This window comes from Chitinophaga sp. ARDCPP14 (assembly GCF_051362515.1).
Classification (GTDB): Bacteria; Bacteroidota; Bacteroidia; order Chitinophagales; family Chitinophagaceae; genus Chitinophaga.
In genome coordinates this window covers 632,754-748,096 of the sequence record NZ_JBKIXB010000003.1, presented here as the reverse complement: position 1 = coordinate 748,096, position 115,343 = coordinate 632,754, and the positions used below count along the sequence as shown (strand labels likewise).

The 115,343-nt window shown below is 49.1% G+C and carries 85 protein-coding genes and 1 tRNA gene (2 of these 86 cut by a window edge); 42 read left to right on the top strand and 44 right to left on the bottom strand.

Features of this window, described 5'->3' with window-relative positions; translation table 11 throughout:
• The 3 genes from ACLHR0_RS12155 to ACLHR0_RS12145 form a co-directional block, all read left to right on the top strand.
• Nucleotides 1-470 carry the 3' end of an MFS transporter gene (locus ACLHR0_RS12155; protein WP_436486859.1) on the top strand. 757 nt of this gene lie to the left of the window's left edge, so 470 of the gene's 1,227 nt are visible here — the last part of the coding sequence; the start codon falls outside the window, past its left edge; it ends in the stop codon at nt 468-470.
• Between the two features lie 6 nt (nt 471-476).
• On the top strand, nt 477-2,168 hold the full coding sequence (locus ACLHR0_RS12150) for a GH39 family glycosyl hydrolase (RefSeq protein WP_436486857.1): 1,692 nt from the start codon (nt 477-479) through the stop codon (nt 2,166-2,168).
• A gap of 256 nt (nt 2,169-2,424) precedes the next feature.
• On the top strand, nt 2,425-3,702 hold the full coding sequence (locus tag ACLHR0_RS12145; protein WP_436486855.1) for a TCR/Tet family MFS transporter: 1,278 nt from the start codon (nt 2,425-2,427) through the stop codon (nt 3,700-3,702).
• A 4-nt stretch (nt 3,703-3,706) separates the two neighbouring features.
• Here the strand turns inward: ACLHR0_RS12145 and ACLHR0_RS12140 are convergent, their stop codons facing one another.
• From ACLHR0_RS12140 to ACLHR0_RS12130, 3 genes are all read right to left on the bottom strand, one after another.
• Nucleotides 3,707-4,741 carry a hypothetical protein gene (locus ACLHR0_RS12140; RefSeq protein ID WP_436486853.1) on the bottom strand — a complete coding sequence of 345 codons (1,035 nt, stop codon included), beginning with the start codon at nt 4,739-4,741 and terminating at the stop codon, nt 3,707-3,709.
• 131 nt (nt 4,742-4,872) lie between these two features.
• Nucleotides 4,873-6,063: a formaldehyde dehydrogenase, glutathione-independent gene (gene fdhA / locus ACLHR0_RS12135; protein WP_429048746.1), complete on the bottom strand. Its 1,191-nt coding sequence runs from the start codon at nt 6,061-6,063 to the stop codon at nt 4,873-4,875.
• A gap of 18 nt (nt 6,064-6,081) precedes the next feature.
• Nucleotides 6,082-6,483 carry a GlcG/HbpS family heme-binding protein gene (locus ACLHR0_RS12130; protein ID WP_370910470.1) on the bottom strand — a complete coding sequence of 134 codons (402 nt, stop codon included), beginning with the start codon at nt 6,481-6,483 and terminating at the stop codon, nt 6,082-6,084.
• Between the two features lie 174 nt (nt 6,484-6,657).
• On the opposite strand from ACLHR0_RS12130, the gene ACLHR0_RS12125 reads away from it, so the two are divergent.
• Nucleotides 6,658-7,560: an AraC family transcriptional regulator gene (locus ACLHR0_RS12125; protein ID WP_429048744.1), complete on the top strand. Its 903-nt coding sequence runs from the start codon at nt 6,658-6,660 to the stop codon at nt 7,558-7,560.
• A 2-nt stretch (nt 7,561-7,562) separates the two neighbouring features.
• Here ACLHR0_RS12125 and ACLHR0_RS12120 read toward each other — a convergent pair whose 3' ends face one another.
• The gene (locus ACLHR0_RS12120; protein WP_436486851.1) at nt 7,563-8,702 is read right to left on the bottom strand and encodes a M23 family metallopeptidase; all 1,140 of its coding nucleotides are present in this window, start codon (nt 8,700-8,702) and stop codon (nt 7,563-7,565) included.
• A 180-nt stretch (nt 8,703-8,882) separates the two neighbouring features.
• Between ACLHR0_RS12120 and ACLHR0_RS12115 the strand changes: the two genes are divergently transcribed.
• Complete coding sequence (locus tag ACLHR0_RS12115) at nt 8,883-10,511, top strand: glycosyl hydrolase family 18 protein (RefSeq protein WP_436486849.1); 1,629 nt, start codon at nt 8,883-8,885, stop codon at nt 10,509-10,511.
• Between the two features lie 46 nt (nt 10,512-10,557).
• Nucleotides 10,558-11,436, top strand: coding sequence for a polysaccharide lyase (locus tag ACLHR0_RS12110; protein ID WP_436486847.1), 879 nt, complete (start codon nt 10,558-10,560; stop codon nt 11,434-11,436).
• Between the two features lie 87 nt (nt 11,437-11,523).
• On the opposite strand, the gene ACLHR0_RS12105 is transcribed toward ACLHR0_RS12110, so the two are convergent.
• Complete coding sequence (locus tag ACLHR0_RS12105) at nt 11,524-12,207, bottom strand: response regulator transcription factor (RefSeq protein ID WP_436486845.1); 684 nt, start codon at nt 12,205-12,207, stop codon at nt 11,524-11,526.
• 1 nt (nt 12,208) lies between these two features.
• Nucleotides 12,209-13,711 carry a sensor histidine kinase gene (locus ACLHR0_RS12100; RefSeq protein WP_436486843.1) on the bottom strand — a complete coding sequence of 501 codons (1,503 nt, stop codon included), beginning with the start codon at nt 13,709-13,711 and terminating at the stop codon, nt 12,209-12,211.
• Nucleotides 13,712-13,870: 159 nt separating this feature from the next.
• Here ACLHR0_RS12100 and ACLHR0_RS12095 point away from each other — a divergent pair, with 159 nt between their 5' ends.
• Nucleotides 13,871-14,686, top strand: coding sequence for a GLPGLI family protein (locus ACLHR0_RS12095; RefSeq protein ID WP_436486841.1), 816 nt, complete (start codon nt 13,871-13,873; stop codon nt 14,684-14,686).
• Between the two features lie 63 nt (nt 14,687-14,749).
• Here ACLHR0_RS12095 and ACLHR0_RS12090 read toward each other — a convergent pair whose 3' ends face one another.
• From ACLHR0_RS12090 to ACLHR0_RS12060, 7 genes are all read right to left on the bottom strand, one after another.
• A complete protein-coding gene (locus ACLHR0_RS12090; protein WP_436486839.1) occupies nt 14,750-17,566 on the bottom strand; it encodes an outer membrane beta-barrel protein in 2,817 nt (938 codons plus the stop codon).
• A gap of 141 nt (nt 17,567-17,707) precedes the next feature.
• Nucleotides 17,708-18,493: a hypothetical protein gene (locus ACLHR0_RS12085; RefSeq protein ID WP_436486837.1), complete on the bottom strand. Its 786-nt coding sequence runs from the start codon at nt 18,491-18,493 to the stop codon at nt 17,708-17,710.
• Between the two features lie 11 nt (nt 18,494-18,504).
• Nucleotides 18,505-21,861: a TonB-dependent receptor domain-containing protein gene (locus ACLHR0_RS12080; protein ID WP_436486835.1), complete on the bottom strand. Its 3,357-nt coding sequence runs from the start codon at nt 21,859-21,861 to the stop codon at nt 18,505-18,507.
• A gap of 100 nt (nt 21,862-21,961) precedes the next feature.
• The gene (locus ACLHR0_RS12075; protein ID WP_436486834.1) at nt 21,962-22,975 is read right to left on the bottom strand and encodes a FecR family protein; all 1,014 of its coding nucleotides are present in this window, start codon (nt 22,973-22,975) and stop codon (nt 21,962-21,964) included.
• Between the two features lie 61 nt (nt 22,976-23,036).
• Entirely contained in the window at nt 23,037-23,603 is a 567-nt protein-coding gene (locus tag ACLHR0_RS12070; RefSeq protein WP_436486832.1) for an RNA polymerase sigma-70 factor, read from the bottom strand.
• Nucleotides 23,604-23,655: 52 nt separating this feature from the next.
• Nucleotides 23,656-23,859, bottom strand: coding sequence for a helix-turn-helix transcriptional regulator (locus ACLHR0_RS12065; RefSeq protein WP_436486831.1), 204 nt, complete (start codon nt 23,857-23,859; stop codon nt 23,656-23,658).
• A gap of 6 nt (nt 23,860-23,865) precedes the next feature.
• On the bottom strand, nt 23,866-24,219 hold the full coding sequence (locus ACLHR0_RS12060) for a hypothetical protein (RefSeq protein WP_436486829.1): 354 nt from the start codon (nt 24,217-24,219) through the stop codon (nt 23,866-23,868).
• Nucleotides 24,220-24,344: 125 nt separating this feature from the next.
• Between ACLHR0_RS12060 and ACLHR0_RS12055 the strand changes: the two genes are divergently transcribed.
• Entirely contained in the window at nt 24,345-25,895 is a 1,551-nt protein-coding gene (locus ACLHR0_RS12055) for an alpha/beta hydrolase-fold protein (RefSeq protein WP_436486827.1), read from the top strand.
• A gap of 3 nt (nt 25,896-25,898) precedes the next feature.
• Here the strand turns inward: ACLHR0_RS12055 and ACLHR0_RS12050 are convergent, their stop codons facing one another.
• Nucleotides 25,899-26,897, bottom strand: coding sequence for a lipid A-modifier LpxR family protein (locus ACLHR0_RS12050; RefSeq protein WP_436486825.1), 999 nt, complete (start codon nt 26,895-26,897; stop codon nt 25,899-25,901).
• Between the two features lie 85 nt (nt 26,898-26,982).
• Entirely contained in the window at nt 26,983-29,433 is a 2,451-nt protein-coding gene (locus ACLHR0_RS12045; protein ID WP_436486824.1) for an ABC transporter permease, read from the bottom strand.
• A 182-nt stretch (nt 29,434-29,615) separates the two neighbouring features.
• Between ACLHR0_RS12045 and ACLHR0_RS12040 the strand changes: the two genes are divergently transcribed.
• Complete coding sequence (locus ACLHR0_RS12040; RefSeq protein WP_436486822.1) at nt 29,616-31,169, top strand: MFS transporter; 1,554 nt, start codon at nt 29,616-29,618, stop codon at nt 31,167-31,169.
• A gap of 66 nt (nt 31,170-31,235) precedes the next feature.
• Nucleotides 31,236-31,637, top strand: coding sequence for a DoxX family protein (locus tag ACLHR0_RS12035; RefSeq protein WP_436486820.1), 402 nt, complete (start codon nt 31,236-31,238; stop codon nt 31,635-31,637).
• A gap of 2 nt (nt 31,638-31,639) precedes the next feature.
• On the opposite strand, the gene ACLHR0_RS12030 is transcribed toward ACLHR0_RS12035, so the two are convergent.
• On the bottom strand, nt 31,640-32,230 hold the full coding sequence (locus ACLHR0_RS12030; RefSeq protein WP_436486819.1) for a TetR/AcrR family transcriptional regulator: 591 nt from the start codon (nt 32,228-32,230) through the stop codon (nt 31,640-31,642).
• A 67-nt stretch (nt 32,231-32,297) separates the two neighbouring features.
• Here ACLHR0_RS12030 and ACLHR0_RS12025 point away from each other — a divergent pair, with 67 nt between their 5' ends.
• Together ACLHR0_RS12025 and ACLHR0_RS12020 are read left to right on the top strand one after the other, a co-directional pair.
• Nucleotides 32,298-33,095, top strand: coding sequence for an alpha/beta fold hydrolase (locus ACLHR0_RS12025; RefSeq protein WP_436486818.1), 798 nt, complete (start codon nt 32,298-32,300; stop codon nt 33,093-33,095).
• 169 nt (nt 33,096-33,264) lie between these two features.
• Nucleotides 33,265-34,083: an HAD-IIA family hydrolase gene (locus ACLHR0_RS12020; protein ID WP_436486816.1), complete on the top strand. Its 819-nt coding sequence runs from the start codon at nt 33,265-33,267 to the stop codon at nt 34,081-34,083.
• Nucleotides 34,084-34,120: 37 nt separating this feature from the next.
• Here the strand turns inward: ACLHR0_RS12020 and ACLHR0_RS12015 are convergent, their stop codons facing one another.
• The 8 genes from ACLHR0_RS12015 to ACLHR0_RS11980 all read right to left on the bottom strand — a co-directional run bounded on the left by ACLHR0_RS12015 (nt 34,121) and on the right by ACLHR0_RS11980 (nt 44,761).
• Nucleotides 34,121-34,918 carry a glycerophosphodiester phosphodiesterase family protein gene (locus ACLHR0_RS12015; protein ID WP_436486814.1) on the bottom strand — a complete coding sequence of 266 codons (798 nt, stop codon included), beginning with the start codon at nt 34,916-34,918 and terminating at the stop codon, nt 34,121-34,123.
• Nucleotides 34,918-36,270, bottom strand: a complete 1,353-nt coding sequence (locus tag ACLHR0_RS12010; protein ID WP_370910497.1) for a PhoPQ-activated pathogenicity-related family protein — start codon at nt 36,268-36,270, stop codon at nt 34,918-34,920. The genes ACLHR0_RS12015 and ACLHR0_RS12010 overlap by 1 nt, the downstream gene beginning before the upstream one ends.
• 44 nt (nt 36,271-36,314) lie before the next feature.
• Complete coding sequence (locus ACLHR0_RS12005; RefSeq protein WP_436486813.1) at nt 36,315-38,024, bottom strand: SusD/RagB family nutrient-binding outer membrane lipoprotein; 1,710 nt, start codon at nt 38,022-38,024, stop codon at nt 36,315-36,317.
• Nucleotides 38,025-38,045: 21 nt separating this feature from the next.
• The gene (locus ACLHR0_RS12000; RefSeq protein WP_436486812.1) at nt 38,046-41,495 is read right to left on the bottom strand and encodes a SusC/RagA family TonB-linked outer membrane protein; all 3,450 of its coding nucleotides are present in this window, start codon (nt 41,493-41,495) and stop codon (nt 38,046-38,048) included.
• Nucleotides 41,496-41,581: 86 nt separating this feature from the next.
• On the bottom strand, nt 41,582-42,592 hold the full coding sequence (locus ACLHR0_RS11995; protein ID WP_436486811.1) for a FecR family protein: 1,011 nt from the start codon (nt 42,590-42,592) through the stop codon (nt 41,582-41,584).
• 49 nt (nt 42,593-42,641) lie between these two features.
• Nucleotides 42,642-43,181 (bottom strand): sigma-70 family RNA polymerase sigma factor, encoded by a 540-nt coding sequence (locus tag ACLHR0_RS11990; RefSeq protein WP_429048701.1) that lies wholly within the window; start codon nt 43,179-43,181, stop codon nt 42,642-42,644.
• Between the two features lie 101 nt (nt 43,182-43,282).
• A complete protein-coding gene (locus ACLHR0_RS11985) occupies nt 43,283-43,795 on the bottom strand; it encodes a hypothetical protein (protein WP_370910503.1) in 513 nt (170 codons plus the stop codon).
• A gap of 108 nt (nt 43,796-43,903) precedes the next feature.
• The gene (locus ACLHR0_RS11980; protein ID WP_370910504.1) at nt 43,904-44,761 is read right to left on the bottom strand and encodes an AraC family transcriptional regulator; all 858 of its coding nucleotides are present in this window, start codon (nt 44,759-44,761) and stop codon (nt 43,904-43,906) included.
• 138 nt (nt 44,762-44,899) lie between these two features.
• Here ACLHR0_RS11980 and ACLHR0_RS11975 point away from each other — a divergent pair, with 138 nt between their 5' ends.
• The 10 genes from ACLHR0_RS11975 (at nt 44,900) to pafA (ending at nt 61,609) form a co-directional block, all read left to right on the top strand.
• The gene (locus ACLHR0_RS11975) at nt 44,900-46,429 is read left to right on the top strand and encodes a sodium:solute symporter (RefSeq protein WP_436486809.1); all 1,530 of its coding nucleotides are present in this window, start codon (nt 44,900-44,902) and stop codon (nt 46,427-46,429) included.
• A 19-nt stretch (nt 46,430-46,448) separates the two neighbouring features.
• The gene (locus tag ACLHR0_RS11970) at nt 46,449-47,393 is read left to right on the top strand and encodes a dihydrodipicolinate synthase family protein (RefSeq protein ID WP_429048695.1); all 945 of its coding nucleotides are present in this window, start codon (nt 46,449-46,451) and stop codon (nt 47,391-47,393) included.
• A gap of 87 nt (nt 47,394-47,480) precedes the next feature.
• The gene (locus tag ACLHR0_RS11965) at nt 47,481-48,095 is read left to right on the top strand and encodes an RNA polymerase sigma factor (protein ID WP_436486806.1); all 615 of its coding nucleotides are present in this window, start codon (nt 47,481-47,483) and stop codon (nt 48,093-48,095) included.
• A 257-nt stretch (nt 48,096-48,352) separates the two neighbouring features.
• Complete coding sequence (locus ACLHR0_RS11960; RefSeq protein WP_436486804.1) at nt 48,353-49,333, top strand: FecR family protein; 981 nt, start codon at nt 48,353-48,355, stop codon at nt 49,331-49,333.
• Nucleotides 49,334-49,353: 20 nt separating this feature from the next.
• On the top strand, nt 49,354-52,821 hold the full coding sequence (locus tag ACLHR0_RS11955; RefSeq protein WP_436486802.1) for a SusC/RagA family TonB-linked outer membrane protein: 3,468 nt from the start codon (nt 49,354-49,356) through the stop codon (nt 52,819-52,821).
• A gap of 12 nt (nt 52,822-52,833) precedes the next feature.
• Nucleotides 52,834-54,312: a SusD/RagB family nutrient-binding outer membrane lipoprotein gene (locus ACLHR0_RS11950; RefSeq protein WP_436486800.1), complete on the top strand. Its 1,479-nt coding sequence runs from the start codon at nt 52,834-52,836 to the stop codon at nt 54,310-54,312.
• A gap of 5 nt (nt 54,313-54,317) precedes the next feature.
• Nucleotides 54,318-55,538: a fibronectin type III domain-containing protein gene (locus ACLHR0_RS11945; protein ID WP_429048686.1), complete on the top strand. Its 1,221-nt coding sequence runs from the start codon at nt 54,318-54,320 to the stop codon at nt 55,536-55,538.
• Between the two features lie 44 nt (nt 55,539-55,582).
• Entirely contained in the window at nt 55,583-57,823 is a 2,241-nt protein-coding gene (locus tag ACLHR0_RS11940) for a hypothetical protein (RefSeq protein ID WP_436486799.1), read from the top strand.
• A 13-nt stretch (nt 57,824-57,836) separates the two neighbouring features.
• Nucleotides 57,837-59,978 (top strand): hypothetical protein, encoded by a 2,142-nt coding sequence (locus ACLHR0_RS11935; RefSeq protein ID WP_436486798.1) that lies wholly within the window; start codon nt 57,837-57,839, stop codon nt 59,976-59,978.
• Nucleotides 59,979-59,986: 8 nt separating this feature from the next.
• The gene (pafA, locus tag ACLHR0_RS11930) at nt 59,987-61,609 is read left to right on the top strand and encodes an alkaline phosphatase PafA (protein WP_436486796.1); all 1,623 of its coding nucleotides are present in this window, start codon (nt 59,987-59,989) and stop codon (nt 61,607-61,609) included.
• A gap of 187 nt (nt 61,610-61,796) precedes the next feature.
• On the opposite strand, the gene ACLHR0_RS11925 is transcribed toward pafA, so the two are convergent.
• The gene (locus ACLHR0_RS11925) at nt 61,797-62,096 is read right to left on the bottom strand and encodes a DUF1905 domain-containing protein (protein WP_429048680.1); all 300 of its coding nucleotides are present in this window, start codon (nt 62,094-62,096) and stop codon (nt 61,797-61,799) included.
• Nucleotides 62,097-62,241: 145 nt separating this feature from the next.
• Between ACLHR0_RS11925 and ACLHR0_RS11920 the strand changes: the two genes are divergently transcribed.
• Nucleotides 62,242-62,808 (top strand): hypothetical protein, encoded by a 567-nt coding sequence (locus ACLHR0_RS11920; RefSeq protein ID WP_436486794.1) that lies wholly within the window; start codon nt 62,242-62,244, stop codon nt 62,806-62,808.
• On the opposite strand, the gene ACLHR0_RS11915 is transcribed toward ACLHR0_RS11920, so the two are convergent.
• From ACLHR0_RS11915 to ACLHR0_RS11905, 3 genes are all read right to left on the bottom strand, one after another.
• Nucleotides 62,726-64,285: a serine hydrolase domain-containing protein gene (locus tag ACLHR0_RS11915; protein WP_436486792.1), complete on the bottom strand. Its 1,560-nt coding sequence runs from the start codon at nt 64,283-64,285 to the stop codon at nt 62,726-62,728. The genes ACLHR0_RS11920 and ACLHR0_RS11915 overlap by 83 nt on opposite strands.
• A gap of 65 nt (nt 64,286-64,350) precedes the next feature.
• Nucleotides 64,351-65,028, bottom strand: coding sequence for a hypothetical protein (locus tag ACLHR0_RS11910; RefSeq protein ID WP_436486790.1), 678 nt, complete (start codon nt 65,026-65,028; stop codon nt 64,351-64,353).
• Nucleotides 65,029-65,030: 2 nt separating this feature from the next.
• Entirely contained in the window at nt 65,031-66,491 is a 1,461-nt protein-coding gene (locus ACLHR0_RS11905) for a patatin-like phospholipase family protein (protein WP_436486788.1), read from the bottom strand.
• Between the two features lie 136 nt (nt 66,492-66,627).
• Between ACLHR0_RS11905 and ACLHR0_RS11900 the strand changes: the two genes are divergently transcribed.
• A complete protein-coding gene (locus ACLHR0_RS11900; RefSeq protein WP_436486786.1) occupies nt 66,628-67,650 on the top strand; it encodes a DUF3500 domain-containing protein in 1,023 nt (340 codons plus the stop codon).
• A 213-nt stretch (nt 67,651-67,863) separates the two neighbouring features.
• Here the strand turns inward: ACLHR0_RS11900 and ACLHR0_RS11895 are convergent, their stop codons facing one another.
• The 3 genes from ACLHR0_RS11895 to ACLHR0_RS11885 form a co-directional block, all read right to left on the bottom strand.
• Entirely contained in the window at nt 67,864-69,387 is a 1,524-nt protein-coding gene (locus ACLHR0_RS11895) for a sulfatase family protein (protein ID WP_436486784.1), read from the bottom strand.
• Nucleotides 69,388-69,486: 99 nt separating this feature from the next.
• Nucleotides 69,487-71,871, bottom strand: coding sequence for an ABC transporter permease (locus ACLHR0_RS11890; RefSeq protein ID WP_436486783.1), 2,385 nt, complete (start codon nt 71,869-71,871; stop codon nt 69,487-69,489).
• Between the two features lie 27 nt (nt 71,872-71,898).
• A complete protein-coding gene (locus tag ACLHR0_RS11885; RefSeq protein WP_436486781.1) occupies nt 71,899-72,459 on the bottom strand; it encodes an AAA family ATPase in 561 nt (186 codons plus the stop codon).
• 101 nt (nt 72,460-72,560) lie between these two features.
• Between ACLHR0_RS11885 and ACLHR0_RS11880 the strand changes: the two genes are divergently transcribed.
• Both ACLHR0_RS11880 and ACLHR0_RS11875 read left to right on the top strand, forming a co-directional pair.
• Complete coding sequence (locus tag ACLHR0_RS11880; RefSeq protein WP_429064145.1) at nt 72,561-73,886, top strand: sensor histidine kinase; 1,326 nt, start codon at nt 72,561-72,563, stop codon at nt 73,884-73,886.
• Between the two features lie 131 nt (nt 73,887-74,017).
• Nucleotides 74,018-75,154, top strand: a complete 1,137-nt coding sequence (locus ACLHR0_RS11875; protein WP_436486779.1) for an FG-GAP repeat domain-containing protein — start codon at nt 74,018-74,020, stop codon at nt 75,152-75,154.
• Nucleotides 75,155-75,217: 63 nt separating this feature from the next.
• On the opposite strand, the gene ACLHR0_RS11870 is transcribed toward ACLHR0_RS11875, so the two are convergent.
• The gene (locus ACLHR0_RS11870) at nt 75,218-75,442 is read right to left on the bottom strand and encodes a hypothetical protein (RefSeq protein WP_370910528.1); all 225 of its coding nucleotides are present in this window, start codon (nt 75,440-75,442) and stop codon (nt 75,218-75,220) included.
• Nucleotides 75,443-75,564: 122 nt separating this feature from the next.
• Between ACLHR0_RS11870 and ACLHR0_RS11865 the strand changes: the two genes are divergently transcribed.
• The 4 genes from ACLHR0_RS11865 to ACLHR0_RS11850 all read left to right on the top strand — a co-directional run bounded on the left by ACLHR0_RS11865 (nt 75,565) and on the right by ACLHR0_RS11850 (nt 79,948).
• Nucleotides 75,565-76,044, top strand: coding sequence for an inorganic diphosphatase (locus ACLHR0_RS11865; protein ID WP_370910529.1), 480 nt, complete (start codon nt 75,565-75,567; stop codon nt 76,042-76,044).
• On the top strand, nt 76,041-76,532 hold the full coding sequence (locus tag ACLHR0_RS11860; RefSeq protein WP_436486776.1) for a DUF421 domain-containing protein: 492 nt from the start codon (nt 76,041-76,043) through the stop codon (nt 76,530-76,532). Before ACLHR0_RS11865 ends, ACLHR0_RS11860 begins: the two co-directional genes overlap by 4 nt.
• Nucleotides 76,533-76,643: 111 nt before the next feature.
• Nucleotides 76,644-79,241 carry a PAS domain S-box protein gene (locus tag ACLHR0_RS11855; RefSeq protein ID WP_436486774.1) on the top strand — a complete coding sequence of 866 codons (2,598 nt, stop codon included), beginning with the start codon at nt 76,644-76,646 and terminating at the stop codon, nt 79,239-79,241.
• Nucleotides 79,242-79,432: 191 nt separating this feature from the next.
• Nucleotides 79,433-79,948, top strand: a complete 516-nt coding sequence (locus ACLHR0_RS11850; protein ID WP_370910532.1) for a hypothetical protein — start codon at nt 79,433-79,435, stop codon at nt 79,946-79,948.
• A gap of 6 nt (nt 79,949-79,954) precedes the next feature.
• Here ACLHR0_RS11850 and ACLHR0_RS11845 read toward each other — a convergent pair whose 3' ends face one another.
• The 3 genes from ACLHR0_RS11845 to bla form a co-directional block, all read right to left on the bottom strand.
• The gene (locus ACLHR0_RS11845) at nt 79,955-82,303 is read right to left on the bottom strand and encodes an ABC transporter permease (protein WP_436486771.1); all 2,349 of its coding nucleotides are present in this window, start codon (nt 82,301-82,303) and stop codon (nt 79,955-79,957) included.
• A gap of 121 nt (nt 82,304-82,424) precedes the next feature.
• Nucleotides 82,425-84,899, bottom strand: coding sequence for a YfhO family protein (locus tag ACLHR0_RS11840; RefSeq protein ID WP_436486769.1), 2,475 nt, complete (start codon nt 84,897-84,899; stop codon nt 82,425-82,427).
• Between the two features lie 93 nt (nt 84,900-84,992).
• The gene (gene bla / locus ACLHR0_RS11835; RefSeq protein WP_436486767.1) at nt 84,993-85,718 is read right to left on the bottom strand and encodes a BlaB/IND/MUS family subclass B1 metallo-beta-lactamase; all 726 of its coding nucleotides are present in this window, start codon (nt 85,716-85,718) and stop codon (nt 84,993-84,995) included.
• 123 nt (nt 85,719-85,841) lie between these two features.
• Between bla and ACLHR0_RS11830 the strand changes: the two genes are divergently transcribed.
• The 5 genes from ACLHR0_RS11830 to ACLHR0_RS11810 all read left to right on the top strand — a co-directional run bounded on the left by ACLHR0_RS11830 (nt 85,842) and on the right by ACLHR0_RS11810 (nt 91,651).
• Entirely contained in the window at nt 85,842-86,657 is an 816-nt protein-coding gene (locus ACLHR0_RS11830; RefSeq protein ID WP_436486765.1) for a serine O-acetyltransferase, read from the top strand.
• Nucleotides 86,658-86,750: 93 nt separating this feature from the next.
• The gene (locus ACLHR0_RS11825; protein WP_436486763.1) at nt 86,751-88,811 is read left to right on the top strand and encodes a TonB-dependent receptor; all 2,061 of its coding nucleotides are present in this window, start codon (nt 86,751-86,753) and stop codon (nt 88,809-88,811) included.
• A gap of 243 nt (nt 88,812-89,054) precedes the next feature.
• Nucleotides 89,055-89,849, top strand: a complete 795-nt coding sequence (locus ACLHR0_RS11820; RefSeq protein ID WP_429048647.1) for an MlaE family ABC transporter permease — start codon at nt 89,055-89,057, stop codon at nt 89,847-89,849.
• Nucleotides 89,850-89,851: 2 nt separating this feature from the next.
• The gene (locus ACLHR0_RS11815) at nt 89,852-90,625 is read left to right on the top strand and encodes an ABC transporter ATP-binding protein (RefSeq protein ID WP_429048646.1); all 774 of its coding nucleotides are present in this window, start codon (nt 89,852-89,854) and stop codon (nt 90,623-90,625) included.
• Nucleotides 90,626-90,628: 3 nt separating this feature from the next.
• Nucleotides 90,629-91,651, top strand: a complete 1,023-nt coding sequence (locus ACLHR0_RS11810) for an MlaD family protein (protein WP_429048644.1) — start codon at nt 90,629-90,631, stop codon at nt 91,649-91,651.
• 26 nt (nt 91,652-91,677) lie between these two features.
• Here ACLHR0_RS11810 and ACLHR0_RS11805 read toward each other — a convergent pair whose 3' ends face one another.
• The 9 genes from ACLHR0_RS11805 to ACLHR0_RS11765 form a co-directional block, all read right to left on the bottom strand.
• A complete protein-coding gene (locus ACLHR0_RS11805; protein WP_436486761.1) occupies nt 91,678-92,382 on the bottom strand; it encodes a 3-keto-disaccharide hydrolase in 705 nt (234 codons plus the stop codon).
• A gap of 319 nt (nt 92,383-92,701) precedes the next feature.
• Nucleotides 92,702-94,051, bottom strand: coding sequence for an alpha-L-fucosidase (locus ACLHR0_RS11800; protein ID WP_436486760.1), 1,350 nt, complete (start codon nt 94,049-94,051; stop codon nt 92,702-92,704).
• A gap of 10 nt (nt 94,052-94,061) precedes the next feature.
• Nucleotides 94,062-95,255, bottom strand: a complete 1,194-nt coding sequence (locus tag ACLHR0_RS11795; protein ID WP_436486758.1) for a DUF4998 domain-containing protein — start codon at nt 95,253-95,255, stop codon at nt 94,062-94,064.
• 25 nt (nt 95,256-95,280) lie between these two features.
• Entirely contained in the window at nt 95,281-96,441 is a 1,161-nt protein-coding gene (locus ACLHR0_RS11790; RefSeq protein ID WP_436486756.1) for a DUF5000 domain-containing lipoprotein, read from the bottom strand.
• 26 nt (nt 96,442-96,467) lie between these two features.
• Nucleotides 96,468-98,354 (bottom strand): RagB/SusD family nutrient uptake outer membrane protein, encoded by a 1,887-nt coding sequence (locus ACLHR0_RS11785; protein ID WP_436486754.1) that lies wholly within the window; start codon nt 98,352-98,354, stop codon nt 96,468-96,470.
• Between the two features lie 22 nt (nt 98,355-98,376).
• Nucleotides 98,377-101,766, bottom strand: a complete 3,390-nt coding sequence (locus ACLHR0_RS11780; RefSeq protein WP_436486752.1) for a TonB-dependent receptor — start codon at nt 101,764-101,766, stop codon at nt 98,377-98,379.
• 254 nt (nt 101,767-102,020) lie between these two features.
• Complete coding sequence (locus ACLHR0_RS11775) at nt 102,021-103,184, bottom strand: FecR family protein (RefSeq protein ID WP_436486750.1); 1,164 nt, start codon at nt 103,182-103,184, stop codon at nt 102,021-102,023.
• Nucleotides 103,185-103,251: 67 nt separating this feature from the next.
• A complete protein-coding gene (locus ACLHR0_RS11770) occupies nt 103,252-103,836 on the bottom strand; it encodes an RNA polymerase sigma factor (RefSeq protein ID WP_429048631.1) in 585 nt (194 codons plus the stop codon).
• A gap of 138 nt (nt 103,837-103,974) precedes the next feature.
• Entirely contained in the window at nt 103,975-105,567 is a 1,593-nt protein-coding gene (locus ACLHR0_RS11765; protein WP_436486749.1) for an arylsulfatase, read from the bottom strand.
• A 194-nt stretch (nt 105,568-105,761) separates the two neighbouring features.
• Here ACLHR0_RS11765 and ACLHR0_RS11760 point away from each other — a divergent pair, with 194 nt between their 5' ends.
• From ACLHR0_RS11760 to ACLHR0_RS11730, 7 genes are all read left to right on the top strand, one after another.
• Nucleotides 105,762-106,910, top strand: a complete 1,149-nt coding sequence (locus ACLHR0_RS11760; protein WP_370910550.1) for a putative sensor domain DACNV-containing protein — start codon at nt 105,762-105,764, stop codon at nt 106,908-106,910.
• Nucleotides 106,911-106,928: 18 nt separating this feature from the next.
• The gene (locus ACLHR0_RS11755; RefSeq protein WP_436486747.1) at nt 106,929-107,528 is read left to right on the top strand and encodes a pseudouridine synthase; all 600 of its coding nucleotides are present in this window, start codon (nt 106,929-106,931) and stop codon (nt 107,526-107,528) included.
• Nucleotides 107,529-107,638: 110 nt separating this feature from the next.
• Nucleotides 107,639-109,939, top strand: a complete 2,301-nt coding sequence (locus ACLHR0_RS11750; protein ID WP_436486745.1) for a family 20 glycosylhydrolase — start codon at nt 107,639-107,641, stop codon at nt 109,937-109,939.
• Nucleotides 109,940-110,035: 96 nt separating this feature from the next.
• Nucleotides 110,036-111,337, top strand: a complete 1,302-nt coding sequence (locus tag ACLHR0_RS11745) for a hypothetical protein (RefSeq protein WP_436486743.1) — start codon at nt 110,036-110,038, stop codon at nt 111,335-111,337.
• A 323-nt stretch (nt 111,338-111,660) separates the two neighbouring features.
• Complete coding sequence (locus ACLHR0_RS11740) at nt 111,661-114,129, top strand: glutaminase domain-containing protein (RefSeq protein ID WP_436486741.1); 2,469 nt, start codon at nt 111,661-111,663, stop codon at nt 114,127-114,129.
• Between the two features lie 139 nt (nt 114,130-114,268).
• Nucleotides 114,269-114,341: transfer RNA gene (locus ACLHR0_RS11735), tRNA-Lys, on the top strand.
• Nucleotides 114,342-114,788: 447 nt separating this feature from the next.
• Nucleotides 114,789-115,343, top strand: the 5' portion of a protein-coding gene (locus ACLHR0_RS11730; RefSeq protein ID WP_436486739.1) for a ParA family protein. It continues 474 nt past the right edge of the window; 555 of the gene's 1,029 nt are visible here — the first part of the coding sequence; the start codon lies at nt 114,789-114,791; its stop codon lies off the right edge, out of view.

Below are 115,343 nucleotides of genomic sequence, written 5' to 3'. Positions count from 1 at the left end.
CGTCTGTGATCACCGGTTATTGTTCGTTGTTACTGGGCATTGCCTGGATGTTGGGCGGCTTTTTGAGCAAAGGAATGATCCGCAAACCTTTTGTGAAGAAGATCAGCATCAACCTCGCACTGCAGCTGGTGATGGCTTTGCTGCTGCTGCTGTTGTTTTCGGTGTATGGCGGGTTATGGACGATACTGGTGTTTGCTTTCCTGGTGCATATCGGCTCCGGGTTTACCCACAATAATTACTTTACTTTTTGTTTGCAGATATTTCCCAGGAATGCGGGGATTGCCGGCGGGCTGACGGGCGGCTTATGCAATGTAATTGTTTCCATGCTGAGTTACGGGTTGATATATGTGTTGCCTGCGGAAGATGGGAAACACCTGTCTTTTAGCTATATCCTGCTGATTATGACGAGTGGGTTGGTGATGTACCGGGTGTTCCGGTTGTACCGTGATTTTTATATAACCAGAAAATAATTGACCATGCAGAAATACCTGTTACAATTTTTTACACTCCTGCTGCTCTTAACGGCATTGCCGGCGCATGCGCAACAAGACACGCTGTTGATAGGCGTAGATGCCCGGAAAAGCAAAGGGCCGCTGAAACCCATATGGGCCTGGTTTGGCTACGATGAGCCCAACTACACCTATATGAAAGATGGTAAGAAATTGCTGACGGAAATTGCTGCATTGAGTAAAGTGCCGGTATACGTACGGGTACATAGCCTGCTGGTAACCGGCGATGGCACGGCTGCGCTGAAATGGGGTTCCACCAATGCATACACCGAAGATGCCGCCGGGAATCCTGTGTACAGCTGGACGATCATCGACAAGATCTTTGATACTTTTATAGAACGGGGCATGAAGCCGATTGCGCAGATCGGGTTTATGCCGGAGGCGCTGTCGGTAAAGCCCTCGCCTTACCGCCATCACTGGCAGCCGGATAATAAGTATGGCGATATATTTACCGGCTGGGCGTATCCTCCGAAAGACTACCAGAAATTTGCGGCGCTGGTATATGAATGGGTAAAGCATTCTGTAGCGCGTTATGGAAAAGCGGAAGTGGAAAGCTGGTACTGGGAATTATGGAACGAGCCTAATATCGGCTATTGGAAAGGTACTACAGAAGAATACATCAAGCTGTATGATTACACTGCCGACGCCGTGAAACGCGCATTGCCCACTGCCAGGATCGGCGGCCCTGAAGTAACAGGCCCCAACTGGGATGTATCTGCCAAGTTTTTTAAAACCTTCCTGGATCATGTGGTGAGTGGTAAAAACTACGCCACCGGCAAAACCGGCGCGCCGCTGGATGTGATCACCTTTCACGCCAAAGGTGCGCCCAAAGTGGTGAACGGCGTGGTACAGATGAACATGGCCGCACAGCTGCGTGATATTGATAAAGGCTTTGAAATAGTAGCTTCCTATCCGTCACTGAAGAAGCTGCCCATCATTATCGGTGAATCAGATCCTGAAGGATGTGCCGCATGTTCAGAAGCATTTCATCCTGCCAATGCTTACCGTAACGGCACCATGTATTCGAGTTATACCGCCGCATCGTTTGCGCGGAAGTACGACCTGGCGGCTGCCCGTGGTGTAAACCTGGCAGGCGCAGTGACCTGGGCCTTTGAGTTTGAGGACCAGCCCTGGTTTGCGGGTTTCCGCGACCTGGCCACCAACGGGGTGGACAAACCCGTTTTAAATGTATTCCGGATGTTTGGCCTGATGCAGGGCAACAGGCTGGAGGTAAGTGGGTCCACGAACTATAACTACCAGCAGATCCTCGACAGCAGCGTGCGGGGAGCCAGGCGTGATATTAATGCATTAGCATCCGGTGATGAGCGCAGCGTGAGCGTAATGGTGTGGAACTATCATGACGACAACATTATTCCGGCACAATCATCTCCCGTAAAAATAAAAATAAAAGGACTGCCGGCTACCCGTGTATTACTGAAGCATTACCGGATTGATACTGCGCATAGCAACGCCTACGAAGCTTGGAAAAATATGGGATCACCTCAGCATCCTGATGCTTCGCAAATAGCGCAGCTGGAAAGTGCCGGGCAGTTACAGTTGCTGTCGTCGCCCGCATGGATGCAGCCGGAGAACGGTGAAATAGTGCTGCCAAATGATTTACCCGGACAAGGTGTATCGTTGCTCCAACTAACGTGGTAACATTTATATCTGTCGCAAACTGCCCTTTTATTGTCTTATTTTGCCCGCTCATTTGACAATGAAGTAAATATCTTTGTGCCCTGAGGTTTTCACCGGTAAAACCAGGCGTTTTACCGGTGGAACGATGATCCTGACCGGAAAGGTTTTCCATAAAAAAACAGTGCATCCTATATTTGAAACCGAATCAGGGATACCCGTTGTGAGAAGGAGAAAACATCCGCCAAAGATCTGAAAGATACTTTACAAAAACACCAATATGCACACATCCAGAAAGGCAGCTATCAGCTTTATTTTTGTTACACTATTAATTGACGTAATGGGGTGGGGATTGATTATTCCCGTGATGGCAGATCTCATTGCGCAGTTAAAACACATCCCCGTTAACGAAGCCAGTACTTATGGCGCGTTGCTGTTATCCGTTTTTGCGATCACGCAGTTTTTATTTTCCCCGGTGATCGGGAACCTGAGTGATAAATACGGCCGCCGGCCGGTATTATTACTTTCCCTGTTAGGTTTTGGGATCGATTATATTATCCTGGCATTGGCGCCTGCATATGGATGGTTATTTGCAGGACGCGTTATTGCAGGTATTACAGGCGCCAGCTTTACTACCGCTGCTGCTTACATTGCAGATGTAAGCACGGATGAAACTTCGAGGGCTAAAAACTTCGGGCTGATTGGTGCGGCTTTCGGACTGGGATTTGTGCTTGGTCCGGCGCTGGGCGCATTGCTGGCCAACTGGGGCATCCGTGCGCCTTTTTATGCCGCTGCTGTATTGTGTTTGGTTAACTGTATATGGGGATACTTTTTCCTGCCGGAATCTTTAAGTAAGGAAAACCGCCGGTCTTTTGAATGGAAAAGGGCTAATCCGTTCGGGTCGCTGAAATTTTTAACCAGGCATCCGGAAATCGGCGGACTGGCATTCGGCTTCTTTCTTATTTACCTGGGCGCCCAGGCAGTGCAGAGCAACTGGAATTTCTTTACCATTTATAATTTTAACTGGAGTGAGAAAATGGTGGGTATTTCCCTCGCAGTAGTGGGAGTATTGGTAGGAGCGGTACAGGGCGGATTAACCAGGGTGGTGAACCCAAAAATCGGTAATGAAAAAAGTATTTATCTCGGGCTGGCGCTTTATGCAGTGGGATTGGTATTGTTTGGCTTTGCCACACAGGGATGGATGATGTTTGTATTCCTGATCCCTTATTGTTTGGGTGGGATCTGCGGACCGTCGCTGCAGTCGGTGATATCGGGTCATGTGCCGGCTAACCAGCAGGGAGAACTGCAAGGAGCGCTTACCAGTTTGATGAGCCTTACCACTATCATTGGTCCGCTGATCATGAACAGCACCTTTGCTTATTTCACCTCCTCGAAAGCGCCGTTCCATTTGCCGGGCGTACATTTCCTGATCGGCGCTGTTTGTATATTAATCAGTATCGTTATTATCCATAAGGTGCTGAGCAGGGAAAAGAAAGAACATCCGGAGCTGCTGGACGTGATCAACAGCAAAGACCTGAGCAGCACACCGATGCACTAAGTCATTACATTTTCAGCCATTTCATCATATCTGCCGTCATTTCCTGCTTGTGGGAAATGACGGTGTCTTTTCCGTTAACCCGTTTCATTTCCTGGAAAGAGTGATCGGTGGGATACACCCGGAATGTAAGGTTCTTTTTGCCCAGCCGCAGGAACTCCAGCTTTACATATTCCAATCCGTAAATGGGCGAGCTGGCATCATTGGTACCTGCCGTCATAAAAATGGGAATGTTCAGTTTTGTGAGGTTGTCCATTGGAATGTCTGAACAGAAGCTGGCCCAGCGCTGATAGGAATGACCTTCCCATTCGCGTTGGGTATCATGAGGAGCGGCGTAAATGGCAGCGAATTGCGCAAACAGCGAATCCACCTGTTGCTGTGCTTCCTGTGGGGAAATGGCCCCCTGGGCGGCTTTCATGCGCACAGCGGTTATAAAATCATAGAACTGGTTAAGACCTGATCCGGCGATGCAGGCGCAATGCGTAATTTTTTTATTCGCCACCGACAGTCCCGGTACTACCTGTGCACCTTCGGAGTAGCCATAAGCTACCACTTTTGATTTATTCACGGGGAAGTGACTGTATACATAGTCGAGCACCCTGGAAGCCGCTGCTATGCGCCATTGAAAGCCGGCCCGCTGCCGGTATTCCGTTGAAGGGGGCAATAGTGCAACCGCATCTGCCACACTGGCGCTGTCCTTATCTATATTGATTGTATCACAGAAATTGATGCCGGGTTTGCTGATCATTACCACGTGAAATTTATCTGCCAGTTCCAGCAACCCTTGATCAAATGAATTAGCGACGAAGGAGCCTTTCCGGAGCTGCACGAATAACGCCATCGGGTACTGACCGGAGCCATCCAGCGCCAGTAAAACCGGTTTCTTTTTGCCAATATCTTTACTGCTCACATAAAAACGAATGGTTCCAAGGGAGTTATCGTGAATGGTGAAAGCCTGCAATCCATAATCGGCGGGTTGAGTAGGTTGGCTTTGCGATACAGCGCAATACATCAGCAGGAAAAACAAAAGGCGGAAACGCATACCGGGCTGGGTTTTGGTAAAGGAGATGAATATAAACAGGTTTCCGTGAATATACAAATCGTTGGCGGTTGGGAACTAAAACAACAATGGCCGCCATTACTGGCAGCCATTGTTGTTTTAGTTCCCGTTTATTATGCCCTTATCATGCCATGCGGATCAATCACAAATTTTTTCGCTGCGCCTTTATCAAAATCGTGGTAGCCTCTTACCGAGTCGTTAAGGGTGATCACTTCTACATTTACGGCATCGGCTATTTTTATTTTATCGTACAGGATGGCGTTCATCAGCTGACGGTGGTATTTCATGACGGGGCACTGACCGGTATGAATGGAGTGCGATTTTGCCCAGCCGAGGCCGATGCGGATGCTCAGGCTTCCTTTCTTGGCGGCCTCGTCTACCGCGCCGGGATCGCCGGTAACATACAGGCCAGGTATGCCCAGTTGCCCGCCTGCACGGGTAATTTCCATAATTGAATTCAGCACGGTGGCCGGTTGTTCCACGTTGCTGTTGTGCCCATGTCCCTTGGCTTCAAAGCCTACGCAGTCCACAGCTGAATCCACTTCCGGCGTGCCGGTGATGGCGGCAATCTGGTCGGCGAGGGAGGCCTCCTGTTTCAGGTCGATGGTTTCGCAGCCAAAGCTCCTGGCTTGTGCCAGCCGTTCATCGATCATATCTCCCACAATTACTACCGCCGCTCCAAGCAGGTGGCAGGAGGCGGCGCATGCCAGTCCTACGGGACCTGCACCAGCGATATAAACGATACTGCCTGGTCCTACGCCTGCGGTCACCGCGCCATGAAAACCAGTGGGGAAAATATCCGTGAGCAGCGTGAGGTCCCGGATCTTTTCCATGGCCTGGTCGCTGTCGGGGAATTTAAGCAGGTTAAAATCGGCGTACGGCACCATTACGTATTCTGCCTGTCCGCCTACCCAGCCGCCCATATCCACGTAGCCATAGGCTGCGCCGGGGCGGGCAGGATTTACATTCAGGCAGATGCCTGTTTGCCCTGCTTTGCAGTTGCGGCAACGTCCGCAGGCAATATTGAAAGGCACCGAAACGAGGTCGCCTACTTTGATAAATTCCACATCCCTGCCAGCTTCAATGACGAGGCCGGTAATTTCATGTCCCAGTACCAGTCCGGCAGGAGCGGTGGTACGTCCCCGCACCATGTGCTGATCGCTTCCGCAGATATTGGTGGACACAATTTTCAGGATCACCCCATGTTCACATTTACGGTCGCCCAAAGCCAGTTTGGGATAATCAATTTCCCTTACTTCCACCACACCGGGTTCTATATAAGCAACACCATGATTTTTACACATACCATATCTTTTTAGAAGTTATTTAATCGCATCTGCGCCTGCCTGCGCCACTATATGATCGTTTTCCACGGAGTCGCCGGATACGCCTACGGCGCCGATGATCTCATTTTTTTCATTGCGGATGACCACGCCGCCGGGGAAGGTGATGAGGCCACCATTGGAATGTTCAATATTATACAAGGAGCCGCCTGGTTGCGACAGCTTGCCGATTTCGCCGGTGGGCATATTGAAGTATCGTGCCGTGCGGGCTTTTTTCTGCGAAATATCTATAGACCCCAGCCAGGCGTCGTCCATGTGAACAAAGGCGATAAGGTTGGTACCTGCATCCACGACTGCAATGTTCATCAGTGTTTTAATTTCGGTGGCTTTGGCTTTAGCGGCAGCAATAACAGCTTCCGCCTGTTTTAACGTGATATTCATAACAGGATTTTAATGTGAAGGAATAACCAATATTAAGCATATTGGAGATGGGGGAATTGAACGATTATCCTGATTGATAGAACGATGCTATTTTTTTATTTCTTTGATGATCCAACGGGAATTTATCGATAAATTTATAAGGCGGAAAACCTGCGTTACGATAAAAATTCCACCATGAACCAGATATGCCATCTTTCTCCTATTAACCTGAGTGATGCCACTTCGCTGGATACGATGGTAGAGCACCGCCGGGTGTTTAACCTGCGGCACTGTGAGCTGAACATCTTTGAAACTTTTCACCGCTGCAGTAATGTGGCACTCTCTTATAACGGGCTGGTAGTATCCAGTATGATGCGGGGTAAAAAGATCATGTCGTTGTCCGGATCGGAAGAGTTCTTTTTTTTGCCGGGAGAAAGTGTGATCCTGCCGGAAGGCGTGTCTATGAAAGTAGATTTTCCGGAGGCGGATGAAAGGCATCCGGTGCAGTGCGCCACCCTGGCGCTCGACTGGGATATGGTGAATAAGAACCTGGCTTTTCTGAATGAGCAGTATCCCAATAAGGCGGCGCCGTTTGAATGGCAGCTGAATTTCAGCCGGTATCACTTTTTAAATAACAAAGAGCTGGCGGCCAGTATGAATAAACTGATCGGGATCAGCATGGAGAGTGATCCTGCAAAGGATGCACTGGCAGATCTCTCGCTGAAATTTTTATTACTGCGTATTATACAAACACAAAACCTGGTGGCCATTAATGATGCAGGAGTAGGTAATCACCGGTTTACACCGGTGTTGCAATATATCAGGGAGCATCTTACCCAAAAGATTACTATTGATGCGTTGGCAAAAGTATCCTGCATGAGCCGTTCCGTTTTTTTCCAGGCATTTAAAGAGCAATATGGTATTTCACCGCTGGAGTATATTTTGCAGGAGCGCATCCGGCGCGCAAAGCAGATCATGGCGGATCCTGCATTGAGTATCACGGATGTGTGTTACCAATCGGGGTTTAATAACCTGAATTACTTTATTAAATTGTTTAAACGGGCAGAGGGAATTACGCCCAGGGAATACCGTAAATAGTATCACGGAAATGTGATGACGCTATTGGAAACGGGCAGCTCACGGCGTACGGGTTGTGATTGCGGAATATACGGCGCGCTGCCAAATTTGTTGAAGTCGGGGATAGTACCCGTCAGCGTAAATTTTTCAAATACAAAGGGAAGTCCTTCTGCGCCCAGTGGCGCATCGGCGTTCGCCACATGCAGGTGAAGGTGCGGCCCGGTGGACTGACCTGTGAATCCCAGCCGGGCGATCACGTCTCCTTTCTTTACCCGCTGGCCTGCTTTTACCACGATACTTTCCGGCTGCAGGTGTTCATAAAACACGTAGGTATTTTCTGCTATTTTTAAAGAGATATAATTGCCCGTGGCCAGGTGGGCGGCATAATCCGGGTGATTAGATAATGCGGTGCTTTCCGGGAAATCGGTTCTGGTGGAACTAACCACGCCATCTGCCACTGCCAGTATGCCGGCGCCATAGCCGTACCAGTTGGTGATCCTGTCGTCATCGCCGCCGGCGAATTTACCGGTGCTGTCGAGCTTTACAAAGTCGACGGCAAATCTTCCGGGGATACGTGCTACCCCATCCTTTACAAATATTACGCGACGGTGCCCCTGTGCCCATACCGGGCTGTAAACGGCGGTCCACGGGCCTCCTTTCAGCGGGGCGCCCAATACAATTGCCGGACTGGTTACCAGTTGTATGGCCGCGCCCGTGATGGTATATTCCGTGGCCGTATCACGAAGGGTATTTTTGAAAGATACCTGGTGAATAATTTCAGCAGGGAATTGAGCGGCGGCAGCGGAATATTCCACAAACAGCACCGCCACATTACCGGGCGGTATGGTGGCGGTGGGGGATTTTTGTCCCGGTGCAGCCAGCCGTTGCAACAGGCTGGTGTCTTTTATCAGCGTCAAAGCAGTGGTATTCTTCGCATCCTGTGCTTCCACTTTTGTGAGCAGCAGGGGCCAGGGAGAGAAGTTGGTAAGATGAATTTCGTAGAAGAGTACAGGATGTCCGCCGGTTACTACCGGTTTGGGAACGTGGTGTACTTGTATTTCAAGCGCCGGAGGCAGGGCAGGGATGCGGTTGTCCTGTGCCTGGCAGAGGAAGGCGGGCAGGATGAACAGGGGAAGCAGCGCTTTCTTTATATGGCTTATCACGGGTATTATTTAGAATGAAAAGATAAGCAACTTCTTCTTCCGTTACTGATTACCCGCGAAATATAAAAAAATATCCCTGTGACGTAGTAATGCCGTAGTGCCGGATGATGGTTTTTTTATGCGAACCCCTACTTTTGAAAGGATTAATCCACATTTCTTTTCAACCAAAAAACTACCCGTATGAAACCATTTCTAAAGCTGTTAGCTATCCTCCTTGTTTGTGCGTTTAATACCATTGCTCAAACCCCTTTCCGCGTTATTGGATATATGCCTTCCTGGGCAGGTAATGTAAACCAGGTGCAGTATAGTAAGCTTACTCATATCAATTACGCATTCCTGTTGCCTACCAGTACCGGCGGTTTGCAGGCAATCGATAACCCCGCGAAGTTACAGAGCCTGGTGAGCACTGCGCATGCCAATAATGTAAAGGTGCTGATATCTGTGGGCGGCTGGAATGATGGGAACGACAGCGGCTTTGAATCGCTCGCCGCCAACAGTACCTACCGCAATAATTTCGTGACCAACATGATCAATTTCGTGAACCAGTATGGTCTTGATGGCGTGGATATCGACTGGGAGTATCCCGATGCCGGCGCATCGGCCAATAACTATATTACGCTGATGACGCAGCTCAGCACAGAGATGCATAACAGGGGTAAACTCCTTACCGGCGCTATTGTGGGTACCGGCGGGGCCAGTATCTTAAACAGCGCTTTTGCGTTGGTAGATTTTTATAACCTCATGGCTTACGACTACAATAACTTCGACCACTCTACTTACAGTTATGCTACCCAGTCGGTGAACTACTGGCGCGGCCGCGGACTCCCAGCTTCCAAAACCGTGCTTGGCGTGCCTTTTTACGGAAGGCCAACCTGGGAGTCGTACGCCCAGCTGGTGGCGCGTGGCGCCAATCCTTATGCCGATGTATTTGATAATGTTGGCTACAACGGCATTACTACCATCAAACAAAAAACGAACCTGGCTTTTGACCAGGGCAGCGGTGTGATGATCTGGGAGTTGTCGCAGGACGCCACAGGAGCCAATTCGTTGCTGTCGGCCATTCATGAGGTAGTACTTAGCCGTACCGGCAACCCGGGCGGCAATGCGCCTGTTGGGCAAACGATATGGCTGCGCGGCAACAACAACCTGTATGTGAGCGGCGAGAATGGCACCCAGGCAATGAACTGCAACCGTACCAGCGCACAGGGCTGGGAACAGTTTACCGTAGTGGATGCCGGCGGCGGCAAAATTGCTTTACGCAGCCAGGGCAAGTATGTATCATCCGAAAACGGCACGCAGGCCATTACGTGTAACCGTACCAGTATCCAGGACTGGGAAAAATTCACCTGGATCAATAACAGCAACGGCACCATTTCACTGTTGTGCAACAATGGCGGCTATATCTGCTCGGAAAATGGCACGCAGGCAATGAGCTCCTGGAGAACTACGGTTGGTACGTGGGAATCGTTCAATTATGGAGCGGTGAGCGGACTGGCAGCCATCAGCAGCACCACCGCTGCCGTTGCTGCCACGCATGGGGCCATCCCGGAAGAAGCTGCCGCTGCTGCTATCCATGTATATCCCAATCCCATCCGTTCGGGCAGTGCATTCACCGTTACCCTGCAACACTACAACCCAAAAGCGCCTGTAAAGGCTACCCTGATCAGCGCGGGCATGCAGCCCGTGGCAGTACAGCAACCCAATGCTAAGACCTTCAATGTAAATACCGGCGCCATCGCCGGCGGCACGTATATCCTGGAAGTGATGCACGACAATCAACGGCTCGTGAAGAAAATCATTATACAGTAAACCCTCCTGATGATAAACCTATTTTCTCACCCACAATTACACATTCATGAATTCCACTGTTTTCTCACGTAATGTTGCAGCAGCCGGACTGCTGTTATTCAGTGTCAGTTTTATTTCCTGTAAGAAGGAACTGGCGCAATCAAACCTGCCCCACAACACAACCCTGGCTGCCGCCGATGCTGCTATAGGAATTAACGCCATTAACAGCACCTGGTCTGTTAACTGGGATAATTACGCCAATGGCACTACCTACACATCTACCAATGCTGCCAGTGATTTTGGCAATGTAACCGGCTGGAACAACAACCGCGGCTACATTTCCAATGGCAACCTCCGCATCCAGCTGGATCCCAACGCACTCTCCGCAGCCGGCGGGGTAGTGGCCAACATCGATGTATCTGACGGCGCCGCTTATGAAATGGATTATGATATCCGTTTTCACAGCCAGTTCGACTGGAGCCGTGGCGGTAAAATAGGCTTCGGCTTTTCTATTGGTGATGGCAACACCGGCGGCGATCCCGCCTGGGATGGTAATGGCGGCACCCTCCGGCTCATGTGGTACCGTAACGACGCCAACAGGGTGTACTTCCAGCCCTACCTGTATTACAGGGACCAGCCGGGCCAGTACGGCGACGACTTCGGGCTCACTTACCCTGCCAGCGGCAGCATCCAGAAAGGCACTACTTATCACGTACACCTGTACATAAAAAGCAACACCGGCAGTAATACCGATGGTCACGTTCAGATCGTGATCAACGGCACCGTGCTGCTCGACCGGGATATCCGGTGGACCACCAACGACAGCAAACGGCTGATCAGGGGCGTAACTTTTCATACGTTCCGCGGTGGCAGCCAGTCTTACTGGGAATCATCTACCGTAGGTTATATTTACTATGATAACCTGAGCATTCATAAGATTAATTAATGAAGAAGCCCGCCGGTGCAATGCCTGCGGGCTTTTTTATGCGGATATTTTTAAAGAAGCACACGACGATCATCTGCAATAAAAAAATCAACCCAGCACAAACCGGTATCCTACACCTTTAATGGTGAGGATCTGCAGGTTGTCATCCTCTTTCAGGTGTACGCGCAGCCGGGTAATATATACATCCAGGTTGCGGCTGTTGAAAAAGGAATCATGTCCCCAGAGCAGGTCAAGGATATTTTTCCGGTCGATGATGCCGTCGCGGTTTTCGTATAGTAGTTTGAGTAGTTCGCTTTCCTTGTACGACAGCTTTTTTTCTTCTACGTCGTTGGCCAGTACCTGGCGGTTAGTATAAAACCGGAACTTGCCGATTTTGATGTGATTGGCAGCAGGAGCAGGTGTTTTATCTGATTTACGCAATACGTTTTCAATGCGTACAATCAGTTCTTCCATACTGAAAGGCTTGCGGATATAATCGTTGCCTCCCAGCGTAAATCCTTTTACGAGGTCGTTGGTTTGTGTTTTGGCGGTGAGGAACAGGATGGGTACTTCCTGGTTGATAGCGCGTATTTCGGCGGCAATTTCAAATCCGTCTTTATTGGGCAACATGATATCCAGCACGCATACAGCAGGGTTTACCTGTTTGAACAATTGCATTACATGGGCGCCATCGCTTTCCAGTATTACTTCGTATCCCCGTCGCTGTAAACTTTCTTTCACTATTTTGCCCAGCGACAGTTCATCTTCGATATATAAAATTTTAATACTCATTTCATCCTGTTTTAAGCTTTATCACCCGGCGGTTTTTGTCGTAATGAATGACCGGCGCTTCTGCGAAGGGAAGCTTGATGGAAAACGTACTGCCTTTATGCAGTTCACTTTCCACTTCAATAAAGCCCATGTGCGATTGTACAATGTGAGATACATAACTGAGGCCCAGTCCATATCCTTTTATATTATGCCGGTTGCCACTGGGTACGCGGAAAAATTTCTCAAAGATCTTGTTTTTATATTCACGCGCAATGCCTATACCGTTGTCGGTTACACGTAGTTCCAGGTATTGTTTGTGATCAATGATATGGATCAGGATATTAGGGTCCTGGCTACTGTACTTTAATGCATTATCCAGCAGGTTGTACAATACGCTGGTCATATGCAGTTTATCGGCCGTGATGGTAAAGTTATGACCTGTTCTTTTCAGCGTGGTAACTGCGCGTTGTTTTTCAAACTGCAGCTTCATGGAAATCATTACGCTCCGGGTGAGATCTGTAAGATCGAAGGGTTCTTTGTTCAAAGGAATTTCCCTGTTTTCAAACATCGAGAGTTTCAGCACTTTATCTACCAGCAGCGCCAGGCGGTTCATTTCATTGGCCGATATATCGAGGTATTCGAGTGTTGTTTGCAGATCTTCCAGTGCATCAAAATTTCTCAGCGCTTCAATGGCCACACTAACAGTGGCGATAGGCGTTTTCAGCTCATGCGTCATGTTGCTGATAAAATCATTTTTGAGTTGTGCCAGCCGTTGTTGTTGTTTCAGGTTGCGGTAAAGCAGCAGGAAAGAGAAGATGGTAACAGCCAGGAGAAAGAAGGATATCAGTATCGGTTGACTGATGCGTTTCAGCAGGTACCAGGTATTGTTTTCAAATAAAACCTGGTAGCTCATGGGTTTGGTAAAACCGATGGTCACCGTATTACCTTCCAGGTCATCCGGGAAGGTATTGAACATATGATTGGTAGTAGTATCTACGGGAATGGTATTAACAGTAAAGGAAACGTTAATCTTTTCCCGTTCCAGCGCCCGTTGGTACCGGTCCACCACTTCTTTTACGGTAATAGAATCCCTGAGGGAATCTACACCGGCCAGGAACTGGAATACCGTTGTAGCGGGAACTCCTTTGGTAACGCCGTATTGTACATTCACGGAATCATCTTCCGGCATCGATGCAGGATCTACCGCCACAAACATCGTCCGCTTTCTGATGGGCATGGCAGGAGCGCTCATGGTAGAATCTCTCATTCTTTCCTGCAACACATTGGTGACACCCGTCATACCCGCACGGTCATGTACCCGCAGGCTGATATTGGAATCCAGGTTGAGCTTTACGGCCTGCAGGCGAAAAATGGTTTCCCGGAAAAGAATATTGGTGCGGGCGGTAAACAATCTTTTTTCCTCCCGGTAGTTATTGCTCAGCCAGTATGCCTGGAAAGCGGTGATCAGCAGGATGGTCAGCGCAATCAGGGAAATGGTAGCCGGTATGGAAAGTTTATATCGCACTATGTTGATTGAATGGTAAGAAATAACAATACTACCGCAAATGTATCATTTCCTGCTTCCCAACGCGGAAACATTAACCTAAATTAACATTAAATCAAGTGATGTTAACCTCTGTTCCGGCGGGAAGGAAATAGCTTTATTTTCTTAAATGTATGTAACATGAAGAAGATAATTTTTACGTTAGCCATCAGTGGATGCCTGTTAACCGCCAGCGGCCAGCAACAGCAGGGGCGCGTGCTCTACGAGCGCACCGTACAGATGCAGATGCGGATGATGGGAATGGCTGCTGGTGCAGACGCAGGGCCGGAACCTGATAACATACTGCCGCATTCCAGGAAAGATAAGCTCGAAGTATTGTTTGGCAATGGGCAGTCGCTGCGCCGCGCCGTGGAGGAAGATGCTCCCGAAGAATTCGCCGGGGAAGGTGGTATGCATATCCGCATGATGGTGGCCGGCGACAACGACGTGACCTATACCAGTTTCTCCAACGACCGCGTAGTAGAACAACGTGAGTTTGCTGCAAAGAACTACCTTATTACGGACAGTATCCAACGGCTCAACTGGAAGATCACGGGCGAAACCCGTACTATACTTAATTATCCCTGCCAGCAGGCTGTAACGCAGCGTATCGGCAAGCGTTCCATGACCTCCATGGAAAACGGGCAGATGAAAACCAAAGAGGTGGCCGATACGGCCAATATCACCGCCTGGTTTACATTGGCTATCCCGGTGCCTGCCGGGCCGGACTTCCAGGGACAGCTTCCCGGGCTTATCCTGGCTGTTGACATCAACAACGGCGCTACCGTTTACCAGGCGCTGGAAGTATCGCCGCAGGCAGATCTTGCCGCCATCCGGGAGCCTTCCAAAGGGAAAAAGGTAACGGAAGAGGAGTTTAATAAAGCACGGGAGAAGCTGATGAACGAAATGCAGCGCAATGGCGGCGGCGCCACACGCAGTATCAGGATAGCACAGTAAATAACTGCCATAAGAAAGGGGCCGGATGATATCATCCGGCCCCTTTCTTATGCCCCTTACTTTTTAACGCCGGATCATCCTGATCCCCGGCGCTGCAGCATTGAAAATGCCATTCTTACTAAGACTGTAAGTGAAGCTCAACAGGAAAAAGCGTTGCAGGTTTTTCGTGCGGCTGTCTTCAATATAATTCTGGTTGGTGCTGCGGTTAATACCCACATTTTCATTCAGGATATCAAATACACTCAGCTTCAGCTCCCCGCGGTTAAAGCGAAGGAACTGGCGGCTGACAGACGCATTCCATAACGGCACCTTTGCATTAAATCCATCTGTGCGGCGGCTGTTAATAGTATAGTTAAAACTGGTACTCACGTAAAAATTTGCAGGCAGCTGCCAGTTTACTTCTCCGTCATATTGTTGCAGAAAATAGCCGGTGTTGAGGGCAGGCTGCAGGGAGTAAGCTGTTTTGTAGTAATTAATACCCCCGCCAAACGTGAGGTTCAGCTTATCCGAAGGGTTCAGGTCAAAACGTACAGAAGGCCCCAGCGTAACCGTACTGATACCGTTGGATACCTTGTTGATAAACTGTTTTGTTTTGCTGTAACCCACGTTGCTGCTGAAGTTAACCGTGCCTTTCAGGGCCCGCAGGGGCAGGCCCAGGTTGATGCTGCCGGTCATGTTGAAAACACCGTTTACATTCACTGGCCGGCTGTATTTAATACCAAGACTATCCACCACATCATCATTCACAATCTTGTTCTGCGTTTCCTGGATGTTGAAGAAAGCGAACAGGTTTTTATTTTTGAAGGGGTTTACCGAAATGAAGTTGAGCTGTACGGTGTGCGTTAACTCCGGCTTCAGATCGGGGTTGCCTTCGCGGATATTGAGGGGATCGCTGATGTCCGGCACCGGTTGCAGCTGCGACATATCGGGCTGGTTGGTAATGGCTGCGTAGTTGATGCTGAGGTTCCGGTAACGGGTAAAGTCGTATTGGAAACGCAGCGATGGTAACAGGTTATAAAACGTTTGGCGGATCACGGAGTCTTTGGTGCCGGCGATAATGGTGCCTTTCAGCGAAGCATACTGCCAGTTGAGGCCCGCAGCGAGACTGTATTTTTTTTGTTTTGTACGCAGACGGATACCTGCATTGGTATAGCTATAGGCATTTTCGAAGTTGTTTGTCAGCGCGGGATTTGGCTGGTCGAACTTCCCGTTATCGCCGTTGTAATCATAAGTGATTTTATCGGAAGTAGTTTTCGTATAGCTGTTGCCGATACTGAACTCCACCAGTGAGTGTTTGAATAACGGTTCCGTATATACGGCGCGGGCGTTATAGCTGTTCATATCTCCGGATATGGTATTGCGCTGGTGGATGGAATCGTAACCGGGCTGCGAGGCGGGGCGGTTATAAAAATGATTTACGGAAAGCAGGCTGCCGTTGCTTTCGCTGTTATTGGTACTGTTTTGCAGATTGAGTGAAAATGTGCGGCCTTTGCGCAGGAATTTTTTACGGAACAATACATCATTGCTGAAATTGGAGCCATGACCTGCGGAGTAGTTATTGCTGAAGCCTTCATTGGCCAGCTGCTGGTCTTCCGAAAGGGTTTCATATTTGCTGTAGCTTTTGCTGCGGTTTTCCTGGTAACCAAAAGACGATGATATTTTAACCGAGTGCAGGGAGTCGATCTGGATATCGGCGCCCAGGTCGAGGCGGTGGGTATTATTGATGTTGTTGCTGGCAGCGTGCTGGTTGTAGAAATAAGAGGAGTCCGGCAGGAAATACTGGCGTTGTATTTCGCTTTCCTGGTAAGGATTATAGCGGTTATAAAAGTAGCTGCTGGTAAATTCTGTTTTTTTTCCGATGATGTTATTATAATTGATCCCGCCGCCCCATACGGTTTTAATGCCGTTGCCGCTGCTGCCGCCCATGAATGCGGCGGCGGGGTCGTCGGCGCTCATGGTGAAACTGGCGTTGCCGCTGCCGCTTTGCCGCATGCGGTTCAGTTCTCCGCTGAAGCTCATCATATCCATAAAGGAGAAGCCTTCTGCATTGGTGTTGTTGGCCATGCCGATAACGGAAAGTTGTCGTGCTCCTTTAAAGGCGTTGAGGTTAAAGCGCCCTTCGTACCGGTCGCTGGTACCGGCACCGGCCATGGCTTTTCCAAACATGCCTTTCTTTTTATCCTGTTTGAGTTTCAGGTTAATGGTTTTTTCGCTGTTGCCATCATCAAAGCCGGTGAGTTGTGCCGCATCGCTGAGGCGGTCGTATACCTGTACTTTGTCGACTGCATCGGCAGGGAGATTTTTAGTTGCCATTTTGGGGTCTTTGCCAAAAAACTCTTTCCCGTCAACCATCACGCGGTTTACTTTCTGGCCCTGTGCTTTTACGGTGCCGTCTTTTGCCACCTCTACGCCCGGCAGTTTTTTCAGCAATTGTTCTACGCTGGAATTGGGCGGTGTTTTAAAAGAGCCCGCATTATACTGGATAGTGTCGCCTACGAGTGTTACCGGTGGCGCTTCTCCGGTTACGGCTACTTCATTGAGCTGGATACTGAGGTCGTGAAGCACAAGAGCAGGGAAGTTCATCACGGGCGTTGCGTTGCTGATCGTTACCATGCGCTGGAGAGAGTGGTATTTTACATGCGTGATGAGCAGCCGGTATTCGCCGGCGTGTATGCCGTTGATTTCAAAATATCCTTTGTCGTTAGTCATGGTAAAGGAAACCAGTGAGGAGTCTTTTTTCTGCAGCAGGGTGATAGTGGCTGATGCCACTGGACGGCCGGCACTGGTATCAGACACAGTGCCTTTGATAACACCATTCCTTTGTGCGTTGGCGGCAAGGGATAAACAGGAGATAAGAAGCCACAGGTAATATTTTTGCATAGCGGACGTTTACTTTGTTACCGAAAGTAGGTCCGGGTGTGGCAAAAGCAGGTTAACAAGCCTTGCATTAATGTTAAGGAAGGTTAATAAAATGATATTGAAGCCCTGCCCGGTACGGGCAGGGCTTCGCAGCAACGGTGATTAGTCGAGGTACAGGGCCTTTACAGCGACGTCATATTTATTGCCGTCTGTGCCGGTGAAAGATCCCGCGTTGTTCTGTTTTTCATAGATAAAAAGAGTAACTACCTCATAAAGTTTGCCGGTAGTGTAATTCATGAGATCAATACCGAAAATGAAATCAGGATGTAACCGTTCATGCGTAACGGGGTCCAGAATATAGAAGATCGTATATCCATCAGTATTGACGGCATCCAGTGTTTGATATAACCCATAGGAGTCAAATGCAGCTTTTAACTGCGGGATGGTGTCTACATTTGTTATGTCGCCCAGGCTGAAGTCCATCATTAACAGTTGCAGGTCTACTTCACGGGGAAAGCAATGGGTAGCAAAATTGGCGGCTTTTATTTTCATAAAACCTGCAGGAGGTTTGGATTCAGCTGCCTGGGTATTGACTAACGCAATGGGAGTGGTAACTTCATCCGGCTGAAACAGGGTGAACTCGTAGGTTTGTGTGGCTTCTACCTGCAGGAGGCTATCGAAAAGAAAAACAGGTTTATCCGCCGGGTCTTCTGTAATTCCCCATATCTGCAGCTTATTGGCGCCTGGTTCCAGCTTCATGAAGTCAGTTGATTGTATTTGTTTGGGGTAGCCTTCCAGTCCGAAGCGGAGTGCGCTATAGGAGGTAGCGTTATTTATCTTCAGCTGTCCGAATACGATAAAATCATCTGCCGCTGTTTCCTTTTTGCAGGAAGTGTTGCTGGTCAATAAAATGATCATCACTAAAGTAAAATGAAGGAATTGTTTCATGGCAGATGATATTAAAAATTATAAGAGAAAGACAGGTTCATGTTGATCCCTCTTTTGATGCTGTAAGTTTTCTGATCGCCTTGTTTTGCGCTGTAGTTGTCTTTTAACTTTACAAAATCACTATAGCGATAGTCGGGATTTCCGTTGGCTGGCGGGAAGTAGCTGTCGGCCGGAACATAGTACTTCAATTTAATGATCTGGTATTTACCATTGATAAAACCTGTTTCATAACCTTTGATATTACGATAGTAAAATTCTTCCTGGTTGAGCAGGTTGGTAATGTTTAGTTTGAACTCCGCTTTGTTGTGGAATAATTTTTTGGAGAATTGCAAATCCAGCTGGCTATAGGCGGCGCGGAATTCTGAAGCGCCTGGCTGCCCATCTACCGCAAAGTTGGGACGGTAGCCAGTGCGGTTAAAAACGATGTTACCGCTAAAGCCGTCTTCTTCATATAGTAATCCAAGATTTACCAGATAGGGGGATTGGCCCATCAGTGGCCGGTCGAGTTCCTTCAGTAGCTCTATTTTTTTTCCGGGAGTGGCCGGATCATTTACCCGGTTGATCGTATTTACTTTCGAGGCAAACCAGGCGCCGTTACCATAGATGGTCATGTTTTTCAGCAGCCCGGAAATAAAGGCCAGGTTCTTTCTGAATTCCATTTCCAGCCCTTTGCTGGTGGCTGAATGCTGGTTTTGATAAGCCATGCCGATGGGGGTGCTGTTGAGTGAATTCACCACCAGTTCCACGGGTTTATCCAGTTTTTTATGGAAGGCAGAAACAGACAACATATCACCGGGTTTCGGATACCATTCGAAGCGCAGGTCTTTATTATCTATTTTGGTGCTGCTGATATTACCCCCGCTGATAAGCGCGTTCATAGCCGGGTCGGGGAAAGACGTAACGGATGTTTCGCGGAAGGTGGGGCGAATCATTGTTTTGCTGTAAGCTGCTCTCAGGTTTATTTTACTGGTAATGCTGTAAGTGAGATTGGCAGCGGGAAGGAAGTTCCAGTTTTTTTCGCCGGTGAGCACGGGCAGTGTGCCGTTATAGGCAAGATCGGGATGCTCTTTTTTAAATTGTGCTATCCTTCTGAGTTCAGCAAGTTGCTGATTTGCCAGTCCGAAATTTTCTGCTCTCAGACCATACACCAATCGCAGTTTTTGAAACATGCGCTGATCCAGCATAGCGTATATCGCGTGGTATTGGGAGCCTGACGCTGCCTGGTCGCCATTTTCCAGATCTCCCCAATAATAGGTCTGTCCTTTTCCCACGCCTACATGATCTGCGTCCATCTGGATATGATAAGGCAGGAATTCAACGTCCAGGCCGCGATAGGCGGTATATATTTTAAAGATATCCATCGACTGGCGGCGTTTTTTGTCCCAGCCATTGTACCCGGCTTTCACGATGCTGGTACCACGGAGGAATTGGAAAGGCTGACTGATATCCATACCCCAGGTATAATCTTTTTGTTCCACATTGGACCACAGCCGGTAAGGCCACGACCAGCTTGCCTGTGTAGCCGCATTGCTGGAGGGATTGCTGGCCTGGTAGATATCACCAAAGGTTTTATTGGCAGGGCCATACTGGAAGCTGCGCACATCATTATACACCTGGTTCATGGCGGCATAGCCAGCCATCCAGTTGAGGGTGAGCCCACCGCGGGTGATACGGTGTTCGCCTTCCAGTTTATGTTGTTGTATGGAGGTGGACACCGGCATCACCAGGGAAGTCCGTTGCCGGCCGTGACTAAAATCATCCGTGAACTCCAGCGAGCGGTAATAGTCTTCCGCAAAACTCCGGCTATGGAGGTTCCGCAATGTGATTTTGTTTTTCCGGGTGCTATAGCCAACATTCAATAAGGCAGTGGCAATTGTACTGAAACTATATATTTTCCCTTTTCCTGCGGTGTCTGTAACGAAGTAGTCGCGTGAAAGATCGAGTCCGCGGGTAGTGCTGAATTCATCTGTTTGATTCCGGTTACGGTAAGTGATACCGCCGGTGAACCCGATCTTCCTGTTGGCCGCGGTATCCAGTTGATATACCCTGCCCATAATGTATTTGAAATTGAGATTCGGATAGGCGGTGGTTTGATAGAGCCGGAAGCCATCGGGGTTAAACCGTTTACTTTGGTCTATGGCGCCTTCAAATCCATATTTATACCCGTTGGCGTCGGTAACTATTTTTGTTGGATCTTCCTGTTGATTGTAGAGCGACCAGGAAACGGTATTGCCGGGGATGGTACGCTGGCCGTTTTCCACTGCGAAATAGTCGCCTGTTTGCCTTTTGCCCAGGCTATAAAAATCTTTACCGGTTGTTTGGGTATTGATGCTTTCGCCAATGCTGATGACGGTGAAATTCCGGGAAGGTATGTCCAGTGTTTTCACCATCACCTGGCCACCTACAAATTCGGCGCTGGCATCAGGCGTAGCGGTTTTGTTAACCAGTATTTCGCCTACCATTTCATTAGGGATAAGGTCGAAGGCAAAGTTCCTTTTATTGGCATCAGTGCTGGGGAGTATCATACCGTCGAGCATGGCCTGGTTGTACCGTTCTGTCATGCCGCGCACCACTACATACTTATTGTCAACCACCGATACGCCGCTGATCCTTTTCAGGGCTGCGCCCACATTGTTATCCGGGAGTTTGTTGAGTTGTTCAAAAGAGATTCCGTCTGTTACGGTCGCGGCATTTTTCTGCCTGGTATAAAAGGAGGCAGTACTTTCCTTACCGGCGCTTGATTTTACCACAATACCCGCCAGCTGACCTTTTGCTCTTTTTAAGGTGAGATTTAAAAGAAAGGGTTGATTATCTTTCAGTTCAATTTTATTGATTTCTTTTGTTCCGTATCCGATGAAACTTACTGTGGCAACATAATTCCCGGGGGGCAACGTAAGGCTGAAAGCACCCTCGGCATTACTGGTGGTGCCCGTGTTGCCTACCCGGATAGTAGCGCCAACAACAGGCTGACCATTTTCCTCATCGATGATTTTGCCGGTTAATTTGCCGGGTATTTTTTTTTGCGGACTGCTTTCTGCCGGTTGTTTAAACAGGAGGATCATATTACCCTGTTGCCGGAAGTTTGCTCCGGAGCCCTGTAATAATTGTTGTAAAACTACGTCCAGTGGTTTCTGGCGGGCTTCAATCGATACTTTTTGCAGGGCATTGATCACATTGTCCTGGAAGTTAATGGTGTATCCTGTTTTTTGTTCTAATTCTTTAAAGATCTCCTTTAATGTTTTGTTGCTGGCAATAATGGTAACAGGTGTTTTAATAGGTTGCTGGCTGTAACCGGAAAAACAGATAAAGCATAGCAACCATACTGCGCCTGCTTTTTGCAGTAGTATCCTGTTTTTTAGAAGTGACAAAAACTCTCTGATAAAATACATACTTTTGAAATTGATTTTGATGTTCATGATAATTTTATGATGGACTCGCCGCCCTGCCGCAAACAGGGCGGTTTTTTTATTAGTTGCAGGACTGACCAGAGACTTCGGTCAGGCTGTCTTTTATCTGGAATTTCACCTGGCTCATGAGTGCCAGTGTCTGGAGGATTTCCGTTGCCGTCATGTTATTAAAAGTGGCGCTGAAGGTACAGGACAATACAGCGGGGTTTACTACCCGGAAATGCAGTCCGTACGCACTTTCCATGTCGTGAAGGATGCTGTGCAGCGGTGTTTGATCGTAATGGAAGCGCCGGTCTTTCCAGGCTCCGATCGTATTAAGTGCTATGCTGCCTTTATGTATCCCTGCCGGATCATTGGGGTGGTAATAAACAACTTCGCCCGGTGTGAGGTAAGCGACCGAATCTGCCGTTCCTGCAACGGTGGCGGCTACACGAACTTTACCGGTGGCCACGGCTACTTCGGATAATTGCTGCCCGGCAGCCGATTTGATATTAAAAGAGGTACCCAGTACGGTAGTTGTAAAAGCAGGTGCGTGGATAATAAACGGGTGACTGGAATCTTTGCTTACTTCAAAGAAGGCTTCGCCATCGAGGTATATTTCCCGGGTTTTACCGGTAAAGGAAGATGGGTAACGCAGTGTGGTTCCGCCATTGAGCCGGATCTGTGTACCATCTGCCAGTGTAATATTACCCTGGCTGCCATTGGGCGTAACCAGCGTTTGGAGCGTTGTATCCGGTGTGCGATCAGTATGGAGGAGACGATAGGCGCCCAGGCATACTATGAGCACAACAGCAGCGGCTGCGCTGATGCGCAGCAGTTGGCGAAGTACAGGCCGGCGTGCGGGAATTGCGGGAGCGTTTCCACCGGTTAACGGGGTCAGGATCCTTTCTTCCATACCAGCAGGTAATGCGCTATCCGGTGCAGACATGAGTTCCTGTAATGGAAACAGCTGCTCTTCCAAACCGGGGAGGAGGGCGTTGTCTTGAATATATTGCTGTAAAGCAGCCTTCTCTTCCGGGTTGGCCTCGTTGGCCAGGACTTTATGCGCGAGGTGTTTTGCTTGTTGTAAATTCACGTTGACAATACTTTATACCAACAAGTACAAAATTTTGTTCCGCTACCCGTATGCCGCAGTGTTACCAAATTATGAACAAAAGGCAGAGGACATACGGATCGTTCATTTTATCTCTTAATAAGTGGAGCGTGGCCGAAACATGTTTTTCAACGGTGCGGGGAGAAATACCCATTTCTGTGGCAATTTCCTGGTATGACAATCCCTTTTCACGGCTGAGGATAAAGGCTTTGCGGCGTTGCGGGGGAAGGGTGGAAAGGGCTTCGTAATAGGTAGCTTTTGTTTCTTTGTAACGGATAGCTTCCTCCACATGTTCATATGACAGTGGCAGCGTATCTTCCGGAAGGGTAGTGGTAGCAGTGGCCACAGCCAGTTTGAGGTGATTGTACAGCTGGTTCCGCGCGCTTACAAATAAATAGGCGGTGATATTTTTTTCCTGTTGCAGGCGATCCCTTTTACTCCACAGGCTGGCAAATACTTCCTGCAAAAGATCTTCGGCGATCTCTTCCCGTTTTACATATTTTTTAAAATAGAAGAAAATCTTCGCCCCGTGCTTACGGAACAGGTCTGTGAACATTTGCTGTTCATCACCCGCATTGGGGTACGCGATATATAAAGTAGTGGAAGGCAAAATAAATAATGCACAAAATAGCTACTCATTGTTACCGGAAGGTTAAGCTTCTTTATTCATCATGCGGTTCCAGTATAAACAGCTGCTCCACCGTAGTACCAAAGATGCGTGCTATTTTCAATGCCAGTAAGGTAGATGGAATAAACTTACCCAGTTCTATGGCGTTAATAGTTTGCCTCGACACTTTTGCTTTCTCCGCCAGTTCTGCCTGCGTGATATTTTGTTTGGCCCGCTGCACTTTAATTGTGTTTTTCATATCGCCTTACTTGCTGTAGCTGCCAGTGAAAAGCAACCTGATGTAGAATATCAGGATACCCAGGGTGAGTACCAGCATGATAAAGTAGCGGGGAGTAGACAGCTGGAAGGTGAGTACACCTTTGCTGTGAAGATAGGTTGTTGCCACTTCAATGATGTATCCCAATGCAAAGCTGATCATGAGCGCATTGGCACGGAGGCTTTGCGCCCTTTCATCTTCTGTTTTTTCGCGGGTGAAAAAGATCAGGAATAACCCGGTGATGAGCGGCAGTTCAGAACCGGTTTGCGCATGGTTCATCCAGAAAAAAGGGATGCCTGCGAGTACCAGTGCGATGCCGAAATATTTCGTGGCTGTGAACATAGGGAGACTTGTTTTTCTGATATAAATGTAAAGTATACTTTACATAAAGACAAATTTAATTAACGGATGGAGGAGGGGCTTCATCACCGACAGAAAAACCTTATTTTTATAGGATACCTTGTAAAATGAACCTATCTACCATCGTCAAAATTCCGCTGTTTATCCTGCTCCTGGTTAGCATCAAAGCCAGGTCGCAGCATATTTCCACAATAAAAGATTCCCTTTTTTCAGCCACGTTGAAAGAAATGCGTCCGCTGAATGTCGTGCTTCCGAAAAATTACGATCCCGCTGCTTCCGGTGAATACGAGGTAATATATTGCCTGGGCGATATCCCGGACTTTTTGAACGTGGAATGGAGCCTTTTGCAATGGGAAGGCTTTATTCCTAAGAACACGATCCTGGTGGGTATCCCGGACTTTGAACAACATGGCGTGAATATGCGGGAAAGGGATCTTGCACCCACAAAAACGTCTGCGAATTCAGGGGAGGCCGGCCGGTTCCTGTTGTTTTTCCGGAATGAGCTGATGCCCTATATCGGCAAGCGGTATCACGCAAAACCAGGCGGACATACCTTGTATGGCGGTTCAATGGGCGGACTGTTTGTAATGTATACGTTTTTAACTGCACCTGATCTGTTTACTTCCTTTGTAGCCATTGATCCGAGTTTGTGGTGGGATCATTTTTATTTACATCAACTGGCAGCGGAAAAATTTGCCCGGCGCGACACCATGAATAATACGCTTTTTATGGCAGGCCGCGAAGGCGCTGCCTATCAATTCATGGGCGTGGCGGGCATGGATTCCATTCTCAAAGCAAACGCTCCTCCCGGCCTCGATTGGAAATGTGTGCAGTATAGCAATGAAACGCATTATTCCACAAACTTCAAAGGCTTTTGGGAGGGACTGAAATTTTCCTATGGTGGTTTCTACGCCTCTGCAGGAGGTTACCCTACATCCCGGAAAATTGCCATCAAGCCGGATAATGGGATCGTATTGCGCAACAAGCCGTTTAAATTAATATGCTATAACCTGGTGGCAGATGCATATCTCCGTTATACTACTGATGGTACCACACCCGGTATTTATTCTCCCCGGATAACAGGCGAAGAAACCGCCATTACCATCAACAGGGATTCAAAAGTGACCGTTAAATCTTTAGGCAAACGAAGGGAGTACGACAAATCAGCAAATGGTTTTTTTCAGGTGGAAGAAGTGTTCCCTGCGATGATGATGCCGGCAGGAGCCCTGCCGGGCGGACTAAGGTATAAATATTATGAAGGCAACTGGGATACCATACATGATTTCAGAAAGTTGACGCCGGTAGAAACAGGTATTGCCGGAAAAGATTTTAATCTTAATAAAGTTTCAAAAAAGAATAATTACGCATTGGTACAGGAAGGATATATTAAAATCAGTGAGCCGGGGTATTATATTTTTGAGATGGGAACCGGTAATGACCATACCAGGTTGTATTTAAATAACCGGCTGATTCTTGGCGGGCATTTCAAAACAGGAGAAGGCGAGAGCTTTATGGTACCCCTGGAGAAAGGGTTTTATCCATTGCGGATTAATTTTTTTCATAAAAAGAATGAAGTAGATCTTCAGCCCATTTATATTAAAACAGAAGGACAGGAAGATGTCCCCCTTCCCACAGATATGCTTTTCAGCGGGAAGTAAATATTACCAGGCAAGATAGAAAGAAATATTACCTACTTCGTGATGTGATATTCCATTGATCACCGGCGACATGGTTTTCTGGGTGAGAGAGAAGCCCGCCTTTCCAAATACGGCTACCAGTCCGCAGTCTATCCCGGCTAACAGTTTATTATTCGCATAGGTAGGGCGGTTACCCGGAAGCGGCGGCTGGCCCGGGTTTTCTACGGGCGCTACGCCTTTCACGAGCGCGTTGGTGAACATCAGCTCCACACCGGGCCGGATGATAGCATAGAGCTGCCAGTGCTTGGTGTTGGCGTATTGGGTGATATACCCGTTATAGTAAGGAAGCATTTTGCCGATCCTGATCAGGGAGTAGGCAGCGAAACCATTCAGCATGGTACCGGCGTATAGCTGACCGCCTGCTGTTACCTCGGCTATTTTTTTATAGGCAGCTACCTGTTTCTCTGCCGTGAGATTGAGATTCAGGAGCACTTTGTTACCGATCTGGTTACGCCATCCCCGTGGCCTGGTAAAGCCGAGAATGCGATGGGCGATGGTTTGGGTTTCTTTTGCCAATGCCCAGGGACCCATTACACCGGCAAACCATTCCGTTTGCAGGTTGAATTTGCGGACCGGGTTAGTGGAGTGGATAGTATGCGTAATAAACAATCCGCCGGCATAGGCAAAGTCGCCCGGCACCGGCACCACCTTCCGGAGGTCTCTGGGCGTAAACATCACCTGCATAAATCCCCAGCCATATGTATTGATGCTTTCTTTGCCAGCTTTGGGCATCCACCGGTCGGGAAAGGAGCGTGGAGGCTGCGGCCTGGTATAAAACAAATCGAACCGCGTACCATTGGTATATGCCTGGTCCGTTCCATTACCATTGAGGTTAATGAAGTCATTGTCTTCGTAAAAGCGGAACAACCGCGTATTTTCAGTGGAAGCCTGTGCTCTCAGATCATTCCAGGGTGTGCCTATTATGCCGCAGTAAATTAATACTGTTAGAATCGTCTTTTTCATCTAGCGCCTGACATCTTTGCGAAAATCGTACAATGAAGATAAATAAAGATGGTCGATCTGCCGGCATAATTAAATGATCATTTGACTATTCTGCTTTTAAGCTTTTCACCGGATTGGCAAGCGCTGCTTTTACCGATTGGAAACTAACCGTTACCAGTGCAACGAACATGGCAATGATGCCGGCCAGCACAAATATCCACCAGGAAATAGGAGCGCTGTAGGCAAAGCCCTGCAGCCACTTGTGCATGGCATACCAGGCAATGGGAGCGGCCAGCACGGCGGCAATGAAAACATACCGGAGGAAGTCCCTGCTCAGCAGTGCTGCAATATTCGCCACACTGGCGCCCAGCACCTTGCGGATACCGATTTCTTTGGTGCGCTGGCGGGCAGTAAAGGCGGCGAGGCCAAATAAACCAAGACAGGAAATAACGATGGCAATGGTCATACCGGTGTTCATCAGTTGTTCCATCTGCCGTTCCCGTTCGTAAAATTTGCGGATGGTATCGTCAAAGAAATGGTAATCGAATTTCTCGTTGGGATATACAGAGGCATATGCTTTCTGTATATCAGCAATGGTGTGTTGCAGTTGTGCGCCGGTATAACCGGCCAGCGACAACTTCACATTTACAAACCGGCAGATATCCAGGGAAGAAGTGACGAAAACAGGCTTGATCTGGTCACGGAGTGCAACGGTATGAAAATCGGCCAGTACGCCAACAACGGGTATGATTTTCGGGGATGGCCCGTCCCTCATGCCAGGCTCTACAAATTTACCAACCGCATCTGCCGGGTTTTTAAATCCTAATGCTTTGGCGCAGGTTTCATTGATCAGCACTTCCTTCATGGTATCTGAAGGCTGCAGGTTCCTGCCGGCTACCAGCTTCAGCTGGTAAAGGGGCAAGTAGTTTTCATCGCCGAATTCCAGGTGACAATTTGCCTGCAGCTCGGTTTTGCCCGTGTATTTAAGATCGGTGCCCCAATGGCCTTTGTCGGCAGGAGGGCCCTGGCTTAAGCTCACCATTTCCACCTGCGGCAGTAACCGGATCTTCTCCGCCAATACCCGTGGAAGGGTTTTGGCATATGCGCGGTTGGTGTTAAAGGTGATGATCGCATCTTTCGTAAATCCAAGATCCTTGTTCAGCATATACCTGATCTGGTTATTCACCACCAGTGAACCAATAATAAATACCAGGGAGATGGTAAACTGGAAAACTACCAGGCCTATACGAAGATATCCCCGTTGGTTTCCCTTTACCCCGGTGCTTCCTTTGAGACTTTGCACCGGCTTGAACGACGACAATATTTTTGCGGGATAGAACCCGGATAGCAGCGTGGTGAACAGTGTAATCAGCAACAGGAACACAACGGTAGGCCAGCTGAATAAATACAGCGATACACCATCAGGCATAAACGAACTGAAAATATCCAGTAAAGGTTTTACTGCTAAAAGCGACAGCAGTACAGCAGCTACCGTAAGGAGGAATGTTTCCGTAAGGAAATAAACCACCAGGCTTCGTTTGTTGCTGCCCAGTACTTTCCTGATCCCTATTTCCTTGGACCGCTCCACTGATTGGGCGGTAGACAGATTGATGAAGTTGATGGCGGCAATGATCAGTATAAATAATGCAATGGCCATGAGTCCGTACATCGTAGGCAGATGTGCCTTGTGCCCGAATTCATCCGTATAGTCGCCGTTGAAATGGATATCTGCCAACGGCTGCAGCCGGAAGGCTTTGCTTTCTCCTGTTTCGGCTAATACCCGTTCGCTGGCGAAGGCGGCCAGCTGCCTGTTCAGCAGTGCTGTATCAGCGCCGGGGTTTAGTTTTACATAAGCCTGTGTGCCACCGAACATGCCCCATTGACCAAACCCAAATTCATTTTCGAACGGACTGTTCTTTACCGAAGCAAAGGAAATAAAATCGTTGAAGAGGAAATCACTGTTCCGTGGCAGGTCTTTCACAATACCCGCTACTGTTAAAGGGATAGAATCGTTGTAGTGAACAGTTTTCCCCATGTATTTTTCAACAGGCAGCTCGCCGAAGTATTTAGCTGCTTTGCTGGCGGTTAATACTACCTTAAAGGGTTCCTGTAAAGCGGTGGCAGGATTGCCGGCCAGCCAGGTATATTGAAATATGCTGAAGTATTCAGGAGAAGCAATCAACACGTCGGGCTTGCCGCCGTTTTCAAATTTCTTCACCACGCCGTTGCTTCCATAAACAGCTACCTTGGGGTAAATGGGATGAATAGCCGCGAGCGTTTCAACGCCTGTAAATTTGTTGGTTAAAGCCTCCGGGGCTGAATCCGGCACACGCGACATTTTACGGGCGCCGCGTTCAGGGGAATTGAGCTGCGATACAATCCGGTAAATATTTTCTTTGCCGGGGTGAAAGTTTTCATAACTCAGTTCAAAGTGAACACTGAGAAATATCACCAGGCAGGCGCTGATGCCAAGCCCAAGGCCAATTACGTTGATGGCAGCATATACCTTGTTGCGGAGCATGTTTCTCCAGGCTATTTTTATGTAACTTTTAAACATAACAGGAAGTGTGGGATTGACAGTCAAAGCGTGAAAAATATGCCAATCATCAGGAGTATTGATATTGATAACGTTATGATCCTTGTTATCATGTAAAATGTCCGCTTGCGTAACCGGCGTGTCCGGAAACGAACATCGATGAGGAAGGAAACATTTTAAGCAGTTGAACGTTAATGATTATCATGACAACCGTAGCACTCAGGAGTTCCGAAGGCAGATGGGTAATGGTAACCACGATTCTCGCTTCTGCCATGGCTTTTATAGATGGTACTGCATTGAATGTAGTGTTGCCTGCGCTGCAACACAATCTGAATGCCTCCGCGGCAGAGCTGTTCTGGGTATTAAACGCCTATATGCTCATGCTGGCTTCTCTCATATTGATAGGCGGCACGTTGGGCGACCGGCTTGGCCGCAAGAAAGTTTTTATGGCCGGCATCTTTATTTTTATCTTGGGATCTGCCGCGTGCGGGTTTGCCGGTACTGCCACGCTGCTCATCATTTTCCGGATGATACAGGGTATTGGCGGTGCATTGATGATTCCCGGAAGCCTGTCCCTGATCACTTCTTCCATTAATGAAAATGAAAGGGGGAAAGCTATTGGAACCTGGTCGGCCATCACCACGCTGGTGACTATGGGCGGACCTATACTCGGTGGCGCCCTGGCAGATGCAGGGTTGTGGCGGTATATCTTTTTCATCAATGTGCCTATTGGCGTGGCGGCCCTGGTATTCCTGGCATTGAAGGTAAGCGAGAGCAGGGAAACGGAAGGGGATCAGCGGCTCGATTATCCCGGCGCGGTGCTTACGGCGGCAGGACCGGCACTGCTCACTTTTGGGTTCCTGCGGATGCCGGTGCTGGGTTTTCGTCACGCGGAAGTATATGGCACTATTGCAGGTGGCGTCATATTGCTGATTGTTTTTATCGTGGTGGAAAACAAAAGCCCTCATCCTATGCTACCGGTTCAGCTGTTTAAGAATTTAACCTTTACCGGTACCAACCTGCTTACGTTCTTTTTGTATGCGGGTCTTGGTGCGGGTATGTTGTTCCTTTCGCTGAACATGGTGCAGGTGCAGGGGTACAGCCAACTCCAGTCGGGGCTCACCTTTTTGCCCTTTACTGTATTAATGATCATTATTGCACGTTTCGCGGGGAGCCTGGCCGATAAATACGGTCCCCGTTTATTCCTGGTGGCTGGTCCATGTATTGCCGGCGGTGGGTTACTCTTGTTGTCTTTTGTAAAACAAACACAGGGAGCGGCCGATTACTGGACTACTTTTTTTCCGGGCATTGTGGGATTAGGTCTTGGCATGTCTATCACAGTGGCGCCGTTAACCGCTGCGGTAATGGGATCGGTGAGCGATCATTTATCCGGCACTGCCTCTGGTGTAAACAATGCCGTTACCCGTATTGCCGGTGTTTTTGCCAATGCTATTTTTGGTGCGCTGGCCGTATTGTTTTTTTCGGGAGCGGTGCAGCGGGAAATCCATGCGTTGCCACTAAGTGGTGCGCACCAGCAGGCGGTGATCGCGCAAACGGTGAACCTGGGTAATGCATCCGTGCCTGCGGATATTGATCCTGCGCATCAGCAGGCCATCCGTAAAGTTTATAAAGATGGTTTTATTGCTGCTTATGGAACTATTATGCGGTTGTCGGCAGGGCTGGGCTTTATGGGCGGATTGATGGGCTTTCTTTTTATCCGTAAACGGCCGGCGGCGGCGTCTCCGGCAAAGCAATAGAAATACCGGTTTACAGGTATTGTTTCCGGCCGCCGCTTTTCTATATTTGTATAATAACCACTCCTGATGCAAAAATTCCCTTTCCTGACCCTGAAGCAATCGTTACTCCTACTGCGTATATCTGTGGCCGTTATATTCCTGGCACATGCAATTGTGCGGATCTGTAATGGTACCATTCCCCGTTTTGGTGAGTTCATGGAAAGTAAGGGGCTGCCTGTTGGTGTAGCATGGGTATGGGCTATTACGGCCTATGAAATTGCGGGCGGACTGTTGCTGCTGCTGGGCAGGTATACACGATTGCTCGCAGCGGGTTTTATCGTGCTGTTGCTGGTGGGAATTGTATTGATACATGCTTCCCTGGGATGGTTTGTAGGGGAGCACGGCACGGGAGGATGCGAATATAGTTTTATACTTATTGTAGCTTTGCTGGTAATTGCCGCAGAGAAGCGGCCGGAGGGGGATGTTTAATCTCATCCAAAAACAATCCGGTGCACCGACCAGCGCCAGGTTTCCAATATCGCTTCATTATCCAGTTTACACAGGTCTTTCAGGATCGTAACAGATTCTATTCCGAAAAATATACTCAACGCATTTACCATGTGCCTGAAGGCCATGGGATCCATTGTTTTCCGCAATGGTTTGAGCGCTTCTTCTATCAGTACAATACGCCGGCCGGCCCTGGAATAACCACTTTTGGGATGAATGGATTCTGATATCACAGAGCTGAGGAATAACCTGAATTCTGTTTCATTTTTTGTAAAGAGTTCGAAGTGGTAATCGATCAGTTTATTCACCCGCGCTTCCAGATCTTTTTCAGGGATGTTGGCAAAGAGGTCGTCGCTTGTTTGGGCTTTCAGCTGTAAGGAGGCTTCTCTTCTTAATACTTCTGTTCCGGTGAAATAGCGGTAGGCCGTAGCTTTGGAGATACCGGCTTCTTTTGCTACCAGTTCCACGCTGATGTCTTTCCCTTGTAACAGGAGTGTGTTGGCCACTGCTATCAGGGCTTCCCGTGTTTTTAATTTTTGCGCAATCCTGCCTCCGTCCAATGATAATTTGCCCATGCGTAGTTTTAAAATTTGATTTCAGCTATAAAGGTACTACTTTCGTGAGACTAAATTCTCATTAATTATGAAGCAGCACCTAAAGGTAAGGGGAATCAATATAGTATACGATGATTACGGCAGCGGGGAAACGATCGTGTTTATCCACGGGCAGCCATTTAACCGCAGCATGTGGGATCAGCAGATCGGCGTATTCAAAACCGGCTATCGCCTGATTGTGCCTGATCTCAGGGGATATGGGGAGAGTGATATGCCTTCCGGGATGACGTTGCTGGATGAACTGGCGCTGGATATCATTCATTTGCTGGAGGCGCTGCAAATAAGGAAGGCCACGTTTGTGGGGCTATCGATGGGTGGACAGGTGCTTTTTGAATTGTACCGGTTAGCGCCGCATTTGTGCCATGCCCTGGTGCTGGCAGATACAGATGCAAAGGCCGAGAGTGCGCAAAGTTACCAGGCGCGGTTGCAGTTATCACAGGATCTGTTGGCGAAAGGAATGCAGTTTTATACAGATCAGCACCTGCATCAATTCCTCGGTAAAGCAACGATGGCAGGAAAGCCGCCTGTGGTAGCACATTTGCGCGATATGATGGTGAACACAAACCCGTTGGGCGCCTCCCTGGTGCAGCGGGGCAGGGCAGAGCGAAGGGACCATACCGTGATGTTGCCAGATATCCATTGCCCGGTATTAATTGTAGTGGGAGAAGAAGATGGGTTTACTCCCGTGGAGGTGGCGAAAGGAATGCAGGCGCGTATCAAAAATGCGCAACTCGTTGTAATAAAGGACGCTTCGCATATGCCCAATATGGAACAACCAGAGATTTTCAATCATCACCTGGAATTATTTTTACAGGGTATTCAATAGATCCGTTGTTCTTCTCACAAAAAGAAAAAAGTTTTTAATTTATTTTATTATCTTTAGGGGGAAGCTATCCAACTCTACGGATGCTTCGCTGCGGCTATACCGTTTCCCGCCTTTATTCATTCCATGAAATTTATTGAATCACAAACCAGTTCATTAACATCTGATTGCTATGAAAAAAAAGGGATTTTTAATCGACATGGATGGCGTAATCTACAAAGGCAGCGAACCTATTCCCGGTGCAGTAGAATTTATTAATGGTCTCAGAGATAAAGGCCTTCCTTTCCTGTTCCTCACCAACAATAGCCAAAGAACCAGCAGGGATGTATGTTACAAGCTGAATAAGATGGGCTTTAAGGTAAATGACACAGATATTTTTACCTGTGCCATGGCTACCGCAAGATACCTGGCTTCTAAAAAAGAAAACGGTACTGCGTATGTAATCGGTGAAGGCGGGTTACTGACGGAACTTTACAATGCCGGTTATTCTATTGTAGATGATCAGCCTGATTATGTGATTATAGGAGAAGGCAGAACGATCATGCTGGAATCCGTTGATAAAGCGATCAACATGATCATGAAGGGCGCCAAATTAATCGCCACTAATCTTGATCCTAACTGCCCCATGGGCGATGGTAAATACCGCGCAGGTTGCGGCGCACTGGTAGCTATGCTGGAATTTGCCAGCGGCATCAAAGCCTTTAGTGTGGGGAAACCCAGCCCCGTGATGATGCGCATGGCGCGCAAAGCACTACAGCTCACTACGGATGAAACGGTGATGATAGGCGATACCATGGGAACAGATATCCTGGGTGCGGGTTCTATGGGCTTTACTACCGTACTCACCTTATCAGGCGTAACACATGAAGACGACCTCGCGCATTTTGGTTATTCGCCTGATTTTATTATTAAATCCGTAAAGGATTTACTGAATGAAGAGTTGTTTATGAAAGTAATGGGAGAACCGGCGTTCGCGGAAGCGGAGTACTAAATAATTACAGGGGCGCTTGAATGGCGCCCCTGCTTTTTTATTTTGTAGGTTGATACTGCTTCAGCCAGGTGATCAGCGCTTCCGGATGATCCGTTTGCACGCCCTGTATTCCTTTGCCCATAGCTGCCTGCCAGCTGGCAGGGCCTTCATCGGGCGACTGTACATCCAGCCACACCGCGGTGTTGTATTTGCCGGTAACCGCCAGCATCGCAGGGTCGGTGATATTATCCAGTACGGCTATACGAATTTTTTTCAGGAAGGCTTCCAGCTGTTCCGGTGTTTTTATTTCTTCAGGTAAACTGGCCATCAGCGGTACTTCCGGCGCAGTTTCCCTCCACGCTTTGTATTGTTTTTTTTCATTGAGATATACTACCACCTGTTTTTCCATGCCGGCGGCTTGCAGTTGTCTCCAGGTTTCGGGAACATCGGCGGCTTTAAAGTCGAGGTAGATGTTCAGTTTGCCCTTACATGCCTGTAATGCTTCTGCGAAAGTAGGCACCCGGTATACTTTTCCATCGGCACTGCGTACCTGCAGTTTTTGGATCTCCGCCAGCGTAAGGTCCGTTACATTGCCGGTGCCATTCGTCATTTTATCCACGGTGGGGTTGTGCAGGAGGATCAACTGCCCGTCTTTGGTGGTGCGGAGATCCAGCTCGGCGTAGTCGGCCCCGCAGCGGATCGTTTCTTCGATGGCTGCCACGGTATTTTCCGGCACGCTCACATGGTTGCCGCGATGCGCTACCACCACAAATTTATTTCGTGTAGCCGGCAGCGTTTGACCAAAGGAGTTAATGGCGAGGCAGCAGGCAGCTGCCAGTAATATCATTGATTTCATCAAAGAATGGCTTTAGTATCGGTAACGAATACACGTGTACTAACGGTGTAGGTACCGCCGGTGGCATTCTGGTATTTCAGGTCTACGTAAAAGGCGCGGTAGCCATTTGGCGGCAGGGTGGTGGTTACTTTTACTTTCGACTGATGCGCCATCCCCAGGCTCTTGGATTCCCATTTGTCGTTGCGGAAATCCAGGTCTGAAGAGTTGGCCGACCACAGGATTACATCCAGTAAACGATCGGAGGTAGCCTTGGCGGTAAGCTGTACTTTACCGCTGTGCGTGCGGGTAGTCCAGCTGCAATCAGGGTACGGCTGTTTGCTCAGCGTCATTCCGAAGAAGGCGCTGAGTCCCTGGAAGGCCTGCTGTTTATCACCCAGGTTATGACCGGCATTTGGTACATAGTTAATAAGATTTTTACCAGGGATACTGTCTATGTAATTTTTGATATTATCTACTACCCAGTATTCATCATTGGTACCCATGAATATCATTTTGGGAATAGACAGGCTGCTGCGGTAGGAGTAGGGGTCAATCATGGTGTTGATGGCCATGCCTTCGGTGGTATGCGCCGTTTGGGGGATGCCCAGTTTCACGTAGTCTTCTATCTGCACACTATATTCTTTCCAGGTTTTGATCTGGTAATCCAGGCTCACCGGCATATTCAGCACATCAATCACCATTGGTGCAATAGCTACCACGCGTTTGTCGTTGGCGCCGGTAAGCCAGGTAGTCCAGCCGCGTTTGGACGCCCCGGATACTACAAAGCCATTCACTTTGCGGTTCAGTTGTTTATCTGCAAATTCCTGGATTACATCCATAGCCCTTACCGCGCTTTTTACCATCGGGAACAGCAGTGGCCAGTTGTAGTCGCCATCTTTTTTAAACTGGTGAAGGGTGTATGAGATCAGCGCATCTTCTGTTAGTTTACCAAAGAGCGGCTGATTGGGGGTTTGCCGTAATACGGCTGTTACCGCGTGATTCACGGCGGCTACTTTTCCCATTTGCTGGTACAGTTCATCCGTAGGGCCGTTCCAGTTAGGCAAGCCATCTTTTACGGAGCCGCCGGTGATAAACAGCAATGCACCGTCGTATTTAATTTCGTCGGGCACAAAAATAGTGAGCTGGTGCGTCCAGGTGTATTCCCGCCATTTCTGCGAAGTAAGGAGTACGTTATAGCCTTTGCCGTTAGTAACGTTGAAAGAATCCTTCAGTTCCCATTTGAACGAAGTATCTCCGTTGTCCAGGTAGCTTTTCAGCGCGTTGGCAGGTGTTACGGTTTGTTGTGCAAAAGTATTCGCCTGGCTTAGCAGGAGTACAAATGCAGTGGCGGCATTTAAAAAGAGTTGCTTCATATCCAGATAGAATTGTTTTTTATGGGTTGATGAAATATAAGAAATTACCAGGGTTTTCCGGTACCCTGGATGATCCAGGGTTTCGACCACGGACTGTTTTTGGTGCCATTGGCGCCAAAGGACGAGTAAGTGGTTACTTCCAGCCGGCCGGCAGCTGCTTCCATATTTGCTTTATTCAGGTTGCGTTCTTCCAGCATATAGTACAGTCGTACCGGCACTACGGGGCCTTTTGCATAAGGGCCGGCCTGCAATACCGGGTAGCCTGTTCTTTTATAATCCGCCCAGGCTTCGGTGGCGGCGGTCCAGCTGGCGATCCATTTCTGTATGATGATCTGTTCCTGCGTATGATTGAATTTTACGGAAGGCTGCGCGAGATAAGCGGCAGTGCTGCCGGCTACTCCCCAAACATTGAGCGATGCCTGAATGCCGGCGTTGTAATGCGCTTCCGCGTCACCGGCCGCCCATCCTTTTATGGCAGCAGCTTCTGCCAGAATAAAATGAACTTCTGATGCCGAGATAATCCTTGCCTTTAGCAGTGGTCCTTTCGGTTGTTTGTATATGTCGTTGAGCCAGGAAACATGCGGGTTCCTGGATGCCTGGCTGGCATCAGGACTAAGGTTATATACTGCCGGGCCGGAAATGGCCGGGGGAAGCCCCACGTAATTTTCGTCCTGGTTAATATCATTCGCAGTAAGTCCTTTGGAGGCCAGCACGTCGGGTGAAATGTATCTTACCTTCCGCGGTTCTCCTGCTATCACGGTGTCGGTGGCTTTATAAACGTTGCCGGTGCCGGCTGGTTTGGTATCATCTACCAATAAAAAACACTGCACTTTATTGGCCCATACGCCCAACCTGGGATCGTGCCTGGATTGCAGGGCATTCACAAATGTGCTGCACATCTTCAACCTGCGGTAGTTGCTGCTGTCGGTGTCGTAGGCTACATTCATAGGCCAGGAATCCGCATTGCTGTTGCCGGGGAACGACATGGTCGCATCTTCTGCGCCATCAATGCTGAGGATAAGAGGATATTGCGCGGGATCGGCTACCATTTTTTCAATACCGGCTTTTGCGATGGCCGGCAGCTTCTCAGACAGCCGCATATAATACCGTAATGCGAGGGAATTGGCCATTTTACGCCATTTCGCCGGGTCGCCCTGGTAATACACATCCACGGCATCAATAGGGTTGGAATAGGCGCTTTTAGGCTTTGAAAGCAGAGTGTTTGCTTTTTCAAGATCAGCGAGTATCCCGGTGTAAATAGTTTGCTGCGGATCGAATACCGGGAGCGTGGTTTCGGGTGTGCCCTTTTCTCCCTGCAGGGCATAGGTGTAAGGCGCATCGCCCCATAGGTCCGTGATCAGGCCGAAGAGCAGCGACTTCATCACCAGTGCCACGCCCTGGTGCAGTTCACTGTTCAGTTCCACGCCGCGGTTATACACCAGCTGGTTGTTCCGCAGCATATCGTAGTATCCTGTCCAGCTGTTGGACCCGGACCAGTCGTATTCGTTGTGGGTGGTAGTCCAGCCATCTTTTTGCGTGTGCTGCATCACCCCGGCCATATCCTGGTAGCCCAGGAATACCAGCTGAAACCCTGTGGTGGTGAGCACGGTAGACAACACCAGGTTGGGATTAATGGTAGCCGGATTGGCGCCGTTGGGATTTTCGTTCATGCTGATCAGGTCCTTTTTACAGGATGTAACAGATAAACAAAGGAACCCGATACTGAGTATAATAGATTTACGCACTGTTTTCATATATCAGAATTAAAGGAACACTTAAAAGGTGACGTTCAGTTTTGCGCCCACCGGGATAGCCCAGGGAGTAACATTGTATCTTTCAATACCCTGCTTGAACTGCATACCCGAGCCCTGTACAGCGGTAGAAGGCTGATAGGCATTTTCAGGATCAATGCCGATTTTGGCGGCAGTCCACAGGATAATATTCCTGCTGTATACAGAGAAGCTGGCACGTTGCAATTTCGCGGTACTGATCAGTCGCTGCGGCAGCGCATAAGTCAGCGACACTTCTCTCAGCTTCAGGTAAGACGCAGGGAATAAAAACGCCCTTGTAAACGACCAGGCGGTACTGCCGGCATAAGGAAGCGTGAGGGTGCCATCGTTACCAAGATTTTCAAGATAGCCGGTAGGGTTACCGTTGCTGTCGTATCCCTTCGCCCTTACGCCCGGAATAAATACGCCGCCATAAGGCAACACATACGGACCATACGTAAAAGGAAAACTATTGTATTCCGGCGTAGGACCGCCTACCAGCGGGAAGTTATTGCCGGTGGGGATTACCAGCTGATCCTGGTGACTAACCAGGTAATCGCGCAGTTCCTGGCCTTTCATCGTGCCGGGATCCGTGAGCTTGTCGAGGAACAACTGGGAGTTACCATGTTCTTCTCCGTAACGGTAAGTTTGCGATACAAAGTCACCGCCATTCCGCCAGTCGAACGTCATGTTCAGTGTAAAACTTTTATAGGAGATGGACGTCTGAAAACCCATGATAAAATCCGGGTTAAAATTGCCGATCTTATTTTTTGTATTGATGGCATCTATACTTTGCCATTTACCGGTGTTATCTAATATAGGGTAGCCGTAGTATGGGGACGATTTGTCTGTAACTGTTACCAGCTGCGCATCGTAGATGTCGCCGATATCTTCTCCCACATAGGTCCAGGCGCCGCCTTTTCCTTCTTCCCAAAGGGTATAGTAAGGCATATCATCCGGCAGGGAAATGATGCGGGTTCTGTTGCGGGTGAAGTTAAAGTCCACATCCCATCTCCAGTTCCTGGTTTGTACCGGCGTGCCGCCGAGCGTTAATTCAATGCCCCTGCTCCTGAGCAAACCCGCGTTGATGCTGCGGGAAGAGTAGCCCGAAGAAGGAGGTGTTTTAGGGCTGAAGATCTGGTTTTTGTTTTCAACGATATAATAGGTGCCTGAAAAATGCAGGCGGTTCTGAAACAGGTTGATGTCAACACCGCCTTCGTACGACGTAGCGATTTCCGGCTTCAGGAAAGGATTCAGCAGGGTGCCGAACGTGGTGAGCTGCGGAATATTCCCCCAGGCGCCTACACTGCCCAAAGTAGCTACCAGCTGGTAAGGAGAAGCGTCGTTACCTACCTGCGCTGCACCGCCTCTTAATTTGATCATATTGATATTGGTGGAGGTGATGTGCGCCATTTCATTCAGGAGCACACTCAGTGAGGCCGACGGATAAAAGTAGGAAGCGGCATCAGGGAGGGTGCTGGACCAATCGGTACGGCCGGTTACATCCAGGTACGCCATTCCTTTGTATCCTATGTTCAGCATACCATAAAGACTGTTCACACCTTTTTCAAAGGTGCTACTGTAGAAGTTGAGGTTGGCAGGAGAAATATTCTGAATGGTATATACGCCGGGCGTATTAAGACCGGTACCGTCTTTCGTAGAGGTGGTAACGTTGCTGCCTGTCTGGTAGCGCATATTACCACCGGCAGAAACGGAAACATCGAAATGATGAATGGCTTTTTTATAGGTAAGCAATACATCCATGTTCCGCTCGTAGTTATCGAGGTTGATGATGCCGTAGGCGCCACCGGGATTATTCAGGTAGCTGTTGGAAATTTTGGTTTCTCTTTTTTCGCCGTAGGTATCCAGTGCATACCGCGCCATAAAAGTAAGGGACGGCAGTATTTTCCAGTCGGCCCGGATATTACCAAACAACCGGTCTCTCACAAATCCGTTCTTTACTTCATACGCGAGGAAGTAAGGATTATTGAACACGCCGTTATATTGGGTGCGTTGTTGTAATCCTTCCTGTCCGGGCATCCAGTAGTCTGCCAGGTCGCGTATATCAATGTGCGGGGAAACGCTGTATACCGCCTGTAGCGGGTTGGCGCCACGGTCGCCGGCTGCGCGGTTGTTGGAGTTGTTGCGGCTGAAATCAATGTTGGTACTTAAGCTCAGCTTTGAGTTCACCTGCAGGCCGGAGTTCAGGCTCAGCGTATTTTTATAGAGATCGGTATTAGGGATAATTCCTTTGTTCGACATGTTCGCATACGAAATGCGATAGGAGATCTTATCGTTGTTGTTGGCAACAGAAGCACCGGCAATGGTAGTGATGCCGGTGTTGACGAAATTCTTCACGTTATCTTTGTGCGACACCAGCGGCATGGGTATTTTTTTGCCGTTTGCATCGAGAGGACTGTTCCACTGCACTTCTTCATAACCCATATCCAGTTCGGCGCCGAAGGTGCCATCCACATTTTCCTGGATGATAGTGCCGAAGGGATTGGTGAGCAGGTTGCCGCTGCGGGAAAAAGGAATGCCTGCCAATTGACCGGAGCCGAATTTCGTTTGCCAGTTCAGGTATTTATAGGGAATATCGAATACGGAGTTTACATATGCATCAACGGTTACCTTATTAACTTTTCTGCCTGTTTTGGTAGTGATGAGCACTACGCCGTTGGCCGCGCGGGAGCCATACAATGCGGCGGCGCTGGGGCCTTTCAGGATGGTAACGCTTTCAATATTATCGGGGTTGATATCGGAAATGGCATTGCCATAATCCACCATGTTATCTTTACCAATCTGGCTGATGTTGTTCACCGTGTTGGCTACGGGTACGCCGTCTACTACAAACAGCGGCTGGTTATCGCTGCTGAGGGAGGTAGCGCCGCGTATGATCATGCTTACAGACGACCCGGTGGTGCCGGTGGAGTTGATGGTAACGCCGGCCACTTTTCCCGACATGGAGTTGAGCAGGTTTTCCTGTGTTACGCGGTTAAATTCCTTGCCGCCCAGTTCTTCCACAGAATACCCGAGGGCTTTCTTTTCTCTTTTAATGCCCAGTGCCGTTACCAGCACCTGGCTTAACTCTTCTACTTTTTTTTTCAGGACCACCGATAAAGACAATTTGCTGGAATCGTTGATCATATATCCGCGCAGTGTATCGGTGGTATAACCCATTTGTGATAACACGAAATGATAAGGGCCGCCAGCAGGCAGTTTTGCAAATGTAAAGATGCCTTTTTCATTGGTGACGGTGGTGGCTAATACTTTATGGTCTGCATTCTCCATTTTCACCATTACACCGGGCAGGCTTTCATTGCTTTCATTTTTGATCAGGCCGATAGCGGCAGGGCGCGGGTTTTGCGCCAGCGCGTTTCCGGCCATCAGTTGCCAGAGCAACAGCAACAGCCAGATGATGGTGGTGGGGCGTGATTGTTTGATTTTTACACACATAATATTGTTCGTTTTAGGCAAAAGGAAGTCCGTGCAGCCTCATAGAGGTTGCCTGTGTTGTAAGTATGGGAAATTAGTTTCCGGGATTATTGTACTATGTAGATAACATCATCTTTCTGATTAATAGTAAGATTATTTAACGTACCAATAGTTGTCAGGAATTCTTTTAGTGTTTCTTTGCTACTGTCGAATGTTCCGGTGAAATTCATGCCTGTAAGGCTGCTGGCTGTATATTGGATGCTGACGTGGTATTTTTCAGACATCTGCCTGAAAACGCCGGTCAGCGGTTCATTGCTGAAAGTAATAATTTCGTTTATGCGTGAAGGTATTTTATCTTTTTTGATAACGTCATTCACCGTTACCAGCATTTTCTGGCGGTCGTAGCGCAGTGCCTGACCGGGACGAAGGTAAACGCCTGCTGCATGATCCGGTTTCACTACTACCTTGCCGCTGATCAGTTGTACCTGTGTGATCGCTTTCCGGTCCCACGCTGTTATTTTGAATACCGTACCCAATGCGGTGGTGCCAAGCTGGCCTGCATATACGGTGAATGGCTGCTCTTTGTTACCGGTTACACGGAACAGGGCCTGTCCTTTTAAATAAACATCCCTGCGGTTGCCGGTGAACGGCTCCTGGTATTTCACCTCGCTTTCAGGGGCCAGTTCTACCATACTGCCGTCGCTTAGTTGCAGCGGCATTGTTTTACGGGTGTTGTTCATTACGGTACGTAATGTTGCTGCAGGGGCGGTATTTGTTTGCACGGGTTTTACCGCCATTGTTTTATTGATGGGCAACGGGCGTAATATCGTCCATAACAGTCCGCCGGAAATAATCAGCACAACGGCTGCTGCCGCTGCATACCAGCGCCTGTTTACCTGCTTCTTCTGAAAAGTATGCCCTTCGATCACTGTCATCATTTTACCGGAAACCGCCTCCGGCAATAGCTCGCCTGGCTGGAAGGAATGCCAGCTTTCTTCCGTTAAGTAAGGTTGTAAAGCCTCCGGATGCTGTGCAATGTATTCTTTTACCCATTGCTTCTCGGCTTCATTGCATTCATCCCGGAGAAACTTTTCAATAAGTGTTACTGAATGCTTCATAGTATGTATTCGTTTGAAAACGGTAAATCCCTCACTGCGTCACATTTAGTTAACAGATCAGCAATAGAAGCAGTAGCAGCAGGGAATTCTTTAACTGGCGGATAGCCCGTACAATGTGGTTTTCAACTGTTTTAGGGGAGATGGATAACTGCCTGGCAATTTCTTTATGCGGGAGACCTTCAAAGCGGCTGAGTTTAAAAACATTTTTCCGGATGGGGGATAGCTGTTCTATACTGTTATACACGCGCTTCAGTTCTTCTTTTACGGAGATATCTGTTTCCACATGCCAGTTGGTGTTATCCCTTACCAGTGTTTGCGTATGACGGTCACGCACCTGTTGTTTGCGCAGGAGGTCGGTCATTACGCTTTTGCCTATACGAAAAATCTGTGTGGAGATATTGAAGCTGGTAGACAATCGCTCCCGCTTTTCCCAGAGGAGTATGAAAGTAAGTTGCACAGTTTCTTCCGCTATGTAAACGGAGTGTGTACATTTCAGAACGTAGAAGTAAAGTTTTGTGTGGTACTGTTGGTATACCATCTTAAAACTTCCGATATTCCCATTGATAATATCCTGTACAATACTTTCCATAATTGCCAGCAAATATCTGATCAGTCTAAACAAGATACAAGGAATTACCGATTATATTATTGTTATTTTCAACAATAGCATGCGATATCTCCGCGGTTCGTTTATTTCTTCAATTTTAGTATTAAGGGGATAGTCGCCACACCGGGGATCGTTACCGTGAGGGAAAGATCCAGGTTGGTACTGCTGATATTTTCAATCCAGTGCGGATCGTTTTCTCCTTTGGCAGAAATGAGTTTTAACACCGAATCGTGTACGTCCAGGTCCCAGGTGCCGCTGTTGCCGGCAACGGGCAGGATCAGCGTGGTACAGCCATCAATGGCAAAGGAGCCGTCGCCGTTAAACTGGTAGGTGTTATTCACGGTGCAGGTGAACAGGGCGCCGCCGGGTCCGAGCAGGGGCGCCAATGCAATGATGCTGGTGCCAGCGGGAATGTTCTGTTTATTCAATTTAACGGCTACTGCCAGCACGATGTCCTGTTGTTTCCAGGTACCCGTCACCAGTTCATACTTAGGCGATTTTTGGGGTGTTGCAGGCTTATCTTTTTTACATGCGCCTGTAAACAGGCAGTATACAGGCAGTACAAGAAACAGATAACGGGGGATAAAAAAGCGCATGAGTGTTTGGTATTAAATGATGGAAGGAGTTTCGTTCCTTCTATATATTCGTTTTGAAACGCCATATCCCTCACTGCTTCTTACTGCTTAACAATTGGTTAATATCATTCAGCCCTTATCCCTGAATTTTTTGGGCGATACCCCCATGATCAGTTTAAACGACCTGGAAAACGTGTATTGATCCGGGTAGCCCATTTCCTGTGCAATTTCTTTTACGGTCAAACGGGTATCTTTCAGCAGCTGGCTGGCCTTCTGCATCCGCAGGGAGGTAAACAGCTGGATGGGAGAGTAGCGTGTTTTTTCTTTGAAGAGGGCCGACAGGTATGAAGCGGAAATACAGGTTTCCCTGGAGAGGTCGGCCAGGGTGAGGTGCTGGTCCAGCTTTTGTTTCATGAGCTGGATACATTGTTCAATAATATTATCTGCGCCCTTCTTCATATAGTTGAAAACCGTGAGCCGGAAGGTGCCAAGGAAACTATAGAACCGGAAATTGGCGTACAGCAGGTTCTCTATATTATTCATGAGGTCGAGATGATGGAGGATATCATCGAACTGTGCATTGCGTCCTACGAGGGGCGGTATGGTATGCGGTTTCAGGCCGGTGCCCAGGTAGCTGTATATGTCGTCTGCCAGCTTGCCGGAAAATTGCACGGCATAGATCCGCCACGGCTCCCCTTCAGCAGGGCCGGAGCGGAATGCGGCGCCTTTCGGGAACAGCAGGTATTGATTAGGTTTGATAGTCACTTTCTTTTTCCCGGTTTCCAGCCATCCTTTTCCATGTGTTACATATAATAAGGTATACACCGGTGCGCCCTTTGGTTCACTGATTTCCAGGGCAGCATTTTCAGGATAGAGGCCAATAGTGGTAATAAAAAGGTTTCTGCCAAGCGGATGCTTTTCCAGCTTGCGTTTCAGGTGGTCCGGTAAGTTCCAGGTGGTCGGTGTGTTGGCGGCCAGGTTGTTCATCTCAATAGTAATTTAAGCTATTCTTTTCATAACATTCAACATTGTTTGATCCATAAAAATTAGTAATCTTCGTGTAACGACTGTAATTTTTTTTATCCACGTATTGAACTGGTTTTATCGACCAATCGGAGATTCATTATGCACCAACTGCCAATAATTGATCTGGCTGTAATCGCCATTTACCTGCTATGTATGATTGGAGTGGGGGTATGGTTTTCACGGAAAAACGGGAATGCGGCACAATTTACCACGGCGTCCGGAACTATACCGGGCTGGGCTTTGGGGCTTTCTTTGTATGCCACGTTTTTAAGCAGTAATACTTTTCTCGGCGTGCCGGGAAAATCATTTGGCAGTAACTGGAATGCTTTTGTGTTCAGTTTATCTATGCCGCTGGCTGCTTTTATTGCGGCAAAATATTTTGTGCCATTTTACCGCCGCAGCGGGGAAGTGAGCGCATACACACACCTGGAACACCGGTTTGGCCCATGGGCAAGAACCTATGCGATGGTTTGTTTTATCCTGATGCAGCTGGCGCGGATGGGCTCCATCTTTTTTGGTGTGGCGCTGGCACTGCAGGCACTTACGGGGTTGGAAATGCGTACTATCATGACCGTTACGGGAGTATGCATCATTATATATACGGTGTTGGGTGGTATGGAAGCGGTGATATGGACAGAAGTGCTGCAGGGTATTGTGAAAACTGCCGGCGCTATAGTGATCCTCTGGCTGGTGATTACAGGTATGAACGATGGGGTGAAGGATATCTGGAAGATAGGAATGGCAGATGGAAAATTTTCACTGGGTAGTTTTTCCCTGCGGGATTTCAGTACTTCTACTTTCTGGGTGGTGTTCCTGTATGGATTTTTTATTAACCTGAATAACTTTGGTATGGACCAGAACTATGTGCAGCGCTACCATACTGCCCGTTCAGAAAAAGAAGCGTCGCGCAGTATATGGCTTTGTGTGTATTGGTACGTGCCGGTGAGCATGGTGTTCTTTTTTATTGGCACTGCTTTGTATGCGTATGCGCAACAGCACCCGGAACTGCTGCTGGCGCTGAAACAGCAGGTAGCGGCGGAAAGGCAGGTGCCGGTTGCATCGTTACAGCCAGCCGATTACGGCGATAAGGTATTGCCCTGGTTTATGGTTACCAAAGTGCCGAAAGGGCTCATGGGATTGATCGTAGCAGCCATCCTTTCTGCGGCGATGAGTACCGTCAGCAGTGGTATGAACAGCACGGCTACTGTTTTTCTGAAAGATATTTATCAGCGGTATGTTGATCCGGAAATCACGCCTGCAAAGGAGATGCGGGTGTTGTATATCGCCACTACCTTGTCGGGTTTGCTGGCTATCGGTTTTGGTATTTCGATGATTGGAGTGAAGAGTATCCTGGACATGTGGTGGGAGTTGTCCGGCATATTTGCGGGAGGCATGCTGGGATTGTTTTTGCTGGGCATTATCTCCAAAACAAAAAATGCCACGGCCGTTACCGCTACCATCATTGGTATTGTAGTCATCCTGTGGATGTCGTTATCAAAGTATCTCCCCGCCGGGTTAGTCAGCCTGCGCAGCCCGTTGCATGCGCATATGATCATCGTGGTGGGAACGTTATCAATATTCCTGGCGGGTATGCTGCTATCGCGGCTGCAACGCCTTAAAACTTCCTGATTATTTAAACCCGTTTGTTATGCAAAAGAAATTTGTACCGGTGATGATCACCCCTTTTAATCTGAAAGCACAGATTGACCATGACATGGTGGAGCACCTGGTAGATTTTTATCTGGATGCCGGCGTAAAAGGTTTTTTCGCCAATTGCCTGTCGTCCGAAATGTACAGCATCAGCGAGGATGAGCGACTGGAGCTCACCCGCCACGTAGTGCAGTATGTAAATGGCCGCGTGCCGGTAGTGGCTACCGGGTCCTTTGGTCTTACGATCAAAGACAAGGCCCTGTTTACACAAAAGATCTATGACACCGGCGTGGATTCCGTGATTATGATCACCGGGCACTTTGCCAATGTAGACGAACCGGATTCCGTACTGCTGCAAAGATTCGAAGAATTGTTTTCTCTTACCGGCAATATACCCTTAGGATTATACGAATGCCCGGCGCCTTATAAACGGGTGATTACGCCGGAGATCCTGCAAACCTTACTGGCTACCAACCGCCTCATTTATCACAAGGATACTTCCTGCAAGGTGGAAAACGTGCGCGCCAAACTGGCCGTGACAGCGGGAAGCCGGCTGGAGTTCTACGACGCCCATACGCCTAATGCGGTAGCCTCTATGCAAATGGGCGCAGCTGGCATGTCGTCTATCTCCGGAAATTTTTATCCTGAAATACTGGTATGGCTCTGTAATCATGTAAATGATGAAAGCCGGCAGGAAGATGTGCATTGGATACAATCGGAGTTACAAAGAGTAGACCCGCTGATCCACATAGCTTACCCGCTGAGCGCAAAATATTTTCTGCAGTTAAGGGGCATTCCGGTGCGCACCATCAGCCGCGCGCATGCGCTGGAGCTGACGCCGGAACAGAAGGAAACCTTGCAACAGATTTACCGTGATTTTAAAGGCTGGTGCGAGCGTTTACAGATCCGGGAAGTGGTGTCGGCGCCTTTGCCCTCACATTAAATCGATGTTATTTCTGACAGGAAGTTATGACGGCAACCGGCCAATGTGTAGTTTAGAGAAAGATCCTTATGCTAATTCACACAATAGATGTCAAGCAGCCCATACAATCCTCAGCAAAATGAACAGCTCCTGTGGGTCCGGCTCTGTAGCGGAGACCGGGACGCCTTCGGAGAAATATACCGGCGCTACTTCCCGTTGCTGTTCCGGTACTGTATCCGGTTTACAACAGACCGGGCGCTGGTAAAGGACATGTTGCAGGACTTCTTCTCGCAGTTATTTGCGCAAAGGGCCGGCCTTTCGCTTCCTGTCAGCCTGAAAAGCTACCTGATGGTATCCGCCAGGAGAAAGCTGTTCAGGTACCTCGACAAGTCGGCCCACGGCCCCGCAAGTCTCGACGAAGGCGCCGCCTCCACCTTCGCCCTGGAGCTTTCCCCGGAAAGTATCCTCATCAACCGGCAGCACAGTGAAAACACCACCCGGCTACTGCAACAAAAACTAAACGCCCTTACCCTCCGCCAAAAGGAAGCCGTATACCTGCGCTTCTACGAGGGCCTTTCCTACGAGGAAATCGCCGACATTATGGTATTGAAAGAAGTAAAGTATGCCCGCACCCTCATCTACCGGGCCATCGCTGAATTAAAAGAGCTGCTCGCACAGGATGAAGCCGCGCTGCGAATGTTGTCTTTCTCAGGATTACACTGATTTTACGGATTAATTTGATTTTACTTTTTGGATTTTTTGATTTTGTAAAGGAGAAAGGGAGATATAAGCGTATATAGCCGCTTATATCTCCCTTTGCTATTAAATCAAAAAATCCAAAAAAAATCCAAAAAGTAAAATCAAATTAATCCGTAAAATCAGTGTAATCCTGAGAAAGACAACATTCGCGAAAAAAGATCCATTTCCGTGAGGGTATTTTCCGCATCCGCGTCTCTTGTTATTGTACAAGGTGTTTTTTTATGAATTATAGTGAATTTGAGGCAGCAGATTTTGCTGCGGATGACTTATTCCGTGCCTGGGTGCTGGAGGATACTGCTGCGGCCTTCTGGGAAAGCTGGATAGCGGTACACCCGGAGAAGGAGGCGGTATTGCAGGATGCCCGCGCATTGGTGCTGGCACTACGGTTCCGTACCAACGAAGTAAGCATGGAAGAAATGGAGGCTGTGAAAGCGCAGATAGACCTGTTGCTGGACGAACCCGTTATTAAAAAAAATAACGTAGTTGTCCGCAGGCCGTGGTACTACGCACTGGCTACCGCTGCTGCTGTGCTGCTGTTTGCCGGCATATGGTATGCACAGGGAAGTGAGCCATCCGTTGAAAACATTTTTGTCCAGACTGGCTTTGGTGAAACCAAAACCCTGCAACTGCCCGATGGCTCTATTGTACAGCTGAATGCCAATTCATCTGTTTCTTATCCCCGTAAATGGACAAAGGAAAACGTAAGGTCAGTTACGCTCAATGGCGAGGCCTATTTTAATGTATCCAAATCTCCCGCCGGGCTGCATCCTAAATTCCGGGTATTGATGCCACAGGTAACTATTGAAGTAAAAGGAACTGCCTTTAATGTATATCACCGTCATGATCAGGTGAAGGTATTGCTGGAAGAAGGGAAGATTGTGGTGAACGACAGCCTGGATATGAAACCCGGCGATATGATGTCTTTTTCGCCGGGAGAACATCACCGGCTGCAGGCAGATCCTGTGCAACTCACCGCCTGGAAGCAACGCCGGCTCCTGTTCAGGGATACGCCGCTGATAAGCGTTGCGCAGCAACTGGAAGACATATATGGTTATAAGATCCAGTTCAGGAATAAGAAAATGGAAAGCCTGTTATTCACCGGCTCTGTGCCTGCTGATGATCCCCCGATGTTGTTGAAAGCGATAGCCACCGTGCATCAGCTGAAAATCAAACAAGATAATTCAGTCATCATTTTTGAATAAGGTTTTTAAAATTTACAGTTATGCAAAAGAGCTTTACGAAGCTTTATGCTCCCTGGAGAGCGATGCTGTTGTTGTTGCTGCTGCTGAACACCGAAACCAGCGCACAGCAATTAATGGTAAGAAGCGGAGATACTCCGGGGGAAGCAGGAACCATCCCACTCCGGCAAATGCTGACCAACCTCGAAACAAGGTTTAACATCAGCTTTAATTATTCGCCCACACAAGTGGCGGATAAATTTGTAGCGGGGAAACAACTCCGTGTTACCGGCAGCAACCTGGAAGCACAGTTAACGAAAGTGCTTACACCACTGGGTTTGCAGGCGGTAAAATTAAGCGATCATGATTATGCAATCCGCCCTGCCGGCGGAGAAGCAGGCGCCACAAAAATGCAGGAAGTAACCGTAAAAGGCATAGTAACCGATGAAAGCGGTGTAGCCCTTCCCGGTGTAAGCGTGCATGAAAAAGGCACCTCTAATGGTACGGCCACTAACGTAGACGGACAGTTTACCATCAAAGTAGCCGGCAGCAATGCCGTTCTGGTATTCCGTTCTGTAGGCTACCAGTCAAAAGAAACGGTGGCTGGCAACGGAATGCTGCAGGTACAGCTGGTGGCTACCATACGCAGTTTGGATGATGTGGTAGTTACCGCGCTTGGTATTAAACGCCAGGAGAAAGCACTCGGTTACTCCATCGCCACGCTGAAAGGCGACCAGGTGAGCACCGTAAAAGAAGTAAACATTGCCAACGCTTTAGCCGGTAAAGTAACCGGTGTAAACGTAAGAAGCACCAGCTCCGACCCGGGCGGCACCTCGCTGGTTACCATCCGCGGCCAGAGCAGCCTGGAAGGCTATAATCAGCCGTTGTATGTAGTAGATGGTATTCCCATTGCACCGGCGGTGCGTAATCCGAAACAGCCCGTAGGACAGGTAGTAGTGGATTATGGCAGCACCATCTCGGATATCAATCCCGACGATATCGCCAGCATCTCGGTGCTGAAAGGCGCCAGCGCTTCCGCTTTATACGGCTCCCGCGCTATCAACGGTGTGATTCTCATCACTACCAAATCCGGCTCAGGTACTACAAAAGGTTTAGGCGTTTCCGTTAACTCCAGCGCGATGTTTGATCAACCCTGGCTGTTCCCGAAATTCCAGAATGAATTTGGTTCCGGCGACCGTGAAGGTTCTGATGAAACTATTTCTGACGCTTCCTGGGGACCACGACTGGATGTAGGCACCAAACACGTACAGTGGAATAGTCCTTTGGATGCGAACGGACAGCCGATTCCTACCGACTGGGTATCTTATCCCGACCGGCATAAGGATTTCTTCCGCACCGGATCTACCTTCACCAACAACATTGCCATCACCGGTAATAACAAGGATGGTAACTTCCGGTTGTCGTTTACCAACCTGAAAAATGAAGGTATCATACCCAATACTGATCTGAAAAGAAATACGCTCAACCTTGCGGCAGGATATAATCTGAATCCCAACATCAAGGTGAGTACCAATATCGGCTATACGAAAAACAGCAGCGGCAACCGGCCTACTTTTAACCGGGGAAGCGTGAGCAACATTGTATATACCACCACACCCAACGTGGACATCAGGCAGCTGCGCAACTACTGGCTGCCCGGAAAGGAAGGATTGCAGCAGTTTTCACATGTGCCGGGATCTACGGATAACCCTTACCTGGTGGCATATGAATTTATCAACGGGTTTGACCGTGACCGTATGACCGGTAACGTGGAATTGAATATCCAGATCACGAAAGACCTGTCGCTCATGGGCCGCACGGGTATGGATCTTTACTCTGAAACCCGCGAAAGTAAACGGCCTTTCAGTGCGGTGAAAAATCCAACCGGCGCCTATGCTTTTGAAACAGAATTTTTCAGGGAACAGAATACCGACTTCCTGTTAAGCTATAAGAAGAATATCAACTCAGATTTCTTTGTATCTGTTTCCGCAGGCGCCAACCGTATGAATCAAATCACTAAAGGCTCCAGTCAGAAATCGGAAGCATTGGTGATACCTGGCCTGTACAATATTGCCAACGCCAAAGCCGGTTCGGTAGTAAATACTTCCGGCAGGTATACCAAACGTATCAACAGCGTGTATGGCATGGGGCAGGTGAGCTTCCGCAATTATGCATTCCTGGATCTGACGGCGCGTAACGACTGGTCAAGCACCCTGCCCGCCGGCAACAATTCCTATTTCTACCCCTCAGCTTCACTGAGTTTGATTGTATCCGATATGCTGGGTATAAAATCGGACGTGTTGTCTTTTGCTAAGATCCGTGCTAACTGGGCACAGGTGGGTGGCGATACAGATCCCTATAATTTGTATAACACCTTTAGCTTTGGCCAGGACTGGGACAAAACAAAACTGGCGAATATCAGCAACGTGTTGAAAAATAACCGGCTGAAGCCACTGATTGCTACCTCGCATGAATTCGGTGCAGACGTTCGTTTCCTGAAAGGAAGAATCGGCATCGACTTTACTTATTATAATACCGTAAACCGTAATCAGATCATCAAAATACCGGTAACAATGGCCACCGGGTATTCCAACATGGTGACCAACGCCGGTAGGATCAGGAACAAAGGTATTGAGATCGGGTTGAATGCAACGCCGGTAGCAGGACCGTTCCGCTGGGACCTGCAATTAAACTATACCCGTAACCGCAATAAAGTGCTGAAGCTGATAGATGGCTTGAACAGCTACCAGTTAGGCAGTGCAGAAGGTATCCGGTTCCTGGTAGAAGAAGGTGCTGAAATGGGAGACATGTATGCACAAACCTGGGCCACTGTACCAGATGGTGAATTTAAGGGACAGCCTTTATTGAGTAGTGAAGGTGGTTACCAGCAGTTAAATGAGTATGTGAAGATAGGGAACTATAATCCTGACTTTATGCTGGGTATTAATAACACATTTACCTACAAAGGTTTTACCCTGAATGTATTGATTGACTGGCGCCAGGGCGGTAACTTCTTCTCTTATGTGGCAAAGAACCTGTTGAGCGATGGCCGCACACAAACCACTATCCCCGGCCGCGATCCGAAAACCGGTGGTCTGGCCTGGAAAGATGCGGATGGCAACAACCGTACAGATGGCATGATCCTTTTCGGTTATATAGATGACGGGAATGGCAAGTACAAGCTCAATGATAATGTTACAGATCCCGAGAACTATTATGGTGAATATTACTGGGACTATGCCGGCCGGTCTACTTTCGACGCCAGCTATGTAAAGCTCAGGGAAGCATCACTTACCTATACCTTTTCAAAGAAAACACTCGGCAAGCTACCACTGGGTAACCTGAGCGTATCACTGATTGCACGCAACCTGTTTACCTGGACTGCTGCGGAACAGGGGTACGATCCGGAAACGGCGATGACGATTTCCAACGGTAGTTTCTCCCCGGGAGTAGCCAGCTGGGGATTGCCTTACACCCGTTCTTATGGCGCTAAGGTAGGTTTCAATTTCTAAACCAATAATTATATGGTTATGCAACGCATGCCTTTTAAATACCTGATACTAATCTTCGGCGTCCTCTTTGTTTCCTGCGAAAAAGGACTGGAAGATATCAATGTGAATCCGAATGAATCGGAAGTGATCAATCCTGAATTCCTGTTATCCTCCGTGTTGATTAACACCGCCTATGATTACCAGAAGGAGGCTTACTTCGATAAACCTGCTTCTGCCGGCCGTTATATCACCATGGTGCGTAATGAGGGCAATGATAAGTTCGACTGGGGTCCTCAAAGTTGGGATAGCTACTATTCAAAGCTGTCGGCCAACCGGGAGATGATGGACCTGGCGAAGAAACTGAATGTACCGCAGTATGTATCTGTAGGCAAGGTGCTGGAAGCTTTTAATTTTGCGTATGTCACGGATCTGTTTGGCGATGTCCCTTACAGTGAAGCGTTGTTGCTGAAGACTCAAACGCTGGCCCATCCGAAGTATGATCCGCAGCAAACGGTATACCCTGCCTTATTGCAAACGTTGAAAGAAGCAAATGATGAGCTGTCTTCCGTTACCAACAAGATAGATACATTAGCAGATGTGATGTACAAGGGAGAACCGTTGAACTGGCGCAAGTTTGCCAATTCGCTCCGTTTGCGGATGCTGTTACGCATTTCCAAAAAATATCCCACTGCCTTTACAGAAATGCAGGAGATCCTGAACGATAAGAGTAAGTACCCCATTTTTGAAAGCAACGCAGATAACGCGGAAATTATATACCAGGGTACTGTGAGCGCCAATAGCTGGCCGGGTAGCCCGCTGGGAAGTTCCTTTGATGAATTTGATAAGCGCAAACCCAGCAAAGAAATTGTAGATGCTTTAGTACAGCGCAATGATCCCCGCCTGAAAGTTTGGATCGCGCGGGTGGATTCGCTGACAGGAGGGACAACCAACCCGAATCCTTATGTAGGCGTACCTAATGCGATTCCTGCACCTTACGACTACAATGGTGGTAAGTATCATATTTCCCGCCTTTCTTCTTTGTTCAGCAGCCCTAGTGGTGCTATGCTGAGGGGCAGCATGCTTACCTATGCAGAAGTTTGCTTTATCCTCGCAGAATGTGTGCAGGCAGGCAAAGTAACGGTGCCGGGCAAAACAGCGGAAAGCCTGTATTATGATGGCATCCATGCCAATATGAAATTTTATGGAGTTGACCAGGCGGCTATTGATGCCGGCTACTTTAACCAGGCCTCTGTAAAATACAATGGTACGCTGGAACAGCTCATTGGCCAGAAGTGGATCGCCGGTTTCCTGAAAGGCGCGGAAGCATGGTTTGATAACCGCCGCACGGGCCTGCCTAAGTTTGTACTCGGCCCAATGGCATCCACTACGGTGCTGCCTAAACGGTATATTTATCCCACCGGCGAAAGAGATACCAATGAAGAACAGTACCAGAAAGCACTCACCGTATTTGGAGCAGATAAACAAACCACGCTGATGTGGTACCTGAAGTAAAAGCTATGAAGAAAATATTGATAAGCGGGTGGCTGCTGGCCACCTGCTTTTTACAACAAGTATATGCCCAGCGTTTGCGGCCCGACAGGATTGTATTAAATGTAACAGCCGACCCTTCCCGCTCAGCGGCTGTTACCTGGAGAACGGGTGAGGCGGCAGCGGTTAGCTATGCAGAACTAGCGCCGGCAACTGCCGATCCACGTTTCACGGCAACGGCTACACGGTATACTGCTGTTACTACGCCGCCTTTCGCAGATTCCTTACCGGTGCGGTATCATCACTTTACTTTCGATCACCTCCAACCCAATACCAATTACGTGTACCGCGTAGGGCAGGAGAACGACTGGAGCGAATGGTTTTCTTTCCGTACGGCAGGATTGCCCGGTGAACCCTTTTCGTTTATTTACCTGGGAGATGCCCAGGCAAATATTCTTTCCATGTGGTCAAGGACCATCCGGAAAGCCTGGTCCGTGGCGCCGGATGCGCGCCTCATCATTCATGCGGGCGACCTGGTGAACAGGGGCAATAACAACAATGAATGGCAGCAATGGTTTGAAGCAGGGGGTTTTATTCACAGCACAGTTCCGGGTATGATGACGACCGGTAACCACGAATACTATGAAAACGCCGCAGGCCAGGATGTGCCTTCTGCTTTCTGGCGGCCGCAGTTTACCTTACCGGAAAACGGCCCGGCCGGTTTGGAGGAAACCTGCTACTATACCGATGTGCAGGGCATGCGTTTTATTTCGCTGAATTCACAGGAAGTGGAAATATCCGATACGTTGCTGGTCCGTCAAAAGGTATGGCTGGAACAGCTGCTGAAAAATAATCCCAACCGGTGGACGGCCATCACGTTCCATCACCCGGTACTGTCGACCAAGAAAAGCCGCAACAACGAGCGGCTGCGTGAAAACTTTAAGCCGTTGTTCGACCGGTATAAAGTAGACCTGGTACTCCAGGGACATGATCATACCTATGCCCGTGGACGCGACGGCAACAAGGGACCGGTATACGTAGTGTCTGTAAGCGGACCCAAAATGTCGGAGATAGATCCGCAGCCGTGGATGACCCGCACCGGCTCTTATACGCAGCTGTTCCAGGTGGTGGATGTTAAGCCCGCGGTGGTTTCTTTCCGCGCCTATACGGCTACCGGCGAATTGTATGATGCTTTTGACCTGGAAAAACAAGCCAACGGAGAAAATCTCCTGAAGAATACAATGAAATAACCGTCCTGCTATTCCTTTTTTTACAATCATCAGTTTATGAAATAATGAGAGGATTCCTGATCATATTATTTTTCATTCCGCAACTTTGTGCCGGGTCTGTATTGCCACCCGTAACCATTGTGTCAAAAGATAAACAGGTTGCCACGCAGGTATTACAGGAAGAAGTGAAACGCCGTACCGGCCTTGTATGGCCCATCACAGCGCAGGCGCCGGATAATGGCGTGGTAATCATCTTTCAGACAAAGCCATGTGCACCGGAATCGTATCATATCCATAGAACAGGCCGCATTATTCTCGTAGAGGGAGATGGCTCCCGCGGATTGTTATATGGGGCGGGCTATTTGCTGCGTATTATGCAGTACCGCCAGAAGGCGGCGATGTTGCCGGAGGAGATACATGCAGACGCCACACCAGAGAAAGGAATCCGCGGTCACCAGATCGGATACCGCAACCTGGCCAACTCCTACGACGGATGGACGCCGGAGCAATATGAACAGTATATCCGTGACCTCGCCATCTTCGGGGCCAACAGTATAGAAGCGATTCCGTTTATGCCGGCGTCGCCGCATTTCACCGTTTCTTCCAACGAGATGACCCACCGGATCAGCGGGTACTGTAAAAAATACGACCTGGATTTTTCGGTGTGGACACCCGCAACGTTTGACCTGAAGGATACTATCAAGAAGCATCAATTCCTGATGCAGTTTGATACGCTGTTCCGCGAGACAGTGCGGCTGAATGCCGTATTTTTTCCTGGCGGGGATCCCGGCAACAACGCACCGCAGCTGGTGCTGCCGCTGCTGGAGGAGTTGGCGGTTCCGTTAAAGCAGTATCATCCGGAAGCCTCCATCTGGTTATCGCTGCAAGGCTACGATTCCACGGAGTGCGCTTTCGTTTATTCGTATATCCATCAACGTAAACCATTGTGGCTGGGAGGCATTGTAGTAGGGCCGTCCAGTCCTTCGCTGGAAAATACCAGGGCAGCTTTGCCGCCACAGTACAAGATCCGTCATTACCCGGATATTACGCATACTGTTCGCTGCGACTATCCCGTAGTATGGTGGGACCCCGCATTTGCGTTTACCCTTGGCCGTGAGCCGGTGAACCCGCAGCCGGTATATTATGCAAACATTTACCGTTTTATTGCGCCTGATATGGATGGCTTTATCAGCTACTCCGACGGCGCGCATGACGATATTAATAAGATGCTCTGGAGCATGCTTGGGTGGAATAGCAAGGCCGATGTGCGGGAGATGATGATCCAGTATGCCAATTACTTTTTCCCTTCTGCCTCACCGGAATTAATAGCAGACGGGATCCTGGCGCTGGAAAAGAACTGGGAAGGACCGGTAACGGATAACGGCGGTATAACAGCCACGCTTACACTGTGGCAACAACAGGAACGGCTACACGCAGAGTTGGCTGGCAACTGGCGCTGGCAAATGTGTTTGCTGAGGGCGTATTACGATGCGTATACCCGTGAACGTGCCATCCGGGAGGCCACGCTGGAAGCGGAGGTCAACCGCACCTTGCTGGAACATAAGGGCAATGAGATCGCCAACGCCGAAAGGATATTACAACAGGCAGATCAAAAAGTGAAGCCGCAATGGCGGAATCGTATTATAGCATTGTGCGACGACCTGTATAAATCGGTATCCCTGCAAACCAGTGTGGCAAAGTATAAAGCCGCCGGGCCGGAACGCGGGGCAATACTGGATTTCCTGGACCGGCCGTTGAATAACCGCTGGTGGCTGGAAGATAAGTTCCGTTATATTAAAACGCTTCCTTTAGCTGAGCAGCGTAAGGCGCTGGACACTTTGGGGAGATGGGAAAACCCGGGGCGGCCAGGCAGTTTCTATGATGATATTGGCAATGTATCGAAATCGCCGCATGTAGTCCGGAAGGAAGACCTGCACACGGATCCGCTGATGCGCCGCAGCGATACGCCGGGTTTCGACTGGTGGGAAAGTGGTTACAGCCGTAAGCGGTTGTCGTGGATGGTGAGCCTGCGCTGGCCTGCTGCCATGCGTTATGATCACCTGGATACTACTGCGCATTACGTAGTAAGAATAACAGGTTATGGCGAAAGCCTGCTGCGGGCGAATGGCGTATTGCTGAAACCATCTCTTTATAACAAAGGAACAGGAGAGATAAAAGAATTTCCCGTACCTGCTGATATCAGCAAAAGCGGCACACTGCTGCTAACATGGGATGATATCAACGAAGAACATTTAAACTGGCGACAACATTCAAGGGTTGCAGAAGTGTGGCTCATTAAATTATAAAATTATTATTGGGATGAAGAAAATAGCTTTCCTTGCAGCAGCTGTGCTACTGTCGTGCTCCGCCCGTGCCGCGTCTGACCAGCCTTTTATACAGGCGGTTTCCGTTAAGTACAGCATTCCGCAGGGACTGGAGCTGATTAAAGTAATCACCGACTATAACGATAACGTGCAGGTGCTTACGAAGCAAGGCTTTTATCGCCTCAGCGGAAACGACCTGGTGCGCGATCTGCGCTTCCGCCCACTGGCACAGAAGATCCCCGTGGATGTTACCACGCAGGAGGGAAGCGGCCATTTGTATTATCTCTACGCAGATAAATGCCTGACCAACGGATATGCAGGTATCCCGTATATTAATCTCCCGCAGGGGAAATTTAACCGGGTGGCGGTAGATGCTGCCGGTCGTATGCTGTTGTCCGGCAAGGATGCATTAGCCATTGGCAACAATGGAAGGCTGCAGGAGCTGCCGCTGATCCCGGAGGGGGTGCAACGGATGGAAGCCAACGGAGGTACTTTCTTTATCTTAACCAATAAAGCGGTGTATGCGCTGAAAGATCAGCGTTTTGTGGTGGTGCATACGGTGAAAGATGCTACTGCCATGGCTTTCAAAGGAAATGATATCCTGCTTGGTACGGCGAATGGCTACTACAGTATTAACCGCAATACAGGTGATACGAGTATGCCGTTGCAAACACGTGTGCCCGTTCCCGTTATTAATGAACTGCTGGTGTCGAATGGACATATCTGGGCTGGTACCGGCGCCGGCGCTTTTATGCGCACTGATTCCGGCACTTATCGCTACTTCGCCTCCAAACGCTGGCTGGATCAGGATATGGTAAAAAGTATGGCTGCCGACAGCCATGGGGATGTGTATGTACTCACCGGTACCGGTCTTAATAAAATTGCTTTTATACAACAAACACTGGCGCAGAAAGCGGCCTACTTTGAGCGTAAGATACGCGAGCGGCACATCCGCTATGGCTTCATTGCCAACCTTCACCTGAACCCGCCGGGAGATGTAGGATCAGCTGAAATGGCGGATACGGATAATGATGGTTTGTGGAGCAGCTTTTATCTCGGCAGCCAGGCTTTCCGGTATGCGGTTACCCATGATCCAATGGCTAAAAGATATGCCTGGGAAGCTTTTGAAGCCTTTGAAAGAATTTTATCGATCAACCAGTTAACAGGTTTTCCTTCCCGGACATTTGAAAGAAAAGGATATAAAAATTCTGATCCTGAAAGATGGCGCGACTCACCCGATCCCGAATGGGAGTGGAAAGGCCATACCAGCAGCGATGAATATGTAGCCTATATCTGGATCACGGCGATATTACATGAAATGGTGGCGGAAACGCCGGACGAAAAAAAGCGGGTCGCTGCTTTTATTGATAAGATCATGACACACATTGTGGATCATAAGTATACGATGGTGGACATCGACAACAAGCCCACACTGTGGGCGCGCTGGAACCCGGAATACATCAACTGGTACCCGACTACTATTGGCGACCGGCGACTGGGCAGCACCACTATCATTGCGGGTTTGCAGCTGGCGTATCAGTTGACCGGCAAAGAAAAATATAAAACAGAAGCCTATAAGCTGCTTAACAGGCACGGCTATCTGAAAAATATACAGATCGACTACCGCACTATCAAACCAACACCGGGATACCTGCACCAGGGAATTGATATGGGCATGGGCGACTGGAATCATTCTGATGATGAGATGGCCTTTCTTACTTATTGGGTGCTGTATAAATACGCCTTCACGGATGAGCTGAGGGCACAGTATAAAGGCGCTATCCGCAATCACTGGGAAGTGGAGCAACCGGAAAAGAATGCCGTATGGAATCTGGTTGCGCTGGCTACCTCGGGCGATTACGACGCCCCGGCTACTACCTGGTGGCTGCAAACTTTCCCGATGGATTTGATCACCTGGAAGGTTACCAATTCAAACCGTAAAGACATTACACTGCTTCCGCCTAATTTCCGGCATCAGTACACGGAAGTACTGCTGCCACTGGATGAACAGCCGGTGCATCGTCATAATGCCAATGCCTTTACCCTGGATGGTGGCGGCAATGGTGAATCCGAGCTGGCGGGAGATGAATATTTGCTGCCTTATTGGATGGCGCGTTACCTGAAAATACTGGACTGATTTAAAATATGAAACAGATACAACAACTTTATGCAGCGGGCATCCTGGTGTTGCTGGCGGTTACCGCAGCAGCGCAGGCGCCCGCATCCAAACCAAGGATTGTAGTGGGCATGATGGTAGACCAGATGCGTTGGGACTACCTGTACCGGTATGCCGCAAGGTATGGGAATGGTGGCTTTAAGCGCCTGTTGCGCGAGGGTTTTAAATGTGAGCAAACGTATATCAATTACGCGCCCACGGTAACGGCCTGCGGGCACACGTCGGTGTATACCGGCAGCAGCCCGGCGGTGCATGGCATCGTGGACAACGACTGGTGCAGCCGCGCGTTGCAGCGATCCGTGTATTGCACGGAAGATAGCACCGAAACCACGGTAGGAGCAGAAGGGAAAGCAGGGAATATGTCGCCCCGCAATCTGCTGGTGTCTACTGTTACAGATGAGCTGCGGCTGGCGACCAATTTCAAAAGTAAGGTGGTAGGCGTTGCATTGAAAGACAGGGCCTCTATTCTTCCTGCGGGTCATACGGCCAATGCGGCTTTCTGGTATGATGGCAGGTCGGGTAACTTTATTTCCAGCAGTTATTATATGAAAGCATTGCCGGAATGGGCGCAACGTTTCAATGAACAACAGTTGCCCGTGAAATACCTGGCAAAAGGCTGGGAAACACTATATCCCATTACCACCTATACACAAAGTGATGCGGACAATAAAGACTATGAAAAATCATTTGGTCATGAAACGGCGCCGGTGTTTCCACATACTTTCACCGGCAGGGAAAAGAATTCCATACGCACCACCCCTTATGGCAACACGCTTACTTTTGCGTTTGCCAAAGCAGCCATAGAAGGCTATGGCCTTGGCGCCGGTACGGAAACAGATTTTCTTGCCGTAAGCTTTTCTTCTCCCGATGCCGTAGGGCATCAGTTTGGACCTAATTCCATCGAGGAAGAAGATCTATACCTGCGTCTTGATAAAGACCTCGAAGCATTCTTCACCTATCTTGATAAAAGATTCGGTAAAGGCAACTACCTCTATTTTATCACCGCAGATCACGGCGTGTCACAGTCGCCTGGCTTCCTCGAAGAGCACCGGCTGCCCACCGGCCTGCTGGATGCAGACATTGTATTGAAGGATATTAATACCGCTATCGCTGAGCAATTTGGCGTAGCAAAAGGCGTCGTAGCTTTATCGGCCTACCAGTTATACCTCGACCGGTCCGCCTTTGCGGCGCGGAACATTCCGTTGCAACAGGTTATCGCATTAGTCATAGAAAAACTAAAGGCAACTCCCGGTATAGCCGATGCCGTTAGTTTGCATGATCTTGGTACGGCTGCATTGCATGAGCCTTTACGCACCATGCTGATAAATGGTTACAATAAGCAGCGCGGCGGTGATGTGATCCTGCTGATGCAGGCCGGCTGGAAAGATGGCGGCCGGAGCGGCGCCACACACGGCTTATGGTATCCTTATGATGCGCATATCCCGCTTGTATGGATGGGCTGGGGGATAAAGCCGGGTAGCACCTACCGTACCACCGGTATGACAGATATAGCGCCTACCGTGGCGGCATTGCTGAATATCCAGGTGCCCAGTGGGAATATCGGGGAGGTGATTTGGGAGATGTTTAGGTAGGTTTGGTGTTGATTGGCGATATAACGGACAGGAGTAACAGCTACCTCAAGGTTACTTCTCCCATGCCTCAGCCTTGCGTATACCCTGGAGTATCCATGCGCTATCAATACTGTTAGCATGCACTCCCCATGCACTCCCCATGCACTTCTGATGCACTCCCCATGCACTATGAATGCACTATCTCCCCTTAAAGCCGCTCCGTAAGCTTCACCGTTACGGTATCCCCGGCTTCTTTTCCCAATAGCTTTCTCAGTTCCACTTTTACCGGCAGCTTATGTGTGCCGTCGCCCAAAGCCATAAACGAGCTTTGAAAAGGGTGGTTGTCGATGGTGCCTTTTACCTTTACCAGGCCACGGGTGCCGAAAAATGCCACCGAATCCGGCCATATTACGTAAGTCCAGCCACCGGCATTGGGGCTTTTCAGTAGTGTTGCGCTAAACTGCTTGTTCAGCTTGCCTTTTGCGGGTTTTTCTTTTACAGTTGCCATGTGAATATGATTTTGTAAGATAAAGGTAGCGCTGTTACCGTGATGCGAGGGTGGGTTAAAACGACATTCTTGAGGGCGATATGCGACAATTGTGAAAATAGGAAATCAAATGTTTAATTTGTGGCAGTTAAATATACAATTCTACATGTCTTACCTGAAGGTTTGTTGCCTCTTACTTGTTTTTTATCAGTCCGGGACTGACACCCGGCACATCATGGAGCGTTACCGGGAAATCAATGCCGGTATCAGAACGTATCGCCAGGTAGTGATAGATACAGAGGAACGAAGTACAGAGGGCGGAGCGGTGACGGGCTATTTTTCCGGAGATAGCATTGTGCTCATTGTAGAGGATGTGTATGGGGAGATGGGAAAAAAGCGGACCGAAATCTACTACGATCAAGGGACGCCGGTATTTATTTATACACGGGACTACCATTATAACATTCCGATGTACGACAGCTCTTTTAGCAGTAAAAATATCAGGATAGAAGAAGACCGGGCTTATTTTCAAAAAGGCAACATGATCAAATGGATCAATAAGAAAAAAGTCCCGCTCACTAAGCGGGACCAGCTCTTTACCAACCATGAGCAACAGTTACTAAAATATGCAACGCGTTTGCATACCCGGCTTAACCCTTCATCACTCCACTCAACGGTTTCCGGCTATCGGCCTTTCCGGCAGACATGGCGGTTAAGCTATCCAGGAATGTAACGGTCAGTTTATCTCCTTCAAAAACACATTGAATCCTGTCGCCGTGCAGTGTTTCCACAAAGCGCAGGTTCAGTTGCAACGTATTATCATTGATCCAGGTGGCGGTGCCGGCTACTTTGGTGGGCTGATGATTTAATCCCACTTCCGGAAATTTATAGTGCTGCCGTTCTTTGCTCAGTACCCATTTTTCCCAACCTAAACGGATACTGGCTACGCCTTCGGTTGTTTGGGTAGTCCAGGTGCAACCGGCTGGTGAGAAATCGAACTGCATGGTGGTGGCGTTAAAATCGTTTTTATCCAGTGTCCAGGTTTTGCGCTGGTACCGGGAAGCAGTGTCTTTAGCCATGTTGCCGGTTACCACGGGCAAGGCTAAACGACCCAGCGCTGTTTTGAGTGCCGCCTGCTCTGATGGATTGTCCGGCAGCACGGTGTCGTGCAGTGCGGGGAGCAGGTGTTCCCAGATGATGTTGAGGGATTGCTGCATATCGGCGGTTTGACTGGTCACAGCCAGCACCGCATCTTTATCAGGCATTACGATGCAATACTGTCCGAAGGCGCCGTCGCCGCGGTAGGCGCCGTGCCTGCATTGCCAGAACTGGTAGCCATAGCCCTGCGCCCAGTCGCCATTACCTTCCTGGGAGGAGGTTTGGTAGCCGGTGGCATCTTTTACCCAGCTTTCAGAGAGAAGTATTTTGCCATTCCATTTTCCTTTCTGCAGATATAGCTGTCCCAGTTTGGCGATATCTGTTGTTTTAACGCGGAGGCCATACCCTGCGGTATTCAGTCCTTGTGGCGAGGTTTCCCAATCGTACCCGGTAATATCCAGCGGCTCAAACAGGCGGGGTGCCAGGTACTGTTCCAGGGTTTGCCCGGTGATGGCGTGGAGGATTGCACCCAGCATATAGGTAGCGCCGGTGTTATACAGGAAATGAGTACCGGGTTCAAATTCCACTGGTTGTTCCAGGAAAGTTTGCACCCAGGTTTTAGTTGATTTAAGCATGGGTGGCAGGGTGTCTGCGCCGTTGCCGGTGTTCATGGTGAGCAGGTGTTTGACCGTCATTTTCTGCAGGTTAGGCGACGGGTTAGCCGGTATGTCTTTTGGAAAAAACGACACCACAGTGCTTTGGATATCCAGTTTGCCTTCTTTTACCAGCATGCCGATTGCGGTGCTGGTAAAGCTTTTCGACAAGGAGTACAACGAGTGTGTAAATTCGGCTGAGTAAGGATTCCACCAGCCCTCGGCCACAATATGCCCATGCCTTAATAATACGAAGCTATGCCAGCTGATGCCGGAAGCATTGGCGGCTTCGATAAAAGAAAGGATGCCGCGGGAAGATACTCCCTGCGATTCGGGAAGGGCGTGCGGTAGCAATACGGAGGGGCGCCATAGCTGACCAACAGGACCCAGCACAGGAAGAAACCCGATCCCTGCAAGACCAAGGCCCGCGTTTTTAATAAAATGTCTTCTGGATTGCATCGTGTTCATGGAAATTAGCGTGAAACGTGGAATGATTAAATAAATTTACATCTTACTAACAGCTGTTATACGACCATTGCTGCATCTTCCGGGGCTTTGCGCCTGCCGGCTATTACCTGCGCTGTAACAAATACAACTCCTTCACCTGTCAGTATTAACAGGTAGTGCAGCGAACTGGTTTCATATTTCCCTGACACCCAGAAAAACAACAATGCGGAGAATGCACATACGATGCCGGTTAATAACAGGATCCATTTGGCAAACACCATTTGCTGATATGCCTTGTGTACTTCGGGAGTGGAGGGCGTTACGCCTGGTTTTATTTTATTGAGCAGGTAGCAGTTTTCCATTACATCAAACAACCACGCGATGAGCTGAAGCCATGCCAGGCATTCAAAAAATATTTCGCCGGCAGGCGTCATTTTATTTGCCACCTGTATGCATAACAAAAAGATGCTGCCATAAAAGGCTGGCATAAAAAGGAAGTCGACCCACAGCTGTCCGCGGAGGGCTGAAAGCGTACGTGATTGCTGGGGGGCAGGCAATGCGTAGATCCCTTTGATCAGCTCGGGAATTTCTTTGGAAGAAGCAGGGAACTGCAGATCGATGATACTGAACTTGCGTACCACAACATCCAGGAGGTAGAACTGGCGCGCCTGCCGGAGCATAATAAAAGCGGTAAGCAGCAGCAGGGCCGCAGAGAAACATAACCAACACCAGGCATTTGAAATAATAAGTTCCATATTTATTTTTTGAGTTGGATTTGAAGATCTGTGCGGTCGTTTTTATAGGTTTCCCAGTCGAAGTTTCTTAGAAATTCACAGGCCGCTTTGGCGCCAAGCACAAACATGTCGATTTTATCTTTATCAGACAGGAAGAAGTTGAGCCAGTTGTACTGATCGGACGACAGGTCCACTTTTCCCACACCGCGCTGATACACTTCATTTTTAAGCAGGAAGTCTTTATCGTAATAGTTGCGGATAGTATTAAACATACGCCCGAAGTACCCGGTGAGCGACCAGCTGAAGGCATTTTCCTGTTTGTCGGCGGGCTTGCTGTCGTCCAGGTCGATACCAAAGGAGGGCAGTCTTGGCACCGTTACGTTGGGATTAAAAAAAATGCTGATCGGGAAATTAGACAGGATGCCCCCATCTACAAAGCGGGCAGTGGAAGGCGGCTGCGTGATACCGAAAAACTTTTTCCACGCGTCTTTGATCTGGATGTCGTTTGCCGGAATATCATTGATCATATAAGATTCAAAGAAGAGGGGAATAGACATGGACGCGCGGATGAAGCCAGCAGGGGAGAGTGTATCCACATCCGTGCGGAACAGTGAGCACATGGCAGGGAACTGGATCTTATTTTGCGTAACCAGTTCGGAGGCAATAAAGGTGACATCTCCTTTCAGTTCTTCGAGTCCGCTTTGATTAGGTACGCGCAGTTGCAGTGCCGGGCAAATGGCCGCTTTCCTATTCAGATCGCTCACCGTAGCCACCTGGTTTTCCAGCAGCAACCGTTTGATCCAGTCATAAAAAACATCTCCCGGATTTATTCCATACCCTGAATTCTTCAGTCTTTTAAAAAGATCAATCAGATAAGAAACACCAATGCCAATCACCAGCGATAAAAATCCGCTGAGAATAAAACAGATGCCGGTCCATACATACAGCGCGGGATATTTGTTGCTCAATCCCACCAGCACCACGTCACCCACTATCAGCAATGCAAATGCCGCCAGTACCACCAACAGCTTATTTTTGGCTTTATCGATATAGTTTTTCCGGGTAATAAAATTTTTGATCAGCGTGCGTGCCGCGGGATGTCCATCTACCAGGGAAAAGAAATCCAGGTCGCAGATGGCCTGTAATACTTCCGCTGATTTTTTATCAGATTTATTTTTAATCACTGTAATCAGCGCCGTGTTAATGGCTCCAGCGCTGGTACCGGCCAGCCGGAGGAAACGGATACCCATTTCTTCCAGGATATAGGTATATCCTACGAGGGCAATGCCAAATACGCCGCCGCCTTTCTGTACCAGGTTCACATATTGATGACCATCGGCATCCAGCACGTCAGAAACGATGAGGGGCCTGCCACCACTGGCAGCAGGATCAAAGGTTTGCTTTAAACTTTCCAGCTCCGCAATCACTTCGTGGTGGTGAATAAAATCGGATACGGTTAATTTAACAGGGTCTTTCGGCGGCATAATGTTATGTATAAGGGGTATCCTTCTAAATTAATCATTTTTTTGATTTTTTTCATTCCGGCATAAGGTTGCAGAATCGTTGCTGATCGACTATATTTATCTGTTATTATTTTTCCACGTTATTCAAATGCTCCTTATGCACCGGTTGGTCCTGTTATTCATTATTGGTTGTTGCGTATTCACCGGGCCTCTCCGGGCGCAGGAGATGTCTGAAAAGGCAAACCGGTTTATCCGGTTGCTCAGTAAAGCGCAGCAGGCACAAACACTCTTTCCTTTCGATACCGGTGAACGCTATCATTTTGCTTATGTTCCCCGGGACGACCGGAAGGGTATTTCTGTAAATGAGCTGAACCCGGCGCAACGAAAAGCGCTCATGGATTTATTGAATACGGCGCTGAGTGAAACCACCGTGAAAAAGGTGAATGATATCATGCAGCTCGACCAGGTATTGAAACAGCTGGAACACCGGGAAGAGAACGATCATTACCGTGACCCCGGCAAATACTTCGTCACCATTTTTGGGGTGCCTGCCGCCAATACTATCTGGGGCTGGCGGTTTGAGGGGCATCATGTGGCATTTAATTTTTCGGCAGATAAAAAAGAGCTGGTAGCAGGCACCCCGGCTTTCCTGGGCGCTAATCCTGCTATTGTACTGGACGGACCACAAAAAGATAAGGAAGTACTGAAAGAAGAAACAACACTGGCCTTTGACCTTGTGCATGCCCTGTCGCCAGCGGAGTTGCAGAAGGCGCTGGTAACCGCCAAAGCGCCTGCTGAAATCATTACGGGCAACAGCCGCAACGCCATGATTGCACACCCGGAAGGCATCCGTTTTAAGGAGTTGAGCCCCGCACATCAGCAATTGTTACTCCAGCTCATTAACGTATATGTGCATCGCTTCACCAAACTGTTTGCCGATAAAATGCTGAAGGATATCCAACAAGATGGTTTGGATAACCTGTGGTTTACATGGGCCGGGAGCACAGTACATGCATTGGGTAATCCTTGCTACTACCGCATCCAGGGCCCCGGCCTCATTATCGAATACGACAATACCCAAAATAACGCCAACCACATTCACACTATCGTACGGGACCTGAAAAACGATTTCGGCGGCGACCTGCTGCTGGAACATTACAGGTCCGCCCATGCGAAATAATGCAGCGGATGTTGTCTTTCTCAGGATTACGCTGATTTTGCTGATTTTTTTGATTGATCATTTTGGATTTTAAAGGATTTTGGGAGATATAAGCGAAGATATCCGCTTATATCTCCCAAAATCCTTTAAAATCCAAAAGAGTAAAATCCAGTAAATCAGCAAAATCAGCGTAATCCTGAGAAAGACAACCTTCGCGGTGAGCCCCTATTTAACTTATGGCTTATCGCGTATTGCCTGGAGTTCCGCAGCCAGTGCGGATGCTTTGGCAGGATATTGTGCGGCTACGTTCTGTTGTTCGCCGGCGTCGGTGGTCAGGTGGTAGAGTTGTGGGGCGGTGTCGTTGCCCAGTTCGATGTTGACATCGCGGTCGAGTTTGGCGCCTTTGGAGGGTGAAATATATTTCCAGTCGCCGGAGATAATGGCGAGGGTGCCCGCGTGTGTAACGAGGTAGGGGCGGTTTTGACGGGATTTGCCCAGCAGTTGTTGCAGCATGTCGAAGCTGTCCGGCGCTTCACCGGGCTGGATGGACTGGCCGGTTAAACGGGCGAAGGAAGCAAAGAGGTCCAGTTGACTGATCAGTGTGTTGGAAGTTTGTTTTGCTTTGATGCCGGCAGGCCATTTAACGATGAAAGGTACCCTGGCGCCGGCTTCAAAGGCGCTGTATTTGCCACCTCTCAAAGGTCCTGCGGGGTGGTGGTTGCCGGCCAGTTCTGCCGCTTGGTCCAGGTATCCGTCGTTGAGTACGGGGCCATTGTCGCTGGAAAAAATGATCATCGTGTTTTTTGTGAGTCCAAGGCTGTCCAGCGCTTTTACAATTTCGCCTACGGTCCAGTCGAGCTGTAATATAGCATCTCCTCTCAGGCCCATGCCGCTTTTACCCCGGAACAAGCTGTTAGGGTAACGGGGTACATGGATATCGCCGCTGGCGAAATAGAGAAAGAATGGTTGTTGTTTATTTTTGCTGATGAAGTCGATGGCTTTGCGGGTGATGATCCCGGCAATGTTTTCATCTTTCCAGCGGGCGCTGTTGCCACCGCTCATCCAGCCGATCCTGCTGATGCTGTCTACGATGGTTTGGTTATGTCCCTGGTGCGGATCCGGATGCATGCGTAGCTTTTCCGGATTTTCCAGGCCGGTGGGATCATTGCCTATTTTATGTTTATAGTTTACTTCAATAGGATCATTGGGATCTGCATTTACTACATGATGATCTTCCACAAATACACAAGGCACACGATCGAGGGTAGCGGGCATAATAAAGGAATAGGTAAATCCTGCTTCCAGGGGACCGGGACTGATGGATTTGTTCCAGTCGATCCCGGTACCGTCGCCAAGACCCAGGTGCCACTTACCAATAACAGCGGTCTGGTAGCCGGCGTCTTTCAACATGCCGGGAAGGGTACGGCGGTCGGTAGGAAGGATCAGCGAAGCATCGCCGGGAGCGATGCCGGTATTCTTTTGCCGCCACGGATACTTGCCTGTTAAGATGCCGAAACGGGAAGGGGTACACGTAGCAGAGGTAGCATATGCATTGCTAAACCGGACGCCCTGCTGCGCCAGCCGGTCGATGTGCGGTGTTTGGATCCTTTTCATACCGTAGCAGCTTACATCTCCATATCCGAGATCATCTGCATAAATAATAACGATGTTAGGTTTTTGCTGCGCAGATACCGTTAGCGAGAGTAAACCGCATAACAATCCGGTACTGATTTTTTGAAAGAAAGTAGTCTTTGTCATCAGGATAATTGTTCACTTTTAGCCCCAGATAGCGGAGGGGCGCCGGGCATAAATATAGTTTTTTCCTGCTGAAATGTCCGGCGTTGTTCCTTTATATTATCAGCCGGCATTCAGGTGTTTCAACGGATTAGCGCCAACAGCGCGGATTACCTGGAAGCTAACCGTAGCCAGTGCAATGAGTAACGTAAAACTGCCTGTAGCCACAAAGATCCATGCGCTGATACCGGTGTGGTAGGCAAAGCCCTGTAGCCAGCGATGGATCACTATCCAGGCCAGGGGAGCGGCTGTTATAAAGGCAATAGCTACCAGTTGCAGGAACTCTTTTGAAAAAAGGGTGATGATGCTGGTCACACCGGCGCCCAATATTTTCCGGATACCGATTTCTTTCATCCGTTGATGGGTAGCAATATGCGCGAGCCCGAATAACCCGGAGCAGCAGATGAGCACGGACAGTAATGCCGCCCAACGGATAATTACTTTCCAGCGTTGGTCCTGCGCATATTCCTGTGCATTCAGGTTGTTGAGGAAACTGTAGGTAAAGGCGGTTTCCGGCAATGCCTTTTTATATGCGGCCGCCACTGCGGCTAATGCGGCCTGTTGCCTGCGAGGGTCGAGTTTTATCCATATGTCGCCGCCGTACCAGGGGCTCATGATCATCACCATCGGCGCAATGCGTTCGCGCAGGGAGCCGGCATGAAAATCTTTCACCACGCCGGTGATGGTCCTCATTTCCTTATCAAAATATTCATCCGTGCGAATGGGTGTTCCAATGGGATTTTGGAGCCCGGCAGCTTTTACAAAGGCTTCGTTTACGATTACGCCATTGGACCAGTTGTTTGTGAAGTTCCGGCCTTCTTTGAGTGTAATGCCCAATGCAGCCAGGTAGTTTTTATCGATCACCCGGTGGACGGCTGCGATTTCTTTATCATGAAGATGTACTGCGCTCGCGCCGCCGCGTTCTCCTCCAAAGGAAAGGCCGGTGATGCCGGGTTCACTGGCCAGTTCATTTTTCAGGATATCCTGTACCTGTTTGAGGTTGCGGTCGCCGCTGATATGCGTTACCACTACCTGTTCGGGGCGATAGCCCAGGTCTTTCGTTTGCACGTAGTCCATCTGCCGGTAAAACAGGGCGGTAACAATGAGGAAAAATACGGCCAGTGAAAATTGCGTGACGATCAATATGCGTCCGGGTATATTCCTGCCGGTGAGCGGCTGGTGCCCGGAAAAGGCTTTTTTGGCGCTGAACTTTGCCAGCACATATGCCGGGTACGCGCCGGTTAATGCAATGATGAACAACAGCAATCCGGCGGCGGCCAGTGCTGTTAGCGGCTGCAATATTGCCTGGAGAGCAATGGCTTTTCCGGATAGTTCATTAAATACCGGCAGCGCGGCGGCGGCCATCAGAAAGGCCAGCAGCAGCGCGATGGCGCAAAGCAGCGCGGATTCTGTCAGGAACTGATTGATGATTTGTATATTGCTACTTCCATTAATTTTGCGGACACCTACCTCTTTGCTTCTTCTCAGGGAGCCGGCGAGTGTAATATTGATAAAATTAATACCCGCCATTACCAGGATAAATACGGCGATGCCTATAAAGATCCAGGCAAATACCGGGTTGCTGCCATTGATCACACCACCTTCGCGGTTGCCATCGGGTGAGTAGAGGGGATGAAGGTGAATGTTGGTGATCCGTTGAAGGCCAAAACTGAGGGCGGTGGCGTTATGATCCTTTGCATAGGTTGCATTCACCCGGTTTAGTTGCTGCGTAACTGTATTTATGGTGGCATCGGGCCGGGTAACCACAAACGTGCTAAGGTATACATTGTTCCAGTCGGTGTCGTTAAACGACAACTGCATAAACCGGAAGGGAAGTAACACATCAAACCGGATAGAAGAATGTATGGGAGGATCTTTCACCACGCCGCTGATCACCAGTGGTTTTCCCAGGCGGCGGGCAGAAGGGTCGGCGTCCATCCGGAGCAGCTCACCTACTACGTCGGTGCGGTTAAAATATTTCAGGGCCGTACTTTCGGTAATAACGGCCGATCCAATGTCGTTGAGCGCAGTGGCGGAATCGCCTTTTACCAGGGGAAAAGAAAAGACCTGGAAGAAGCCGGGGTCTACAAACAGGAGCTGTTGTTTGAGTACTTTGTTACCGGCGATGATGTCCCCGTAAATATCCCCGCCCATCACCCTGGTGTAGGCGGTTATTTCCGGTACCTGCGCTTTGAAAGCCGGGCCGTGTAACTGACCGGTGCTGCCCGTCCACTGCGGACTGCCACCTGGTTGGGTTACAGCAGTGGTGATACGGTAAAGATGTGGATTCTGATGATGAAACCGGTCGAAGCTGTTTTCATCTTTCAAATATAAAAATGCCAGCAAAACACAGCTGATACCAATGGCCAGGCCAATGATATTGATGCCTGCATACAGCTTGTTTTTCCGGTGGTGACGAAGGGCTATTTTCAAATAGTTAAAGAGCATACAGGAAGATAATATTTTTATGGTTGTTTATAAAGGAAGATGCAGGGTGCTATCCAGTATAAATGCCGCCCTTTCCGCCTCGGTGGTTTCGGGGAGCTGAACCAGCTTATATTCCAGCCGGCTGTATACTTTTATCATGCTTTCATAAGTTTGCACGGCTTCCTCAAAAGATTGTTTACGTTCCTTATCGTGTTCATAAATGGCTTTCCACGGAGGGGAGAGGAATACGGTTTGATGGTACCTGTATAAGGCGGCGGCGTGCTCCATTTCTTCCGGAACGGGCAGTCTGCATAGTTCAAGATAACCGATGGTATCGGCAATGCCCCGGTCGAAAAATACGGGGCGGCCGGTGGCTGGCTGTTCCAGGTAATCCTGCAGAGACTGCTCAAACATCAGCCGGGCAAATGCCTGCCGGTTGACCCAGGGCAGTGCCTGCCCGCCGGCAGCTACCTGCTGCCGGATAATTTCCCGGCCCGTTTCCGGAACGGTGATATGTCCCTGTTCACGCAGCGCCGCTATGATAGCGGTTTTGCCCATGCCGGGCCCACCCGTGACGATAAAAAAGTGATCTCTTACTTTTTTGTTCATCTTAATAAATTAAAAAAATAAATAATTGGATTAAAGGAAGTGGGGAGGGGGGTAAAAAAATATTCCGCCGACAAACGTTATAAAGTATCTTTACGGCATCTATGCTGCAGGGAGTCAAGCAATTTCTATACCGTTCAGCCGAATATCACTGGAACAACATCGTGAATGTTGGTGTGCATCCTGCTATGCCCTATATAGAATCCAGGCGCACAAAATTATTGAATTTATTGTCATTGCCCTGTATTCCTTTCATGTTTTTTTATTGCATCTTAAATACGATCCAGGGCAGGTATATACTGGCGGGCCTGAATGCCATTACCACCACTACTTCCGTGTTGGTACTGATATTCCATAAGTACCGGATGTATCTTAGTGCAAGGATAGTGTTGATCTGTATCAGTATCCTGATCTATACGTTTACCGGTGTTTATTTTCATAACGGGGCGGAATATTTTTTACTGAACATCCTTTTTATCGTAATCCTGATTTACGATAATAAATGGATAGTGGGGAGCCTGAGCCTCCTGGTGATCACGGCTTTTATGCTGATTATATTTATGCCACGGTCATGGTACCTGGCGCCACCGGTGCCGGTGGAAAGGGTATGGTGGAATGTGGCAGTGGCATTATTATTTGTAGTGGTGGCGCTTAGCTTTTTTAAGTATATCCAGGCGGACTACCAGCAGGAAATTGAGCAGCAGCGACAGGCATTAGTGTCGATGAACAAGGACAAGGAAAAACTTTTTTCTATTGTGGCGCATGATATCCGCAGTCCGCTGGCTACGCTGGAAAGCCTGCTCGACATGTTCCGGAAAGGACAGTATCCCCGCGAGGACATGGAGGAAGCGGCAGATGTGCTGCACAAAAAAGTATCGCAGCTGGGTGTTACGCTCGACAACGTACTACGCTGGAGTACCCGCAGCATGAAGGGGATCCAAACCCGGCCCCGGCATTTTTTACTGGCGCCCGTGGTAACAGAAGTGCTTCATTTTTTTGAACTGATCATACAGCAAAAACAGATTACAGTAGAATTGCAGATACCCGTAACTACTGCTTTGTATGCGGACCGCGACCAGGTGTCGGTGATCCTCCGGAATCTCTTCAGCAATGCGCTGAAGTTCAGTTATACCGGCGGGCAGATAGAAGTAATGGCGGTGATAGCAGAGGATGTGGTGATTACTATTACCGATCACGGTGTGGGCATGTCGCCGCAGCAACTCAGCACCCTGTTCACTTCCCACCAGCATCCGAAGTATGGTACAGATGGGGAACGTGGCACAGGCCTCGGCTTATTGCTCTGCGGGGAGTTTGCGGCGCAGAATGGTGGCACTATTAAAGTAGCAAGTTTGCCCGAAAGCGGCACCAGCTTTACCCTGCATTTTGCTAAAGGGGATTTTTCCCCGGAAGACGAGGCAGCTTTCAATTAATACATTATTGCAGGGCTTCCTGCATGCGGATCGGTTACCAGCGGGGATACCTCCTGACCCATCAGGACACTACAGGATAGTTTATTACAGGTATTCATTATCTTGTTCTATTCCACGTTTAACTGTTCGATATGAAAAAACGCCTTCTTCCTGTTGCGGGATTATTGTTATTGACTGCAGCGGTTTCCGCCCAATCTGCCAAAGGTCCTGCGCCCCTGAAATTTGAAAAGCGGCAGATCGCTGCAGAAAGCTATGAATCGGTCGCCGTGATGGATGTAAACAACGACAAGATCCCCGACCTGGTATCCGGTGCTTTCTGGTATGAAGGACCGGCTTACTTCAAGCGTCATTATATTGGACCGGTAAAGCAGTTTGGCGAATACTGGGATGACTTCTCCACCATTCCTTTTGATGTAAACGGCGATGGCCGTATAGATTACGTGACCGGCGGCTGGTTTGGAAAAACGCTGGTATGGAAAGAGAACCCGGGGAACGATAATGAATGGAAAGAACACGTGATCGCCACTCCCGGCAATATTGAAACCACCCGCGCCTGGGACCTGGATGGCGACGGCATTCCCGAAATAATTCCCAATACGCCGAATGATCCGCTGGTGGTATATCATTATACCAAAGGCAGTGCTTCATTTACGGCGCATACAATACTGGACCGTAAATCGGGACATGGCCTGGGCAGCGGTGATATTAACGGCGACGGACGTACGGACCTGGTGGTGCCGGAAGGCTGGGTAGAAGCGCCGGCATCGCCTTACAGTGCTGCATGGACCTTCCACCCGGAGTTTAACCTCGGCACGGCCAGCGTACCGGTAATAGTAGCCGATGTAAATAAGGATGGGTTGCCTGATCTTATAGCAGGGCAGGGGCATGATTATGGGCTCGACTGGTACGAGCAAAAGAAGGACAGCAAAACAAATAAGCGGCTATGGATCAAACATGCTATTGATCCTTTCAATTCGCAATATCATACCATGCTGTGGGAAGATATCGATGGTGATGGGGAGCCGGAACTGATCACCGGAAAGCGTTACCGTGCGCACAATGATCATGATCCGGGTTCCGATGATCCCTGCGGTATCTATTATTTTAAATGGAACGGCACCTCTTTCACCAAACAGGTGATCAGCTATGGATCAAAAGGAGCGGGGTTATATTTTGTGACGCATGATCTTACGGGATCCGGCAAAAAAGATGTGATCGTAGCCGGCAAAGATGGATTGTTCATCTTTTATAATAAAGGAAACCAGTGATCAGCATCTCTGTAAAAATACTGCCTGCAAGATAAGCAGGCAGTATTTTTTTTAAAATAAAGTTCAGGAATTATGTTTCGCCAGCCAGTTCTCAATGGCGGCCCCAATATTAGCGGTGAGGGAAGTTTCATTATCCTTGCCCTGTTCAAACCAGTGGTTAGCTCCTTCATTGTCCTGCCTTTTTTCCACGTAAATAGTTTTTTCAGGAAGACGAACGATAAACACATCTTCGTCGCGGCGCGTAACCCCGGTTTCGTGATTGCCGAGTTGTATGTTAAAGGTATCCATGTCGCAAAGTTTATCTTTTGCGGTACAATCATTATGCCTTATGTGGGTTGGTTGGTCCTTTTTTTGTTTCTTCGCAGCTGAGTCCTCTTTATCCTATTTAACCAGACCAACAAAATGTGCGTATGATCATTAAAGAGTTACCTGTTGTCATTGAAACTCCGAGAGGGAGTAGTGAAAAATACGATTTCGACCCTGCATCGCGGTTTTTTGTACTCAGTAAAATATTACCCGCCGGTATGGTTTTCCCATATGATTTTGGTTTTATCCTGGGAACCAAAGGGGCTGACGGAGATCCACTGGACGTGATGGTGATCTCTGAGTTTAAAAGCTTTCCCGGCTGCATGATCAAATGCCGTTTGCTGGGCGCTATCAAAGCGGAGCAAAAGGAAAGGGATGGCGCCATTGTCCGGAACGACCGTTACATAGCAGTGCCGGTGGTATCCAAGTTATATAAAGGAGTGGATGCGGTGTCGGCGCAAACCATCCGGGAAATAGAGCTTTTCTTTATTACCTATAATGAGCAGGAAGGAAAACAGTTTACGCCACTTGGATATATCGAAGCAGCTCCTGCTTATGAGCAAATAAAATTTCCTGAAAAATGAATGCCGCGGCTAACCTGTGGGGACAAGGCGATCAGTTAAATGTGCTGCAGATGTCTGTCAGGGCGGTAGCCATGTATTTTGTTACCCTGACCCTCATCCGGTTGGGAGGGATGCGCATTTTTGGGAAGAAATCTGCTTTCGACACGATTATTGTAATTATGATGGGAGCAGTGCTGGCCAGGGTGATTGTGGGCGCCTCGCCGTTTTTAGGTACCGTAGCCGCCGCCGCTGTGATGGTGGCTATCAACCGGAGCCTGGCCTGGATCTCTTTGAAAAGCGATATGATCAACCGCCTGGTAAAAGGAAAGCCGCTGCTGCTATATGATGCAGGAGAAATTAAATGGGAGAATATGAATAAGGCCTGTTTGAGTAAATCCGATCTCATGGAGAGCCTGAGACTGGAAACACTGAAGGCCTCGCTTGCTGAAATAGAGCAGGCATATATGGAAACGAACGGAAGGATCAGTTTTATAATGAAGCCGGAATAGATGATGATTGTGCATTTTATTACACGGTTTTATAGTTGATTGTGGAATTTTAATGGCATCCCCATCTTACGAATCAACCAGTATATATTTTAGGATTATATATTTTGTACAATGATAAATGCCCCGACAAAGGCAACTTTAGGTGAACCGGCTGCGGCGTCAGATAAGTTTCCCTCCGGTGGAGGTGAAACGGGTGAGCTGATCCGTTCTTTTAACTGGACAGATACTCCCCTTGGGCCGGCAGATCATTGGTCGCAAAGTTTAAAGACCTGTATCCAGATTTTACTCTCCTCCGTGCAACCCATGCTGTTATGCTGGGGTAACGAAAGCATTTTTATTTATAATGATGCCTGCCGCGAATTACTTGGCAGCCAGCATCCATTGTCCATGGGACAACCGGCAGCAACGGTATGGCCCGCCTTGTGGTCGGCCACTGATGCGGCGGTAACAGCTCCGCAGCTGCAGCTGATGCGGCCGGATGGCAGTTGCTACCAGTTTAATGGTATGCCTGTAAGAGACGATTCCGGCGATACCGGCCTCCTGTTCATGGGGGCTGCCCTGCATAACGGCAAGGCGCCTACGTTTGTTAAAACAGATCTGGGCAATTTCACCAGGACACTCCTGGAGCAGGTAGAACCGGTGATCCGGGAAGGAGGATTAACCCTAGTTATTAACCTGGATATTGTTCCGGAAGATATTTATATAGACAGGGACATCTGGGAACAGATCCTGTTGTCGTTGCTCACTAACGCGATCAGCTATACGTTGAAGGGCGGAGTGGCCGTGAGGCTAAGCCAGGAGGGCAACCAGGTATTGCTTTCCATAGCAGATACGGGTATCGGCATTACGCCCGGCCTGTTGTCTGAAATCAACGCTGCATTGCAGGGGCCGCCCCGGAACCGCCGGGGCCTGACCGTAGCCAATGAAGGCATCCTTCTGCACGGCGGGGAGTTGCAGATCAGCAGCATTCCCGGCGAGGGAAGCACGTTTACCGTGTCTGTTCCGGTGGGTTATGCGCACTTACCTGCTGCGCAGGTGGTTCGCAGCGCTACCCCGGTACACAAGGCATATCATGGTTACCTGCCGTACATGGCTGCAGAGATGCGGCTCTGCCGGGAAAAGCTCCAGCAGCAAGGCGCGGGAGTGCATTACCGGCAATTGCTGGAGGCATTGCCCGCCGCTGTATATACCTGTGATAAGGAAGGCCGCGTACTCCTTTATAATACAGCTGCCGTTACACTGTGGGGCCGGGCGCCCGTTGCAGGAGTAGACATGTGGTGCGGTTCCTGGAAAATATACGACCCCGACGGCGTTACTCCCATTGACCTGGATAGCTGCCCGATGGCAGAGGCCATCAAAGGCGCCGTGCCGGTGAGAGGGAAGTTGATTATGATAGAAAGACCCGATGGCTCCAGGCGCATCATCCAGCCATACCCCGACCCGATTTTTGACAGCGCCGGCAATCTGCAAGGTGCAGTGAATATGCTGGTTGATATTACTGATCAGAAAACCGCGGAAGAATATGTATCCAGGCTGGCCGCCATCGTGGAAAATTCAGATGATGCTATTATCAGTAAAACGCTGGAGGGTGTTATTACCAGCTGGAACCCCGGCGCAGAAAGGTTGTTCGGGTATACTGCCGCAGAAATGAAAGGGGAACTCATCACCCGCATTATCCCGGAAGACAGACTGGATGAAGAAACCCGGATCATTGAGCAGCTCAGATCGGGCAACAGGGTAGATCATTTTGAAACAAAGCGCGTCACCAAAGACGGGCAACTGCTGGATATTTCCCTGACGATCTCCCCGATAAAAGACCTGCGGGGAAATGTAATCGGCGCATCCAAAATAGCCAGGGATATTACACAGCAAAAGAGATTATTCGAGGCGCTCCAGGAAAGTGAAGCCCAGTATATGCAGCTGGCCATTAAGCTGGAGGCTATGGTGGAACTGCGAACCAAAGAACTGCTGGAAGCGAACTTCTATCTCGAAAAATCAAACCGCGAACTCGAACAGTTTGCCTATGTAACCAGCCACGATTTGCAGGAACCCCTCCGGAAGATCCACACGTTTGCAGGCATGCTGTATAACGTGAACAAAGACATCCTTTCGGAAACATCGCGGATGTATATTGAGAAAGTAATGCAAAGCGCCAAACGGATGTCGCTCCTGATCAGTGAACTGCTGGATTATTCCCGGCTGGTACACGTAAAAGATCCGTTTGTGGAAACAGATCTCAACGAAATACTGAAAAATGTACTGACGGATTTCGAAGTGGTGATCGGTCAGCATGACGTTACCATTGACGCAAAAGAACTGCCCCGGCTTACCGTAAGCCCGCTGCAGATGAACCAGCTGTTTCATAACCTCATCGGTAATGCTATTAAGTTTTTGTCGCCCGGAAGAAAGCCGGTGATCAACATTTACGCGGAGCCACTCAGTGCTGCCGACGCAGTGGCATTACCGGATCTGGACCCGGGCAGAACCTACTGCACCATTACAGTTTCGGATAATGGTATCGGGTTCGACCAGATTTATGCCGATAAAATCTTCCAGATCTTTCAACGGTTAAACGACCGTACTACCTATGAAGGAACAGGAATAGGGCTGGCCCTGTGTAATAAAATTGTACTGAATCATAAAGGAGGAATTTATGCGAACGGTGTACCGGATAAGGGCGCTGATTTTAAAGTGATCCTGCCAATGTAAAGGTGCCCGATCTGTTGTGTTTTTGTTAATTGTGTTTCTTTTCTGAAGAAAGGAGGGCTATTGCCGGTCGCTGATTTTTTCAGGAACATTTCCTGCTGTACTTTTGCAGCAGTTACAACTTTTCTTTTTCCTCTTTGTTTTTCATAGTACGAATTGTTACCGATTTATCCTGCCATTAAAACTGCCCTGCAATGAGAGAGAAATTAATCAGCTTACTAATTGACCCGGACCGCGACCGGCGTAACCAGTTTTACCTGGCGCTGGACCTCCTGAATGTGAGCAAGGCCTGCATTGCGCAGGATAACACCAGCAAAGCGCTGGACTATTTTAAGAAGCACCCCGGCCTTGTCCCGGATTACATTTTCCTGGATAGCCTGTTACCTTCAGATGAAACGCCTCATTTTTTGCGTGAGCTGAGAAAGATCAAACGCCTGAAACAGGTGCCGGTTATCTGGTATGCCGCTTCTTTTGAACCCGATCAGCAACAGGCTATCAGAGAAGCAGGATTTGCTGCCGGTTTGGCTAAACAGAGCGATCTGTATAGACTGAAAGGAAATCTCCAGGTGCTCTTCCAGAGTGAGCTGCAGGAAACCGTTATACCGGATGAAACCTCTGCTGCCACCCGCTTTAAGATGAAGATGAAAGAAATGTTACTGCAAACCCAGTCGTTGCTGGAAGCGCCGGAACATCTGCTTACCCACTCCTGATTTATTTTATTCCGATTGCAATGCCTTTACAGGATTGGCCATCGCAGCTTTCGTACCCTGATAGCTGATGGTCAGTAATGCAATGACCGCTGTAAGTATGCCTGCTGCCGCAAACATCCACCATTGCAGTGATATGCGGTAATCTATATTGTGCAGGGCGGCCTGCATGGCCAGCACCGCCAGCGGCACCGTAATCACAAAGGCAATGAATACGGGTTTCAGGAATTCTTTGGCGAGCATATACCAAATCCGGCCTACGCTGGCGCCCATAATTTTACGGATGCCGATTTCTTTACTGCGCCGTTCTGCGAGGTAGGTAGATAAACCAAATAATCCCAGGCAGGAGATCAGGATAGCGAGACCGCTGGTCCAGTTGAACATGAAGCCCGACGAACGCACGCCGTTAAACATTTTTTGATAGGCTTCTTTGATGAAGCTGAATTCAAAAGGAAATTCAGGATTACTTTTTTTGAGAGCCGCTTCTATCTTGGCAAGGGCTGTTTCCGGGTGATCCGTTTTACGGAGCCGCACAAAAATATGACTTACAGGCCCGTTGCCTAAATAGATAACCAGCGGTGGCGCGGCCTGGTAAGGGTTATTAATTACAAAGTCTTTCACTACCCCGATGATCGGATTAGTGCCGAGTAATGTGCCCACCACCGGTTCTTTCAATCCCATTTTCTTTACTGCGGCTTCATTCACCAGGCACCCGGTGGAATCGCTGCCATATTCCGTGCTGAAATCGCGTCCTGCAGCCAGCTGCAGCCCGGCGGTTTTTACCCAGTCGTATTTCACCCAGGTAATATTAATAGGGAAATTCTGATCCGCTGTTTTCCCCGGCCAGGCAATACCATCGGTGGCGCCGCCAAACCTCAGCAGGTCGTCTGTACCGGCAGACACGTTTTCAATTTCAGGAATACGCAGCAGATCTTCCTGCAGCAGGTTGTACTTGTTAGCCATTTCGCCGCGGGCGGGTATTTCCAGAAGATTGTCCTGGTTGTAACCCACTGGCCGGTTTTCCCCGTACTGCAGCTGCCGGTATATCACGATGGTAGAGATAATGAGAAAAATGGAGATGATAAACTGGAAGGTGACCAGGCTTTTCCGGAATAGCCCGCCGCCACGATTGGTGGATATCACGCCCTTCAATACTTTTACAGGCCGGAAGCTGCTGAGGAAAAAGGCCGGATAACTACCCGCAATGAGGCCGGTGAACAGGAGCAGTAATAATATCCCTGTCCATACCTGCCAGTTCGTAAAATCGAGGTGGATATTTTTGCCGGATACGCTGTTAAGCCCCGGCAGCGCCAGTTTCACCAGCAATATTCCCAGGAGCAAGGCGCCAAAGGTGATGATTAGCGCTTCTATGAGAAATTGAAAGATGATGGTGATGCGGGAGGCGCCAAGCGCTTTCCTTACGCCTACTTCCCTGGCGCGGCGTTCTGCACGCGCAGTGGAAAGGTTCATAAAATTAATACACGCAATCAGTAAAATAAAAAGGCCGATGGTGCCCAGCAGCATCATGATCTCTATGCGGCCGCCGCTGGGCTCACCATTTCTGAAACCACCGTGCAGGTGCAGCGCGGTGAACGGGTAGGCAAACAGGTAGCTGGTACTATCCGTGGTACCAGTGAGCTTTGCTTTCTTCAGCTTTTTGTTAAAGCCATCCACGCTGCTTCCCGGTTGCAACAGCGCAAAGCTGCCAACACGGTAATTGTCCCAGCGGTTGATCCAGTCGGCATTCTCCAGTTCATAAAGGCGGAAGGGGAGTACTACGTCGAATTGAATGGAACTGTTTTCCGGTGCATCGCGGATTACCGCTGCTACCCGGAGGTGATGCTGGTTATTGTGTTTAACAATACTGCCAATAGGGTCTTTGTCGCCAAACAGCCTGTGGGCAGCACTTTCCGAAAGTATAATGGCGCCGGGGTCCTGAAGGGCGACAACCGGGTTACCGGATATAGCCGGGAAAGTAAAGATGTTGAAGTAGTCAGGATCTGCGTACAGGCTTTGCTGATAAATACTTTTCTTACCGGTGCTGAGCAATTGTTGTCCGCCATAAACCTGGCGCGTGGTATATTTTATTTCGGGGAACTCCCGTTTTATTTTCTCTGCCAGTGGCGCCGGTGTAACGTCGCCGGTAAACCACCGGCCTTCGTGGTACTGATTGTTCATCAGCAGATGAATGTCCGTATTATGCTGGTGGAAGGAATCGTAGCTGACTTCCCCATGGATCCACAACAGGATGATGATACCGGTAGCCAAACCAAGGGAGAGGCCTCCTATATTAATAAGGGTGGAGAGTTTGTTTTTAAGGAGATTTCTCCAGCCGTGCCTGCAATAATTTTTGAACATAGCGGATAGTTTTGGGTGGAGAACAGGGTTCTCCTTTGTTCCCTAAAAATAACTGCCCGCACGGATCCTTAATTTACAATGTGACAGAAGTCTTGTTTGCTGTGATGAAAATGGTGTTGCGTTATGTGGTGCCCTGCTTCCTCCATGCCAGGATAAACCCTGCTGCTACCGCCACCAGTAACAGGATAGAAGATATCGTGGAGATCTTTCTTCCGAGGAAGAAGGTGGCCGGCTCAAACCGGAATACAATTTCATGTTTTCCCGCCGGTACTACCAGGCCGCGCAGGGCATAGTTTACACGGAGGATAGGTGTTTCCTTACCATCGATAAAAGCTTTCCAACCGGCAGGGTAATAAATATCGGAGAACACGCCGAGGCCCGCCCTGGTATTCACAGCAGTATATTTCAGTTCGTTGAGGCTATACTTATCCAGTACGATGCGCGCATTACTGTCGGCCACGGGTGTGAAGGCGCCGGTGATTTGCTGAAAGCGCTGGTCAATGATCACGGTATCTGCCGGGTTAAAATGATCGAGTGCTTTCATTTCTGCGTTGGCGTTGGGCACCCACTGGATGGCTTTTACAAACCAGGCGTTGCCCAGGGCGCCGGGGTTGCGTTGGGCTACTGGCTGACCGCTCCGCTGATCGGGCACAATAAAGTAGCGGGTGTTCAGCATATTGAACACGGCCATATTGTTTTTGGTGAGCTGATGTTGGATCAGGTCTTCATAGATCCAGAGCTTCGCCGGACTCTGGCCGCCGATGGATTTATGAAAGTAGCTGGTGTTGGCATCGAGGAAAGGATTAGTGGTAGCGTTGAGCACGCGGTAATACGGATCTTTGTCGCGCAGGATCATTTCATCTGCCGGGGAAGGGGCAATATAGTTTTCCAGGCGGGATACTTCCATGAAGCTGTCTTCATTAAGATAACTTTTATCCACCTGGAAGAGATCGAAGAGTACTGCAAAGGCGATGATGCCTGTTGCGTATACTGGTTTTAATTTTTCTTTCAGGGAGAACCAGAGGGCGGCAAAGGCGATCAGCATAAACACCAGTGCGCGGATGCCATCGGCCCGCAGGATGCTGCTGCGGTCCTGTTTGAGGGCATTCAATAACCTGGCGGCGGGAATTTCGCCTCCCAGCATTTGTGTATACCGCGCAAGGATGTTACTGTCGTTAGGGCCATTGAAGGCATATACCACACTGCCGCCAATGGCCAGCAGTAATACCAGGCCGCCGGTTACATACAGCGTCATTTTGAGGTGTTGTTCCAGCCAGGCTTTTGTCTGCTTACCATATAATAACTCCTGCAAAGCCCAGCATGCGAGGATCACCATGGTTACCTGCGGGATCACCAGCGCCATTGTAGGTGCGCGGAACTTGCTGTATAACGGAAGATGATAAAAGAGGAAGTTGTTCAGTTCCGGGAAGTTGGCGCCCCAACTGAGGAGTATGCCGATAACGGTGGCGGCTATCAGCCACCATTTATGCCAGCTGTGAACGATGAACAGGCCAAGCACAAACAGGAAGCAGATGACTACGCCGATGTAAACGGGGCCACCGGTGAAGGGCTGGCCGCCCCAGTATAGCTGCCACGACGGGCGTTCCACGGCTTCCGCTGCTTTCGCCGGCGGTACGCCGATATCGGTGAGGGTTTGGTAAACGTGGGAGCTGGTCGACAATTTCTCCGAAGTAGATCCGCCTACCAGGTGAGGCAACAGCATGGTAAAGGTTTCTCCTTTGCCGTAGCTCCATTGAAATGCATAGGCGATATCGAGACCGCCGGATTTTTTGGCGGCTTTATCCGGTTGTGTTAACTCCGACTGGCTGCCCCGGATAGTATAATTCGTATACTCTTTCATGATAAGCAGGTTATCCATGGAGGGCAGGATTGCCATGATACCCGCTGCCAGTAATACCAGGGAAGCTTTGAAAAACGCGGGCAGCTGCTTTTCGCGGAAGGCATGTATGCCGGCGGCTACAGCTGCGCATAAGGCGATGATGCCGGTGTAATAAGTGATTTGCGGGTGGTTGTTGTAGATCATCACCGCTGCCGCCAGGGCAGTAAGGCTTCCGCCGGCGAGGTATTGTTTGCGGTAGGCCAGGATAATGCCGCCCAGCACCGGCGCCATGTAGGCCATGCTCATTACCTTGGTGATATGCCCCGCGTCGATGCTGGTAATGGTGAAGGTGGCAAAGCCATAGGCGATGGCCCCGGTTATCCGTATCCAGTATTTAAATCCCAGTACACACAGCAGCACATACATGCCCATCATCAGCACAAAAAACATATCTACCGGGTTGGGAAGGTATAAGGCAAACGCGCGGTTCAGTATTCCTACTTTGTTGGTGGAGGGCCCGGTGTAGATGACATAGGTGGGCATACCACCAAACATGCTGTTGGTCCAAAGAGGAATATCGCCGGTAGCTTCATAGTAATCAGCCGCTTCTTTTTGCATGCCTTTGTAATGCATCATGTCCGATTGCAATAGTTGTTTGCCATCCAATACAGGGCTGCAAAACACAAACGCCAGGGTCACAAAAAGGATCAATGCGCCCAGGTGAGGCGTTAAAGCTTTGAACCACATGTATTTCATATTGTGTTGGTTTTCATATGTTTTAGAAAGGATGATTAATGAGAATTTTAATCAATTTTCATCTCTGCTTAAAGTTTTACTTTAAGTGTGCGTTTACAAAGAAAGCAGTTCTAATGTGCGGGAGAACATGGCGGCTGGGCTGTCGCGCCACGCATCATGACCGGGAATAACATAAGCCGGGTTGGGAAATTGTTGTTTCACTCTTGCTACGCTGGCAGGCCATGCTTTTACGTTGCCATCGCCGGTATAACCAATATCTTTTGCTTTGCTGCTTTTTATAAAGCAGCCGCCGTACAATACTTTTGTGGCAGGGAACCAGGCAACGATATTATCTTTCGTATGTCCTTCACCGGGATAGTAAGTTTGTATTTTCACACCGCCTATATTAAAAGTGGTGTCTTTGGTAAATACATACTGCGCCTGTTTTTCTCCTTTGGCCATGCACAATTCCAGTGTGGCGGTACTGCTGTAGGTTTTTACACCCAGTTTTTTGAAGAGGTCGAGACCGGCGGTTCTGTCTTCATGAAAATGCGTAACGATGCAGTAAGTAATTTTGCGGTGGTGCTTTTTCAGGATGCTGTCTGCCAGCTGCCGGGTTTGATCTACGCTCCAGGGCGTGTCCATTACTACCACGCCCTTTTTTGTTACCGCATACACGCCATTGGTAGGGTAGACCACATTCTTGAATTCTCCATAAGACGTATATACGTACAGGTTACCGGTGAGATGGGCGATGTTAATCCGGAACCTGCTGCTGTCCTGGGCAGATGTGGCGCCTGCCGTCAGCAGGGCGCAGATAAAAGCAAAAACTCGTCTCATAAAAAACAGGATGAGCCGCAAAATTACATATTATCCCGGCCTGTTGCTTATTTTCTTCTTTTAAAACATTACCCTACTAATTTAGTAGATTATTCATATCTTACCGGTAAATCCCACACCCGTATGGATAACAAGCATACCCAAACGTTAATCAGTTTACTCAGGAAAACGCATCATGCGGAGTGGGAAGCTACGCCGTCTGCCCAGGATGCCATTACCTGGCTGAACGACCTGGTTGGTTTTTTATTCCCGGGAAATCATCTCCCTAAACAAACCTCCTATGAGGGCATCTTAAAAAAGAACCAGATAGACCTGGAGAATATCCTGCTCAGTTACCTGGACCCCCGCGAGGTACCTATAGAAGAAATTGTAAACGCCTTTTATAACTCATTGGGAACCATTTATCAGCACCTTCGCCAGGATGCTGCTAAAATACACGAATACGACCCCGCCGCCACCAGTGTGAACGAGGTAATTGTATCGTACCCAGGATTTTATGCCATCACAGTATATCGCATTGCCAACCGGCTAACGCAACTGGATATACCGGTATTGCCGCGGATCATCAGTGAGTTTGCACATGGCAAAACGGGGATCGATATTCATCCTAACGCCACCATCAGTGTGCCCTTCATTATAGATCACGGTACGGGCATCGTGATTGGGGCCACCAGTATCATCGGCTCCAACGTAGTGATATACCAGGGCGTAACGCTGGGTGCATTGCATGTAACAAAGGAGTTGTCGGATGTAAAAAGGCATCCTACGGTAGAGGACAACGTGATCATTTATGCGCGCAGTACCATCCTGGGCGGTAATACCGTGATCGGGCAGGGCAGTATTATTGGCGGCAGCGTTTTTATCACGAAAAGTGTTCCGCCATATTCGCAGGTGTTCAATACACACCAGGTGCGGATTACCACCAAAACAGGCGTATAACAGTTCCACACAAATAGCGGTTGCATTCGCAGAAATATTTATATCTTAAGCCGAAAGATGACCGTCTTCCGCGGCGGATAAAGAATTACTGACATGCGAATGAGCGTTTTGCCGGCAGGCATTTTATTAACCATGCTATCCTTTTCGCCGGGGCTAAAGGCCCAGCAGGACACCCTGCAGCAGTTGCCGGAGGTGGTGGTGCAATCCTATTATTCAAAAGCCTCGCTGCAGCGTGTACCCACCGCCGTGAGTATCCTGTCGCCCGCCGACATGCAGCTTCAGCAGGGCACTTCCCTGTTGCCCGCCATAAATACGGTGCCGGGTATACGAATGGAGGAGCGGTCGCCGGGCAGTTATCGTTTATCCATCAGGGGTAGTTTGCTCCGTTCTCCCTTTGGTATCCGGAATATTAAAATTTATGCAGATGATATCCCGCTGACGGATGCCGGGGGCAATACCTATCTCAATCTTATAGACGCTGATGCGATAAGCCGGGCGGAAATACTGAAAGGACCGGACGGCAGCTTGTTTGGCGCCAACTCAGGAGGGGTGGTGCGACTGGACCTTTTCCCCCCGCCGGCCGACACGCACCACCTGCAGGTGAACCTGCAAGGCGGCAGCTATGGCCTGTTTCACGGCAGTGCGGCCTGGCAGCAGCAATGGAAAAATTACCAGGTACAGGTATTCCAGGGATACCAGCGGGCAGATGGCTACCGGGAAAATACCGCCATGAAACGCTCTTATACCCAAACGGCTCAACGCTGGGAATACAAACCGGGCTACGCACTGAAGCTGCTGGCGTTTTACTCGGATCTGTCGTACCTCACGCCGGGAGGATTAACCCTGGCGCAGAGTGAAGCCAATCCCCGTGCCGCCAGGCCCGGCACGCCCGCTACACCAGGCGCGGTAGCGCAAAAGGCAGGCATCTATAACCGTACTTTCCAGGGCGGACTGGTCCACGAAGCGCAGTTCACCCCACGGCTACAGCACCTGCTCTCGGTGTTTGGGGCCAATACTCATTTTGAAAATCCTTTTATCACCAACTATGAAGCGCGGGATGAAAATACCGCCGGCTTCCGCACCTACCTGCAATGGACCAACGATCCGCAGCGCAGCTCGCCGTTCCAATGGAAATGGCTGAACGGCGCCGAGTGGCAGCAAACCACCACCGACGTGATCAATTACGGTAACAAGCAAGGTAAGCGCGATACGGTGATGGCTGCCGATAAGCTAAAAGCGGATCAGTACTTTTTCTTTACCCGCTTCCAGGCCAATGTGAGCGCATTTACCTTTGAGGCAGCGGCCAGTTTAAATTATTATGGTTACCGCTACAACAGCAACGGGCACACGAAAATCAACTTCACGCCGCAGCTGATGCCGCGCTTCTCGCTGTCGTACCTGTTTACGCCACAGGTAACGGGCCGTATTACGGTTAGCAGGGGCTATTCCCCACCGGCTACGGCAGAAGTTCGTGCATCCGACAACGTGATCAACACGGCGCTGCAACCGGAAACCGGCTGGAACTATGAAGCCGGTGTACGCGCGGCTTCCCGTAACCACACGGCAACAATCGATGCGGCCTTCTTTTATTACAAAATGCAAAATGCCATTGTGCTCCGGCAGCACGACAATGGCGAGGAGTTTTTCACCAATGCCGGCGGCGTTCAGCAGAAAGGGATAGAGGTACAGGGCATGTGGTGGCTGATGAAGCCACGTAACGGCGGTGTGTTACGCGGCATCCGGTGGCAGGAAGGGTATACGCTGAGTGACTTCCGGTTTAACCACTATGTAAGTGCTGATGGGAAAGACTATTCGGGGAATGCACTCACCGGTGTGCCGCAGCATGTGCTGGTGAGCAGTTTGTTGTGGCAGTTCCCTGCGGCAGTGTCGTTATATGCGCAGCATACTTTTACCAGCAGCATACCGCTAAACGACGCCAACAGCGTGTATGCCGGCGGTTATCATTTGCTGCAGGCCAATGTGAGCTGGAAACTGCCGCTGCGTTCGCGTTGCAGCATCCGCTTGCGTGCAGGCGCCGATAACCTGCTGAACGTAAACTACAGCCTGGGCAACGATCTTAACGCCTTTGGCGGCCGTTATTACAATCCTGCGCCGGGCAGGAATTATTTCGGCGGCATCAGTATGCAGTTATAGTAATGATATGTCTACAACCACAGATAATGCAGCGGAACAACATTCCGCTGCATTTTTTTTGTCCGGTTGGGGAAGATAATGACCGTAGTGTGAAGGGACATCCTCACGGGAGATTACTCCTGTGCAGCAGCTTCCGCGCCGTGGCGTCAAAAAATCCTATCACAGCGGGGCCTGACGTTAACATCTGTGTATTTAACAAAAGCGGCATAGAATTGTAATAAGTGAGTAAGCATTAACAAGAAGATGAATTCTACCAACGGAAAATCGGATAAGCCGGTCATAACCGCAAAAATTGATGGCTTTTTTCTCCAGTTTTATCATATCGCCGCCTTTATAGGTCGCTTTTTCAGGGAGGCATTCCGGCCTCCTATTGAGTGGGGCGAGTTTGTGCGGCAATGTTACCAGGTGGGGTATAAGTCGCTGGCCCTTGTTACGGTAACGGGGTTTATCACCGGCGTGGTGTTTACGGAGCAGTCCCGTCCTACTTTATCGGAGTTCGGGGTTACTGCGTGGTTGCCGTCGCTGGTGGCTATTGCGGTGGTGAGAGCGCTGGCGCCGCTGATCGCGGCCCTGATCTGCGCAGGTAAGGTGGGCTCGAGCATCGGCGCAGAGCTGGGATCGATGAAGGTAACAGAACAGATTGATGCGATGGAGGTATCTGCCATTAACCCTTTCCGTTACCTGGTGGTTACCCGCGTCATTGCCATGACGGTTTGTTTGCCTCTGCTCATGTTTTATAACGCCCTCATAGGTTGTTTGGGTTCTTACTTTGATGTACATGCGCACGAACAAACCAGCCTGGTATCGTTTTTTGATAATGCCTTTGCGCAGATCACTTTCCTGGATTATACCACCGCACTTACCAAAGCTATCCTGTACGGGTTTACCATTGGCATTGTGAGTTGTTACCAGGGTTTTAATGCAAGCCAGGGCACCACGGGCGTGGGTAAGGCAGCGAATGTATCCGTTATTGTATCCATGTTCCTGATATTTATAGAGGAAGTAATTATTGTTCACGTGTTTAATACCATCCGCTAGTCATGAAAACAAATGGTCACCAGATAGATATGAATGAAACCGTGATCAGTATCCGGAACCTTTATAAGTCTTTTGGAGAGAAGCATGTACTACAGGGAATCGACCTGGATCTTCATAAAGGCGAAAATGTGGTGGTGCTGGGTCGTTCCGGTACCGGTAAATCGGTGCTGATAAAAATTATCATAGGGCTGCTGCGACCAGACGCAGGTACTGTGAATGTATTGGGGGAAGAGGTGGATCAGCTGAAAGAAGCCGAGCTGCGTGCATTGCGGCTGAAGGTGGGGTTCTCTTTTCAGAGCAGCGCCCTGTATGATAGCATGACGGTAGGGGAAAACCTGGCCTTTCCGCTGAAACGTAATCAGCGCGATATGACCAAAGAGCAGATCCGGAAAACGATCGACATTGTACTGGAAGCCATCGGGCTACCGGAAACCATTAACCAGATGCCGTCGGAGCTGTCGGGTGGCCAGAAGAAAAGAATAGGCATTGGCCGTACCCTCATCCTGCGGCCGGAAATTATGCTGTATGATGAACCCACTGCTGGTTTGGACCCTATTACCAGCATGGAGCTGAATAAACTGATCATCGCTGTACAGGAAAGATTCAATACCAGTTCTATTATTATTACCCACGATCTTACCTGTGCCAAGGAAGTGGGCGACCGGGTAGCAGTGATGGATGAAGGGAAATTTATACGGCAGGGAAGTTTTGAAGAAGTATTTAACGAGAAGGACGGACTTATTAAAAGTTTTTACGACTATAATTTTATACAGTAAGTTATGGAAGCAGGAAAAAAACGCGCTGTCATTGTAGGCATCTTTGTATTTGTGGGGCTGGCCATTTTTGTAACCGCCGTGATGATGCTGGGCAAGCAACAGAAACTATTCAGCAAGTCCATCCAGGTGAAGGCTTATTTTAAAGATGTGAACGGGTTGTCCGTAGGCCGCAATATCCTGTACTCCGGTGTAAAGATCGGTACGGTGAAAAAGATCAGTTTTGTGAGAACCAACCAGATCCTGGTGTTGATGAATATCGATGAAAGCTCGCAGGAGTTTATCCATAAAGATGTAGAGGCCCGTATCAGCTCTGAGGGCCTGATGGGTAATAAGATCGTGATGCTGACTGGCGGTACGCCCAACATGCCGGTAATAGAAAACGGCGATCAGCTGCATGTGGTCAGCGGTTTAAGCACCGAAGAAATTATGAGTACCCTGCAGGTAAACAATAAAAGCCTGGTGGAAATCACCGACAACCTGAAAGTGATCACCAAAGGCATTGTAGACGGGAAAGGCACTTTAGGGAAATTGATTACCGACGATACTGTTTACAAAGATCTGAATGCCACCATGGCCGGCTTGAATGCCGCGGTGGTAAATACCCGCCGGCTCACCGGGGCTTTATCTTTATATGCGGCCAAGCTGCAAACCAAGGGCGTATTGTCCAACGACCTGGTAACGGATACGGTGGTATTTGCGCAACTTCGTGCAGCCGTTACCGAAATGAACAGCGCAGCGCTCAACGCCAATCAAACCGTGCAGGAGCTACGGCAGGCCAGTGCAGGAGTGCGGGCCAACCTGGATGATCCGGAAGCGCCGGTGGGCATGCTTTTAAAGGACACCCTGCTGGCGGACGCCTTTAAAGAAACGATCTATAACCTCGAAAGCAGTACCCAGAAACTGGATACCAATATGCTGGCCTTACGGAACAACTTCCTGTTCCGCGGTTATTTCCGGAAACAGGCAAAGCGGGAAAGAAAAGCACAGAAAGAAAAAGAAAAGGCGGAGCGCCAGGCGCAGAAATAACTACGCCCACTTCCACTGATTTCATATCAATGTCCTTTTTGGGAGAAGGCAGTAATAGGCGTGAGATCCACTTTCCGGAACTCCACTTCAGAACCTTCCGCCTGCAGGGCAATTTGTCCTTTGCTGGCAGTAGCATTGGTGCCATAGTTCACCAGGTCGCCGTTTACCCATACTTTAATGGCGTTGCCTACGCATTCCACAATCATCGTGTTCCATTCCTTCAATGGTTTTTCGGAGCCATCGGTGAGGTTGATGATGCGGCGCTTTTTACCATCTACAGCTCCCCATTCGCTTTTCGGTCCCCTGCGTTTTTCCATATCCGGTACGGTGATATCTTCACCTATACACCAGAAGTCACCGGCATCCTGGTTTTGCAATTGTACTTCGATGGACTTCGGGAACATATCATATAATACCCGTGGCGTAGAAGCGAACACCAGTACACCGCAGTTGCCTGGTTTAGCCGGGAAGCGGTATTGCACCTCCAGCCGGAAATTTTCGTAACTGGCATCGGTAATAATGTGCCCCTGTGGGTTAGCCAGGCTTACGAAAACGCCGTCCCTTACAATGAACGGGCTTTTCACGTTCGGATCTTTATCCATGGCAGGAACATCAATATGCCACCCACTGAGATCCTTAAAGTTAAAGAGGCTGCGCGTTTGTGCATTCGCGTTAGCCATGCCAGCCAGCAATGCAGCGGTCGTGAGAACAGGGAAAATATACTTCTTCATGAACTAAATATAATAAATTCCAAGCGAAGGTTGTCTTACTCAGGATTAAACTTATTTCACTGATTACGCTGATTTGATCACTTTGGATTTTAACAGATTTGGGGAGATATAAGCGGATATTTTCGCTTATATCTCCCCAATCATTTTAAATCAAAAAAACAAAATCTAAAAATCAGTATAATCAGCGTAATCAGCGGGAAAGACAAAATCCGCATCTCCGCTTTTATCTCCCCAAATCTTTTAAAATCCAAAGTGTTCAAATCCCCTAAATCAATAAAATCAGCGTAATCCTGAGTAAGACAACCTTCGCTGCACCCTGCTAATTAAGAACCAACTCGACCACGGGGATTTCCACGTTGGGTTGTTTGTCCGGCAGGGTCAGTGTGACGTTGTTGCCATCAGTGGTGAATTTTACTTCTGAGTTGTCGTGCAGCAGCTGGGCATATTTAATTTTGCCTTTGTATTGTGGTAGCTGGAGGCGGTTATTGTATTCCAGCAGGTGTACGTACAATCTTTTGGTGGTGGGATTGTAGGTGAGCATGGTGTTTTTGGGCGTTTCGAAAGTCTCCGGTGCGTAGGTGCAGCCGTAGATGGATTCGCTGTTGCCTTTCACCCAGTCGCCGATGTTGCCGAGGGCGCTTTGTGCGCGGTAGTCGAACAGGCCGCGGGCGGTGGGCCCTACGTTGAGGATGAGGTTACCACCTTTGCTTACGGAGCCGATGAGAAGTTCCAGCAGCTGGTGGGTGCTTTTCCAGGAGTTTTCATCGCGGTAATAGCCCCATGAGCCGGAGAAGGTTTGACAGGTTTCCCATGTTTTGCCGCGGTATTGTGCCAGTTCTTCCACCTTTACCTGTTCGGGGGTGAGGAAGTCGGCGCCATCTTCATATTCCTCGAGGTTGAGGCGGTTGTCTACGATGATGCCGGGTTGCAGTTTGCGGATCATTTTCAGGAGGTTTACCGCGTCCCAGTCGTCTTTGCCTTTGCCGTTTTTGCCGGGATAGGAGAAGTCGAGCCAGAGGATATCCACTTTACCGTATTGGGTAAGCAGCTCCGTGATCTGGTTGCGGAGATACTGGCGGTATTTGTTCATGTCTTTGCCTTTGTTGAGGCGTGCGTAGGTGCTGTCGGCGCCGTTATCCACCCGTTGCGGATGTACGCCATCGATGGTGAAATCGGGATGGTGCCAGTCGATCAGCGAGTAATAGAACCCTACTTTGATGCCTTCTGCGCGGAAGGCATTTACAAATTCCCGTACCAGGTCGCGGTGGGCTTTGGTATTGGTGGCTTTATAATCGGTGTACCTGGAGTCAAACAGACAAAAGCCTTCATGGTGTTTGGTGGTGAGTACGGCGTACTTCATGCCCGCGGCCTTTGCCTGCTTTGCCCAGGATTTCGGATCAAACTGGTTGGGGTTAAATAAGTCGAAATAATTCTGGTATTGTTCGTTGGTAAGTCTTTCGTTATGTTTCACCCATTCGTGCCGGGCGGGCATGGCGTACAGTCCCCAGTGGATGAACATACCGAAGCGATCGTGTGTCCACCAGGCCATGCGTTTTTCTTTTTCGGCGGGTGTTTCATGTCCGATCCATTTTTTCTCCTGCGCCTGCAGGGTGATGAGCGGGCTGCATAACAGCAGGATGATCCCTAATTTCCTAAGTTGTTTGTTCATGATGCAATTGCTATTTATCTCTGATCAGTAATACGTTGCTTATCCGGATGGTTTGTTCCGCGGGATTGGAAAAGGTGCCGGTGAATCCTAAGGTGACGGTGGTGGTGGCTGTTAGCGTGAAGGCAACAGAGGCGTATTTGTTGTTGTTGTCTACAATCCTTGCTGCGCCCAACGCCGTATTTACCTGGTCTACATCCGGTAAGACGTTGCCTTGGGCTACTAACAGCCAGGTGTTTTCCAGGGTGTTATCTATATTGGAGACGGCTGCTTCGAAGCGGTATTCACCTGCCGGCAGGGTAATGGTCTGGTAAATTTTGCCGTTGGTGATAGGGCCGTTGCCCCAGATCCACATGGTGAGCCTGCCGGTGCCGTCGATATTATCATAGGTACCGTTCCTGGATGCTTCCGCGTTGTATTGCCAGTCTTTCACCTGTCCGAAGCGGCCGCTAAACGGTTTAGTATCGTCCAGTACGAAAGGGTTGCCCGGGTTACGTATATACGTTGCTGTGATATTCTCTTTTACGCCTTTTGTTTCATAAGGGGTGTGAAAGGTATCTACCGAAAGCTTATCCGGCATGTACAAGGTACGGTAACGGAAGGTGCTCATGGAAAGATAGTTGTTAAGAACGGTTACCTGGCCTTCCGCTTCTGCGGCAATAACGGTGTCATGTGCTACATTGTCGGCGGTGGTGTATTGCAGTTGCATACCGATGATACCGCCGGTGGTGTCGATGTTGGCCCAGCTTATTTCCGCGTTGCCGTCTTTCATTTCCGCGTTGCTGAAGGCTCTGGTCAGCAGGGCATCTTCATAAAAACTACCATATACAAAACCGGTGGCTTCTGATCTTACGGAGGTGTTGCCGTCCCGGTCGAAGTTATACACTTCAAACGTATAGGCCCGTTCCTCGAGATTATTGATAACGTAGCGGATGGTGTCTACGCCGCTGGTGCGTTTAATATCGAGCATAGCGGAGTCTTTGTGGTTGTTCCAGTAGATTTTTGCGCGGCTGATCTTTGGATCGGAGATCAGGAGCCACGACAGCTGTACGCGGTTGCGGCCTGAATGTACCAGCAAGGAATCTGCTTTACCGGTGTAAAGGATTTCACCGTTGCCCAGGTATTTTTTATAGTCGCTTTGTTTGGTGCAGGCGCTGATGGCTGTCAGCAGTACACTATATAATATGATAGAATGAAGGATGCGCATAAATTTTGTTTTAGGTAGATGATCATCATTTGTCGTTACCCCAGAACTTCATTTCCTGGATGTTGGCGGCGTATCCGCCGTCGGTCCAGGTACGGAGTATTTTCACGCGGATATACCTTACGCGTGGTGCATCCAGGGGTACGGTCATTTGTTCGCCGGCGATGCTGGCGTCTATGTCGTCCTGTGTTTTTTGTCCTACGGGCAAGCCGGAAGGCTTGATTACAGTATGTTCCACGAGGCGGGTCCAGCTGTCCCAGCTGCCATCGGAGGCGGGATTGGTGGAGCCCCATATTTCAAACTTGCGGACATTGTTCTGCAGGTAAATCCATTCATTAGGGCGTTGCCACAGGGTGATACGACTCAGTTGCGCCGTTACGCCGAGATCGAACGTGATAGACATGGGCATGCCGTCGAGTTTATCTGCCGAGTGCCATAATGTTCCGTTCCATAGGTTGGAGATAGGCAGGCCCCAGCCGTAGTCCACATCTCCCGGTAATTTCACTTCCCTGAAATTTGCTTTATCCAATAGTTTTTCAAAGATGGGCGTCAATTCCTGCATAAGGGTATCCGATTGGTTGCCCCATCGGTCTCTCACAAAAAATCCAAACTTTCTCTTTTCTGCTGCGAAGCCCCTGATGGAATAGTTACCACCTTCCAGTTTGGTGTAATGAACATCCGAAGAGCTGAATGCGCCCAGGGAATCGGTGGTGAGTGCAACGATGGCGATATCTGCTTTGGTATCATTTTTAAAGCTGATGTTGATACCGCCGAAGTCTGCTTTTATCTCCAGTGATTTGCGTACAATCAGCATGGGCGGCGACAACGGCTTGATGGTTGTCTTTACTGCATCCGAGGCGGTTTCATTACGGCTTACCACGTACAGGGCTATTTCGTGGCTGGCGGAGTCGCCAAAGCCATCTACCACTAGGAAGTTATTATAGTAAGATGATCTTATTTCGCGTTTCTCTCCCGGCCTGATATCATACAGGGCCTTTACATACAGGATATCCTTGTTGTCGGGCAGGCTGTAGGTAATTTTTGCGGCGCCTGGCATATTGGTAACGCTGAGATTTGTAATGACGCCAGGTTTTTCACCGGAGGTATTTACCGGCTCATGTGTTTCTTTTTTGCAGGCGGCTGCCAGCAGTAAGCAGGCAAGCGGCAGGATATATTTATTGATGTTCATGTTGTGCGTTTTTAGTAAATGAAAGATTACCATCCAAAGCCCTGCACCAGTTTTGGATTGTTGAGCAGGTCCCAGTTTTCCAGCGGCCACAGGTAATTGCGGGTCTGGAATGTTTGCCGGTACAGGGTTCTTACGCGGTAGTAGAACACGGGATCTGACTGGTCTACGTCCCAGCCGGTAACCGGTTTGTTCAGTTCTTCCATACTTTTTTTCCAGCGGCGGAGGTCCCAGAAGCGGGCGCCTTCCATGGCGAGTTCTATTAGTCTTTCCTGCTGCACGATCTGGCGGAAGCCTTCCTTGGTCTGGTATTTTCCGGGTTGCCTGGAGTAGGCCGTCCATGCGGCTTGTACGCCTGGTAATCCTGCGCGGGCCCGTACTTTATCGATGTAGGTAAAAGCTGCGGGTTGCGGGCCTTCTGCTTCATTCAGTGCTTCTGCGTACAGCAGGTACAGGTCGGCGAGTCGCATTTCCGGCCAGGGGTGGGTTTCTACAAAGAGGCCCTGTCCTTCGAGGATTTCATTTTTCCAGTTCACCAGTTTTTTGGCGAAGTAGCCGGTAGTGTTATTATCGTAAATATTTTTCCGTGTTTGCCATTGACCTGCTTTGGATTCTATATGGAACATTTTCTTTTGCATCATCCATATGGCTCCGTCGAATGCGAGATCTGCGTAGAAGCGCGGCTCGCGGTTGAAGTGCATGGCCGCGGTGGTATATCCTTCCTGTATGAGTTCTCCTTCTGCTTTTACGGCTGTTCTGAGTTTCAGGCGACCGGCATAGTCGAAGGTTTTATCTTCGTTCATGGGCACGCCTTTGTCGGTATAAAATTGCTCTGCTATTTTCATGGTGGGCGCCAGGCTGCCGAGTACCGATTCATTGCCTATGCGGGCAGGATCAAGGCGGGGCATAGCCTGCCGTTGTATTTCATAGGTGCTTACACTGGGATTGGCCCAGATGATTTCCGGGTTCCATTGTTCGCAGGTGCTGTTGCGGATAGACATTTGCCGGGTGAGTGTATCCGACAACGTTACCCCCAGCTCGCTGAAGGTATAGAGCAGCATGCTGGTGCGTTCGCATACGTCGATGGCTGCTTTACAAGCATCGGCGGCCACTTTCCATTTGTTGGCATCGAAGGCGGTATTGAACAGCGGCGCACCGTCGGAATTTTTGAAAGCGGTGTAATCGATGTTGCCGTTGTACAGGGGACTGGCAGCGGTCACCAATATGCGTGCTTTGATGGCGAGTGCAATCGGTTTGGTGATGCGTCCCAGTTCTGTAGACCTGTCGGCGATGATTTCCGGCAACCCGGCTGCGGCGGTGTCCAGCAGGTGCGAGATGTAGTTGAATACGGTGTCCACGTGTTCGCGTGGCACTTTAGTTTCTTCAGCGGTGCTGGAAATGGGCAGGTTGTACCGGATCACGGGAACGGGGCCATATTGGCGGACCAGCAGCCAGTGGTAATATGCTTTGAGGAACATCACTTCTGCACTCCAGCGGTCTACTTCACTCTGGCGCATGTCTACCACTTTATGGATATTTTCCAGGAAGATGTTACAGTCGCGCAGCGCCTTGTAATACCATCCCCAGGTGGACATATACACGTTGTTGGCGCTCTGGAAGCCCTGTGCCACCTGCCAGGGTGTTTCGCTGGTGCTGTATGGGCGTACCATCCAGAATTCGTCGCCGGCCACGAGGGCAGGATTCGTGGAGAGGTCCGCACTGTTGGGAAGATAGGAGTAACAGGTAAAGAGGTATTTTTCTGCTTCTGCGCGCATGGTAAAAGCGTTGTCGATAGTAGCCACGTTATCGGGTACTACATCGAGGAATTTTTTACAGGAAGCGGCAGAGAAAAGGAGTATGCATAATCCGCACCATTGCAGGTACCGGCGTATATTGAGCGTATTGGTATGTTTCATATTTGCACAGTTAAGCGGTGAATCAAAGTCCCAGGGTTATTCCCATATTAATAACCCTTTGTACCGGGTAGCCAAGTCCGTTGCCTCCCATTTCGGGATCCCAGGTTTTAAATTTGCTGATCGCAAAAAGATTGGAGGCGTTGGCGTAGATGCGTGCGTTGGTCATGTGTACGCGGTCCAGCAGGCGTTTGGAAAAGGTGTATCCCATTTCGAGGGATTTTAACCGGAGAAAATCGCCGCTGCGCATCCACCAGGTAGACGTTTGATTGTTGTTGTTCACAAAGTAGTCGCTGAGGCGTGGCCACATGGCGTAGAGGTTGCGGTTACTTTCGCTCCAGTGATCATCCGCAATGGCTTGTAACAGGCCATGCTGGCCGCCTTCGTTCAGCACAAACGGTGAAATTTGGTAAGAGCTGATAAAGAAGGAAGAACGGGCAGATCCCTGGAAGAAAAAGCTAAGGTCCAGTTGTTTGTAACCAAAAGAAAACCCGAAGCCATAAGTAATTTCCGGTGTGGTAGGTAACCCGATGGGCACCGCATCGGAGCTGTTGATTTGCCCGTCGCCGTTTACATCATGGTATTTGATATCTCCGCCCATTACTGCCTGTCCCCAGTTCTGGTAGGCCGAATTGGCTACTTCCTGTTCATCTACAAATAACCGTTCTGCAATATAACCCCAGCTTTGGGAAAGGGGATGTCCTACCCGTGAGCGGTATTCTTCCGGGTAAATGGGTTCCTCATTTACGAGCAGCTTGCTGGTAGCGTAGGTGAAGTTACCGCGGAACTGTACGAAGGAGTTGTTGTTGAAACTTTTCGTATAGTCGACCGAGAGATCCACGCCTTTACCGGAGGCCTCGCCAACATTAGCCTGTGTGGCGGCATTGAGCCCCATGGTGCTGGGAATGGTGCTCCGTGTCATGAGGATATTTTTCCGGTTTTCCTGGTATACGTCCAGGGTGATGTTCATGGCGTTGAAGAGGCCGACCTCCATACCGAGGTTTGTTTTGTATGATTTTTCCCAGGTGATGTCGCGGTTCTCATAACGGTTCACGGATACGCCATTGCGGTAGTAGCTTCTTCTTTCTCCGAAGGAGGCGCCTTTGGAATTGTCGTTCATATTTACATCCGACAGGTAGAAGAAGCGGTCATCTTCATTTCCGATCTGGTCGTTACCAACCAGTCCGTAGGTGGCGCGGAGTTTCAGTTTATCGATTGTTTTGGAGAATGGTTTAAAGAACGCTTCGTTTTGAAGGTTCCAGGCGATACCGGCGGAGGGGAAGAATCCAAAGCGGTGGTTGCTGGCGAATCTTTCGGAGCCATTGTATCCAAAGTTAAATTCTGCAAGATAGCGGCTGTCGTAGTCGTAGGTAAACCTGCCAGACACGCCCTGGTTGCGGTGTGGCAGGGATGTTTGCAGTGTACCGGCGTTGGCGGTGAGGTAGTTGCGTACCAGGCCGATGAGCATACCGGACACGTTATGTACTTTATTGAACTGCTGGTTGTAGTTAACCGCCGCTTCCATGTATGCGGTAGTGTTCAGCACTTTATTGCCGGGCTCATAGCCCAGGTATTCGGTACCATTGGTGTTGAGTGAAGTGAGCACCGGTTCTTTTGTGAACTGATCATACCTCATGGTATAAAAGTAAGGGGTGTACCTGCGTGTTACATCGAAGTAGGAGTAACGTTCTGTATAACCCATCATGCGCGCGGTGAGGCCGGGGAGCAGGAATTTTAAGTCCTGTTTCAGTTCCAGTTGTACCAGCAGTGTAGAGGTGTTGTATTGCTGGTAACCGGAAACGGAGTTGGCGTAAGGGTTATTATAGAGGTTACTTCCGTTGCCGGGCAGGCTGGGGGAGCCTGGTTTGATGGCGTTACCAAACAATGGATGTTTTAATTGCGGTGCATAGCTGGCGGGATAAACGGCGGGGAACATTACGGGGTTGGCCCATATAGTTTGTGAAAAGAGTCCTGCGCCGCCGCCTACTGGTCCGTTATAATCATCGAACTGGCCGTAGGTACGTACAATTGCCTGCGAAGTGGGGGTGAGGTTAATGTTTACGTTGGAGCGGAGCGAATAGTTTTTTAGTTTGATGTTGCTGTTGAAATTATTCCGCTGATCCACGTTTAGCACGCCATTGTCGACGTTATAAGTACCTGCAATATAGAACTGGGCTACTTTTCCGCCGCCTTTCAGGTTGAAGTTAGTGCGTTGGTTGACGGTGTAGTCTTTGATCAGTTGTTCGATCCAGTTATTATTCGGATACAGCAACGGATCATCGCCGGCGGCAGTATGGTCTATTTTAGATTGGGAGTATTGAACATCCTGCAGTGGAAACCGGGTAAGCACGGCTTCATTGGCCAGTTTCATATAGGTGATGTTGTCTGCAAACTGGAAGTTGCGGGTATTGCTGGAGATGGAGTTTTCGAAGCGTACATTAAAAGATGTTTTTGCTTCCACGCCGGATTTGGTCGTTACCAATACTACGCCGTTAGCGCCCCTGGCGCCATAGAGGGAGGATGCGGTGGCATCTTTCAGAATAGAAAACCCGGCTATATCATCCGGCTGCAGGCGGGCGAGGTCGTTGGTGCTGGATTCCATTCCATCTATGAGGATGAGCGGATCCACTTTACCGGTTCCAAAAGTGGTGATACCGCGTATAAAGAAGCTGGCGTTGTCCCTGCCGGGTTCTCCGCTGCGCTGGTAGGATATTACACCAGACAGGCGGCCTGCGAGCATGGTGGTAAGATTGCTGGTAGGGCCTTTCAGTTCTTTTGGATTGATGCTGGTTACCGCGCTCACCATGCTGGTTTTTTTCTGGGTGCCATAGGCTACCACCACCACTTCACCTACATCCGATACTTTTTGCTGCATCGTTATTTTCAGGAGTTTGTCGTTCTTCACCTGTACTGTTTGCGGCTGCATACCGATCATGGTAAAGAGGAGGCTGTCGCCCACATTGGCTTCTATGGTGAAGATACCCAGTTCGTCGGTGAGGGCGTTGGTGCGGGATGTTTTATTAACAACGGACACGCCTACCATGGGGGTGCCGCTGTTTTCCGTTACCTGTCCTTTTATTTTTATACGCACCGTGCCGGTGGGAACGGTGGAGACGATGAGGGGTTTCTTTTTAAGGATAATTGTTTTTTTAACGATAGTCCAGGTGAGAGGCTGGTCCCGGAAGATGTCGTCCAGCAGGCGCTCCAGGGGTACGTTGTCCTGTGAGCAGTTAACCGGTTTGGCATTTTCCACCATTTGCAGGTCAAATACAAATACATACCCGGTTTGCTTCCTGATAGATTTAATCACTTCCGTGAGGGGGGCTGCTTTTACGTGCAGCGTAACGGGCTGCGCATAGCCGGTGGCGTGGGCCTGGAGAACGGCGGCGAGCAGCAGCAGAAAGGTTAGTTTCATAAAGCATAATAGTTTTTGGTTCGATGAAACATGCCACCAGTTATGGCGGACTTTCAGAGAAGTTTGCATCATTTTTTACTGCGATTTAGCATGTTATTAAGGTTGATAACGTAACAGGAACATAAGGGCATAGCTACGCCAGTGCGAGCAGGCCGCTGGTAATTATTCACTGCCGGTAAATAGCTTTAAATGTTAAGCTGTCGTTGATTTTGGCTGACTTATTTCTTTTTTCATAACTAAAAATGCGCGTGGTGTTAAGGACTTACTGTAATTGTTTTATCGTTGATGTTGAAATGAATACTGCCGGTTAATTCCAGTTGTTGCAAAATATCTTTCAGGCTGTCGTGGCGGGAGAAGGTGCCGGCGAACGCTTTATTTGTCAGCTCGCCTTCATAGATAAACTGCACATCGTACCAGCGGGCCAGTTCGCGCATAATACTTTTGATGTTACCATTGAATTCGAAGCGGCCTTCTTTCCAGGCGATTGCTGCATCTACATCGGCGTTGCTGATGCTGATACCACGATGATCGCGGTTTACGAGCGCCTGCTGGCCGGGTTTTATTTGCCTTACCGTGTTTCCGCTGATGATGTTTACGGCGCCTTCCAGCAGGGAGGTGCAGATGTTTTGTTCTTCTTCATATGCCATCACATTAAAGTGGGTACCCAGTACCGCTATTTTCATGTTGTTGGCTTTCACAATAAAAGGCTGACTGGCCTGATGCGCTATTTCAAAATATACTTCTCCCTGGATAGTTACTTCGCGGGTGCTGTCGGTGAATGCGGTGGGGAAACGGATGGAAGAGGCGGCGTTGAGCCATGCTTTGGTGCCATCGGGTAATATTAGCTGGTAGGTACCTCCTTTATTAGTATAGAGGGTATTGATGGTAGGCGTGATGGTGGCGCTACTGTTATAGGCAAGGGTGTTGCCTTTGCGGGCAACGGATACGCCGGATTGCACATCTACTGCTTCATCTTTATGTTGTTCCAGGTCTATCACCGCGCCATCGCCACGTACCAGGCGGGCGTGTTCCTCTTTACGGGCAGGAGCATGGTTGCTGGCAACCGCTGTGTTAACAGTGCTGCTTTTTACATACAGTTTATAGCCCGCCAGTGCAAGTACGCCGAGCACGCAGGCGGCTATAGCTGCGCGTTTCCATACTGCTATCCTGTGCACAGGGGCCGGCTGTGGCTCGCTGTTGCTGGTTTGCATGATCTGTTGCAGCATGTTGGCGGCGGTATCGTCCGGCATGGCGCTGCTGTCCTCATCTGCCTGCCGGAGCAGTTCATCGAGTAGTTCTTTAAGTTCTTCGTCATGTGTTGACTGCTCCATCAGGAGCATAAACTCCTTTTTTTCTTCCGGTGTATATTGCCGGCTATAGTAACGATCAAACAGGTATCTGAATCGGGATACTGTCATGAATAGCGATTTGAATAAGGAGACTATAAAAAGAAGCACATGGGTTAGTGCTTTTAAAAAAAAATATTTAACTGTAAATCCAAACCAGGAGAAGGAAGGTGTTGAGGTCCATGCGGGTGAGGCAAAATGCGCGGATAGAGCGCATGGCATTGGCCAGGTGTACTTTAATGGTTTCAGGGCTTAGCTGGAGGCGGTCGGCGATTTCATTTCTTTTCAGGCCTTCTTCCTTGCTGAGTTTATAGATCAGTTCCTGTTGGGGTGGAAGCTGGGCGATGGCATGTTGCAGGATCTGTTCATATTCTTTATGGATGACATGAACGTCTCTTACATCCGGTACCATGGCGGCCGACAGCTCGGATTCCATGAGCTGTTCACGGGCCAGCAGCTTCATGGATGTGAAAATATGATTACGGGTAGTAGTAAAGAGATATGCTTTGAAGTGACTGATTTCATGGAGTTCATACCGCTTGAGCCACATCTTCAGAAAAACATCCTGTACAATATCCTCAGCTTGTGAAGTAGAATTGAGCAGGCGGAAGGCAATTGCGTATATGCGATGACGGTAGTGATGGAATACACCCGCAAAGGCATGATCGTTGCCCTGAGCGAGGCTCAACAAAAGTTCCCTCTCATTGTAAGTATTTATTTCCATACGTGGTTACAAGTAATCTCAAATTACTTGATTTCCAGATAGCTTGTTAGCCGTAAATTCGCCGCTATTAATATTATTTTAGCTTTTAATAAACGCGGCGGAGCTTCGTCCACCGCGTTTATTAAAAGATTTAAAAAGTTACATGCCGCCGCCGGTACCTACTTTATAATTTTTGATCTTTTCTTTTATGATTTCCAGTCTTTCATAATCCGTGATCGTAATCGGGCCGGTATAAATATTACTTTGCAGTTTGCGGGGAGGATATTTTGCGTATGTTTTCATAAACTCCGTGATTTCGTCCTGTATGTTTGGAAGAAACCAGGTTTTTTCTGTGAAGTTGTTCATGAAGAGATCATACCTTTCCTGGGGATCCTGCCACAGGTCGAAGATTTGCGAGGCGGTAGCCACATATTTTTCTTCGCCTTTCCATCCGAGGTTAGCGTCTACTGCGAGACCGCCGGTAGCCTGGCCGCCATCTCCCCTTAAATTAAATACTGCTTTGAACTGACTGATGCGTATGGCGCCGGGAGAAAGTTCATTTTCTGTGAAGTACATCCAGGTAGTGCGTTTTGATTTACCGGTACCTTTCAATACCATCGACATATCGTAGCTATCGAAGATGATGGGTTTTCCGCCGCGGTCGTTTTGAGGAAGACTGACACCTGCCAATGATGCGAAGGTGGCCATAAAGTCGAGGGAGCCGAGGATGTCATGATTCTGGCTGCCGGCTTTGATAGTACCGGGCCACCACATGATAGTGGGGATGCGGTTACCGCCTTCTCTAACAGTTCCCTTGGTACCACGGAACGGCGTGTAGCCGCAATCGGGATACACATCCTGCCAGGTACCGTTATCAACAGTGTACACCACCAGGGTATTTTCTGCAATGCCGAGGCTGCGGATCTTCTCCATGATCTGGCCTACGCGGGTATCCAGTTCCACTACGCAATCGGCATATTTATTTTTTCCGGTAGATTTATTTACAAAGTCGGGGTGTGGAAGGTTGGGCTGGTGGTTTTTAGCGAAACAAATCTCCATAAAGAATGGTTTGTCGCCTTTGGCCGCCTGTTCCAGCCATTTAATGGATTCATTTTCGGTGGTTTCGTCGAGATAAGGAATCACGGAGCCGTCGATTTTCTTTACTTCACGGAAACCTTTACCAGCTTCGCCTTCCAGCGCGCCTTTCGTGCCTTTGGCCCAGCGGTCGCGCAGCGCAGCGGGCATATCCGCGTTCCATTTCGGATCTGCATAAGTATATGCGTTGAGATGGTAGAGGGTTACATTTTTCATTACATCAAACCCGTGGGCAATAGGCATAGCATAATCTGCTTCGCCGAGGTGCCATTTGCCGGCAAAGAAGGTGGCATATCCCGCTGTTTTCAGTACGGAGGCAAGGGTCCATTCTTCTTTTGGGAGCCCGCCGCCATCGCCGGGGAAGGCTACAGTGGTCATACCGCTCCTGTTGGGAATGCGGCCTGTAATGGCTGCCGCCCTGCCGGGTGTGCAACTGGGCTGACCGTAAAAGTCCCAGAACAGCATCCCTTCCCGGGCCATCTGGTCGAATGAAGGGGTGGGCGCTCCCCGGCCTTCGCCGCCGCCATAGGGGCCAAGATCGCCCCAGCCGGTATCGTCGGACATGAGGATAATAATGTTTGGTTTCTTTTGTGCAGTGGCGGATGACAGCCATCCGGTCAGGAGCATACCTAACAGCATAAGCATTCTACTCTTCATACAAATGGAGTTTTGGGTGTAGTGAATTGGGAACGATGAAGATTGCTGATGGTGTTCACGCCAGGAAGGAAAATGGTCGTTAGGTAGAGAAACAACAGCAGGGACAGAAAAGTTCACATGCTTCCTGCTATTCCGAAATGATTTAAATTAGCGGTTTAATATTATATAAGGACGATTAAATGTGACCAGGATTTATGGAAATAGCAAACGACGCAACATACCAGGCCGCTGCAAAGGTGGCCGGAACGATAGAAGCACATTTTAAGAAACATCTTTGCGCTGCGAAGGAGAATGGAGAAGATGATCTGGCTACTGTGCCGGCAGCCTGGCAGGTGGAAAAGATCATTGACGTGGCCTTTTGGGCCAGCTTGCGCAAGGAAGAAGGGAACGCCATCCGGATTTCCCTGGCGTTTTTGCCGCCTTCACAGGCCGGCAAGCCCCTGCTTTTTGAGAAACCCCTGCTGCTTACGCCGCAGTTGCTCACGAAACTGGCGCCGGGCGTGGAACGCCCTGGCATTCATATTGGCGTATGGCCGGTGGGCGATGAGCTGCACGTATGGGGCACTACCATAAAATTACCCAACCTCTGTTTTGTATTGGATGTATCGGAGCCGGGCCTGCTGGTGGTGAAACACCGCCGTGCGGCCGGATTGGGCAAGTTTACCAATGTGGCCATGCTCCGTGGCGACCAGGTGAAGGTGGTGAACGAAGACAGCGGGTTGCTGCCCGACAGTCCGCCGATCCTGAAGTCCCTGCTGGGCTTAACGCCTTCCTGTTTATGGAACAACAGCGTGAATGTATTGATACAAATTGCCGTGTCGATGCGCGCGCACAAGCGGGGTGGTATTTTGCTGGTAACGCCTTCCAACAGCGACGCCTGGCGCGAATCTATCATTCACCCGCTTCAATATCCCATCAGCCCTGCCTTTTCAGGGGTGGCCGATTTGCTGCGCTATGACGGAAAAAGCGTGACCGAAATTTTCTGGCAGAATGCACTTCGCCGCGAAGTGGAGAATATCACCGGACTTACCGCTGTAGACGGCGCCACTATTGTAAACGACCAGCAGGAGTTACTGGCCTTCGGGGCTAAGATTACCCGGGCCAAAGATGCCTGGCCGGTTGATAAAGTATTGCTGGCCGAGCCGATAGAAGGCGGCGTGCCTACGCTGATACATCCGTCTGCCATCGGGGGAACGCGGCATTTGTCCGCTGCACAGTTTGTACACGACCAGCACGATTCACAGGCGCTGGTAGCCTCGCAGGATGGATACTTTACGATATTCTCCTGGTCCAATCAGCAGCAGCTGGTACAGGCGCACCGGATCGATATCCTGCTGATATAACTTACTTTGCAGCCTCTTATGCACAGATACTTCATTATTAACAAGCCTTTTGATATGGTGTCGCAGTTTGTCAGCTCTCACGATGTGAGGTTGCTGGGGGAGCTGCCGTTTGATTTCCCGGAGGGCACCCATGCCATTGGCCGGCTGGACAATCACTCCGAAGGGTTGCTGATATTGACCACCAATAAAAAGGTGACGCGGTTATTGTTCCAGGGGAAGGTACCGCATGAAAGAACGTATCTCGTAAAAGTAAAAGGCGAGATGAACGAGGCCACCCTGCAACGTTTGAAAGAAGGGGTGCCTATTTGCGTGGGGGAAGGCGAGGAGTACATTACCACGCCGTGCCGCGTGGAAATAGTAACGCGCCCGGAGGGACTGTTCGATCACCCACGGGAGTTGCCTATTAAAGTACCGCATACCTGGCTGCTGATCACGTTAACCGAAGGGAAATTTCACCAGGTGCGTAAAATGGTAGGAGCGGTGCATCACCGCTGCCAGCGGCTGATCCGCGTGTCTATCGAAAACCTGTTGCTGGGAGACATGCAACCCGGCGAAGTAAGGGAACTGCGGGAAGCCGAGTTTTTTGAACTGCTGAAGATCACAGATTATAAAGATTAACATCTGTCAGAGATGAATATAGCTGCATGATAAGTGAAGATCCCATTAGTTTGGGGCCTTGTTTCTTATTAGGTTTGCCCTTTGGACATCATGCTTTAATGAGATTTTTTATGAAGAAGATTTTTTTGCTTGCAGGGGCTTTGTGTTTACTGATGCAGGCTACTTTTGCGCAATCTGAGCGCTATCCCTTAATTCCTTATCCGCAACAACTGGAGGCCAGGACCGGCTCATTTGTCATTACACCTGCTACCAAACTGGTGTTGCCGGCCAACCGGGCGCAATTTTCTACCGAAGCGGCGCAGCTGCAATCTTTATTTGCGCAGGCATTGGGAGCATCCTTGCGGGTAACAAAGAAGCCCGTAAAAGGCGCTATTGTGATGCAGCAGAATGCTGCGCTTGCCGGCGAGGAAGATTATACGATGGACGTGAGTGAGCAGCAGTTGCTGATCACCGCCCGCACACCGGCGGGATTTTTCCGTGCCATTCAAACATTAAGACAGCTGATGCCTGCTTCCATTGAAGGAGCGCATGCGGCGGCGTTAAAAAGCATCGCCATCCCGGCTATGCTGGTGAAAGATCACCCGGCCTACGGCTGGCGTGGGATGCACCTGGATGTATCGCGTCATTTCTTCTCTGTTGATTATCTCAAAAAATATATCAACCTGCTGGCGTTATATAAAATGAATAAGCTGCACCTGCACCTGACCGATGATCAGGGCTGGCGCATAGAAATAAAAAAGTACCCGTTGCTTACTACACAGGGCGCCTGGAGGGAATTTAATAACCAGGATTCTGTTTGTATGAAGATGGCCGCTACCAATCCGGACATGGCTATTGATACGCAGCATATTATTCATAAAGATGGTAAAACGCTGTATGGCGGCTTTTATACGCAGGAGCAGATGAAGGATATAATCCGCTATGCGGCCGACAGGCAGGTGGAAATTATTCCTGAAATTGATATGCCTGGTCATATGATGGCCGCTATCAGGGCGTATCCTTTTCTTGCCTGCAGTGGTGAAATAGGCTGGGGCAAGAATTTTTCCACGCCTATTTGCCCGTGTAACGAATCTACTTTTGCTTTTGCAGAAGATGTGTTTACAGAAATCGCCGCGTTGTTTCCTTCAAAATATATTCACCTCGGCGCCGATGAAGTAGAGAAAACCAGCTGGGCTGCTTCTCCGCTGTGTGCCGAAGTAATGAAGGCCAATAACCTGAAAACGGTAGAAGAGCTGCAGAGTTATTTTGTGAAGCGCATGGAAAAGTTTTTCCACTCAAAAGGAAAAGTGCTGATTGGCTGGGATGAAATTCTGGAAGGAGGTATCAGTCCTACTGCGGTGCTGATGTACTGGCGCTCCTGGGTGCCGGATGCCCCTGTGAAAGCGGCACGGCATGGCAACTCCGTGATCATGACACCGGGCAACCCGCTGTATTTTGATGCGGTTCCGGATCGTAATTCCATTTATAATGTATATCATTTTCAGCCGGTGCCAAAAGGCTTAACGGCCGATGAGGCTACGCACATCATGGGTGCGCAGGCGAATATGTGGACAGAATACATTCCTTCCGAGAAACGCGCCGACTATATGTTTATGCCGCGTATGACTGCGCTGGCAGAAGTATTATGGACCAACCGGAATGAGTACGATCACTACCTGCAACGCCTCAACGAACAATACAAACGCCTGGATTTGCTGGGTGTGCACTACCGTTTACCTGACCTGGATGGTTTTACAGAAGATAATGTGTTTGTAGACGAAGTGACGCTCCATGTGAAGAAGCCACTAACGGACATGACTATCCGCTATACAACGGATGGTACTATTCCCGGTGGGCAGGCCGCCGTGTTACCGGACAACTACGTGATCCGTGAGCCGCAAACGATCAGGCTGGCGGCTTTCAGTCCTGCGGGCAACCGGGGCGATATTTATACCCTTCGTTACCGCAAAGAGGCCTACCGCAAAGCTACCGTGGTAAAAGATGCGCGGCCGGGTTTGAAGCTGGATTATGTTGAGGGCGCCTACAAAAGCGCTACCAAGATCAAGGAGCAGGCCGATAGCTCCATGCGTGTGAGCAATGCCATTATTCCCGAAGGAATGGGTAAGGGCGGCGGTCCGTTTGGTGCGCGGGTGTATGGTTATATCAATGTGCCGGCTACCGGCATCTACAGTTTTTACCTGACGGCAGATGATGGCGCCGTATTATATATCGATGACCAGGAAGTGGTGAACAACGATGGCTGGCATGCGCCGTTGCAGAAAAGCGGGCAGGTAGCGCTGGAGAAAGGATGGCATCCTATTAAAGTGGCGTTTGTAGAAGGGGGAGGCGGATACACGCTGAAGCTGGAATACAGCGTGAACGGCAGTAAGCTGCAACCGGTACCAGACAGCTGGCTGGGAGCGGGGTTATAAAAAAATGTTTTTAAGATAAAGGAAGCGGGTGGCTGTTCAGCTATCCGCTTCTTCTTTTTTGCAAAGTGAATTTTTTTATTATTTTTGATACTATCTATGCGTATCATAAAAATATTCCTGTTCCTGTTAACCTTCAGTCAGGCGGCATTTGCAACAGATGCTGCGTTGGCGAAGATCCTGGCCTCTCTTAGTTCTGAGCAAAGAACGTTATTGTATCAATATGGCACCTTGAATACCTGGGCGAGTCCTGCGGAGGCAGACAGTTTCTGGCGCGTGCATCAGCCGGCGTTGGGAGCTATTTCGCCTGAACAGGGTAAGTTGCTGGCAACGGAGTTGCTAACGAATACTGAATTGACCTATACCATTAAGAAGCCTTCGCGTTTGCAGGCGCTCAGGGGTGTGTTTACCGCTTCGAGGCTGTTGCTGGGACTGGCGGCGCTGGTAGGGGCTTTTGCGGCCGTGCAGTTGATTGGCAGGTACCTGCCGGGCGCCTGGCAATGGCTGGTGCGGCATCTGTATCCCTTTTACCGGCGGTTATTTTCGCCGCAGATGCTTAGCTGGGAGTTGCTGATAGTAGCGCTGGCGGGCATTTACTGGGGGCCGCTGATCCCGGAGCTGATCATCCGTACCATTGTGATTCACGTGGCGTTGGTGCTGTTGTGGACACAACTAACGGCTATCCTTACACGCCGTTATTTTGCGAAGCAGTATACGCATATCATCCTGCAGAGTTTTGATCATTATAACACGCCGTTGCAGGCATTTTTATATGTATCCGTACCGGCGATCCTTACTTCGGGCGCCGTGTTGTGGGTAATGCAGGTATGCGCGGATGTGTGGTATCCGTATGAGGTGATTGTGCCAGCGATGATCGGGATATTTACGTTGCCGCCGTTGCGGAGCATGGAAAAGGCATTGAGCCGTTTGCTGTTTCCGTTTACCTACGAGCGGTTACGGCCCAAAGATCAGCGTGCAGCCACTTATGTGCTCATATCCCTGGTGGTATGGGGCGTATTGTTATTGCTGCCGGTAGTGCTGAGGGAAGCCTTGCTGATGCTGACCATTTTCCTCACAGGCGCCTTGTTGTTTATTTCCATTGCAGACGTGATCCACAGCGGGGGTAAAAATTATATCTGGCTGCAGGTGGTTACGCTGGGCTTTCTTTTTGGGGTAGTGGTAACGGGATCGCAGCTGGGCATGCTGTTACTTACCTGGATAGGCATGGGCGGGTTGCTGGTGTATTTGCTGATCAAGTACTGGGAGCTGCCGGTAGTGCTGGGTTGGAGCTGGAAGGATAAGAAGGCGTGGGGCGCGCTGGGTATGGCGTTGCTGATATGGGGCATTGCCACATTGATCCGTTCGCGGCCGGAATGGTTTGCGTTATTCCCCAAGATTTAGCGAAGAATTTAATGTAAAAGTGTATTTTTGCGCTCCTTATAGGCACCGCATTTAATTAATTTAAGATACGCGCAGATCCGAAAACGTACTGACAAGGCTTCTCAGGGCCTCCAAGGCGGGAGTAGGGTTTGCGTTTTTTTTGTGTTTCCCCTTTTCCTTTTTTTCTCCGGAGATATTTTTTTCGACAGCTAGTACTAACCACGTTGATGGACGATATACCAGTAACGGGGAGGTTTTTTTATGAACGGTTATGAATCCCCCGGAAAATGTAATACTTTTATTAACTGTACTTTATACGCTTAATCGATTTATCAAATCACGTTATGGTGAAAACACTCGCATTTTTGGCCCTGCTGGGCATCGGCGGCAGCGCTGTGGCACAACAAAAGGCTCCGTCTTATCCTTTGATTACGCATGATCCTTATTTCAGTATCTGGTCGGCTACCGACGAATTGAATGGCAGCACCACCAAACACTGGACTGGCGCGGCTCAATCGCTGACCGGATTGGTGAAGGTAGATGGCGTTACTTACAGGGTGCTGGGACAAAACGAACAGAGCTACCAGGCCATAGCCGCTACCAGCGATGAAGCGCCATACCAGGTGAAGTATACCGAAACCGCCCCTGCGGACGGCTGGATGGCGGCCTCCTTTGACGACAAAGCCTGGAAATCAGGAAAAGCGCCATTCGGCGATAACGTGGCCTCCGGCGGTACCCGCTGGGAAAGCAAGGAGCTGTGGACCAGGAGAACCTTTGACGCGGGCGACCTGAGCGCCGCGGAGTTATTCCTGAAAATCTCTCATGATGATAATATTACCGTATACCTCAACGGGGAGGAAATTTACGGGCATAAAGGCTGGCTGAATCAGTACATCTACAAACCAATACCGGATGCCGTAAAAAGCAAGTTAAAGCCCAAAGGCAATGTACTGGCCGTACACATCCTGAATACCGCCGGCGGCGCCTTCCTGGATGCCGGCATTGCGCGTTTGGTACCACCGCCGGGCAACAAAGACATAGAGAAAGGGATTCAGACAGCGGTGAACATCAACGCCACCCAAACCAGCTACCAGTTCACCTGCGGCAAAGCAGATGTAACCCTCACCTTTACCTCGCCCTTGCTGATGGACGACCTGATGCTGCTGTCGAGGCCCGTTTCTTACATCTCTTATAAAGTAACCTCCAACGACAACGCTGCCCATAATGTGCAGGTATACTTTGGCGCCTCTACCAACATCAGCGTAAACGTGCCCGCACAGGCAGTTACTGCTACTAAATATACCAACGGCCAGCTTTCTATTCTGAAAGCCGGCACTAAAGAACAGCCAATACTGAAAAAGAAAGGCGACGACCTGCGGATAGATTGGGGTTATATGTATGTAGCCACACCCACCGCCACACGCCCGGTACAATATATCAGCAACGCAGGGGATGCCATGGCCGCATTTGCCAACGGCACCACCGCCAGCACCAAACAGGATAAGCAACTGGTGCTTAGCACCGCTGTGGACCTGGGCACGGTAAACGCCACGCCGAAAGAACAACTGTTCCTGCTCGGCTACGATGATCTTTACGCTTTACAGTATTTCAATACCAACCTGAAAGCATGGTGGAAAAATGATGCTACCCAAACCATCGACAAACAACTGAATGCTGCTTACACGGATTACGCTTCCATCCTCGACAAATGCGCGAAATTCAATGCGCAGCTGTATAAAGATGCCGTAAGCGCCGGCGGGGAAACGTACGCCAAACTCTGCGAACTGGCCTACAGACAAGCGATTTCCGCGCATAAACTGGCTAAGAGTCCGCAGGGAGATATCCTGTTTCTTTCCAAAGAAAACTTCAGCAACGGTTGTATCAATACGGTAGATGTTACCTATCCATCGGCCCCGCTGTTCCTGCTCTACAACCCGGACCTGCTGAAAGGCATGATGAACGGCATCTTCTATTTCTCCGAAAGCGGCAAGTACACACAACCTTACGCTGCACACGACCTGGGCACCTATCCACTCGCCAACGGACAAGCCTACGGCGAAGGCATGCCGGTAGAAGAATCCGGTAACATGCTGGTGCTGGCAGGCGCCATTGCCCGCGCAGAAGGTAATGCGGACTACGCCAAAAAACACTGGAAAACCCTCACCACCTGGGCGGAATACCTGCTGAAAGAAGGCTTTGACCCCGCTAACCAGTTATGTACCGACGACTTTGCAGGCCACCTTGCCCGCAATACCAATCTTTCCCTGAAAGCAATTGCCGGTATCCGTTCCTACGCCATGCTGGCTAAACAGCAAGGGCTTACCGACGTAGCCACCAAATACGAAAACGCCGCCAAAGAAATGGCCGCCAACTGGGTGAAGCTCGCTGATGATGGCGATCATTTCAGTCTTGCTTTCGAAAGCAAAAACACCTGGAGCCAGAAGTACAACATGGTATGGGACAAAGTGCTCAACTTTAACTTATTTCCTGCGGCGGTATACAAAAAGGAAACAAGCTTTTACCTCACCAAACAACAGAAATTTGGACTGCCACTGGACAGCCGTAAAACCTACACCAAATCCGACTGGATTATGTGGACGGCTGTACTCACCGATAACTCTTCCGACTTTGAGGCCCTGGTAGCGCCTTTATACACCTATGTAACGGGCACGACTACACGGGTACCGCTGAGTGACTGGCATGAAACTACTGATGGGAAGATGGTGGGGTTCCAGGCGAGGAGTGTAGTAGGAGGGTATTTTATGAAGATGCTGGATGCGAAGTTTAATCCTTCGTCTGTTTCTTCCAGGTGATTTGCTTTGCGCCCTTTCTGCGTTGTGCAGAAAGGGCGTTTTATATATTCATTTCAATTGATGTGGATAAATTATTCAAAATGAGTTTGGAAGTAAATTAGAAATTCCTATCTTTGCACTCCGTTAAACAAAAAAGGAAGATTCCCTAGCTCAGTTGGTAGAGCAATACACTTTTAATGTATGGGTCTTGGGTTCGAGTCCCAAGGGGATCACTGGAAGATTACAAACCTCACGCTTAGCGTGGGGTTTTGTTTTTTACTCTATTATTTACTCTATAAAGATTGTATTTGGCTATTGAGTTTACGTGGCTTTACAAAGAGCGAAACTATCTTTGCGAATTTACGACTTCCATTCTAAGTGTTATTATTGTTTTAATAAAGAAAATAAATTCATTCCTAACTTGCTGTCCACATTAGTAGTATGGTGATGATGTCTACTTAATGTTGGTTATAAAAAAGAGGAGCTTCACTTTGTACTCACCTCGCTTTTTCGTACAGCGTCAAAGCTCGTATTGGCTTAAGTTTCCCTGGACTAATTATTGGCTGGTTGGAGCGATCCAAAATTTGCTTTATTTTCGAAAAATCCTTTATCATATACACCTTAAAAAGATTATTCCTGCCTATTGTAAATATATTATAACTTTATGTTAAATAAAATCTATGAGAATCGTTTTTTTTAATCATAAAGGAGGAGTAAGTAAAACAACTACGACATTCCATCTAGGATGGAAATTGGCAGAAAAAGGGAATAAGGTATTGCTTGTTGATGCTGATCCTCAATGTAATCTTACGGGGTTGATTATGCAGGATTCATTTGATCAGTACTACATTGATACTGCTACGAAGGAGAACAACCTAATGTCAGGTGTGAATTCTGCTTTCAAAAGCCAGCCATCTCCAATTACCCATGTAGAGTGTTTTAACATCAAAAGAAACAAAAATCTGTTTTTACTGCCGGGGCATCCTAATTTGACTGAGCTTGAGCCGCAACTAAGTTTTGTTCAAACGGCACCGAGTGCATTTGCTACGATGCAAAATTTGCCGGGGGCCTTTAATGCCTTAATAGAGAAAACAAGTAGCCATTACGAAATTGACTATGTTTTAATTGATTTAAACCCAGGATTGTCCGCAATTAACCAGAATTTATTTAGCATCTCCGATTTATTTATTGTTCCGACAAATCCAGATCCATTTTCATTAATGGCGATCCAGACC

Excerpts from the sequence above, each read along its gene's own strand:
- ACLHR0_RS12150 (WP_436486857.1), top strand. The coding sequence starts at position 477 with ATGCAGAAATACCTGTTACAATTTTTTACACTCCTGCTGCTCTTAACG.
- ACLHR0_RS12145 (WP_436486855.1), top strand. The coding sequence starts at position 2,425 with ATGCACACATCCAGAAAGGCAGCTATCAGCTTTATTTTTGTTACACTA.
- ACLHR0_RS12140 (WP_436486853.1), bottom strand. The coding sequence starts at position 4,741 with ATGCGTTTCCGCCTTTTGTTTTTCCTGCTGATGTATTGCGCTGTATCG.
- fdhA (WP_429048746.1), bottom strand. The coding sequence starts at position 6,063 with ATGTGTAAAAATCATGGTGTTGCTTATATAGAACCCGGTGTGGTGGAA.
- ACLHR0_RS12130 (WP_370910470.1), bottom strand. The coding sequence starts at position 6,483 with ATGAATATCACGTTAAAACAGGCGGAAGCTGTTATTGCTGCCGCTAAA.
- ACLHR0_RS12125 (WP_429048744.1), top strand. The coding sequence starts at position 6,658 with ATGAACCAGATATGCCATCTTTCTCCTATTAACCTGAGTGATGCCACT.
- ACLHR0_RS12115 (WP_436486849.1), top strand. The coding sequence starts at position 8,883 with ATGAAACCATTTCTAAAGCTGTTAGCTATCCTCCTTGTTTGTGCGTTT.
- ACLHR0_RS12110 (WP_436486847.1), top strand. The coding sequence starts at position 10,558 with ATGAATTCCACTGTTTTCTCACGTAATGTTGCAGCAGCCGGACTGCTG.
- ACLHR0_RS12105 (WP_436486845.1), bottom strand. The coding sequence starts at position 12,207 with ATGAGTATTAAAATTTTATATATCGAAGATGAACTGTCGCTGGGCAAA.
- ACLHR0_RS12095 (WP_436486841.1), top strand. The coding sequence starts at position 13,871 with ATGAAGAAGATAATTTTTACGTTAGCCATCAGTGGATGCCTGTTAACC.
- ACLHR0_RS12090 (WP_436486839.1), bottom strand. The coding sequence starts at position 17,566 with ATGCAAAAATATTACCTGTGGCTTCTTATCTCCTGTTTATCCCTTGCC.
- ACLHR0_RS12085 (WP_436486837.1), bottom strand. The coding sequence starts at position 18,493 with ATGAAACAATTCCTTCATTTTACTTTAGTGATGATCATTTTATTGACC.
- ACLHR0_RS12065 (WP_436486831.1), bottom strand. The coding sequence starts at position 23,859 with ATGAAAAACACAATTAAAGTGCAGCGGGCCAAACAAAATATCACGCAG.
- ACLHR0_RS12060 (WP_436486829.1), bottom strand. The coding sequence starts at position 24,219 with ATGTTCACAGCCACGAAATATTTCGGCATCGCACTGGTACTCGCAGGC.
- ACLHR0_RS12055 (WP_436486827.1), top strand. The coding sequence starts at position 24,345 with ATGAACCTATCTACCATCGTCAAAATTCCGCTGTTTATCCTGCTCCTG.
- ACLHR0_RS12050 (WP_436486825.1), bottom strand. The coding sequence starts at position 26,897 with ATGAAAAAGACGATTCTAACAGTATTAATTTACTGCGGCATAATAGGC.
- ACLHR0_RS12045 (WP_436486824.1), bottom strand. The coding sequence starts at position 29,433 with ATGTTTAAAAGTTACATAAAAATAGCCTGGAGAAACATGCTCCGCAAC.
- ACLHR0_RS12040 (WP_436486822.1), top strand. The coding sequence starts at position 29,616 with ATGACAACCGTAGCACTCAGGAGTTCCGAAGGCAGATGGGTAATGGTA.
- ACLHR0_RS12035 (WP_436486820.1), top strand. The coding sequence starts at position 31,236 with ATGCAAAAATTCCCTTTCCTGACCCTGAAGCAATCGTTACTCCTACTG.
- ACLHR0_RS12030 (WP_436486819.1), bottom strand. The coding sequence starts at position 32,230 with ATGGGCAAATTATCATTGGACGGAGGCAGGATTGCGCAAAAATTAAAA.
- ACLHR0_RS12025 (WP_436486818.1), top strand. The coding sequence starts at position 32,298 with ATGAAGCAGCACCTAAAGGTAAGGGGAATCAATATAGTATACGATGAT.
- ACLHR0_RS12020 (WP_436486816.1), top strand. The coding sequence starts at position 33,265 with ATGAAAAAAAAGGGATTTTTAATCGACATGGATGGCGTAATCTACAAA.
- ACLHR0_RS12015 (WP_436486814.1), bottom strand. The coding sequence starts at position 34,918 with ATGAAATCAATGATATTACTGGCAGCTGCCTGCTGCCTCGCCATTAAC.
- ACLHR0_RS12010 (WP_370910497.1), bottom strand. The coding sequence starts at position 36,270 with ATGAAGCAACTCTTTTTAAATGCCGCCACTGCATTTGTACTCCTGCTA.
- ACLHR0_RS12005 (WP_436486813.1), bottom strand. The coding sequence starts at position 38,024 with ATGAAAACAGTGCGTAAATCTATTATACTCAGTATCGGGTTCCTTTGT.
- ACLHR0_RS12000 (WP_436486812.1), bottom strand. The coding sequence starts at position 41,495 with ATGTGTGTAAAAATCAAACAATCACGCCCCACCACCATCATCTGGCTG.
- ACLHR0_RS11995 (WP_436486811.1), bottom strand. The coding sequence starts at position 42,592 with ATGAAGCATTCAGTAACACTTATTGAAAAGTTTCTCCGGGATGAATGC.
- ACLHR0_RS11990 (WP_429048701.1), bottom strand. The coding sequence starts at position 43,181 with ATGGAAAGTATTGTACAGGATATTATCAATGGGAATATCGGAAGTTTT.
- ACLHR0_RS11985 (WP_370910503.1), bottom strand. The coding sequence starts at position 43,795 with ATGCGCTTTTTTATCCCCCGTTATCTGTTTCTTGTACTGCCTGTATAC.
- ACLHR0_RS11980 (WP_370910504.1), bottom strand. The coding sequence starts at position 44,761 with ATGAACAACCTGGCCGCCAACACACCGACCACCTGGAACTTACCGGAC.
- ACLHR0_RS11975 (WP_436486809.1), top strand. The coding sequence starts at position 44,900 with ATGCACCAACTGCCAATAATTGATCTGGCTGTAATCGCCATTTACCTG.
- ACLHR0_RS11970 (WP_429048695.1), top strand. The coding sequence starts at position 46,449 with ATGCAAAAGAAATTTGTACCGGTGATGATCACCCCTTTTAATCTGAAA.
- ACLHR0_RS11965 (WP_436486806.1), top strand. The coding sequence starts at position 47,481 with ATGTCAAGCAGCCCATACAATCCTCAGCAAAATGAACAGCTCCTGTGG.
- ACLHR0_RS11960 (WP_436486804.1), top strand. The coding sequence starts at position 48,353 with ATGAATTATAGTGAATTTGAGGCAGCAGATTTTGCTGCGGATGACTTA.
- ACLHR0_RS11955 (WP_436486802.1), top strand. The coding sequence starts at position 49,354 with ATGCAAAAGAGCTTTACGAAGCTTTATGCTCCCTGGAGAGCGATGCTG.
- ACLHR0_RS11950 (WP_436486800.1), top strand. The coding sequence starts at position 52,834 with ATGGTTATGCAACGCATGCCTTTTAAATACCTGATACTAATCTTCGGC.
- ACLHR0_RS11945 (WP_429048686.1), top strand. The coding sequence starts at position 54,318 with ATGAAGAAAATATTGATAAGCGGGTGGCTGCTGGCCACCTGCTTTTTA.
- ACLHR0_RS11940 (WP_436486799.1), top strand. The coding sequence starts at position 55,583 with ATGAGAGGATTCCTGATCATATTATTTTTCATTCCGCAACTTTGTGCC.
- ACLHR0_RS11935 (WP_436486798.1), top strand. The coding sequence starts at position 57,837 with ATGAAGAAAATAGCTTTCCTTGCAGCAGCTGTGCTACTGTCGTGCTCC.
- pafA (WP_436486796.1), top strand. The coding sequence starts at position 59,987 with ATGAAACAGATACAACAACTTTATGCAGCGGGCATCCTGGTGTTGCTG.
- ACLHR0_RS11925 (WP_429048680.1), bottom strand. The coding sequence starts at position 62,096 with ATGGCAACTGTAAAAGAAAAACCCGCAAAAGGCAAGCTGAACAAGCAG.
- ACLHR0_RS11920 (WP_436486794.1), top strand. The coding sequence starts at position 62,242 with ATGTCTTACCTGAAGGTTTGTTGCCTCTTACTTGTTTTTTATCAGTCC.
- ACLHR0_RS11915 (WP_436486792.1), bottom strand. The coding sequence starts at position 64,285 with ATGCAATCCAGAAGACATTTTATTAAAAACGCGGGCCTTGGTCTTGCA.
- ACLHR0_RS11910 (WP_436486790.1), bottom strand. The coding sequence starts at position 65,028 with ATGGAACTTATTATTTCAAATGCCTGGTGTTGGTTATGTTTCTCTGCG.
- ACLHR0_RS11905 (WP_436486788.1), bottom strand. The coding sequence starts at position 66,491 with ATGCCGCCGAAAGACCCTGTTAAATTAACCGTATCCGATTTTATTCAC.
- ACLHR0_RS11900 (WP_436486786.1), top strand. The coding sequence starts at position 66,628 with ATGCACCGGTTGGTCCTGTTATTCATTATTGGTTGTTGCGTATTCACC.
- ACLHR0_RS11895 (WP_436486784.1), bottom strand. The coding sequence starts at position 69,387 with ATGACAAAGACTACTTTCTTTCAAAAAATCAGTACCGGATTGTTATGC.
- ACLHR0_RS11890 (WP_436486783.1), bottom strand. The coding sequence starts at position 71,871 with ATGCTCTTTAACTATTTGAAAATAGCCCTTCGTCACCACCGGAAAAAC.
- ACLHR0_RS11885 (WP_436486781.1), bottom strand. The coding sequence starts at position 72,459 with ATGAACAAAAAAGTAAGAGATCACTTTTTTATCGTCACGGGTGGGCCC.
- ACLHR0_RS11880 (WP_429064145.1), top strand. The coding sequence starts at position 72,561 with ATGCTGCAGGGAGTCAAGCAATTTCTATACCGTTCAGCCGAATATCAC.
- ACLHR0_RS11875 (WP_436486779.1), top strand. The coding sequence starts at position 74,018 with ATGAAAAAACGCCTTCTTCCTGTTGCGGGATTATTGTTATTGACTGCA.
- ACLHR0_RS11870 (WP_370910528.1), bottom strand. The coding sequence starts at position 75,442 with ATGGATACCTTTAACATACAACTCGGCAATCACGAAACCGGGGTTACG.
- ACLHR0_RS11865 (WP_370910529.1), top strand. The coding sequence starts at position 75,565 with ATGATCATTAAAGAGTTACCTGTTGTCATTGAAACTCCGAGAGGGAGT.
- ACLHR0_RS11860 (WP_436486776.1), top strand. The coding sequence starts at position 76,041 with ATGAATGCCGCGGCTAACCTGTGGGGACAAGGCGATCAGTTAAATGTG.
- ACLHR0_RS11855 (WP_436486774.1), top strand. The coding sequence starts at position 76,644 with ATGATAAATGCCCCGACAAAGGCAACTTTAGGTGAACCGGCTGCGGCG.
- ACLHR0_RS11850 (WP_370910532.1), top strand. The coding sequence starts at position 79,433 with ATGAGAGAGAAATTAATCAGCTTACTAATTGACCCGGACCGCGACCGG.
- ACLHR0_RS11845 (WP_436486771.1), bottom strand. The coding sequence starts at position 82,303 with ATGTTCAAAAATTATTGCAGGCACGGCTGGAGAAATCTCCTTAAAAAC.
- ACLHR0_RS11840 (WP_436486769.1), bottom strand. The coding sequence starts at position 84,899 with ATGAAATACATGTGGTTCAAAGCTTTAACGCCTCACCTGGGCGCATTG.
- bla (WP_436486767.1), bottom strand. The coding sequence starts at position 85,718 with ATGAGACGAGTTTTTGCTTTTATCTGCGCCCTGCTGACGGCAGGCGCC.
- ACLHR0_RS11830 (WP_436486765.1), top strand. The coding sequence starts at position 85,842 with ATGGATAACAAGCATACCCAAACGTTAATCAGTTTACTCAGGAAAACG.
- ACLHR0_RS11825 (WP_436486763.1), top strand. The coding sequence starts at position 86,751 with ATGCGAATGAGCGTTTTGCCGGCAGGCATTTTATTAACCATGCTATCC.
- ACLHR0_RS11820 (WP_429048647.1), top strand. The coding sequence starts at position 89,055 with ATGAATTCTACCAACGGAAAATCGGATAAGCCGGTCATAACCGCAAAA.
- ACLHR0_RS11815 (WP_429048646.1), top strand. The coding sequence starts at position 89,852 with ATGAAAACAAATGGTCACCAGATAGATATGAATGAAACCGTGATCAGT.
- ACLHR0_RS11810 (WP_429048644.1), top strand. The coding sequence starts at position 90,629 with ATGGAAGCAGGAAAAAAACGCGCTGTCATTGTAGGCATCTTTGTATTT.
- ACLHR0_RS11805 (WP_436486761.1), bottom strand. The coding sequence starts at position 92,382 with ATGAAGAAGTATATTTTCCCTGTTCTCACGACCGCTGCATTGCTGGCT.
- ACLHR0_RS11800 (WP_436486760.1), bottom strand. The coding sequence starts at position 94,051 with ATGAACAAACAACTTAGGAAATTAGGGATCATCCTGCTGTTATGCAGC.
- ACLHR0_RS11795 (WP_436486758.1), bottom strand. The coding sequence starts at position 95,255 with ATGCGCATCCTTCATTCTATCATATTATATAGTGTACTGCTGACAGCC.
- ACLHR0_RS11790 (WP_436486756.1), bottom strand. The coding sequence starts at position 96,441 with ATGAACATCAATAAATATATCCTGCCGCTTGCCTGCTTACTGCTGGCA.
- ACLHR0_RS11785 (WP_436486754.1), bottom strand. The coding sequence starts at position 98,354 with ATGAAACATACCAATACGCTCAATATACGCCGGTACCTGCAATGGTGC.
- ACLHR0_RS11780 (WP_436486752.1), bottom strand. The coding sequence starts at position 101,766 with ATGAAACTAACCTTTCTGCTGCTGCTCGCCGCCGTTCTCCAGGCCCAC.
- ACLHR0_RS11775 (WP_436486750.1), bottom strand. The coding sequence starts at position 103,184 with ATGACAGTATCCCGATTCAGATACCTGTTTGATCGTTACTATAGCCGG.
- ACLHR0_RS11770 (WP_429048631.1), bottom strand. The coding sequence starts at position 103,836 with ATGGAAATAAATACTTACAATGAGAGGGAACTTTTGTTGAGCCTCGCT.
- ACLHR0_RS11765 (WP_436486749.1), bottom strand. The coding sequence starts at position 105,567 with ATGAAGAGTAGAATGCTTATGCTGTTAGGTATGCTCCTGACCGGATGG.
- ACLHR0_RS11760 (WP_370910550.1), top strand. The coding sequence starts at position 105,762 with ATGGAAATAGCAAACGACGCAACATACCAGGCCGCTGCAAAGGTGGCC.
- ACLHR0_RS11755 (WP_436486747.1), top strand. The coding sequence starts at position 106,929 with ATGCACAGATACTTCATTATTAACAAGCCTTTTGATATGGTGTCGCAG.
- ACLHR0_RS11750 (WP_436486745.1), top strand. The coding sequence starts at position 107,639 with ATGAAGAAGATTTTTTTGCTTGCAGGGGCTTTGTGTTTACTGATGCAG.
- ACLHR0_RS11745 (WP_436486743.1), top strand. The coding sequence starts at position 110,036 with ATGCGTATCATAAAAATATTCCTGTTCCTGTTAACCTTCAGTCAGGCG.
- ACLHR0_RS11740 (WP_436486741.1), top strand. The coding sequence starts at position 111,661 with ATGGTGAAAACACTCGCATTTTTGGCCCTGCTGGGCATCGGCGGCAGC.